Genomic DNA, 112,453 nt, shown 5'->3' on the forward strand with positions numbered 1-112,453 from the left:
CAATCGTGTCCTGCGCGGTGCGCCGGGGCATGCCCGTCACCTCGGTCAGCGCCGGCACGCTGCTGGCCTGCTGGCTGTCGATCAAATACGCCACGTACAGGCGGCGGTAGAAGCTGCTTTTGGTCTTGCTCACATCCATGGTCAACCGCCTTGGAAAGTCAGGGTTTGCCCTGCAGATCGCGATACGTGAGGTACACACGCAGGTCGAATTCCACCTGATGGTAGCCCGGCATCATGTACTCACAGAGTTTGTAGAACGCTTTGTTGTGGTCCGATTCCTTGAAGTGCGCCAGCTCGTGTACCACGATCATGCGCAGAAACTCCGGGGCAGCCTCCTTGAACAGCGCGGCGATGCGGATTTCTTTCTTGGACTTCAGATTGCCGCCCTGAACCCGCGAGATCGTGGTGTGCAGGCCGAGGGCGCGGTGCGTCAGATCAAGACGGTTATCGAACAGCACTTTGTCGATGGCCGGCGCGTTGCGCAGGTGCTCCTGCTTCAAGGCCAGCGCGTAGGCGTACAGGGCTTTGTCGCTCTGCACGGCGTGACGTTCGGGGTAACGCTGTTCCAGGTAGGCGCCCAACTGGTCCTTGGCGATCAGTTGGCGCACTTGCTCCTGGAGGGCTGCGGGGTAGGCCTGGAGGTATTTCAGTGCGGTCATTGAGGTCTGCAACAGGGTTCGAATGGGCGCCAGTGTAGCGAATTCAACCGGAACGGGCGCGCGACCAGTCGACCACCGCCTCGGCCATCAACGGCTGCGCCGCCCACGGTCCCTGGACAAACGCGCAACCATTGGCCTTGAGCCAATGAGCTTGCTCCTGCGTCTCTACACCCTCGGCGACCACCAGCACGCCGAAATGCCCGCACAACTCGATAATGCTGCGGGCCATCGCCGCATCCCGCGCCGAGCCCGGCAGGCACGCGATCAATTGGCGGTCGAGCTTGAGCGTGTCGAATTCCAGGTCGCGCAGGTGGGCCAGGGAACAGTGGCCGGAACCGAAGTCATCCAGGGCGATGCGCACCCCGACCGCGCGCAGCAACTTGAGCTGCTTGGCGGACTCTTCGAGGTTATGCATCAGGCTGTCCTCACCGATCTCCACTTCCAACTGGCGCCCCTGCAGCCCGTGTCGGTCGAGCACCTGCTGCAGTTGGCTCGCCAAGTTGGGCATGTTGAACTGGCTGCCGCTCAAGCTCACGCTCAACACCAGCGCATCCTCGAACGTGGCTTGCCACGCTTGGCGCTGGGACGCGACCTGGTGGTAGATCCAGGCGCTCAACTGACTGATCAGCCGGGCCTCTTCCAGCAGCGGCAAAAACAGCCCCGGCGGTACATCGCCGACACTCGGGTGCTGCCAGCGCAACAATGCCTCGACGCCGCGCAGATGGCCATCCTCCAGGGACACCTGGGGCTGGTACACCAGGGTGAAATCCTTGTTCTGGATGGCGCTGCGCACGCTGTCTTCGAGCATCAGCCGCGAGCGCGCACGGCCGTTCATTTCCTGATCGTAATAGCGATATTGCTGACGCCCCGCACGCTTGGCTTCATACATCGCGATGTCAGCCGCACGCAACAGGCCACTCAAGTCCGACCCGCAATCCGGGAACGTGGCGATGCCGATGCTGACCCCGAGCATCACCTCCAAACCGTCAACCTGCTGGCCAACAGACACGCGCTCGATCAGTTTCTCGGCAATCTTCGCTGCCTGCTCGGGGAACTCCAGCTCCAGCAACGCCGTGAACTCATCCCCGCCCATGCGTCCGAGAATGTCGTAGGAACGCAGGCAACTCTGCAACTGTTCCGAGACCCAGCGCAGCACCCGATCACCGGCGTCATGCCCCAGCGAGTCGTTGACCCGCTTGAAGCCGTCGAGGTCCAGGTACAGCAAGACCAAGGACTGCTCGGTCCGATCACTGCGCAGCAAGGAGTTTTCCACCGCCTGGTAAAAACCACGGCGGTTCAACAAGCCGGTCAGCGGGTCGGTCACCGCCTGGAATTCCAGTTGTTGATGCAAATGGCGAACTTCGGACATGTCCAACACGGTCACCACCATCGCCTTTCGCTCGGCAGGTAATGGCGCACAGGACAGCGCCACCGGCACCTGCTGACCACGGCCGGTGCGCAAGATCGCATCGTGCAAGCGCCAGGTTTCGCCCCGGCGGTAACTGGCGCACATCTGCGACTCAAGCCAGGCTGGCACATGGGGTTTTTGCAGGAAACCCAGGAAATCCTGGCCGTTGAGTTCATGGAGCGTGGCATTGAGCAGACGCGAAATCGCCGGGTTGGCGTACTCGATCACGCCCGCCTCGCTGACCACCAGGATGCCTTCGGCGGCGTTATCCAGCACCGAGGCGTTGAAGGCGCGGGCGGATTCCAGGTCATGGCTCAGGCGCTGCAAGGCCCGGCGATTGCGCTGGTGCTCCAGCAACGCCTGAACCTTGGGCTTGAGAATATGCGGGTCGAAGGGTTTGAACATGTAGTCGATGGCGCCGCTGGCATAGCCCTCCAGCACAGCGGCCGGCGATTGCGCATTGGCGCTCAGAAAGATGATCGGCGTCATGCGTGTGCGCTGGCTGCCGCGCATCAGGCGGGCGACTTCAAAACCGTCCATGCCGGGCATCATTACGTCGAGCAGCACCAAGTCGACTTCGTGCTGGAGCAACAGCTCCAGAGCCTCCAGGCCGGAACCGGCGGTCACCACCCGCCAGTCATCACGCTGCAAAAGGGCACGCATGCTGATCAGGTTTTCCGGGTAGTCATCGACCACCAGAAGAACCGAACCACCATCGCCTGGGTGTGGAGCGCATTCCATGCTACGTCTCTTCCTTAAGGTGCCGCACCGGTCAGTTCTGACAGAAAAACCAGGCAAGCACTGAGGTCTCACTCTAGCCTTGGTTCCCGAAAATCAGAAGTGACGAGGGTGCCATCATTGCGCCAAAAACTGCTAAGCCGACTAACGGTCAACCTCTACAGCCCACGTTTCATGCGGAACATGGCTTTTTGACATTCCCTTGGCGCCAATAACTTGCCAGCCATTGATTAACAAGCGGTGGGCTACCGCCTATAAAGATGCTGTCTGGCCCAAGGGCCAAAGCCTACACCTATCTGTAAAAAGGCCTACGCCATGATTGATCTTTCCACCTGGAACCTAAGCATTCCGGTCGGCTCGCCCCCCACGACGATCGACACCCCAAAGCTGATGAATGGCTTCAACGACCAATATTTCCAGGCCGAAGGCAGCAACGTGCAATTCTGGACACCCGTCACCGGCACCCGCACCGAAAACGCCATTTACCCCCGCAGCGAACTGCGCGAAACCTACGCCGATGGTCGCCTGCGCAACTGGACCTACCCCGAAGCCGACAATTATCTACACGCCACATTGACCGTCAATCAGGTGCCCTCCTCCGGGAAAATCGTCATCGGCCAGATCCACGCCTATGACAGCCAAAAACCGCTGATCAAGCTGGAATACCAGTTCAAGGAAAAAACCCAGACCGGCAACATCGTCGCCAAGGTCCGCATGCGCCCGGACGAGGACGAAAGCCGGGTGATCATCGTCGCCTCCAATGTGCCGCTGGAGAAGAGCTTTACGTACACCATCAACCTCAATAAAGCCGGCTTGCTCAGCGTGTACGCCGCCGACGATGAGTGGAACGAACGCATTGGCGCGGCATGGGGCAGCAAGCTGCTGTATTTCAAGGCGGGGACGTATGTGCAGGACAACAGTGGCGACAGCAAGGAAGGTGCACGGGTGACGTTTGCCAAGCTGGATATTGATCATGAGTGAACGATGGCTTGTTTGATCTTTAAGTCGGCGCTGTCCGCGATGGCGGTGGGTCAGTGACCGGATAAGCTGTTTGACCGTCCGCCATCGCGGGCAAGCCCGGCTCCCACATGTGCCCTACGTCGATTGAGGGTTAAGGGTCTGTCCTACACGATTCGCCGAGCGCGACCTGCAAGCGGATCAAATCCCGGCCAAAAAAAAGCCCGCATCGCTGCGGGCTTCTTTTTAAACGCCTGAGGCTCAGTTCACCTTGGCGTTCAACTCACCTTTCAGGTAACGCTGGTACATCGCTTCCAACGAGATCGGCTTGATCTTCGAAGCATTGCCCGCAGTACCAAACGCTTCATAACGTGCGATACACACATCGCGCATCGCCGTCACGGTGGCGCCGAAGAATTTACGTGGGTCGAATTCGCTCGGGTTGGTGGCCATCAGGCGACGCATCGCGCCGGTGGACGCCAGGCGCAGGTCGGTGTCGATGTTGACCTTGCGCACGCCGTACTTGATGCCTTCGACGATTTCTTCAACCGGTACGCCGTAGGTTTCTTTGATGTCGCCGCCGTACTGGTTGATGATCGCCAGCCACTCTTGCGGCACCGAGGAGGAACCGTGCATCACCAGGTGGGTGTTGGGGATGCGCTTGTGGATTTCCTTGATGCGGTCGATGGCCAGCACGTCGCCGGTAGGCGGCTTGGTGAACTTGTAGGCGCCGTGGCTGGTGCCGATGGCGATGGCCAGGGCGTCGACCTGAGTCTTCTTGACGAAGTCGGCAGCTTCTTCCGGGTCGGTCAGCATCTGGCTGTGATCCAGCACGCCTTCGGCGCCGATGCCGTCTTCTTCGCCGGCCATGCCGGTTTCCAGGGAACCCAGGCAGCCCAGCTCGCCTTCAACCGATACGCCGCAGGCGTGAGCCATGGCCACGGTTTGTTGGGTGACGCGCACGTTGTACTCGTAGTCGGTCGGGGTCTTGCCGTCTTCGCCGAGGGAGCCATCCATCATCACCGAGCTGAAGCCCAGTTGGATGGAACGCTGGCACACGTCTGGGCTGGTGCCGTGGTCCTGGTGCATGCACACCGGGATGTGCGGGAACTCTTCGATCGCAGCGAGGATCAGGTGACGCAGGAACGGGGCGCCGGCATATTTGCGCGCACCGGCCGAGGCCTGGACGATCACTGGAGAGTCGGTCTTGTCAGCGGCTTCCATGATGGCGCGCATCTGCTCAAGGTTGTTGACGTTAAAAGCTGGGACGCCATAGCCGAACTCGGCTGCGTGGTCCAGCATTTGACGCATGCTGATAAGTGCCATTGTGTTGTCTCTCCCGGTCGAGGGTCGTTAATCGTGCAAGCCTGCCGTAGCGGCGGCTGCTATTCAAGTTATTGCCGGTCAGGCTTTGCATGCCTGGCTGGCTGAATCGTTTTTTGTGAGCCGGACTCAACGCCGACATCACTTTGAAACCGTATCAATGTGGGAGGGGCAGTGCGACGATTCGACTTGCCCGCGACGGCGATTTACCTGTCGACATCGCGGGTGGCTGACCCAACGCTATCGGGGGCAAGTCGAATCGTCGCACCGCCCCTCCCACATTTTGGTCTCATTAATGTTGAGACCGTGTTCTGTTTACTGGGCCTTGCAGCCGCGCCCGATCAAATCGTCGGTGGCAACCCAGTAAACCAGGCCTTCCTCACCTTTTGTGTGAAACGCCAACTGGTCGTTGCTGTACAACACGCCCGACGCCGCCACGTCCTGCTTGAGGCGGTAAACCTGGGGCGAGCCGCCGAGACGGACGTCCACTTCGGTGCGGGCCGGGTTGGCAAAGCGCCAGTTGACCTCGGCCTTGCTGTCGCAGGTCCAGGTCGTCCATTTGTCGGCAGGCTCTGCCTTGTTGAACATGTTCATACTGCTGCAACCGGCCAGTAGGGCCAGTGCTGCCAGGGCGAAAACGCCTTTCATTGCCAATCCTCGCACGCAGGCCCAAGGGCTGCGTTGCAGTCGGTTAGTTGATCAGACCCGTCAAGGGCAACCCTGTTCCTGACCGTTGGGCGCAGAGTCGTATTTCTCCAGCCGTTCGTTGCCCAGGCGCTTGTTGATCACCGGCATGGTCTCGGCTTGCCAATCGGCCTGGTTGCAGTTTTTTTTCTGCACAGGCAGCACTTTTCCAGGCGCCGGCGCCGCGCTCGGCGTGCTGCCGCAGCCGGCCAACAGGCCCGCTGCAATCACCAGTGCCAACGACTTGATCATGGGAATGCTCCTTTTCCTGATCTGCCTCAGCCTTTGGCTCGGCTTTCCAGGACTTCAACGGCAGGCAGGACTTTGCCTTCGACAAATTCAAGGAACGCGCCGCCACCGGTGGAAATGTAGGAGATCTGGTCGGCAACGCCATATTTATCGATGGCCGCCAGGGTGTCGCCGCCGCCGGCGATGGAGAATGCCGAGCTTTCGGCGATGGCTTTGGCCAGCACTTTGGTGCCGTTGCCGAACTGGTCGAACTCGAACACGCCGACCGGGCCGTTCCACAGGATGGTCCGGGAGGCTTTCAGCAGCTCTGCGAAGTTGGCCGCAGTTTGCGGGCCGATGTCCAGGATCATGTCATCGGCCTCTACGTCATCGATGAGTTTGACCGTGGCTTCGGCGCTTTCGGCGAATTCCTTGGCCACGACCACGTCCACCGGCAGCGGCACGCTGACCTTGGCGGCGATGGCCCGCGCGGTGTCCAGCAGGTCCGGCTCGTACAGCGACTTGCCCACCGGGTGGCCGGCTGCCGCCAGGAACGTGTTGGCAATGCCGCCGCCGACGATCAGTTGGTTGCAGATCTGGCTCAGGCTGTTGAGCACGTCCAGCTTGGTGGAGACTTTGGAGCCGGCCACGATGGCCGCCATTGGCTGGGCCGGCGCACCCAGGGCCTTGCCCAGTGCGTCCAGCTCGGCAGCCAGCAACGGGCCAGCAGCCGCGACCTTGGCGAACTTGGCCACGCCGTGGGTCGAGCCTTCGGCACGGTGAGCGGTGCCGAATGCGTCCATCACGAACACGTCGCACAGGGCGGCGTATTGCTGGGCCAGTTCGTCACTGTTCTTTTTCTCGCCCTTGTTGAAGCGCACGTTTTCGAACAGCACGATGTCGCCGGCCTTCACGTCGACGCCGCCCAGGTAGTCAGCTACCAGCGGCACGTCGCGGCCCAGGGCCTTGCTCAGGTAATCGGCCACAGGCTTGAGGCTGTTTTCAGCCGAGAACTCACCTTCGGTCGGACGACCCAGGTGGGAGCAAACCATCACGGCTGCGCCTTTTTCCAGGGCCAGCTTGATGGTCGGCAGCGAGGCCAGGATTCGCGCATCGCTGGTGACAACACCGTCCTTGATTGGGACGTTGAGGTCTTCGCGAATCAGTACGCGTTTACCTTGCAGATCGAGGTCGGTCATCTTCAACACGGTCATGGGTGGCAATTCCTGAGAGTCTTTGAATTAGAGAACGGATTTTGGGGCGGCTATTTGCAGATAGTGCTCTGCAACGTCCAGCATTCGGTTGGCAAACCCCCATTCGTTGTCGAACCAGGCCAGGATGTTCACCAGCCTCGGGCCGGAAACGCGGGTCTGGCTGGCATCGACAATCGCCGAATGCGGGTCATGGTTGAAATCACAACTGGCGTGAGGCAATTCAGTGTAGGCCAACAAGCCTTTGAGCGGGCCGCTGGCGGCGGCGTCGCGCAGAATCCGGTTGACCTCCACGGCATCGGTGTCGCTGACGGTTTGCATGGTGATGTCCAGACAGGACACGTTCACCGTCGGCACCCGCACGGCTTTGGCCTGAATTCTCCCGGCAAGTTCCGGCAACAGTCGTTCGATGCCACGCGCAAGGCCAGTGGACACCGGAATCACCGACTGAAACGCCGAACGCGTGCGACGCAGGTCTTCGTGGTGATAAGCGTCGATCACCGGCTGGTCGTTCATGGCCGAGTGGATAGTGGTAATCGACACGTAGTCCACGCCGATCGCCTGATCCAGCAGGCGCAACAGCGGCACGCTGCAGTTGGTGGTGCAGGAGGCGTTGGACACCAGCCGCTCATCGCCGGTCAGGCAATCCTGATTGATGCCGTAGACGATGGTGGCGTCGACATCCGCCTCGCTGGCCATCGGCTGGGAAAACAGCACGCGGGGTGCGCCGGCGTCGAGAAAACGCTGGCCGTCGGCACGGGTGTTATAGGCACCGGAGCATTCCAATACCAGGTCGACGCCCAGCGCCGCCCAGTCGATGCCCTCGGGGGTGGCACTGCGCAACACTTTCACGCAGTCGCCCTTGATATGCAGACAATCGCCGTCGACCCGTACTTCGCCGGGGAACCGGCCGTGGGTGGAGTCAAAGCGTGTCAGGTATTCGATGCTGGCCATGTCGGCCAAATCGTTGATCGCAACAATCTCAAACCCGGCCGCCGGCCCTCGCTCGAACAGAGCACGCAAGACGCAACGACCAATGCGGCCGTAGCCGTTGAGTGCAACTTTGTAGGGACGCGGTTGGGGCATGGGGTTCTCGATTACCTTGGGTAACAGGGTGAATGTGCCACCGCCTTCGCGAGCAAGCCCGCTCCCACATTTGAAATGCATTCCAAATGTGGGAGCGGGCTTGCTCGCGAAGGCGTCAGTACAGCCACCGCAATTTACAGCCTTAGTCTTCCAGCAGCTCTTCAGCCTGACCCAGGATGTTTTCCAGGGTGAAACCGAACTCTTCGAACAAGGCTGGCGCCGGCGCCGACTCACCGTAGGTGGTCATGCCGATCACGCGGCCTTCCAGGCCCACGTACTTGTACCAGTAGTCGGCGTGAGCCGCTTCGATGGCGATACGCGCACTGACCTGCAACGGCAATACCGATTGCTTGTAGTCAGCGTCCTGAGCTTCAAACACGCTGGTGCATGGCATGGACACCACGCGCACGTTATGGCCTTGGGCAGTCAGCTTGTCGTAGGCCTGAACGGTCAGGCCGACTTCGGAACCGGTGGAGATCAGGATCAGCTCCGGCTCGCCGATGCAGTCCTTGAGCACGTAGCCACCACGGCTGATGTCGGCGATCTGCGCGTCGGTGCGCACCTGATGTTGCAGGTTCTGACGCGAGAAGATCAGCGCCGAAGGGCCGTCCTTGCGCTCGATCGCGTGCTTCCAGGCCACGGCGGATTCGACCGCGTCGGCTGGGCGCCAGCAATCGAGGTTCGGCGTAGTGCGCAGGCTGGTCAGTTGCTCGACCGGCTGGTGGGTCGGACCGTCTTCGCCCAGGCCGATGGAGTCGTGGGTGTACACGTGGATCACGCGTTTCTTCATCAGCGCGGCCATGCGCACGGCGTTGCGCGCGTATTCCATGAACATCAGGAAGGTCGCGCCGTAAGGCACCAGGCCGCCGTGCAGGGACACGCCGTTCATGATGGCGCTCATGCCGAACTCGCGCACGCCGTAGTACATGTAGTTGCCGCTGGCGTCTTCGGCCGAAACACCTTTGCAACCTTTCCACAGGGTCAGGTTGGAACCGGCCAGGTCGGCCGAACCGCCGAGGAACTCAGGCAGCAGCGGGCCAAAGGCGTTCAGGGTGTTCTGGCTGGCTTTACGGCTGGCGATGGTCTCGCCCTTGGCCGCGACTTCGGCGATGTAGGCCGAGGCTTTCTCCGAGAAGTCGGCAGGCAGGTCACCGGCGAGACGGCGCACCAGCTCATTGGCAAGCGCAGGGAATTCGGCGGAGTAGGCGGCGAAACGCTGGTCCCACTCGGCTTCGGCGGCCAGGCCTTTTTCCTTGGCATCCCATTCGGCGTAGATGTCGGCCGGGATTTCGAACGGGCCGTAGTTCCACTTCAGCGCTTCACGGGTCAGGGCGATTTCCGCGTCACCCAGTGGGGCGCCGTGGCAGTCTTCTTTACCTTGCTTGTTCGGCGAGCCGAAACCGATGGTGGTCTTGCAGCAGATCAGGGTCGGCTGCTCGCTCTTGCGGGCGGTGTCGATGGCGGTCTTGATTTCTTCCGGGTCGTGGCCGTCGACGTTGCGGATCACTTGCCAGTTGTAGGCTTCGAAACGCTTAGGGGTGTCATCGGTGAACCAGCCTTCGACTTCGCCGTCGATGGAGATGCCGTTGTCGTCGTAGAAGGCAATCAGCTTGCCCAGGCCCAGGGTGCCGGCCAGGGAGGAAACTTCGTGGGAAATGCCTTCCATCATGCAGCCATCACCCAGGAATACGTAGGTGTGGTGGTCGACGATGTCGTGGCCGGGGCGGTTGAACTGCGCGCCCAGGACTTTTTCAGCCAGCGCGAAACCGACGGCGTTGGCCAGGCCTTGGCCCAGGGGACCGGTGGTGGTCTCGACGCCTGGGGTGTAGCCGAATTCCGGGTGGCCCGGGGTGCGGCTGTGCAGCTGACGGAAGCTCTTCAGATCGTCGATAGTGAGATCGTAGCCGGTCAGGTGCAGCAGCGAGTAGATCAGCATCGAGCCGTGGCCGTTGGACAGCACGAAGCGGTCACGGTCGGCGAACGCTGGGTTGCTCGGGTTGTGTTTCAGGTAGTCACGCCAAAGGACCTCGGCGATATCCGCCATGCCCATCGGGGCACCGGGATGGCCGCTGTTGGCTTTTTGCACGGCATCCATGCTGAGGGCACGAATGGCGTTGGCACGCTCACGACGGCTGGGCATCGCTGTTCTCCTGAGGGTTGAATAAAAGAAACGGAAAAAAGGACCGGCATTTTCCCTCAGCCACCGCCTGCGGGCAATGACAGATAGTCACTTGAGGGTGTTTTTCCTGTGGTTTGCGCGGCAATCGCCTGCAGAACTCGGCCGCCCCTTCGTCTAAGAGGGATAGCGCTCGCTTATAACCGCCACTTATCGACCAATATCAAAACTTTTTGATATTGACCTTGCGATGATTTCCACCCATCACTAGACTGCTGGCCTTATGAACCTACCCGTGCCCTCCCTGCGTCCCGACGATGGCGATGAACTGGCTGCCTTATGCAAGGCCGCTGGCGACCCGTTGCGCCTGAACGTACTGCGGGTGCTGGCCAACGATTCCTTCGGCGTGCTGGAACTGGCGCAGATCTTCGCCATTGGTCAGTCGGGCATGAGCCATCACTTGAAGGTCCTGGCCCAGGCCGACCTGGTGGCCACCCGTCGCGAAGGCAACGCGATTTTTTACCGCCGCGCCCTGCCCCACACCGAGCTGCTCGGCGGCAAGCTGCACAGTGCGCTGCTGGAAGAAGTGGACAACTTAAGTCTGCCCAGCGACGTGCAGTCGCGCATCGGCCAAGTGCATGGGCAGCGCGCAGCGGCTAGCCAGGACTTTTTCTCACGGGTTGCCGAAAAGTTTCGCGCCCAGCAGGACCTGATCGCCGGCTTGCCCCAATATCGCGAAAGTGTACTGGCGCTGCTGGACAAGCTGAGCTTCAGTCATGAAGCGACCGCCCTGGAAGTCGGGCCAGGGGATGGCGGCTTTTTGCCGGAGCTGGCGCGCCGTTTTCACCAGGTCACGGCGCTGGACAACAGCCCGGCGATGCTCGAACTGGCGCGCCAGTTGTGCGAGCGCGAGGCCCTGGGCAACGTCAGCCTGCAGTTGGCGGACGCCCTGAATGACACCAGCCTGCGGGCCGATTGCGTGGTGCTGAACATGGTCCTGCACCATTTCGCGGCCCCCGCCGACGCCCTCAAGCAGATGGCGAATTTGCTGCAACCCGGCGGTAGCCTGCTGGTTACAGATTTATGCAGCCACAACCAGAATTGGGCCAGGGAGGCCTGCGGTGATCTCTGGTTGGGTTTTGAACAGGACGATCTGGCCCGTTGGGCCACCGCTGCGGGACTCGTTCCCGGGGAAAGCCTCTATGTAGGTTTACGTAATGGTTTCCAGATTCAGGTCCGCCATTTTCAGCGACCGGCTGGCGACACTCACCATCGGTAAATATCAGGAAAACATCGAGATGAGCGAATACTCCCTTTTCACCTCCGAGTCCGTGTCTGAAGGGCATCCGGACAAAATCGCCGACCAGATTTCTGATGCGGTGCTGGACGCCATCATTGCTGAAGACAAGTTCGCCCGTGTGGCGTGCGAGACTCTGGTGAAAACGGGCGTGGCGATCATCGCCGGCGAAGTCACCACCTCGGCCTGGGTCGACCTGGAGCATATCGTCCGTGAGGTGATCACCAACATCGGCTACAACAGCTCCAACGTCGGCTTTGACGGCGCCACCTGCGGCGTGATGAACATCATCGGCAAGCAGTCCCCAGACATCAACCAAGGTGTCGACCGCGCCAAGCCAGAAGACCAGGGCGCCGGCGACCAGGGCCTGATGTTCGGCTATGCCAGCAACGAAACCGACGTGCTGATGCCGGCACCGATCACCTTCTCGCACCAGTTGGTGCAGCGCCAGGCCGAAGCCCGTAAATCCGGCCTGCTGCCGTGGCTGCGGCCGGACGCCAAGTCCCAAGTAACCTGCCGTTATGAAGGCGGCAAAGTGGTCGGCATCGATGCTGTCGTGCTGTCAACCCAGCACAACCCGGACGTTTCCTACGCCGACCTGCGCGAAGGCGTGATGGAGCTGATCGTCAAGCACGTACTGCCGGCTGAACTGCTGAGCAAGGACACCCAGTTCCATATCAACCCGACCGGCCAGTTCATCATTGGTGGCCCGGTGGGCGACTGCGGCCTGACCGGGCGCAAGATCATCGTCGACAGCTACGGCGGCATGGCCCGTCACGGCGGTGGCGCGTTCTCCGGTAAAGATCCATCCAAGGTTGACCGTTCGGCAGCCTACGCCGGTCGCTACGTGGCCAAGAACATCGTCGCCGCCGGCCTGGCCGAGCGTTGCGAGATTCAGGTGTCCTACGCTATCGGTGTGGCCCAGCCTACGTCGATCTCGCTGAACACCTTCGGCACCGGCAAGATCAGCGATGACAAGATCGTCAAGCTGGTGCGTGAGATCTTCGACCTGCGCCCTTACGCAATCACCACCATGCTCGACCTGCTGCACCCGATGTACCAGGAAACCGCGGCCTACGGCCACTTCGGCCGTACCCCGGCGCAGAAGACGGTCGGCGACGACACCTTCACCACGTTCACCTGGGAAAAAACCGACCGCGCCGACGACCTGCGTATCGCTGCCGGCCTGTAATCGCTTGCGGTACTCAAAGCCCTGCCGGGTTCGCCCGGCGGGGCTTTTTATTGGTGCGCGATTCGCGTCGTGCTTCACATTTTTTGGATCCAAACCTTGCAGGCCAAATAATGGCCCACTAGAATCCGCGCCCTCCCGGGCCTTCCACCTAATTATGGATATTGCACTGCGCCAGCCCGGGACTCATCAACGCGCAGGCAATCGAACATTGAGGTTTTCATGCGCATTTCCACGCTCGCCCCGACCGCCCTGCTGCTCAGCCTGTTCGCCCTGCCGGTAAATGCCGCCGACCTGAGCGCACTGAGTGGCGCACTGAGCTCCCAACTCGGTGGCGGCAACTCCGGCGACTGCCAACAGCAAGCCAAAGACCTGCAAACCAAGATCGATGCGGCCAATGCCAAAAACGACACCTTGAAAGTGAAGGCCTTCGAAGCCGCGCTGGAGCAGGTCAACAAAGGCTGTAACAAACTCGCCGAGTCCCAGGCCAACGTCGATACCAAGCAGCAAAAGCAGCAGGCCAAGACTGAAAACAACGATGCAGTGAAAGCCTTGGGTGGTCTGTTCAAGTAAGCAGAAACACCCGGTAAAAAGCCCCGACCTGTCGGGGCTTTTTTGTGGGCGCGAAGATCCCTTAGGCTGAGCGCCCCTTACCGAGCAAGGATGCTCCCGATGCGCCTGCTGATTGTTCTTTTACTCAGTGTTCTAACCGGGTTGGCCAGGGCTGAAGAGTGCCCCGATGATGCGCGCGCGCAGATCGGCCCGCTGGCCCGGCAAATCAGTCTCTGGGATGACAACTACCACCGGCTTGGCCATTCGCCCATCAGCGATGAACTCTACGACCAGGCCCGCCAACGCCTGGCTCACTGGCACCGGTGCTTTCCCCAACCGGCTGCGGTAGCTGACAAGCCATTGGCCAGCTCACGGGGCACCTCGCCGCACCCGGTGGCCCATACGGGCCTGGAAAAATTGCTCGACGAACACGCCGTCGGCGAATGGCTCCGGGCTCGCCAAGACGTCTGGATTCAGCCCAAGGTCGATGGTGTCGCCGTGACTCTGGTCTACCGCCAGGGGCGCTTGCGCCAAGTAATCAGCCGAGGCGACGGCCTGCTCGGCCAGGATTGGTCTGCCTCCGCGAAAAAAATCCCCGGCATCGTCCAGCAACTGCCAGAGCCCATCGACCTTGTGCTGCAAGGTGAGCTCTACTGGCGTCTCGACGACCACGTGCAATCGACCCTCGGCGGGCTTAATGCGCGCAGCAAGGTGGCCGGCCTGATGAACCGTCGACAATTGAACGACACCGAGGCGGCCGGGATCGGTCTGTTTGTCTGGGCCTGGCCCGATGGCCCGGCAGACTTTACCGAACGCCTGGCCACCCTGGCTGGCTGGGGCTTCACCGACAGCCAACGCTACAGCCGGCCCATTCAGGACATCGCCGACGCCGCACGCTGGCGCACCTACTGGTACAACCATCCACTGCCTTTTGCCAGTGATGGCGTCGTGCTGCACCAGGCCACCCGCGCACCCGCCAAGCGCTGGCAGGTCAGCACGCCTTACTGGGCGGTCGCCTGGAAATATCCCGCAGCAAAGGCCCTGGCGCTGGTACGCAAGGTGCAATTCAACATCGGCCGCACCGGGCGCATCACGCCGGTCCTGGAACTCGAACCGGTGCGGCTGGACGACAGGCAGATCAGCCGCGTCAGCACCGGCTCCCTGCAACGCTGGAAAACAATGGATATCCGCCCCGGCGACCAGGTTTCCATCAGTCTCGCCGGCCAGGTCATTCCGCGATTGGACGAGGTGATCCTGCGCAACGAGACAAGAGTGGACATCCAAGTCCCCAGTGCCCGGGACTTTCACGCCCTGAGTTGCTGGCAACTGGACCCTGGCTGTGAAGAACAGTTGCTGGCCCGCCTGACCTGGTTGAGCGGCAACCAGGGCCTGGGCCTGCCGCATATGGGCCGGGAGACGTGGAACGTATTGATCCAGGCCGGTCTAATCGCAGGCTTCCTCGATTGGTTGACCCTGGATGCGGCAGAGCTTGCTAACATTGAAGGCTTCGGCGATCGCAGCCGTGCGCGGGTGCTCGACAGTATTCGCAGCGCACGGCAACGGCCTTTTGCTCAATGGCTCAAAGCCCTGGGCGTGCCGCCCGCAGCACGCAATAACCTGGAAGGCGACTGGCAGGCGCTGGTTGCCAAGGACACCCAAGCCTGGCTGGCCCTGGATGGCATCGGCCCGGGACGCGCGGCGCAACTGAGCGCTTTTTTTCGCGACCCGCAGATCCAGGCGTTGGCTGAGACACTACGCGTGGCTGGGATTGACGGGTTTTGAACCTGACCCGGCCACTAGATTGCGACTTTGGAGCTCCCTATGAAATTTTTAGCCCCTTTTGCCCTGCTGACCGTCGCATGTTTCATGGCGACGCCGCTGCTGGCAGCCGAAGAAGCAACCCCACTGACCGGCTGCGCCGCCAAGCGCCAGGCCATCATCACCCAGATCGAACAGGCCAAGGCCCATGGCAACAGCGCACAACAGGCCGGCCTGGAAAAAGCCCTAAGTGAAGTCACAGCCAACTGCACCGACGCCGCCTTGAAAAAGGAGCGCGAAAACAAGGTGCTCGACGCCAAGCACGACGTCAGCCGCCGTCAGGCCGACCTCGACAAGGCGATGAAAAAAGGCGACGCGGACAAGATCAACAAACGTAAGGACAAACTGGCCGAGTCGCGCAAAGCACTGCAGGATGCGGTAGAAGAACTCGACCAGTAAACCGGTCAGTGGTCCCGGAACTGCTTATGGCAGGCGCTGCAGGCATCTTCGACTTTCTGCACCGCAGGCGTAAGGTTACTGGCCTTGTAGGGCTGCACCTGACTTGCGATCACCAATTCACCGGTGGCCGCTTCAAGGTCGCGGGCCAGTTGCTGGAATTGCGCCTGTTTTTGCCAGACGTCGTCCTTGGCGCTGGTGTGGTCTTCCTCACGCACGCTCGGGAAATGCTTCCACGGTTCATGGGACAACGCATCGAGCTTGACCGCGCCTTCGGCGAACTTCGCGCCGTCGAACGGGATGCGTCCACGCAACATGCCACCCAGGTCTTCGCCGGTCTTGAGCATTTGCTTGAAGATCGCCTTGCGCTGGCCCAGGGGCGAATTCGGATCAACGCCGCCACAGGCAGACAGCGCCAGGCAGGCGAGCAGTACAACAGTCAGTTTTTTAAAAGTCATGGTGGCTTCGAGGTCACGGGAAAACGGCGGCCAGTATCCTCGCCCCACCCGTAAAGACCAATAGCCCTATTAACGATAAGGGTTGCCCAAACGCGTCGGCGAGCGGGCAATCGCTTCAGGAATTGCTTGTATGAATATCGCTTTGAAACCCTGGAGCCGCCGCCTGGCGTGGGCTCTACCGATGATCGCAGTGCTGGCCGGCTGCGATGTGGGCAAGGATGCGCACAAAGATGAAACTATCAAACCCCATGCGGTGGCCACCTATGTGAGCGCACCGTGGGAAGCGCTGCCGGCGGTGTCCGATAGCGAACTGCTAGCCGGGTTTGAATCCTGGCGCAGCGCCTGCCAACGCCTCAAGGCTGACCCGGTGTGGGGCGCGACCTGCGCGGCGGCAACTGCAGTGCCAGGGGATGCGGCGGCGGTTCGCGGTTTTCTCAAGGAGCGCCTGGACGTATTCGGCCTGCGCTCGGCCGACAACACCCCGAACGGCCTGATCACCGGCTACTACGAGCCGGTCTACCCCGGCAGCCTGACCGAAACCCCTACCGCCCATGTGCCCGTGTACGGCGTGCCGGACGACCTGATCATCGTCAACCTCGAAAGCATCTACCCGGAACTCAAGGGCAAGCGCCTGCGCGGCCGCCTGGAAGGTCGTGTGCTCAAGCCGTATGACGACGCCAGCACGATCAACGGCCAAGGCTCCACCGCCAAGCCGATCGCCTGGCTGACCGACCCGATGGACCTGCAATTCCTGCAGATCCAGGGTTCGGGCCGAATTCAACTGGCTGGCGGGCGCCAACTGCGTATCGGCTACGGCGACCAGAACGGCTACCCCTACCGCCCTATCGGCCGCTGGCTGGTGGAACAAGGCGAGCTGAAGAAAGAAGACGTGACCATGGGCGCCATCGCCGCCTGGGCCAAGGCGCACCCGCAGCGCATTCCGCAACTGCTGGCGAGCAACCCCAGCTACGTGTTCTTCAGCGCTCGCCCCGACAGCAACGAAGGCCCACGCGGCTCGCTCAACGTGCCGCTGACCGCCGGCTACAGCGTAGCGGTGGATCGCAAGGTGATTCCGCTGGGCAGCCTGTTGTGGCTGTCGACCACACGCCCGGATGGCACACCGATCGTGCGCCCTGTCGCCGCGCAGGATACCGGCGGCGCAATCACCGGCGAAGTGCGCGCGGACTTGTTCTGGGGCACAGGGGAAGCAGCAGGCGAACTGGCAGGGAATATGAAGCAGCAGGGGCAGATCTGGATGTTGTGGCCCAAGGGCGCCGTATTACCCCAGGTGCCGGATGCCCCAGCCGGCACCTGACCGACGCTGATCGACAATGTGGGAGCAAGCCGGCTCCCACACGGCGGCAGGCGTTAGATCGAGACGAAGAAGAAACTCACAATCAGCGCCATGCCAACCGCCCACACCAGCGAGCGCAGGATGGCCCAGTCCGCCAGGTAGCAGATGATGTACAGCAGGCGACTGGTGATAAACAACACCGCGAGGACATTGATCGTGACCAGTTCGGCGTTGCCAGCCAGGTGCGCGATGATCACAGCGGCAGCAAACGCCGGGGTCACTTCAAAGCTGTTGAGCTGCGCGCTGTGGGCACGTTTGGCGAAGCCTTCCAAGGTATCGAGGAAGGCACGCGGGTCATGGTTCTGCCGTGGCCCGAACTTGCCGCCGCTGAATTTGGCCACACCTATACACAGGTAAGGCAGAAAGATTGCGATCAATACACACCAGAAAGCGACAGTCATTACTCATTCCTTTTTTGGTTTTATCAAGACGGCTAGCGTTTTATCACGAACATGCTGGTCAGCCCCCATCCACAGGCGATGGGCCCAACTGCATGACCCAAAGCACCCAAGCGTAGCTCATCAACACACGCCCCGGTCGGCGCCGGTAGCGCCTCCGCTCACTGATCCTTATTGATCCGCTGCGGATGCCTCGGGTCCGCTGCAGCCTTGCCCGGCAGGCTGCTTTCGCTGCGGATCTGCGCGTGGCTGATCAGCGCAAAGATACAGCTCCCGCCAATGATATTGCCGGCCAGGGTCGGCCCGGCGAATATTAGCCAGAAATCCTTCCACGGCAATTCGCCGGCAAATACCAGGTAAGACACTTCCGCCGAACCGACCACGATGTGGGTGAAATCCCCCAGCGCCATCAGGTAGGTGATCAGGATGATGATCCAGATCTTGGCGCTTTCCATCGACGGGATCATCCACACCATGGTGGCGATCATCCAGCCGGAAACGATGCCCTTGGCGAACATCTGGCCGGGGGCGTTTTCCATGACTTTGCGTCCGATCTCAAGGAAGGCCAAGTCGGTCTTAGTATCGAAGATCGGCAAGTGCAGCATCACATAGGCCACCAGCAAGGTGCCGCACAAGTTACCCACCAGCACCACCGTCCACAGGCGCAGAAGACGCCCGGCATTGGCCAGGGTCGGTTTGCTCATCACCGGCAGCACTGCGGTCAGGGTGTTTTCAGTGAACAACTGCTGGCGTGCGAGGATCACCGCCAAAAAGCCCGCGCAATAGCCGAAGCTGGCGATGACTTTGAACCCTTCACCGTCCGGCAGGCGCGAGTTGAGTAGGCCCATGCCCATCAGTGAGAGGCCCATAGTCAGGCCCGCCGCCAGCGCCGACCACCACAATGCCGCCACCGAGCGCTCGAGCTCCTGATCGCCCTGAGTGCGGATGATTTCATGCAGTACAGCCGCGCGGGGCGGCTGGTTCTTGTCAACGTCGTGCTGTTCTTCCTGCGACAGGTTGGGGGTTTTGCCGTCGTCGTTCGTGGCCATGATGTTCCAGAGTCCAAGAGGTGTCTGTAGCTACGACAGGCTGGAGCAATGGCTGTTCAGTGGCGTGGCAACTAAACCGGTATGCGCCAGGCTTTGGCCATCTCCACCGTGGTCGAGCGGAACGATTTTGACCAGGGTTTGTTGCGCGCACCGTAGTGCTGAATGATGTCGTCGAGCACTCGGTTGAACTCAGCGGGGGTGGTCGCCTTGGCCAAATTACCTGCGGCGCGTTGCAACAAGTCGACGTTGGCGCCTGTCTGGCCGGGGCGGTACAGCGATGGGTAGATGACCTCGCGGGTGAAATTTTCGGCCTTTACCGAGAGGTCGCGCCTTTTCATTTCGGCGACCGCACTGGCCATGACCTTGGACATCGGCGAGGCGCCCGAAGCCTGCTTGGCCGCCACCTGCAACAACTGCTGAAAATTGCGCTGCCCCGCTGCATTCAGGCGCCGCCCCAGCCACTCGACATGTTCAGGCCGGCTGGCGCGAGCGCATCCAGGTTGCGCAGCGCGGCAGACAGTTCAGGGGTGAAGATCAAGCTGTCGTAGTTCTGGTTCACCTTGGCAATGGCATTGTCCAGGGACTGCAATGCTTGTTGCGCGCTCTTTCTGAACCTCAATACCGCAGCCGCAGCCGGCTCTTTCTGCAAGGTTTCCTGCACACTGGCCAACATCTCATCGTCCATCGCCAGCACAGCGTCGTCCAATGAAGCAAACGTGTGATGCTCGCGAACCGTGTCGCGTTGCTCCAAGTGCGCCGCCACGGTTTTGCGCGCGTGTGCCTGCAGATGCTGCTTGTGCTCGGCGCTCATGGTGAAGTTCACGGTGCCGTTGAGTGTGCCGCGAAAATCCCCCTTATTCGTCTTCAGCCGCAGGACCACTGTCTGCTCGGCAAACGCCTTGAGCCGTTCATCTTGATAGGCCTCGGCGGACGTATGGGACGTTCCCGTCACCTTATCGACGAGGCCACTGAAAAACCCGCCGCTTTTTTTCGGCGTTGCAGCGTCTTCGGCTTCAAATTTGACGATCAGAGACTCGTACTGGCTTAGCGGACTTTCTGCAAACGAGCGCTCGATCACCCCGGGAGCCGGCGTGTTGAGCAGCAGGCCACCGTCCTGAAACGCCGTGGCTTCGGCAGTTTCCTGAAAGGCATGGCCCTGCTCGGTCGGGCGCTTGAAAAGCACCGGCAATGACGCCGAAATGTGCGCGGCGCGGGCGATGTCCATGTCTGGGGTCAAGCTGGCGTTAAACGCCACCAATTGCGGGCGGCCGTCGAACATACCTGTGCCGGTGATATTGAGTGGCTTGATCGCCGGGATATGTCGGCTCAACACCTCAAGATCGCGAAAAGTCGGCGCGTCGCCGGCGCTGAGCCGGTCAGCAATTTTCATGACTGCGCCTGGCCGGGTGGCCCTTGGCGTGGCGGCGATATGGGCGAGGATCGACTGGCGTGACTCGTTGCGCAGCAATTCTTCCAGGGGATACGCCTCGGTTTGCAGGCGCGGCATCAACGTCAGCAGCAATTGGGCGATATTGCCTGCGGGCACTGGCAAGCGCCCGATGAGTTTGCCAATACGAGTACTGGCCTCTTGCAGCCAGGCCGTCAACGGGTCGTTGCTATTCAACAGGCTCGGCAGGTCGATGCTGTTCGATAGCTTGCCGAAGACCTCGGCGTTCATGCCACTGGCGAGCAACGTTGCAGAAATCGCGCCGGCCGATGAGCCGGAAATAACCTGGATACCTTGCAGCTTCCCGCTGTCCTCAAGCGCCTGCACCATCCCCGGATAGGCAATGCCTTTGGCTCCCCCGCCACTGAGCACCAGATGGCTGGGCGGTGGCGGCGACACCACAATGTCCACCTGGCCGTTAATGTCGCGGGAGAGGCTCAGCTTGCGCGGCCCAACCCCTTCAACCAAGGTCGGTTTCACGCCTTGGCTGAAGGAGGATTGTGGCGACTGAAGCGAAGGCGGCCGAATTTGGGCAGCCGGATTGGAGGACACTTTCATACACAGGCTCTCAATACAGGATGTAGTCCTGAGTGATGAGAACGCCCGGGAAAGATCCACCTGGAATGATTTGGTAAAGCAATCAAACCGGTGAGCGGTTACGCAGGGTGGCTGTCTTCCTTGAACTGGTCCTTCACGTACTTGATCTCGGTCCGGCCGTGCGGCGCGGGCAAACCGTCTTCGCCGAGGTTGACGAAGACCATTTTTTCCACAGTGAGGATGCTTTTGCGGGTGATCTTGTTGCGCACTTCACAGGTCAGGGTGATGGAGGTGCGGCCGAAATCGGTGGCGGTGATGCCCAGCTCGATGATGTCGCCCTGGCGCGAGGCGCTGACGAAGTTGATTTCGGAGATGTACTTGGTCACCACCCGCTGGTTGCCCAATTGAACAATCGCGTAAATGGCCGCTTCCTCGTCGATCCAGCGCAGCAGGCTGCCACCGAACAGGGTGCCGTTGGGGTTGAGGTCTTCAGGTTTTACCCATTTGCGGGTGTGGAAGTTCATGGTCACTCCAAAACGTCTTGCCGAATGATGGGCAACATCATGGCAGAGCCCGGGCTCAAGCTCTATGCGCTATTGCCTATCAACCCCATGCGCGATCTTCATCCCGCCGACAGAAAGGCTTGGGAAGTGCCGCGTACACAGCTATAATCGCCCCCGCTTCAAAACGGTCATCTTCAGTTGATACCGTTCTCCCGCCACCTGTCCGAGGGGCGCTGCAGCAGGTTCAACCTGTCAGGCTCGGATGGGGCGTTGTCCGGCCTGGTTACCCTGGCCTGATACTAAACGCACAACGGCGCCCATTCGCACACTACGAATGGAGGCTCTTCATGAGCGCTGTAATTACGCCTGCAGATTTCAACGACTACAAAGTCGCCGACATGTCCCTCGCTGCCTGGGGCCGTCGCGAAACCTTTATCGCCGAATCCGAAATGCCAGCCCTGATGGGCCTGCGCAGCAAGTACGCCGCTGAGCAACCGCTCAAGGGCGCGAAGATTCTTGGCTGCATCCACATGACCATCCAGACTGCCGTGCTGATCGAAACCCTGGTTGCCCTGGGTGCCGAAGTGCGTTGGTCGTCCTGCAACATCTTCTCGACGCAAGACCAGGCTGCCGCCGCCATCGCTGCTGCCGGTATCGCGGTATTCGCCTGGAAAGGCGAGACCGAAGCAGAGTACGAGTGGTGCCTGGAGCAAACCATCCTGAAAGATGGCGCGCCATGGGATGCCAACATGATCCTCGACGACGGCGGCGACCTGACCGAGTTACTGCACAAGAAGTACCCGCAGATCCTCGACCGCGTCCACGGCGTGACCGAAGAAACCACCACCGGCGTACACCGCCTGCTGGACATGCTGGCCAAGGGCGAGCTGAAAATCCCGGCCATCAACGTCAACGACTCGGTGACCAAGAGCAAGAACGACAACAAGTACGGCTGCCGTCACAGCCTGAACGATGCCATCAAGCGCGGCACCGACCACCTGCTGTCGGGCAAGCAAGCCCTGGTGATCGGCTACGGTGACGTGGGCAAGGGTTCGTCCCAGTCCCTGCGTCAGGAAGGCATGATCGTCAAGGTCTCCGAAGTTGACCCGATCTGCGCCATGCAAGCCTGCATGGACGGTTTCGAAGTGGTTTCGCCGTTCATCGACGGTATCAACGACGGCAGCGAAGCAAGCATCGACAAGGCCCTACTGGGCAAGATCGACCTGATCGTGACCACCACCGGTAACGTGAATGTCTGCGATGCCAACATGCTCAAGGCCCTGAAAAAGCGCGCCGTGGTGTGCAACATCGGTCACTTCGACAACGAAATCGACACCGCTTTCATGCGCAAGAACTGGGCATGGGAAGAAGTGAAGCCACAGGTCCACAAGGTTCACCGTACCGGCTCGGGCGATTTCGACCCGCAGAACGACGACTACCTGATCCTGCTGGCCGAAGGCCGCCTGGTAAACCTGGGTAACGCCACTGGCCACCCAAGCCGCATCATGGATGGCTCGTTCGCCAACCAGGTACTGGCGCAGATCTTCCTGTTCGGCCAGAAATACGCCGACCTGTCGCCGGCCCAGAAAGCCGAGCGCCTGACCGTGGAAGTGCTGCCGAAGAAACTCGACGAAGAAGTGGCCCTGGAAATGGTCCGCGGCTTCGGCGGCGTGGTGACTCAACTGACCAAGACCCAGGCCGACTACATCGGCGTGACCGTCGAAGGTCCGTTCAAGCCGCACGCTTACCGCTACTGATATGCCTGTTGCCCTCTCTTCGGGAGGGGGCATTTTGTGGAAGCGGGCTTGCTCGTGATGGCACCGACTCGGCACACCTGCAACAGCGAGCCGCCCCCATCGCGAGCAAGCCCGCTCCCACATTAATCGGTGCACGCCTTCCGGTATTCTGAGTTTCCAAGGGTATTACCATGTCCCAAGACCGTCGCTACAGCTTCGAGTTCTTCCCGACCAAGACCGATGCTGGGCATGAAAAACTGATGGCGACTGCCAAGCAGTTGGCCAGCTACCACCCCGACTTCTTCTCCTGCACCTACGGCGCTGGCGGTTCGACCCGTGACCGCACGATCAACACCGTGTTGCAGCTGGAAAGCGAAGTCAAAATTCCCGCCGCGCCGCACTTGTCGTGCGTGGGCGACAGCAAGGCCGACCTGCGCGCGCTGCTGACCCAATACAAGGCCTCCGGGATCAAGCGCATCGTCGCCCTGCGCGGTGACTTGCCATCCGGCATGGGCATCGCCAGCGGTGAGCTGCGCTACGCCAACGACCTGGTGAGCTTCATCCGCGAAGAAAGCGGCGATCACTTCCACATCGAAGTGGCCGCTTACCCGGAGATGCACCCACAGGCGCGCAACTTCGAAGACGATTTGCAGAATTTTGTGCGCAAGGCCAACGCCGGCGCCGACAGTGCAATCACCCAATACTTCTTCAACGCCGACAGCTACTTCTACTTCGTAGAGCGTGTACGGGCCTTGGGTGTGAACATCCCGATCGTGCCGGGCATCATGCCGATCACCAACTACAGCAAGCTGGCGCGCTTCTCCGACGCCTGCGGTGCTGAGATCCCACGCTGGGTGCGTAAACAACTGGAAGCCTATGGCGACGACGTCAAAAGCATCCAGGCGTTCGGCGAACAGGTTATCAGTGAGATGTGTGAACAATTGTTGCAAGGTGGCGCGCCAGGGTTGCACTTCTATACCCTGAACCAGGCTGAACCTAGCCTTGCCATCTGGAACAACCTGAAGCTGCCACGCTAACGCCTGCCCGGCGGTGCCAAGGCCCTCGCCCCTACGAGGGCCTTTGTCGTTTTACATGCCCACGGAACCCAGCAGTCCATGAATACCGCGCCCCCGACTTCCCGCCCGCAACTGGTCTATCTGGTTTTCGGCGCCGAGACCTATCACCAGGAGGCCGTCTTCAGCATCGCCAGTGCGCTGGCTTTTCTGCAGGAGACTCCGGACGCCGCCATAGACATCCAGGTCTTCAGCGACAACCCCGAACCCTATCGCCTGCTGCCGGTGCGTGTGCGCCCGCTGGACGAAGCCACCCGCAAACGCTGGAGCGAGCCCCACGGTTATCACTTCCGCACCAAACATGTGGTGCTGCGCCAGGTGCTGAAAGAATCGCCAGTGGCGCTGCTGATCGACACCGACACGTTCTTCCACCATTCGCCCACGACCCTGTTCGAGCGCGTGCAGCCCGGCACCCTGCTGTGCAACGATTTCTACTCAAAGTACGGCGACAACCACGAAAACATTCTCTACTCCGCGTTGCACCAACGCCTGCTGGACATGGGCTTGGCCGACGATGACATGATGAATCTCAACTCCGGGGTCATCGGCCTGACGCAACAGGACGCGCACATCCTCGATCACTCCATCGAGTTGATGGACGAACTGTTCCCTCACGCCCAGGGCGCCTACACCCTGGAAGAGTTCTGCCTGTCGATCGCCGCCTACCGCACCCTCAACGTGCGCGGGTGCCCGGACCTGATCCACCACTACTGGAGCCGCAAGCAGCTGTTCCGCGCCAAGGTCAAAGCGTGGGTCGCCAAGCACGCGGCCGCCCCCACCAGCGCGCAGGCCCTGGCCGACACGCGGCAGGTCTCCTCCCACTTGCCGCGACCACCGCGCCTGCAGCGCCTGATGTACAAGCTGATCACCCTGCTCTTGCCCAAGCACCAGCAACAGTTCATCCGCGAAATTCTCTACGGTTGCTACGAGCACGAAAACGAGTTCGACCGGGCGTGCGGCCCGGCGTGGTGGGACAAGGCGCGACAGAATCAGGAACAGCGCCAAAAGCGTCCGTTCGACGCCCACCAATTGGAACACTGGTTCGCCAACCCGGCGGTCAGGCTGATTCTCGGCGAGCGGCGCACCGCAATCTACGAACACTTGATGACCTCGCCAGCCCACTAGCGATCCCCGCAGATGCGTGTGCCAGAGCTTCTCTTTAACGCAGGAGCGTCGTAACCTCAGGCCATGCCCGTGATTCTCAAGCTGTTGACCGCGACATTTTTCACTTGCCTGAGCCTGGCCGCTTACGGCGAGAAGTTGCGCATTGTCACCGAGCCGTGGGCGCCCTATGTGTACGACGACAACGGCACCATGCGCGGGCTGGACTATGAAACCACGGTGATCGTGTTCCAGCGCCTGGGCGTCGATGTGCAATGGCAATTCCTGCCATGGAAACGCTGCCTGAGCATGCTCGAACAAGGCCACGCCGACGGCGCGCTGGATATTTTCCACAGCCATGAGCGCGATGCCCTGCTGTTGTACCCCAGCGAACCGCTGTCGGAGGTGGAGTTCGTGCTGTTCTACGCCAATGAGCGGCCCCACCCGGCCCAGACCCTCGACGAGCTGCGCAACCTGACCGTCGGCACCTCGCCGGGCTACCTGTATGGCGCGCAATTCAGCGAATCGAGCCTGTTCCATCGCGAGCCGGCGCCGACTCATGAAGCGAACTTCGGCAAATTGATGCTTGGCCGCATCGATCTGCTGGTGACTGACCGCAGGGTCGCTCAGCATGTGATCAACGCATTGGGCCTGGAAGGCAAGGTCAGCCAGGCGCCCGTCGTGATCAGCCACCAGCAGCAGTTCCTCGCGGTGCGCCGTGGCGCCGGCATGGACCTGCTGGTGCAGCGCTTTGCCGCTGAACTCAAGCGCTTCAAGCAAGAGCCGGCCTACACCGCCTTGAGCGCCAAATATGGTGGTATTCAAACCGCAGCCGAGCCGATTACACTGCCTGAACACACCGTTGAGCAGCAGGAAAGCAGCGCGCCGTGATTGCTCTGTTATACTCCGGCCTTCCCGCCAGGCTTACGCCCGGCCGCTGAGGTCTTGAAAAAGGCACCCAACCCCGCTACTGCGCAGCTTTCAAGCCCGCGCGAGCCGGTGGAGTGCCCGCCAGACGCAGCAGGACCGGACGGGATTGCGCTCCCCTAAGCGCCATTCACGCCCGGCAAGATTATCCCTTTGGGCCAAGCCCTAACTAGAACAGGATTACTCATGTCCTTTGCTTCCCTCGGTCTCTCCGAGGCTTTAGTCCGCGCCATCGAGGCAGCGGGCTATACCGAGCCTACTCCGGTGCAACAGCGGGCCATTCCCGCCGTGTTGCAAGGTCGCGACCTGATGGTTGCGGCTCAGACAGGTACTGGTAAAACCGGCGGTTTCGCCCTCCCGATTCTGGAGCGGTTGTTCCCCAACGGTCACCCGGACAAGTCCCAGCGTCATGGCCCGCGCCAACCGCGCGTACTGGTCCTGACCCCTACCCGCGAACTCGCCGCCCAAGTGCATGACAGCTTCAAGCTGTATGCCCGCGACCTGAAGTTCGTCAGCGCCTGCATCTTCGGCGGCGTCGGCATGAACCCACAGGTTCAGGCCATGTCCCGTGGCGTTGACGTCCTCGTCGCCTGCCCGGGTCGTCTGCTCGACCTGTGCGGCCAAGGCAGCGTCGATTTGTCCCACGTGGAAATCCTCGTGCTGGACGAAGCCGACCGCATGCTCGACATGGGCTTTGTCCATGACGTGAAAAAGGTCCTCGCCCGCCTGCCGGCCAAACGTCAGAACCTGCTGTTCTCGGCAACGTTCTCCAACGACATCACCGCCCTGGCCGGCAAGTTGCTGCACAACCCGGAACGCATCGAAGTCACGCCGCCGAACACCACGGTCGAGCGTATCGAGCAACGCGTGTTCCGCCTGGCTGCCAGCCACAAGCGTTCGTTGCTCGCCCACCTGATCACCCATGGCGCGTGGGAACAGGTGCTGGTGTTCACCCGCACCAAGCACGGCGCCAACCGCCTGGCCGAGTACCTGGACAAGCACGGCCTCTCCGCCGTCGCCATCCACGGCAACAAGAGCCAGAACGCGCGCACCAAAGCGCTGGCCGACTTCAAGGCCGGTGAAGTACGCATCCTGGTGGCCACCGATATTGCCGCACGCGGCCTGGATATCGACCAACTGCCGCACGTGGTCAACTTCGAGCTGCCCAACGTCGACGAAGACTATGTACACCGTATCGGCCGTACCGGCCGCGCCGGTCGTTCGGGCGAAGCCATTTCCCTGGTAGCGCCGGACGAAGAAAAACTGCTGAAAAGCATCGAACGCATGACCAAGCAGAAAATTGCCGACGGCAACCTGATGGGCTTCGATTCCAGCGCCGTTGAGGCCGAGAAGCCTGAAGTGCGCGAGCGTCCGGACGTGCGTAACCCGCGCAACCCACGCGGTCCGAAGGGCGATGGCCCGAACGGCGGCGGTGGCGGCGGTGGTCGTCGCGACAAGGGCAAGGACAAGGGCGGCAAGGAAAAAGCGCCAACCAACGGCCGTGGCGAACGCCCGGCCCGCGAGCAGAAACCCCGTGAAGGCACCCCGGCTCGCGAACAGCGTCAGCCGAGCCAGCCAAGCCAGACGCCACGCGCCAGCGCCGACCGCGCGCCGGACGAGTTCCTCGACGACGATGTGGATAACTTCGGTAACCGCGTCGACTACGTGCCTCAGGCCAAACCGGCCCAGGGCCGTGGCCGTCGTCCAGGCGCTCCGGCTCCGGGCGCTGGCACCGGCACGGCCGCACCCCGTGGCGGTCAGCCACAGGGCGCGCGCCAGAACGGCCCGCGCAACAGCAGCGGCGGCACCACCGGCACCCCACCGGCCAAGCGCAGCGGCCCGCGTAACGGCGCACCGCGTGATGGCCAGGCGCGTCGCGAAGACTCGCGTAGCAACAACCGCCGCCCAGCCCGTGACGACCAGCCACAGTTGTCCGAGCCAGCGGTGCAAAACCCGCGCGGCGGCCCGGCACCAAAGATCATCCACAAGGAGTCGAAAGCCGATCGCTTCCCGACACCCGAGCAACTGGATCAGTTGCCAGGCCGTCCTCGTGGTGAAAAACCAGCGCTGCTGACCCGCAACCGCTGATTTTCAAAGCGTCATAAAAAATGCCCCGGATCGTGAGATCCGGGGCATTTTTGTGTGGCGGGCGAAAATTACTTCGCTTTCACACCTTCAAACGTCACGTACAGCTCAACATTGTTGGACGCTGGGCCCAGGTCCATCTGCTTGCCGAAGTCCTGGCGATTGAAGCTGGTGGTGCCTTCAAAACCGGCACGGTAGCCGCCCCATGGATCTTTGCCTTCACCCAGGAAGGTGGCCTTGACAACGATCGGCTTGGTCACGCCGTGCAGGGTCAGGTCGCCGGTCACGTCGGCAGTGACTTGGCCCGCAGCATTTTTACCGGTGGTTTTAACACTGGTGGAGACGAACTTGGCATCGGCAAACTTGCCAACGTCCAGGAAGTCTTTGCTGGAGATGTGCTTGTCACGTTCGGCGTGGTTGGTGAACACGCTGGCGGTACGGACGTTGAACTCAATCTTGCTGTCTTCAGGCTTGGCGGCATCGAAGCTGAACTTGCCGTCCAGGTCCTTGAACGTACCGGTGATGAAGCTGTAGCCCAAGTGGCTGATCTTGAAATCGACGAAGGCGTGCTGGCCTTCTTTGTCGACAACATAGTCAGCGGCCATCACCTGACCTGCCGACAGCAGAGCAGAACCGATTGCCAGAGCGGCGAGAGTCTTTTTCAACATGCTTTCTATTCCTTGTGAGTCGAGGTTGAACATCAGGCTTTGCGCCCCAGCATTCGCGTGAGGGTCGCATCACGATCGATAAAGTGGTGCTTCAACGCGGCTACGCCATGCAAGCCGGCGAAAACCACCAGCACCCAGGCGAGGTACAGATGCACCACGCCAGCGGTGTCTGCCTGGTCCGGCAAGCCGGAAACCACAGCAGGAATCTCAAACAGGCCAAACACCGGGATACCCACACCGTCTGCGGTGGAAATCAGGTAACCGGCAATCATCACGGCAAACAAACCGACATAAAGGAACGCATGGCCAAAGGCAGCACCGATCCGCGTCAGGCGGCTGTAGCTGGCCAGCGCCGGCGGCGCCGGGCTGATCAGGCGCCAGACAATACGCACCAGCATCACCGCGAACAGCGTGATGCCGATGCTTTTGTGCAGGTCCGGCGCGTCTTTGCGCCACGTGCTGTAGTAGTCGAGACCGACCATCCACAAGCCCAGGGCGAACAGACCAAACACCACCAGGGCCACGCCCCAGTGCAACACCATGCTGACCCAGCCGTAGCGGGCTGGTGAGTTACGTAGCTGCATGTACTTAATCCCGTAAGAACTGTGCTCAAGACTAACGATTTACCTATCGAATTAAAGCGCAAATTTTTGCTTTGAAATATCGAGAAATATGATCATAAGCCTAGGCACGATACGTTAACGAGGGATTAAGACTATTCCCAAGAAACGTGACAGTCCGTCCCATGTTTACCGCGAATTCCCCACAATGGCTTGTGACACGGGCCTCCATTGCATAGGCTTGCGCGATTGTTTCGCCTGCGAAGATGCAGGACCGCTTCGAGGAGATAGACGATGGGCTTGAACAACCAGTGGATGCAACGCGACCTCGCGGTGCTGTGGCATCCCTGCACCCAGATGAAAGACCACCAGCAACTGCCGCTGATCCCGATCAAGCGGGGTGAAGGCGTATGGCTGGAAGACTTCGAAGGCAAGCGCTACCTCGACGCCGTCAGCTCCTGGTGGGTCAACGTATTCGGCCACGCCAACCCGCGCATCAACCAGCGCATCAAAGACCAGGTCGACCAACTGGAACACGTGATCCTCGCCGGCTTCAGCCACCAGCCGGTGATCGAACTGTCCGAGCGCCTGGTGGCGATGACGCCTGAAGGCCTGACCCGGTGCTTCTACGCCGATAACGGCTCGTCATGCATCGAAGTCGCGCTGAAGATGAGCTTTCACTATTGGCTCAACCGTGGCCTGCCGAACAAAAAGCGCTTCGTCACCCTGACCAACAGCTACCACGGCGAAACCATCGCCGCGATGTCGGTGGGCGACGTGCCGCTGTTCACCGAAACCTACAAAGCGCTGCTGCTCGACACCATCAAAGTACCGAGCCCGGATTGCTACCTGCGCCCCGAGGGCATGAGCTGGGAAGAACACTCGCGCAACATGTTCCTGGCCATGGAACAGACCCTGGCCGACAACCACGACACGGTCGCCGCCGTAATCGTCGAACCGCTGATCCAGGGCGCCGGCGGCATGCGCATGTATCACCCGGTGTACCTCAAGCTGCTGCGCGAAGCCTGCGACCGCTACGGCGTACACCTGATCCATGACGAAATCGCCGTCGGCTTCGGCCGTACCGGCAGCATGTTCGCCTGTGAACAGGCCGGCATCCGCCCGGACTTCCTGTGCCTGTCCAAAGCGCTCACCGGCGGCTACCTGCCGCTGGCGGCGGTGGTCACCACCGAAGACGTCTACAGCGCCTTCTACGACGACTACCACACCCTGCGCGCCTTCCTGCATTCCCACAGCTACACCGGCAACCCGCTGGCGTGCGCGGCGGCCCTGGCGACCCTGGATATTTTCGAAGAAGACAACGTCATCGAAAACAACAAGGCCCTGGCCCAGCGCATGGCCACGGCCACCGCACACCTGGTGGACCACCCCCACGTGTCGGAAGTGCGCCAGACCGGCATGGTGCTGGCCATCGAGATGGTCCAGGACAAAGCCACCAAAACCGCCTACCCGTGGCAGGAACGCCGTGGCCTGAAGGTGTTCGAACACGCCCTGGAGCGCGGTGCGCTGCTGCGGCCGTTGGGCAGCGTGGTGTATTTCCTGCCGCCGTATGTGATTACGCCGGAGCAGATCGACTTCCTGGCCGAAGTGGCGAGTGAAGGGATTGATATCGCCACCAACAGCACCGTCAGCGTTGCCGTGCCGAAGGACTTTCACCCAGGCTTTCGCGATCCGGGCTGATTAGGCTCACTCGACTGATCGGGTGCCAGGTCGACCGTCATCGCGGGCAAGCTCGGCGCCCACAGGTTTTGTATTTTTCCAGAGAACAGAAATGAGACTGTCCCGCTTTTTCACCGACACCCCGTTGAGCCTCGGCGAGCATGAATTGCCCGAAGCCCAGGCGCATTACATCAGCCGCGTGCTACGCATGGTCGAAGGCGATGCCGTGCAACTGTTCGACGGTTCCGGCCAGGAATTTCGCGGCACGTTGCTGGAGGTCGGTAAAAAACGCGTCAGCGTGCAACTGACCGAGCAATTCGCCGGGCAGACCGAATCGCCGCTGCACATTCACCTCGGCCAGGGCCTGTCCCGGGGCGAGCGGATGGATTGGGCGATCCAGAAAGCCACCGAACTGGGCGTCAACGCCATCACGCCGATTTTCAGCGAGCGCTGTGAAGTGCGCCTCAAGGACGAACGCGCCGACAAACGCCTACAGCACTGGCGCCAGGTGGCGATCAGTGCCTGTGAGCAATGCGGGCGTTCGACGGTGCCGGTGATTCACCCGCCGCTGTTACTCGCCGATTGGCTGAAGCAGACCGAGGCGGACCTGAAGCTGGTGCTGCACCCGGTCGCCGAGCCGATGATCAGCCATGCCAAGCCGTCGAGCCTGGCCTTTCTGATCGGCCCCGAGGGCGGCTTGACCGATCCTGAAATCGACACCGCCCAAGGCGCCGGCTTCCATGCCGCCCGCCTCGGCCCGCGCGTATTGCGCACCGAAACCGCACCGGTTGTCGCGCTGTCGGTCGCCCAACAACTGTGGGGCGACTTCTGACCAACCCGAGGAAAGGGTTTATTCCACCGGATCGCTCACTGGCGTAGCAAAGATCGCCTTCAACTCGGCGCTCATCGGAAACTCCAGGTTCAGGCCCTTCGGTGGGATTGGCTGTTCAAACCAGCGCCGGTAAATCCCATCGATCGTTGGTTCTCGGGTGATGACGATTTAAGCGGCGCGAGGCGCCAGGCCCTCTCGTTGCTGCCACCGGCGATTCTGCAGTGGCAGCGCGCTTACCCGGACATTGCCTGCGAGCTGTCCAGCGACCATAGCCGCGAGTTGGTGCAGAAGCTGTTGATGCGCGAAATCGACCTGGCGCTGACCCTCAACTTCGCCGGCCACCCGGGGCTCACCACCCAAGTGCTGGCCAACGGAGCCTTGGTCGCGTTGGCGTCCAAGGGCTATTGGACCGAGGCGCAAACCCGCAAGCCGCTGCCGTTGGCGGAATTGGCGGGAGCGCGGTTGATTGGCCTGTCCAGCGCCGACCCCTTCACCGCCCTCGGCGCGTCGACGGCGACCACCCGCATCCGCACGCTCACGCCGCCGCTGCCGATCACCCTGTACGCCCTGACCCGCGCCTACGAACCGCCGCCGCACATGCTGGCCAACCTGCTGCAGATCTTCGGTGAGCGTGCCCGGGAGCTGCTGGAACGCCTGTAGTCAGCGCCCTCAACCCCACTGAAGAACCAATGTGGGAGGGGCGGTGCGACGATTCGACTTGCCCCCGATGGCGGTGGTTCAGCCAGCTTATTTGCCAACTGACACACCGCCATCGGGGGCAAGTCGAATCGTCGCACCGCCCCTCCCACATTTTTTTGACCGCGTCGTGCGTTAGAGCACGTAATGCATGATCGCCACGAAATGCAGCAAACTGCCGCCGATCACAAACAAATGCCAGATCCCATGGGAATGCCGCAGGCGATCCTCCAAGGCAAAAAAGATGATGCCAACGGTGTACAACACACCGCCCGCCGCCAGCCAGATAAACCCCGCCGTGCCCAGTACCGCAATCAGCGGTTTGACGGCCACCAGCACGATCCAGCCCATCACCGCGTAGATCACGATCGACAGAACCCGCGCCTCGGAACGCGGCTTGATCTCCTGCAGAATGCCGACCACCGCCAGCCCCCACACGATCCCGAACAGCGTCCAGCCCCACGGGCCTCTTAAACTGACCAGGCAAAACGGCGTGTAACTGCCGGCGATCAACAGGTAGATCGAAAAGTGATCGACCTTCTGCATGATCGCTTTTCGCCGCCCCTGCACGCTGTGATACACCGTCGACGCGCTGTACAGCACCATCAGCGTAAAGCCATAAATCGCCACGCTGACAATCTTCCAGGGGCTGCCATCCAGGCTCGCCACCACCAACATCCACACGGCGCCCACACACGCCGCGATTGCACCGAGCAAATGGCTCCAGGCGTTGAATCGTTCCCCGTGGTACATCTGTCACTGCCCCCCTTGTAACCGTTAACCGCTGCCTGACAAGCGTCCCGCCTTGCGCATAAGAGTGCAAGGGCCTTATGACGTTCCGGCGACGCCGCGCGGTTTTGCGGGCACAATCGGCCGTATTCGAACAAGAGCCACGGCCATGCTGATCGACGAAGAGTTCACCCTCAAAAAGCTGGAAATCTTCCTGGCGTTCATGCGCACCGGCAACCTGGCCCGCGCCGCCGCCGAGCTGCAAACCAGCAACGTCAGCGTACACCGCGCCATCCACTCCCTGGAAAACGCCCTGCGCTGCCCGCTGTTCAAGCATGAAGGCCGCAACCTCACCCCGCTGGAAAGCGCCTACGTGCTCGAAGAACGTGCGCAAAAGCTGATAGCCGACGTGGTCGACAGCGTGCGTCTGACCCGCGAAGCCGCCGGGTTCTCCGCCGAACGCTTCAAGCTCGGCTCGCTGTATTCGCTGACGGTGAAAACCGTGCCGCAACTGATCATGGGCCTGAAAATCCGCCGCAGCGAACTCAACATCGACCTGATCCTCGGCTCCAACTTCGACCTGCTGTACAAGCTCAAGAACATGGAAGTCGACGCGATCCTCATCTCCCTCGACGAACACGCCAACGATCCCGACTGTGCGCAGATTGCGCTGTTCTCCGACGACATCTTCCTCGCCACGCCCGCCGATTCGCCCTTCGACCGCGAGCAGCAAATCGACCTGGCCGACGTGCGTGACGCCACGTTCATCACCCTCACCCAGGGCTTCGCCACCCACCAGGACGGCAACCGGGTGTTCAAGCAAGCGGGGTTCGAGCCGAAGGTGGCGATGCAGGTCAATGACATCTTCACGCTGCTGAGCATGGTCAGTTCGGGGGTGGGTTATGCGCTGCTGCCGGGAAGGATTGCGGCGGTGTATGAGAACCGCGTGAAGCTGATACCGCTGCAACCCAGGTATCGGTTGCAGCAGCATATCGGGGTGGTGTTCTTGAAGGCCAAGGAGCGCGACCCGAATTTACTGGCGTTGTTGGCGGAGTGTCGGATGTATGCCAATCGCCAGGTGACAGCCTGACAGACCGCTATCGGGGGCAAGCCCGGCGCCTGCCGTTGACCGAGCCGCCTGAGCATACTCGGTCAATAGGTGGGAGCAGGCTTGCCTGCGGCCCCGTCAACCCACCAAGCCACGCATGATCAGAAACAGCAACGACGGCCCCAGCAAGCATCCCAGCGCCGTATAGAACGCCGCTGTCAGGCAGCCGTAAGGCACCAGCTTCGGATCGGTTGCCGCCAGGCCTCCCGCCACACCGCTGGATGTGCCCATCAGGCCGCCGAAGATAACGGCGCTGCGAGGGTTGTTCAGGCCAATCAATGGCGCTACAAACGGGGTCATCACCATCACCAGGATGGCCTTGATCAGCCCCGCGGCAATGGACAGCGCCATAACCTCGGAGCTGGCGCCAATCGCGGCACCGGTCACCGGGCCGACGATATAGGTCACCGCCCCGGCGCCTATGGTGGTGAGGCTTACGGCATCGGTATAACCAAATGCCATGGCCACCGACACACCGGCGATAAACGACGACCCCACGCCGATAAACAACGCCAGTACGCCAACGTACCCGGCTCGCTTGAGCTCATCCACACTCACGCCAAATGCCGTGGCCACGATGGCGAAGTCCCGCAGCATCGCCCCACCGAGCAGGCCAATGCCTGACAGCAACGGGATATCCACCACACCCTTGGCGCCGCCGGTGAAGGCGCCGCCGACGTATGACAGCAGCAACCCCAACAAAATGGCGATGGCCGAGCCGTGCAGACGGCCTTTGGTGAACGTGTTGGAAATCCAGTAGGACACCCACATGGTCAAGCCGATTACCGCGAAACCACTGATCAGGCCGTAGCCGGTGATCACTTTCATCATCGATTCGTACATAGCGATCACCCGGCATCTTTAGTGGGAACAACAGCGCTTGGCTCCTGGTTGCCGATGCGCATCAGCACCGGCACCAAGGCAAACCCGAGCACCACCGCAAACGTCCCGGCCAAGATCGCCATGGGCCCGCCACTGATGGCGCCATAGACGTTTTGCTGGGCAGCCATGGCCACCACAATCGGGATATAGATAGCCGCCCAAAAGCTCACGCCTTGTTCCGACTTAACGGTAAACAAGCCACGCTTGCTGAGGTAACTGCCCAGGCCGATCAACAGCAACATGGCGATGCCAACCCCGCCGACGTTGGCCGGGATACCCATCCATTTACCCAGCAGTTCGCCCACAAACAGCCCGACCAACGTGCAAAGCGCCAGAAACGCCACACCATAGATAATCATTGTTGTTGTCCTCAAAGTGCTCGATCGATTTTTTGTTTTTGTGCTTCGAAAGCCTTGGGTAGTGCTTTATCGGTGGCGGTGTTCCTCCTCTTCCAGCAGGGCCTGCACGGTGTCCAGGCGCGCACCTTCGCAGGCGATCACCGTGCCTTGTTCGAACACGCGGCGTGACAAACCGGTGAGTACGGCGCCGGGGGGCAGTTCGATTTGCAGGCGCACGCCGCGCTCATAGGCGCTTTGCACGGTGCCGCGCCAGTCGACCACGCGGCACATGTTGAAGGCCAGGTCGTCGCGCAACTGCGCAGGGTCGTGGATCGGCCGCGCCCGTGTGCTACTCAGGTAGGTGATACGCGGAGCCTTGAGCGTGACGAACGCTTCAGCCAGCGCCTGGGCCGGCCGCTGCAGCAGCGCGCAATGGGACGGCACGCTGACGGCCAGACGCTTGGCGATGCCGTTGCCTTTGACGCGCTGGGCCACGCGCTGCATCGCTTCATCGCTGCCGGCGATCACCGTCTGGTTATCGGCGTTGATATTGGCCAGGTACACCGGGGTTTCGGGGCTATGGATTTCGGCCAACAGGGTTTCGACAGTGGATAAGTCCGGGCCGATCAAAGCGGTCATGCCGTAGCCCTGTGGATAAGCCTGCTGCATCAATTCGCCACGCAGGCTGACCAGTCTGACCGCGTCGGCAAAGTCCAGGGCCCCGGCAATGACCGCCGCCGGGTAAGCGCCGATGGACAAGCCCGCCACATAATCCGGCGTGCGCTCCAGCAGACGCGCATGGGCCACGCCCGCGATCAACAGACACAACTGCACGGCGCGGGTACTGGCCAAGGCCCGCGCAGAATCGAGCTGGCGCACGTCTTCACCCAAGGCCGCGCTGGCTTCGTCCAGCACCGGCGCGGGCAGATGCCCGAGCATGCCGGGCCGTTGCGCGCCCTGCCCCGGAAACACCAGCAGGCTGCTCATATCAGCGCCTGCCAGGGATCAATCACCAGATGCGCACCGCTGGCGGCTTTGAGCAGCACGCGGCGTGACGAGCCCGCCCATTCGCGCAAGGCGACGGCGCCAAACGGGGTTTGCAGTTGCAGGTCCACAACGCAGGCTGCCGTGTCCAGGATCGCCAGCAAGTCCCCGGCGTCGCGTCGTTCAAGCGGCTCTGGGGTGCGCAGGATCAAATCCAGATCGCTGCTGTCATGCAGCGCTTCAATGCCCGTGGCCAATTCAAAACCCGCACTGCCGCTGACGCCCCAGTCCTTCTGCGCCAGCACCGGCCGCAATTGAGCGAGCGCGCGCAATGCCGGTACATCGCGGGGCGAGATCACCTCGCGCAGCGCTTCCGGCACCACCCGCCGTTGCACCAGCGCCAGCGGCATTTCGGCGGCGAAACGCTGCTCGCGCAAACGCCCGCGCACGCCGACCGCCACATGGCCCGGTTGCGCAATGGCGCGACGGACCACCACCGGCTGCCCGGCACCGAGCGCCGCCAGCACCCAGGCCGGCGCATCGGCAGGGACATGCGCCGGGGTCATGCCCCAGAGCAGGTCGTGAGCGTTCACCATTGCGCCCGCAGCAGTTGGCGGACATGGCTGGAGGCAGAACGATTGGTGGCGCCGAGGCGACCGCTCAAATCACGGCCATCGACATCCCTGATCGCATTGACCAGGCAATCGCTGACCCGCGCCACATCGTCCTTCGTCGGCTGTTCAATCTGGCTGACCGATAGGGTCTCCCAGAGCAAACCGAGGCTGGCATAACTGTCGATGTCATAGGCCATCGGCGGCACGCTGGCGGCCAGGGCTTCGAGTTCTTCGACGCTGCGCAGGGTTACCCGCGCCGCCGAGGCCTTGCCCATGGCGTGTACCATCACGCCGGGGTCGCGCAGGGCGATCAAGCGGTTGGCCTGGTAACCGTGGGCGAGGAACGCACCGGACATGGCCTTGCCCACCAACAACCCGATCACCGGGTGCCCGGCCAGACGGGCGCGGGCGTAGCTGTCGACGGCAGCCGCCAGGGCTTGATGAATGCCGAGGGCTTCTTCGCGACGGCCGTAGGCTTGGCTCGGCACATCGACGATGGCGATCAATGGGCGTTTGTCGCCCGTCGCGATGGCTTCATCCACGGCTTTGGCCAAACCCCACCCTTCGAGCAAGCCGACTTCGCCGTTGCGTGCGCGGGGGAAGCGGTTTTGCGCGTCGGGGACCACGGCGATAAAGCGCACCTGGTGTTCACCCAATACGCCATCGGCGACTTTCAGCGAGTTCGGCAACCCTTCCACAGGTTGGGCGCCGGCACTCAATGCGTTGAACCACTGCAAACCTCTCATGAGCGTTCTCCCTGATACAGATCGCGAACCGTCGCCGGGTCGATTTGCGGTTCGGCGTCCAGCTCAGCCAGGCGCGCCAGATAGAAGTCGGCCCGGCGGCTGCGTTGTTGGGCCGGCAAACCGAGCTGCAACAACGCGCTGACGGTCTGCTGAATCTGCGCGACATCGTCTGCCACGTAACGGTCGGCCAAGCCGCTGTTGAAGCGTTGCTCGCCGCCGGTCAGGCTCCAGATAAAGGGCCGATCGCGGGAATCGTATTCGTCCAGGCCGGCTTCCTGCTCGATCACCTGCGGACCGTTCAGGCCCAACCGCGCTTCGCGGGTCACCACCAGGTAGCTGCACAGCCCGGCGGCGATGGACATGCCGCCAAAGCAACCGACGCTGCCCGCCACCACAGCGATCACCGGCTGATACTGGCGCAGATCGACAATCGCGGCGTGAATATCGGCAATCGCCGCCAGGCCCAGGTTGGCTTCCTGCAGGCGCACGCCACCGGTTTCCAGCAGCAGCACGGCGCAGGTCGGGATGCCGTTGCGGTTGTCTTCGGCCGCCAGCTCAAGGGCGCCGGCGATTTTTGCGCCGCCGACTTCACCGAGGCTGCCGCCCTGGAAGTTGCCTTCGATCGCGGCGATCACCACCGGCTTGCCGGCGATGCGGCCTTTGCCGATCACCACACCGTCATCGGCCTGGGGCACCACGCCCTGAAGGCTGAGCCAGGGCGACATGACTCGCTGAAACGGGTCGATCAGTTCACGGTAAGAGCCCGCGTCCAACAAGGCCTTGGCCCGCTGCCGTGCGCCCAGTTCGACGAAGCTGTGTTTGCTGAGCAAGTCAGTCATGGCCGATCTCCTCGAAGCCCTGCTCCAGGCGCAGGCGCACCACGCCGGGGGTGGCGCCGAAGTCGTGGATATCAATGTTCAGTGCTGGCGGTGTCTGCTCCAGGAAGATCCGCTCGAACAGGTGCTGCCAGCGTTGTTCGGCGCCATTCACCGAGGTCTGCACCTGAATGGTCAGGATGCCGGGCGTGCCCGGTTCCAGCAGCACTTCGAGGTCGCCCGAACCGACACACCCCACCAGCGCGCGGCCTTTGGGCGGCTGCCCGGCGGGGAATTCAAAGGATAAAGTTTCCATCAAAACGCTCCGTCGAGGCGGTCGATAAACAGGCAGGCGGCCAACAGGTCGGCGGCGCCACCGGGGGAGGCATTCAGGGCCAACAGCTGTTGATCGAGTTCGTGCAGGTGGCGGCGCCCCGCGAGGGTGGCGCTGCCGCCGGCGTCGAGCACCGCTTGCGCGCCGTGTTGCATGGCGTGCAGGCCGGCGGGGCCAGCGCGGTAGAGCACGCAGGTGTCGGCCAGGTCGGTCATGATCGCGAGCAAGGCATCCAGGCGTGCGTTCTGCTCACCGGCCTGTTGCTGGCGGCTTTTGTGCAGTTGCGGCAGGCCGCGTTGCAGCACTGAAGGGAAACCCAGTTGGGCTTCTTCACGGGCACCGCGTGCGCCGTAACGTTGCGCCACCTGCGCGCCGTGGCTCATCGGTTGCGGGGCATAGCGATCGTCGAGCAGGGCCAGTTTTGCCGCGTTTAAGGTCACGGCATTCGGGGTGCAGAATTGCGGCTCCAGTGCCGCTGCGGCGGTGAGTAAGCCGAGGGCCCAGATCGCACCGCGATGGGTGTTCACGCCGTCGGTGGTGACGAGCATCGCCTGCTCACCGTCGCGACCAATGCGGCCGAGGGCTTCGCGCAGGGGCAAGCCGACTTCGCCGATGTCGAGGGCGGCTTCGGCCATTGCCAGGAACATCGGCCACAAGGACAGCGCCGAGGCGTGCATCAGGCCCAGGTGCAAGTCGCTGTGGGCGCCGTTGCCACGGCGGTCCACCAGGGCGGGTTTGGGCGACAGGTCGGCTTCGTCGATCAACGCGTCGACGGCGAGGTCCGCCAGGCGTTCGGCGAGGCTGAGTTCGTGCAGTTTGAGGGCGCGCATTTACCAGCTCCTGAACTTGGCGGGCGGGTTGTACAAACCACCGGACCACTCCACCAGATCGGCCACGCTCTTGGCGGCCAACAATTCGCGGGTGGCGTCGGTGCGGCGGATGCCGAGGTCTTCGGGCAAGGCGATCAGGCCTTCGCGACGCATGCGTGCGGTGTCCTTGGGGTTATGGCGCATGCCGATGGCGGTCACCCCGGCGACGGCGGCGATCATCGCCTGGCGCTCTTCCAGGGAACGCGCCTTGTACAGGTAGGCGATGCCTTCTTCGGTGAGCAGGTGGGTGACGTCGTCGCCGTAGATCATGATCGGCGCCAGGGGCATGCCGCTTTTACGCGCCACTTCCACCGCGTCGAGGGTGTTGACGAAGGTCGGTTTGCCGCCCTCCTGGAACGTCTCGACCATTTGCACCACGAGCTTTTTGCCGCGCTCCAAGAGTGCTTCGGGGGCATCCTCGTGACGCATATCGAGCCAGGCCGGGGTGCCATGGCGGCGACCGCGCGGGTCGTGGCCCATGTTCGGCGCACCGCCAAAACCGGCAAGGCGGCCACGGGTGACCGTGGAGGAATGCCCGTCGCCGTCCACTTGCAGGGTGGCGCCGATAAACAGGTCCACCGCGTATTGGCCGGCGAGTTGGCAGAACATCCGGTTGGAGCGCATGGAACCGTCGCGGCCGGTGAAGAACACGTCCGGGCGGGCGGCGATGTAATTCTCCATGCCCAGTTCGGTGCCGAAACAATGCACGCTTTCGACCCAGCCACTTTCGATGGCGGGAATCAGCGTGGGGTGCGGGTTGAGGGTCCAGTTGCGGCAGATCTTGCCCTTCAGGCCCAGGGATTCGCCGTAGGTGGGCAGGATCAATTCGATGGCGGCAGTGTTGAAACCGATGCCGTGGTTGAGCGACTGCACGTTGTGTTTTTCGTAGATGCCCCGGATCGCCATCATCGCCATCAGCACATGCACCGGCTTGATGTGGCGCGGGTCGCGGGTGAACAGCGGTTCGATGTAGAAAGGCTTGTCGGCCACCACCACAAAATCCACCCAACTGGCCGGGATGTCGACGCGGGGCAAGTCAGTGACGTCGTCCACCAACTGATTGACCTGCACGATGACGATGCCGTCGCTGAACGCGGCGGGCTCGATCAACGCCGGGGTGTCTTCGGTACTGGCGCCGGTGTAGATGTTACCGGCGCGGTCGGCCATGAAACCGGCCGAAAGCACCACATTGGGGATCAGATCCACCACCAGCCGGGCATAGAGTTCGATGTAGGTGTGGATCGCGCCGATTTCCAGCAGGCCGTCTTCCAGCAACTGGCTGATGCGCAGGGATTGGGTGCCGGCGAAGGAGAAGTCGAGCTTGCGTGCGATGCCCTTTTCAAACAGGTCCAGGTGCTCGGACCGGCCGACACTGGGCATGATCATGTGCAAATCGCGGAGCTTGGCCGGGTCGGCCTTGGCCAGGGAGCGCGAGAGGAAATCCGCCTGCTTCTGGTTATTGCCTTCCAGCACCACGCGGTCGCCGGGGAGGATCAGGGCTTCGAGGGCCTCGACGATTTTGTCGCTGGGCAGCACAGCCCCATCCGCATACTGCTTGACCAGCCCGAGCCGCCGCTGCTTTTCATCGCGCCGCCGCGTCCAGCGCGAGTCGGGGGTAATTATTGTTGTCATGGTCGCTCCACGGGTTTGCTGTCGTGGGCTGTACCTTAGGAGTGATTCAGGGGGGCATCAATCAAGCTGGGCGGCGGATCGTTACGGCTGGAGTAATGAATCGACAACAAACACGGGGTTAAGCCTAATGGGGAGCAACATGCCCCCCAAAGCAGCCCACGGTGCTACTCGAAGCGAGGTAAATGCGGAACCACAATCGGCTTTTGCGCACTCACCCATGCGTCGAACCCTCCAGTGATCGATGTTACGTGCAGGTAGCCCATATCAAGCAGCGATACAGCCGCGAGCGCAGCGCGACCACCCGTTTTGCAGTACAGCACGACCTTAAGGTCTCGCGAACTGAGCGCGGTATCGTTGGTCAGTTTAAATTCCAGCATGCCGCGCGACGCATGCACAGCGCCCGATATATGACCTGCGGCATACTCGTCGGCTTCACGTACATCAATCAGTACATCCGCATTCTGGATAGCCAGGTCAACGTCTTCGATGGCAACTTCTTCGATACGGGCCTTAGCCTCTACTACAAGATCGTGGGCAGTTTTAATCATGGTATTTGGGAAGCGTCCAGTTGGGAGAGTTGCCCGACGTTCAAAGCGGCGCCGCAACACCTGCGCGGCGCCCATCGGTATTAATCATGTGGTCGGCCATCTCGGAAAACATACGTTGCAGCTTCGCATTCAGGGCTGCGTCATCCACCTGCTCATTGATTGCCTGACGCATGCACAGCATCCATTCGTCGCGCTCGACAACACTGACTGCAAAAGGCGCATGTCGCATGCGCAAACGTGGATGACCACGTTCCTGTTGAAACAGTGGCGGGCCGCCAAGCCAGCCACTCAGGAACTTGAATAGACTGTCGGCGCTGCCGGCGAGACTCGGTGGGTGCATCTGACGCACTATTCGCGCCTCGGACAACACCTCCATCAGTTCGTAAAAGCGGTCGACCAGTTTATGGATACCCGCCTCTCCCCCTAACTGGAGATAAGTACTGGTGGTGTTCTTATGCGCGGTACTCAATAGTTCAGTCATATCGTCAGCACTCAATGTTGGAACTTTATCCCGCCGGCAAGCGCATGCGTCACCCAGCACTGCCATTGGCAGATGACGCCGCCGTCGCTTATCGGAACGGGCCATGACCAGGCAGTTAGCACGCGCCATGCCAAGAGCGGAAATGTGTTTTTTATTGATTGATAACAAATACTTAAATATTCGAGCACGAAGATGGCAGATGCGTTGGCAGTTACATGCTCTGCCAATCGGCGATGACGGCAGTGGTTGGCAGTCAGGGGTCGGGCTGAGCGCCTACGACTTGTGGCAGGCCGAGCATCCAGAGCAACCGGTCATTGAACGATGAAGACGAGCGCTAACCTGTGTGGGAGGGGGCTTGCCCCCGATGGCAGTGGCTCAGTTACAGATACTGAGACTGACACACCGCCATCGGGGGCAAGCCCCCTCCCACATTTGTTCGGTGGTGTCTTTTAAATAGTGGTTCCCAAAAGGGAGTGATCAGTCGCTGTTTGGGAAAGTTTCAAGATGCTGGAGAAGGGCTGACTTGCTCCAGCGCTCCGTCGACCAGCAGCTGCCCCAACGCCGCCATTTGCTGGATTCCGAGCATGATTGCGCGCTGCGAGCGACACGTTCATGCAGGGCGCAAAATATTGCTGGAAGAATCCGAAGGCCGGTCCATCACAACGCCATCACTACCTTGACCGCTCCAAGACCTTCGAGGGCATAGCTGTTGTACTCATACACGCCCCCCTGAATATCCAATCGAAGCACGCCCTCATGCTCACTCACTTGCACATCGGGTTCTTTGGTTTTCAGAAATGGATGAGCCGACACCAACCCTGTGAGTATTTCCTGATCACTCCCCAGGTCCTTATGAACGTAGTACCTGTAGGAAAAGCCCACCGTCGCACCACCCTGCCCATTCCGCGCGCCGTAGATGGAGGTGCCGTTGCCCAAGGAATGTTTCAACACCACCTCATCCAGATCCGGTGTCCCGGGCGACATGACCCAACTGCCCGCGATATAAATCAGGCAGACCACTAACAGACAGTTACGCAGGATCGGTATGAAGCCTTCAGTGGCCTTGAGAAATCGCATACTCAATACCTCTCCTTATCCAATATTGATCTCGCGGGTCATCACCAAAAGGATCACCTCCCCACCATGATCCAAAATCCGGATGGGTGGTTTTTGCGATGGTCTGAGCAACACCAGCGGCGCGCAGCAACACGTGCTCAGGAATGCCCAACACCGTACCAGTTGCACCGGTACGGCCATGTGCCGGTCCTTGTTGGCAGTGAGGGGCGCTGAAATTAGCATCCCACTCAGGCCAGAAAACCTGCCCAATCCAAGTAAAGAACTTGCCTACATAAACAACATCCCATTCCGACAGAGGCTTGCCCCCGATGGCAGTGGCTCAGTTACAGATACTGAGACTTCACACCGCTATCGGGGGCAAGCCCCCTCCCACATTGGGATCATTGCAAGGCGTATGTTCAGGCCAGCCCAGCCTCGACCAGCAGCGCTTCGAGCCCCATCAAATCCGGCACCTTCGCCACATGTTCCCCCACTTGCACCGCCGCCAGCTCCAACGCGCACAGCGGCACATCCACATAGCTCAACTGGCTATCGAGCTTGTACGAGCGTGGAATCCCCTGGATCACCATCGCAATGAACTTCAATGACGGCCGCCCGCCCAGGGCGTTCAGCACGACGATGCGCGAGCGCTCGCCGGTCATGCTGGCTTCGCCGCAGGCCGCTTCGAAGCTGATCAGCGGCAATTGCCGGTCCCGCCAGGTCACTTGCCGCAGATACCAGGGCGGTGCATCGCTGGCCGGTTCGCCGCGCTGGAAGTCGATCAGTTCAGCGATGGCAACGTTGGGCAGCACCAGGTGGCGGTCGGCCAGGGGCAGGAGCAGGCCGGTGAGTTGGCTGGTGCGGTGGTCAAGCATGGGACTGGCTCCAATAAGCGATGCTTTCCAGCAGCACCGACTCCTGATACGGCTTGCCGAGGTAGTCGTTGACGCCGATGGCCATGGCGCGGTCGCGGTGTTTCTGGCCGGTGCGAGAGGTGATCATGATGATCGGCAGGCGCATCAGCCGTGGGTCGTTGCGCACCTGGATGGCCACTTCGAAACCGTCCATGCGCGGCATTTCGATGTCCAGCAGCATCAGGTCCGGGGTGTGTTCTTCCAGCACGGCCATGGCATCGATGCCGTCCTTGGCGGTGAGCACGTTCATGCCGTTGCGTTCCAGCAGGCGGCTGGTGACTTTGCGCACGGTGACCGAGTCGTCCACCACCAGCACCAGCAGCGGGCGCTTTTTCAGCGGGACGTTGAGCAGCAGTGGGACGTCCACCACCTGCGCCGGCAACGCCGGTTGCCGGGCGCGGATGTGGGCGAGCAGATCGATGATCAAGACCACCCGGCCGTCACCGAGAATGGTCGCCCCAGAGAGCCCCTTCACCCCGGCAAACTGCGGCCCCAAGCCCTTGACCACGATCTCCCGGGTGCCCGCCATGCTGTCCACCTGCACCGCCACGTGCCGTTCGTTGTACTGCACCAGCAGCACCGGCAACGGTTGGTACAGGCCCAGCAGTTTCGGGCGGGCGACGGTGTGCAGCAGGTCGCCGAGGTAAAACAGCTCATACCGCTGGCCGGCGTATTCATACCGCGGCGGGTCGAGTTGATAGTGCCCTTCCAGCTCATGGGGCAGCACGCGCACCAGCCCTTCGATGGTATTGAGCGGGATCGCGTATTGATCGTCCGCGCACTGCACCATCAGCGCGCGGTTGACCGAGACGGTGAACGGCAAGCGAATACGAAAATGCACGCCCGCCCCCGGCGTCGAATCGATCGACATCGAGCCGCCGAGCTGGCGCACTTCTTCATGCACCACGTCCATGCCCACGCCGCGCCCGGAAATCTGGGTGATCTTTTCCGCCGTGGAGAACCCCGGCTGCAGGATGAACTGCAACACGTCACGGTCGCTGATCTCTTGATCAGGGGCGAGCAAGCCGCGCTTGATTGCCTTGCGCCGCACCGCATCGAGGGGCACGCCGGCGCCGTCGTCGTGCAGATCGAAGACGATATCGCCGCCTTCGTGGGTCAGGTCCAGGGTGATACGGCCCTTCTCAGGCTTGCCGGCCAGCAGCCGCGCCTCGCGGGATTCCAGGCCGTGATCGACGGCGTTGCGCAGCATATGTTCCAGCGGCGCGACCATGCGTTCCAGCACGTTGCGGTCCATCTCGCCCTCGGCGTTGCCGACCACGAATTCCACGTCCTTACCCAATTCCTGCGCGACCTGGCGCACGATGCGCTTGAGGCGCGGCAGCATGCGTTCAAAGGGCACCATGCGCGTGCGCATCAGGCCTTCCTGCAAGTCGGTGTTGATGCGCGCCTGCTGCTGCAACAGGTCGTGCGCATCCTGGTTGCGGCGCTCAAGGGTTTCCTTGAGGTCGAGCACGTCGGAGGCGGACTCGAACAGCGCGCGGGACAACTGCTGCAACTGTGAATGGCGGTCCATTTCCAGCGGGTCGAATTCTTCGTAGTCCAGGCGCTCGGCTTCGGCCTGCTGACGGCTGAAGAGGCGGCCCTGGGTTTCGGTGTCGAGCCGGCGCAGTTGGTCGCGCATGCGCTCGAGGGTGGTTTCCATCTCATTGAGGGCAACCTGCGCGTCGTTGACCTGCTGTTCGATCCGGCCACGGAAGATCGAGGTTTCGCCGGCCAGGTTAACCAGATCGTCCAGCAGGTCGGCGGAGATTTTCACCATGTCGGCCGTCGGGTCGCCGGCTGTTTCGGCCTTGCCCGTCACTAATGCCACCGGCACCACCTGCACCACCGGCTCTTTGCTCGGGTGGACCAGGCTTTTGATGCGCTCGATGAGTTTGTCCACCGAGCCCACCGGCAAGCCCGCCGCCACCGCGTCGATCATCTGCGCCAGGCGGTCGTGACAGCCTTGCAGCAAGGCGAACAACTCGGGGGACGCCACGAGCAAACCGGAGGACAAACCTTCGTAGAGAAACTCCAGCTCATGGGCCAGATCGCCGATCGGGCCGATCTCGACCATGCGCGCACCGCCCTTGAGGGTGTGCAGGTCGCGCAACAGGGTTTCGACTTCCTGGCGGTTGTTGGGCTCAGCCTGCCAGCGCAGCAACGCCGCCCCCGAGCTGTCGAGAATGTCGGCGGCTTCTTCGAGGAAGATATCCAGCAATTCCGGGTCGATGCCCAAGCTCTGCGCAGCAGCGGCCGGCGCTGCGGGCGGCCCGCTGTGGCGCAATGCCCGGACGCTGGCAATCAACGCGCTGGAGTCGCTCAGTGGCTGATGCTGTTGCAGTTGGTCCAACTGCAACGCCAAGTGCTCATGACTGGCCATCAGCACCTGGGACAGTTCATTGGAATAGCTGTAGCGGCGGTCCGCCAGGCCTTCGTAAAGGCCTTCCAGTTCGTAGGCCAGGTCGCCAACGGGCCCGATCTCGGCCATGCGCGCGCCGCCCTTGAGGGTGTGCATGTCGCGCTGCAACGAGGTTAACGGCGCCACGCCCTCGGGTTCCAGCAGCCAGCGTTTGAGCGACTGCCCGGCGCTGTCGAGGATATCCACGGCTTCTTCGAGGAAGATCTCGACGATCTCATCATCCACCGCCGCGTGCCGATCCAGCCGGGCCGTCGCGGCGCCCAATTCGGAGATGCTCAGCGCACGGCTGCCGTCGCTTTTGATCAGGCCGGTGGCGGACGGGTCGAGGGCGCCATCCAGCAGCTCGCGCAAGGCTTGCATGCGCGCCGGGGCCGGGCTGATTTCCTGGCCGGCAGCCAGTTGGTCGAGCATGTTGATCAGCGCTTCGTGGGCCTGTTCGGCCTCCTCGAAAAACCGCTCGCTGACCGCCAGGCTGCTTTCTTCCACGGCGCCGTACAGATCAAGCAAGGCTTCGCAGAGTTCGTCGATGGCGTGCAGGTCGGCAAGGTGCGCGCCCTGCCCCAAGGTGGTCAATTCATCCAGCAGCGCGGTCAGTTCCTGGCGTTCGCCGGGGTGTTGTTGCCAGCGGCGCAGCAGGCTTTCGGCGTCGAGCAGAATGTCCATGCCCTGGGCCAGGAAGTTGGTGATCAGGTGCGGATCACGCTTGATCCGCAGGCCGGTGCTCGGCGCGTCGAGCTGGGCTTGAAACTGATGATCGAGCAGGCTTTGAGTGCGGTCGATCAGGTCGGCGGCACCTTTGATCGGCACCAGCGGGTCGCCGTTCAACTGGCGCAAGCCACGTTGGAACAGACCCTCGGCCTCCAGCAGCAGTTCTACTTCATCTAGGTCCAGCGGCAGGCGGTGGGCCTTGTACTCGCGGGTCAGGTGATCGAGCGGGCGCGCCAGTTCGGCGATCGGCAGCACGCCGGCCATATAGGCGCTGCCTTTGAGGGTGTGCAAGGCGCGTTGCAGCTCATCGCTGACTTGCAGCGGCACATGCTCGGCGGCTTGGCGCAGGAAGTGGTTGAGGCTGTCGAGGTGGCTCTGGGCTTCGTTGCGGAAGATCTCCAGCAGCATCGGGTCATGCGGTTCGGCAGCCGGCACGGCGGTGCCGCTGGCCAAGGCGTGGGCGCGCGCGGCCAGGGCGTCGACCGCGTCCCGTTGGCGCTGGGCGCCGGCGGCGAAGTCGGCGATCAATTCCGGCAGCAGGGCCACCGCGTCATCCAGCACCCGTTGCACCTCGGGGCCGGCGGCCACGCTGCACTCCAACACGCGATTGAGCAGGTTCTCCACGGCCCAGGCCAGTTCCGCCAGCACCAGGGCGCGCACCATGCGGCCACTGCCTTTGAGGGTGTGGAAGGCACGGCGCATTTCGCCGAGGGCGGTTTTATCGACGCCGCTCGGCAGATGGTGGTGCAGTACCTCGAGGACCTCGGCGGTTTCTTCGAGGAACACTTCACGCAGTTCGTCGTCGATCGGCTCTTCACCGGCTGGCGGCGGCAGCAAGCTGCCGGGGCGTTGCAGGGCGGGCGGATTCAAGCGCGAAGCAGGATTGGCCAGCGCGTCGAACTGGGATTGGCTCGGCGCGCTCTCGGTCGACAACGCGCCGTCCGGCGCCACCAGCGCCTGGCGCCAGGGCTTTTCGGCAGGCAGGTAACCCAGCGCGGCCAGGCCCTCGGTGGCCAACTCCAGCACCCGTTCGCCAGCAGCGTCGGGGTCTTGGAGCATGCGCTCCAGGTAGTACTCCAGGCCGCTGATCACGTCGGCGAAATGCGCCAACTGCTCTTCGGACGGCACTGCGTCGTTGATCATCAGTTGTTCATCGACGTAATCGGTGCAACCGCGCATCAGGCTCGCTGCGCGTGGCAGTGGAATCATCGCCAGGGCGCCGCGCACCTGGCTCAACAGTTCCGGCAGGGATTCCAGGCGCTGGCGCTCCCACTGGGCGTCGATGCAGTCGATCACCAGCTCTTTGGCTTGCTTGAGACACTGGCAGGACTCGCGGATCACCAACTGATGAATCTGCGTCAGGTCGGTGGTGGGCAGGCGGCTTTCTTCACGGCCTTGCGGCTCGACCGTACCGACCATCCCGGCCAACGTCGCTTCGACGTAGAGCAAGGCGCCGGCGACATCCATCAGCACCGCATCGTTGGGTTCACGCTGGCCCTGGGCCAGGCTCAACACCACGGCAAGCTGGTCGATGATGACTTTGCGCGGCTGCCCAAAGCCCAGCACCGCGAGGGTGTCGGCGATTTGCCGCAGCGGCGCCAGCAGTGCATCGAGGTCGCTGGTGTGTTGACGGTCGCTGCGCACGAACAGGTCGAGGCGTTCCTTGACCCGCACCAGCTCTTCACACAACGCGCCGAGCACCGAGCCCATCGCATTGCGGTCCGGCCCGGCCAGGCGCGCACGTTCGGCATCGACCACGGCACTGTCGGGCAAGGCTTCATCGAGGCCGTAGCGTTCTTTCAGGCTTTGCATGCGCGGCGTTGGCCGGGTGACTTTGGCGACATAGAACAGCAGGCTCTTGAGCAGTTGATCCGGCGCCGGCTGGTTGATGCCGCCAATGCCCTGGGCGAGCAGGCGTTTGAGTTGCTTGTCACTGGCCTTGAGCAGGCTGCGCAGCGCCGGACTGTTGGCGATCACGCCGGTCAGCATGCCCTCGACCAGCGCCGAGGTGACTTGCCACAGCGGCAACAGCGGCGCGCCCTGGCACAGCGCTTCGAGGCGGGCGAACACCCGCGCCATGTCTTCCAGGTTGCTCGGGCCGTGATCTTCGCGCAGCAACCCGGCCAGGGCTTGTTGCAGCAGCAGATGCCACTGGCGCAACTGATCGCTCAGGTCGGACGGCGCGCGTTGCGCCAGCGTCTCCTCGGGCAACGGCGCAATCGACAGCAATTGCGGGCTGAACAAGCTGGTTTCCGACAACAGGCTTTCGCCGCGCGCACTGCGCAGGTCGTTGAGCAGTGGCAACACCACCAGCGGCAAGTCGCGGCGGGCACTGTGGATGCGGTCCAGGTACAGCGGCAATTGCCCGAGGGCCTGTTGCAGCAGACGGATGCTTTCATCGCGCTGGCTGACGCGCCCGGCCTGCAGGGCCAGGGCCAGGGCTTCGATTTCTTCGGCGAGCAGCGCGGCGCCGTAGAACTCGACCATTTGCAACGCGCCATGCGCCTGGTGAATGCACGCCAGGCAGTCGCCGAGGGTCTCGTTGTCAGTGGTTTCGACAAACGCGTCCAGCGCCGAACGGGCCTGTTTCAGGGTTTCGGCAATGTCGCCCTTGACCCATTCAAGGGCCACGTAGTCGTGCCGATCAACCATAACTGCTCCGCTTTGAATTCATGAGTTGCTGGTATCCAATGTGGGAGGGGCGGTGCGACGATTCGACTTGCTCCCGATGGCAGTGGCTCAGTCAATGAATCAGGTGACTGATACACCGTCATCGGGAGCAAGTCGAATCGTCGCACCGCCCCTCCCACATTTGGATTACATTTCAATCATCAGCCTGCTTGGGCGCCGGCAAGGTGAACCCCGACACCGAGCGGCGCAACTGGCTGGCCATTTTTGCCAGGTTGCCGATGCTCTCGGCGGTGGCGGTCGAGCCCGACGACGTCTGGGTGGTGATTTGCTGGATCACGTTCATGGTCAGCGAGATCTGCCCCGCCGACGACGTCTGTTGCTGCGCCGCGTTGGAAATACTCTGGATCAGCGCCGCCAGGGTTTTCGACACGCCTTCGATCTCTTCCAGCGCCACCCCGGCGTCCTGGGCCAGCCGCGCACCCCGCACCACTTCGGTGGTGGTCTGTTCCATGGAGATGACCGCTTCGTTGGTGTCGGCCTGGATCGCCCGCACCAGGGTTTCAATCTGCCGCGTGGCCGCCGACGAGCGCTCGGCCAGGCGTTGCACTTCATCGGCCACCACCGCAAAGCCGCGTCCGGCATCCCCGGCCATGCTCGCCTGGATCGCGGCGTTGAGCGCGAGGATGTTGGTTTGGTCGGCGATGTCATCGATCAGGCTGACGATGTCACCGATCTCCTGGGACGACTCGCCCAGGCGCTTGATGCGCTTGGCGGTGTCCTGGATCTGTTCGCGAATGTTGTCCATGCCGTGGATGGTGTTGTGCACCACTTCATTGCCCTTGTTGGCGATTTCCACCGAGCGCTCGGCCACCGCTGAGGACTCAGCGGCGTTCGCCGACACCTGGTCGATGGACTGGGCCATCTGTTCGATCGCGGTGGAGGCCTCGGCGATCTGCTGGGCCTGGTGTTCCGAGGCCTGCGCCAGGTGCATGGCGGTGGCCTGGGTGTCCTGCACCGCGCCGGCAACCTGACCGGCGGTGAGGTTGATGGTGGCGACGAGGTCGCGCAGTTGGTCCACGGAATAGTTGATGGAGTCGGCGATGGTGCCGGTGAAGTCTTCGGTCACCGAGGCGGTGACGGTGAGGTCGCCGTCGGCGAGGTCCTCGATTTCATCCAGCAGGCGCATGATCGCGTTCTGGTTGCGCTCGTTCTTCTCGGCGGTTTCCCGCAGCTGCTGGTTGGTGGCGCGGACCATCACCAGGCCGATCAGGATGATCGAGGCCAGCGCCAGCAAGCCCAGCACATAGCCGCCGATCGTGTCGAAACTGCGCCCGCTGGCCAGGTTTTCAAAGCCGGTGGCCAGGTGCGAGGCTTCATCGAGCAGGGTTTGCGAGAGGTTGAAAATATTGTTCGCTGACGCCCGGACCTGGAACAGTTGCGGCGAGGTTTCGAGGATCTCGTCCACAGAGCCTGAGACAAACTCGAACAGCTCGGCGATTTCCGCCAGGCGCGCCCGCGCATCGTGGTCCTCGACCTGGGTGATGCGCAGCCCGGGGTTGCCCTGGAGCATGCCGGTGAGCACCTGGCCGAAGCGGTTGGCATCGCGACCAAAGGCATCGGCGGCCTGCACGGCGGTTTCGTCACCGGCCAGTACGGTGTTGACCGCCCCCAGGATACGCTCGGCCAGAAGCGACTGACGCTGGGCCAGGGCCACCTGGCTGGCCGGGGCGCCGCGTTGCAGCAGGATATCTACGACCTTTTCCGATTCCATTTGCAGTTGCGGCACGGTTTCGGCCAGGGTCGCGGCGACTTGATGCAACGACAGCACGGTCTGTTCGCTGGCGAGGATCGCGTCGGTATTTTTCAGCAGCGCTTCCCAATCGGTCTGCACCGCCCGCATCTCTGCACGCACCGCACTGGGCGCGGCGGGCAGGCCGGTGTCCGGGTCGCCCTTTTTCAGGTAACCCCAGCGCTGGGCAAAGTCATTGCGCGCCTCCGCCAGCAATTTGAACGCGGCGGCCTTGCCGGCGGCCGCTTCGGTGGCGTTCTTGGCGATACGCTGGGACAGCACCCGCAACTCACCGGCGTGGCCGATGTACTGCTTGTCGTAGGTGGACTGGGTGTTGAGGTACGCGAAGTTGGCGAACAGCAACATGATGAATACGATCAGCGCAATAAACAGCACGATGATCTGCGAGCGGCTGCGCGAGACCGCCTGGGGTTTGGGCGTAGTAGCAGTGGTCATGCGGCAACATCCATGAAGCCAGGGGCCTGGGCCAGAGCGAAGGGGCTGAAGACCTGCCAGCGCTGATCAGCGTCGAACTGGCCGCGGATAAAGGACGCGCAGGGGGTGGTGCTGGGCAACAACGCGTCTTGTGCGAAATGCTGCATACCCACCACCTCGTCCACCAGCAGCCCGATAAATATGTCTTGGTAGTCCACGACCAATACCCGCCGTTGCTTACCTGTCTTGGACAGCGCATGGCCGAGGAAACCGCCGAGATCCATCACCGGCAGCAGGCGCCCACGCAGGTTAGCGACTCCTCTGATCCAGGTCTTGACCCCGGGCATTAAAGTGCAGCGCGGCTCATGCAGCACTTCGGCGACTTCGCCCATGGGCGCGACAAACCACTGTTCGCCCACACGAAAGCCGATCCCGCTCCAGCCTTGCAGGCGGGTTTCCTGGGATGGCAGGTCGGCGGCCAGCAGGCGACAGCGGCGGTCGATGTCCAGCAGCAGCTCGAAGGCGGTCTGTGACTCGGTCATGATGGCGTGCCGTCAGCCGGCCAACACCTTGTTCAGGGTGGCGATCAGGGTTTCTTCGTCCACAGGCTTTGTCAGGTAATCCCTGGCGCCCTGGCGCTCGCCCCAGATCTTGTCGGTTTCCTGATCTTTGGTGGTAATGATGATGATCGGTATCGAGTTGATGCTCGGATCGTTGTGCTTGCTCAACTGGCGCGTGGCCTGGAAGCCGTTGAGGCCCGGCATGACGATATCCATCAACACCGCATCGGGCTTCTCCTGGGACGCAAGTGCTACGCCGTCGGCGCCATTTTCGGCCTTGAGGACCTGATGGCCGTGCTTTTCCAGCATGCCGCTCAGTTTGTACATTTCGGTCGGCGAATCGTCGACGATCAGAACACGTGCCATGGTTTTCCCCACTACATTGGTAGACGCACGCCCTTGTGAGGTTGCGTCAGTGTGCTTGTTCTACTGCGGCGAAACCCGGCACGTAGGCCTTGATCGCACCCAGCAGTTCTTCCTTGCTGAAAGGCTTGGTCAAAAACTGATCGACCCCGACGATGCGCCCCTTGGCCTTGTCGAACAGGCCGTCCTTGGAGGACAGCATGATCACCGGGATCGACTTGAACGCCGGGTTGTTCTTCACCAGGGCGCAAGTCTGATAGCCATCCAGGCGCGGCATCATGATGTCGACAAAGATAATGTGCGGGTGATGATCCACAATCCGGGCCAGGGCATCGAAACCATCGATGGCCGTGATGACATCGCACCCCACGTTCTTCAACAGGGTCTCGGCGGTGCGGCGGATCGTTTTCGAATCGTCGATCACCATCACTCTCAAGGCGTTGGAATGCTGTTCCATATCTGCTCTACCATCGCCACAGCGAATCGGTTTTCGGTGTGTACTGCCTGATGCCGCCCAGAATGAGCGCCAGAAGCCTTGGAATTCAGGGGCTGCTGCACCGTGGCAGTCTTTTTAGCACAGTCTCGTGGAGCAATCTATCGAGCGACCCGCTAGGTGGTTTTTCCTTGACCCACAACAGCCGCAGCGCCACTCTGACGCCACTTTTATGCGCCCTAATTTGCTAGAGGAAATCCCCCATGAGCGTTCGCGTCGGCATTGTCATGGACCCTATCGCCAGCATTTCCTATAAAAAGGACAGCTCGCTGGCCATGCTCCTGGCCGCCCAGGCCCGCGGCTGGAGCCTGTTCTATATGGAACAGCGCGACCTTTACCAGGGCGACGGCCAGGCGCGTGCGCGGATGCGTCCGCTTGAGGTGTTTGCCAACCCTGAAAAGTGGTTCGAGCTGCAAGACGAAATCGACAGCCCCCTGAGCGACCTGGACGTGATCCTGATGCGCAAGGACCCGCCGTTCGACATGGAATTCGTCTACTCCACCTACCTGCTCGAGCAGGCCGAGCGCGCTGGCGTGCTGATCGTCAACAAGCCGCAGAGCCTGCGCGACTGCAATGAAAAGCTGTTCGCCACGCTCTTCCCGCACTGCACGCCACCGACCGTGGTCAGCCGCCGCGCCGATGTGCTGCGTGAGTTCGCCGCCAAACACGGCGATGTGATCCTCAAGCCGCTGGACGGCATGGGCGGCACCTCGATCTTCCGCCACCGCGCCGGCGACCCGAACCTGTCGGTGATCCTGGAAACCCTGACCGCCCTGGGCACCCAGCAGATCATGGGCCAGGCTTATCTGCCGGCGATCAAGGACGGCGACAAGCGCATCCTGATGATCGACGGCGAACCAGTGGATTATTGCCTGGCGCGCATCCCGGCAGCCGGCGAGACCCGTGGCAACCTGGCGGCCGGCGGTCGTGGCGAAGCCCGGCCTTTGTCGGACAAGGACCGCTGGATTGCCTCCCAAGTTGGCCCGACGCTGCGGGAAAAAGGTTTGCTGTTTGTAGGCCTCGACGTAATTGGTGAACACCTCACCGAAATCAACGTCACCAGCCCGACCTGTATTCGCGAGATCGACAATGCATTTGGCACGAACATCGGCGAAATGCTGATGGCCGCGATTGAACGCAAGCTACAAGCCAAGTGACATAGAACAGCCGGACAGCCACCAACATTGCGTTATCATGCGCCACCTGTGAAACGCGCGATGTTGGTTTTCTTGTCATGACGCTCCCGTCCGATCTGCCCTTCGAACCCTCCCCCAGCGGCGTGCGCCCGGCTGATCGGCTCGGATTTACCCTGTTTCTCGCGGCGTTGATTCACCTGGTGCTGATTCTCGGCGTGGGTTTCACCATGGTCGAACCCAAGCAAATCACCAAGACCCTGGAAATCACCATCGCCACGTTCAAGAGCGAAAAGAAGCCCGAGAAGGCCGATTTTCTCGCTCAGGACAATCAGCAGGGCAGCGGCACGCTGGACAAGAAAGCCGTGCCCAAGACCACTGAAGTGGCGCCGTTCCAGGACAACAAGGTCAATAAAGTCACCCCGCCGCCGGCCGCCAAGCCCGAAGTCAAGCAGACCGCGCCCAAGCCCGTGGTGACCACCGTCGCGCCGAAACCGCAAAAAGCCCCGACCCAGCGCGAAAAATCCAAGACCGAACCGCAACCCGAGCCCGTCAAGCCGGCGCCGACCTTCGACAGTTCGCAGCTCTCCGACCAGATTTCCAGCCTTGAAGCCGAACTGGCCAATGAGCAACAGCTCTACGCCAAGCGCCCGCGCATCTACCGCCTGAACGCCGCGTCCACCATGCGTGACAAAGGCGCCTGGTATAAGGACGAGTGGCGCAAGAAGGTCGAACGCATCGGCAACCTCAACTACCCGGACGAGGCCCGCCGCCAACAGATTTACGGCAATTTGCGCCTGTTGGTGTCGATCAACCGCGACGGCACGTTATATGAAGTGCAGGTGCTGGAATCGTCCGGCCAGCCGTTGCTGGACCAGGCCGCCCAGCGCATCGTGCGCCTGGCCGCGCCCTTCGCCCCGTTTACCGGCGACTTGAATGACGTGGACCGCCTGGAAATCATCCGCACCTGGCGGTTTGCCAAGGGCGATCGCCTGTCCAGCAATTGATAACCCCAATCAACACCAATCACTGTAGGAGCGAGCTTGCTCGCGAAAAACCTCAACGATAACGAAGCGCTCCAGGCAGAACCGCGTCGCTTTCAAGTTTTTCGCGAGCAAGCTCGCTCCTACAGAAAAGCCGACGGCGCTGTATTCGGATCACTCCCAGCTTGTCAGTTCGCCCCTCCAACGCCACACTAGCGGACATGAAAAATGTCAGCCCGACCTACCTCAAGCACCAATTCCTGATCGCCATGCCCCATATGGCCGACCCGAACTTTGCGCAGACCTTGACCTACATCGTCGAGCACACGGCCAATGGTGCCATGGGGTTGGTGGTGAACCGCCCGCAGGAGCTGAACCTGGCCGATATCCTTGAGCAACTGCGCCCGGAGATCGACCCGCCGGCCCGCTGTCAGGGCGTGCCGATCTATACCGGCGGGCCGGTGCAGACCGATCGCGGTTTTGTACTGCACCCAACCGGGCCGAAGTTCCAGGCCACGGTGGACCTCGACGGCGTGTCGCTGTCCACGTCCCAGGATGTGTTGTTCGCCATCGCCGACGGCGTCGGCCCCGAGCAGAGCGTGATCGCCCTCGGCTACGCCGGTTGGGAAGCCGGGCAGTTGGAGGCCGAACTGGCCAGTAACGCCTGGCTGACCTGCCCCTACGATGCCGACATTCTGTTCAACACCGCCTGCGAACTGCGCCTGGACGCGGCGGCGGCCAAGCTACGGGTCAACCTCAGCCTACTGACCAGCCAGGCGGGGCACGCCTGATGGCCTTGCGTCTGATCCTCGGTTTTGACTACGGCACCAAACAGATCGGCGTGGCAGTCGGCCAGGTCATCACCGGCCAGGCCCGCGAGCTGTGTACCCTCAAAGCCCAGAACGGCATACCGGACTGGAATCAGGTCGAAGCCCTGATCAAGGAGTGGAAGCCCGACGCGGTGGTGGTCGGCCTGCCCTTGAACATGGACGGCACCCCCAGCGAGATGTGCCTGCGCGCCGAGAAGTTCGCGCGCCGCCTCAATGGCCGCTACAACCTGCCCTTTTATACCCACGATGAGCGCCTGACGACCTTCGAGGCCAAGGGTGAGCGCCGCGACCGTGGCGGGCAGAAAGGCAGCTACCGCGACAACCCGGTAGACGCCATCGCCGCCGCCTTGCTGTTGCAGGGTTGGCTGGATGAAAACACCGCGTTATTTGAATCCTGACTGACGCGGCTTGCCGCGTCTTTTTACGTTTGAGCCCGGACCTTGCAGGCAACCCCTGTCGCGCAAGGCCTTGAAGGAGCGACCATGAGCCTGCCAAACCCCGCCGAACTGATCAGCCAGATGGCGATTCGCCTCAAGGCCCACCTGAAACACCGTGCCATCAGCGAGCCGCGCTTCATCGGCATTCGCACCGGCGGCGTGTGGGTGGCCCAGGCGCTGCTGCAGGAGTTGGGCAGCGATTCGCCGTTGGGTACGCTGGATGTGTCTTTCTACCGCGACGACTTCAGCCAGAACGGCCTGCACCCGCAAGTACGCCCGTCGGCCCTGCCGTTCGAGATCGAAGGCCAGCACCTGGTGCTGATCGACGACGTACTGATGAGCGGCCGCACCATCCGCGCCGCACTGAACGAGTTGTTCGACTATGGCCGCCCCGCCAGTGTGACCCTGGTCTGCCTGCTGGACCTGGACGCCGGCGAACTGCCGATCAGCCCGGATGTGGTCGGCGCCACCGTGTCGCTTTCAGCCCAGCAGCGGGTAAAATTGTCCGGTCCCACGCCGCTCGTACTCGAACTGCAAGACCTTGCCCTTTAAACCGCCTTGTAAAGAGTCCCCGCGATGACGCCTCTAGATGCCAAGCGCCCGCTGCAGCTCAATGCTCAGGGCCAACTGCAACACTTCTTGTCCCTCGACGGCTTGCCCCGTGAACTGCTCACCGAAATCCTCGACACCGCCGACTCGTTCCTCGAAGTCGGTGGCCGCGCGGTTAAGAAAGTCCCGCTGCTGCGCGGCAAAACCATCTGCAACGTGTTCTTCGAGAACTCCACGCGCACCCGCACCACCTTCGAACTGGCGGCCCAGCGCCTGTCGGCTGACGTGATCACGCTGAACGTGTCCACCTCGTCGGCGAGCAAGGGCGAGACCCTGCTCGACACCCTGCGCAACCTCGAAGCCATGGCGGCGGACATGTTCGTGGTCCGCCACGGCGACTCCGGCGCCGCGCACTTCATCGCCGAGCACGTGTGCCCGCAGGTAGCGATCATCAACGGCGGCGACGGCCGTCACGCCCACCCGACCCAGGGCATGCTCGACATGCTCACCATCCGTCGGCACAAGGGCAGCTTTGAAAACCTCTCGGTGGCCATCGTCGGCGATATCCTGCACTCGCGGGTCGCGCGCTCGAACATGCTGGCCCTGAAAACCCTGGGCTGCCCGGATATCCGCGTGATCGCGCCAAAAACCCTGCTGCCCGTCGGCATCGAGCAGTACGGCGTGAAGGTCTACACCGACATGACCGAAGGCCTCAAGGATGTGGACGTGGTCATCATGCTGCGCCTGCAACGCGAACGCATGTCCGGTGGCCTGCTGCCGAGCGAAGGCGAGTTCTACCGCCTGTTCGGCCTGACCACCACGCGCCTGGCCGGGGCCAAGCCGGAGGCCATCGTGATGCACCCGGGGCCGATCAACCGAGGGGTGGAGATTGAGTCGGCAGTGGCCGACGGCAACCAGTCGGTGATTCTCAACCAGGTGACCTACGGCATCGCCGTGCGCATGGCGGTGCTGTCCATGGCCATGAGCGGGCAAACCGCGCAACGTCAATTCGAGCAGGAGAAGGCCCAGTGAAGCTCAGCATTCTCGGCGCCCGCGTCATCGATCCGGCCAGTGGCCTGGATCAAGTCACCGATCTTCATCTGGAAGCCGGCAAGATCATCGCCATCGGCGCCGCGCCCAGCGCTTTCAACGCCAGTGAAACCATCGACGCCAAGGGCCTGGTGGCCGCGCCTGGCCTGGTCGATCTGAACGTCGCCCTGCGCGAGCCGGGTTACAGCCGCAAAGGCAACATCAACAGCGAAACCCGCGCCGCCGCCGCCGGTGGCGTCACCAGCCTGTGCTGCCCACCGCACACCAAGCCGGTGCTGGACACCTCGGCGGTGACCGAGCTGATCCTCGACCGCGCCCGCGAAGCCGGCAATTGCAAAGTGTTCCCGATCGGCGCCCTGAGCAAAGGCCTGGAAGGCGAACAACTGGCCGAACTGATCGCGCTGCGCGATGCCGGTTGCGTGGCCTTCGGCAACGGCCTGGAGAGCTTCCGCAGCACCCGCACGCTGTGCCGTGCCCTGGAGTACGCGGCCACCTTCGACCTGACGGTGATCTTCCACTCCCAGGACCACGACCTGGCCGAAGGCGGCCTGGCCCATGAAGGCGCCGTGGCCAGCTTCCTCGGCCTGCCGGGCATTCCGGAGACCGCTGAAACCGTGGCCCTCGCCCGCGACCTGCTGCTGGTGGAACAAAGCGGCGTGCGTGCGCACTTCAGCCAACTGACCAGCGCCCGCGGTGTGGCCCTGATCGCCCAGGCCCAGGCCCGAGGTTTGCCGGTGACGGCAGACGTGGCGTTGTATCAGTTGATCCTGACGGACGAGGCACTGATCGACTTCTCCAGCCTGTATCACGTACAACCTCCGCTGCGTACCCGTGCCGACCGCGACGGCTTGCGTGCAGCGGTGAAGTCCGGCGTGGTGTCGGCGATTTCCAGCCATCATCAACCCCACGAGCGCGATGCCAAACTGGCACCGTTTGGTGCGACCGAGCCGGGTATCAGCAGCGTCGAGCTGTTGCTGCCGCTGGCGATGACGCTGGTGGAGGATGGCTTGTTGGACCTGCCAACGCTGCTGGCACGCCTGAGCGCCGGCCCTGCCGAAGCCTTGCGCCTACCGGCGGGCAAGTTGACTGTGGGCGCCGCCGCGGATCTGGTGCTGTTCGATCCAGCCAGCTCGACGATTGCCGGTGAGCACTGGCTGTCCAAGGGCGAGAACTGCCCTTTCATCGGGCATAGCCTGCCGGCGAGCGTGCGCTACACGCTGGTAGACGGACGCATCAGCTACCGGGCCTGATACAAGTCGGGAGTGAGCACAGTCAATGTGGGAGGGGCGGTGCGACGATTCGACTTGCCCCCGATAGCAGTGGGTCAGCTATAGATAAGCTGACTGGTCCACCGCCATCGGGGGCAAGCCCCCACCCACATTTGCCTGTCTGTATGGGTGAGAGATTCAGCGCCCGCCCCTTAGCTCGGCGTTACGGATCGAAATCTGCGTATTCAACGTCCAGAAGTCATACAGCACCCCCACCAGAAACAGGCCGCCGGTCAGCAGGTAGAGCAGGCCGGTGATCCATTTGCCCTGGTACATCCGGTGTACACCGAACACCCCGAGAAACGCCAACAGAATCCAGGCCACGTTGTATTCGATCGGGCCGGCGGTAAAACGCAGGTCGGCTTCACGGTCCATGGCCGGAATCAGGAACAAGTCGATCAGCCAGCCAATACCCAACAAGCCCAACGTGAAAAACCAGATCGTCCCAGTGACGGGTTTGCCGTAATAGAAGCGATGCGCGCCGGTAAAACCAAAAATCCAGAGCAGGTAACCGATCACCTTGCTGTGGGTGTCTTGCTGCGAAACATCCTGTCGATAGGTGTTCATGGAGTACCTCTTTGGCTGCGATAGATAAATTTTTTCACTTTCTTTGTGACTTTTTTACATGCGCCCGACGTATGGCCGATGGTATCTTCCCTCCCCTGAAAGCCTTATGCCACCTGACTTGTGTAGGACAATTGCGGCGATTCGTCGCGCATTTCCTGAGTTTGACCCCAAGGTTCAGTCGACAAACGGCCTGAGAACGACACAAAAAGCTGTTATAAAGTTGCGCGCAAACCCATAAGAGCCACGCCTAATGCGACCATTTTTCAAGACATGGCTAACCATTTGCCTATTAATGCCACTGGCCGCCCACGCCACCAATCGTGAGCAACGACTTCCTAACGTCAACGGTTTCACCCCTAAAGTTCACAGCACGCCCAGCACGGCCAAATCCGTAAAGCCCACCGTCAGCCGCCCGACTCAACTGAGCAAGGCCCACGGTAAGGCAGCACCCGGCCTGATGGCAGGCAACACCAAGCAAAGCAGCACCGTCCTCAGCCGCGCCGTTAATGTGCTCGGTACACCTTATCGTTGGGGCGGCAGCAGCCCAAGTAAAGGCTTCGACTGCAGCGGCTTGGTGAAATATGCGTTTAACAACGTTGCCGCCGTGGATTTACCGCGCACCTCCAACGCCATGGCCGCCGGCCACGGGCAGAAGGTTGATCGCAAGGACTTGAAACCGGGCGACCTGCTGTTCTTCAAATTGAAGAGCCGCCAGGTTAACCACGTTGCCATCTACCTGGGCAACGACCGCTTTATCCACGCACCGCGTCGTGGCAAGTCGGTCAGCATCGATACGCTGAAGAAGCCGTTCTGGGACAAGAACTACGTGATCGCCAAACGGGTTCTGCCGAAAGAACAGAACAACCTGCGGATCGTCCAACGTTGATCTAAAGCTGGAATACAGTACCAATGTGGGAGGGGCGGTGCGACGATTCGACTTGCCCCCGATAGCGGTGGACCAGTCAGCTTATCTGTAGCTGACCCACTGCAATCGGGGGCAAGCCCCTCCCACATTTGATTTCATTGCCCACAAGATCTCATATGTCTGTCGGCACCCTCGCCTTCTCCCGCGCCGCTTCCCGGCTGATCACGCCCTCCGTGACCAACGCCTTCAAACTCATATCCAGCGTCTTCATCCCCAACGCCCCGCCGGTCTGCATGGCCGAGACCATCTGCGCCAGCTTGTCTTCGCGGATCAGATTGCGAATGGCCGGCGTGCTCAGCATGACTTCATGGGCCGCCACGCGCCCACCGCCGATCTTCTTGACCAGCACCTGGGACACCACCGCCTGCAGCGACTCCGAGAGCATCGAGCGGACCATGGGCTTTTCCCCCGCCGGGAACACGTCCACCAGGCGATCCACGGTCTTGGCCGCCGACGCGGTGTGCAGGGTGCCGAAGACCAGATGCCCGGTCTCAGCCGCCGTCAGCGCCAGGCGGATGGTTTCCAGGTCACGCAGTTCACCCACCAGGATCACATCCGGGTCTTGCCGCAGCGCCGAGCGCAAGGCAGCCGAAAAACTCTGGGTGTCGCGATGCACCTGGCGCTGGTTGATCAGGGACCGGTTGGGCAGGTGGATAAATTCGATGGGGTCTTCCAGCGTGAGGATGTGCTGGCGCCGATGCTGGTTGAGGTGATCGACCATCGCCGCCAGGGTGGTGGACTTGCCCGAGCCGGTGGGCCCGGTCACCAGCACCAGGCCGCGCGGCAACTGGGCGATACGCTGGAACACAGCGCCCAACCCAAGGCTTTCCAGGCTCTGGACCTGCGCGGGGATGCTACGAAACACCGCGCCCATGCCGCGCGCCTGCTGGAACACATTCACCCGGAATCGCCCCACGCCGGGCAGTTCGAAGGCAAAATCCGTTTCAAGAGATGTTTCGAAATCCTTTTGTTGATAGCGGTTGAGCAAAGGGCTAAGCAAATCCGCCACGTGAGTGGCTGACAGCACCGGCCCATCCAGCGGCCATACCTCGCCATCCACCCGCAGCATCGGCGCCAGGCCGGCCGACAGGTGCAGGTCGGAGGCGCCCCGGTGCACGCTTTGCGTGAGTAATTCAGTGATATCCATAGGGCTTTCCATTTCCAGTAGAATGCCGCGGACTCCATATCCACGGGCGCATCTTGAATGTCGACGATAGCAGACAACATTGGCCTGGTTAGCCAGCGCATCCGCGCCGCAGCCGACGCCGTGCAACGTGACGCAAACAGCATCCACCTGCTGGCCGTGAGCAAGACCAAGCCCGCGCAAGCCGTGCGCGAAGCCTATGCCGCCGGGATGTGTGATTTCGGCGAAAACTACCTGCAGGAAGCCTTGGGCAAACAGGCCGAATTAACCGACCTGCCCTTGAGTTGGCACTTCATCGGCCCCATTCAATCGAACAAGACTCGTGCGATCGCCGAGAACTTCGCTTGGGTGCACTCCGTGGACCGTCTGAAAATTGCACAACGCCTGTCTGAACAACGCCCGGCCGACCTGCCGCCGCTGAACATCTGCATCCAGGTCAACGTCAGTGGCGAAGCCAGCAAGTCCGGCTGCACGCCCGCCGACCTGCCGGCCCTGGCCCAAGCGATCAGCGCCCTGCCGCGCGTAAAACTGCGGGGCCTGATGGCGATCCCTGAGCCGACGGAAGACCGCGCCGCGCAGGACGCCGCCTTCGCCACCGTCCGCGACCTGCAGGCCAGCCTGAACCTGCCGCTCGACACACTTTCCATGGGCATGAGCCACGACCTTGAGTCGGCCATCGCCCAAGGCGCCACCTGGGTGCGGATCGGTACCGCCCTGTTTGGCGCCCGCGACTACGGCCAGCCGTGAAATGGCTGACCTCCCACTGAATAAGGACCTGTCATGAGCAACACGCGTATTGCCTTTATCGGCGCCGGCAACATGGCGGCCAGCCTGATCGGCGGCCTGCGGGCCAAGGGCCTGCAAGCCCAACAGATCCGTGCCAGCGACCCCGGCGCCGAAACCCGCACCCGCGTCAGCGCCGAGCACGGTATCGACACCTTCGCCGACAACGCCGAGGCCATCCAGGGCGTCGACGTGATCGTGCTGGCGGTCAAGCCGCAAGCCATGAAGGCCGTGTGCGAAAGCCTGCGCCCGAGCCTGCAGCCCCACCAGTTGGTGGTGTCCATTGCCGCCGGCATCACCTGCGCCAGCATGACCAACTGGCTCGGCGCCCAGCCCATCGTGCGCTGCATGCCCAACACCCCGGCGCTGCTGCGCAAAGGCGTGAGCGGTTTGTATGCAACCGCCGGAGTCAGCGCCGAACAGCGTGACCAGGCTCAGGCGCTGCTGTCTGCCGTTGGCCTCGCCGTGTGGCTGGAACAGGAGCAGCAACTGGACGCAGTGACCGCCGTCTCCGGCAGTGGCCCGGCGTACTTCTTCCTGCTGATCGAGGCCATGACCGCTGCCGGCGTGAAACTGGGCCTGCCCCAGGACATCGCCGAGCAACTGGCCGAGCAAACCGCCCTGGGCGCCGCACAGATGGCCGTATCCAGCGACGTGGATGCCGCCGAGTTGCGCCGCCGTGTGACCTCCCCGGGCGGCACCACGCAAGCCGCCATCGAATCGTTCCAGGCCGGGGGCTTCGAAGCCCTGGTGGAAAAAGCACTGGGTGCCGCGGCACATCGTTCGGCCGAGATGGCCGAGCAACTGGGCAAATAGTCGTCCCCAACCTGCAACAGGACTAGATAGGAATCGAACATGCTCGGAATCAATGACGCTGCCATTTTCATCATCCAGACCCTAGGCAGCCTGTACCTGCTGATCGTGCTGATGCGCTTTATCCTGCAATTGGTGCGGGCGAACTTCTACAACCCGCTGTGCCAGTTCGTGGTGAAGGCCACCCAGCCGTTGCTCAAGCCCCTGCGCCGGGTGATCCCTAGCCTGTTTGGGCTGGACATGTCCTCGCTGGTACTGGCGCTGCTGCTGCAGATCCTGCTGTTCGCGGTGATCCTGACGCTCAGTGGCTACCAGGCCTTGACCCTCCTGCTGTTGCCATGGGCGCTGATCGGGGTTTTCTCGCTGTTTTTAAAGATCATCTTCTGGTCGATGATCATCAGCGTGATCCTCTCGTGGGTCGCACCCGGCAGCCGCAGCCCCGGGGCCGAACTGGTCGCCCAGATCACCGAACCCGTGCTGGCGCCGTTCCGCCGCTTGATCCCCAACCTGGGCGGCCTGGATATCTCGCCGATCTTCGCGTTTATCGCGATCCAGCTCCTGCAAAGCTGGGTGATCCCGCGCCTTGCGTTCTACGCGTTCATGCCCAAAGAGCTGTTCGGGCTGATCTGATTCAGCCCCGCTTGTGTGTCAGGGCCGGATAACCTCCGGCCTTTGCTTGCCGCTAGGGGCAGCGGTCTTTAGACTTACGCCTCATTTAAACGAGAGCAGGGTCGATGCCAACTGCCTTCCCCCCCGATTCTGTTGGACTGGTCGTGCCCCAAGTGGCGCACTTCAGCGAACCGCTGGCCCTGGCCTGCGGCCGTTCGCTGCCAGCCTACGACCTGATCTATGAAACCTACGGCCAGTTGAACGCCACCGCGAGCAACGCCGTGCTGATCTGCCACGCCTTGTCCGGCCATCATCATGCCGCCGGCTTCCACAGCGTCGACGAGCGCAAGCCCGGCTGGTGGGACAGCTGCATCGGCCCCGGCAAACCCATCGATACCAACAAATTCTTTGTGGTCAGCCTGAACAACCTCGGCGGCTGCAACGGCTCGACCGGCCCCAGCAGCCTCAACCCGGAAACCGGCAAGCCCTTCGGCGCCGACTTCCCGGTACTGACCGTGGAAGACTGGGTACACAGCCAGGCGCGTCTGGCCGACCTGCTGGGCATCCGGCAATGGGCCGCCGTGATCGGCGGCAGCCTCGGCGGCATGCAAGCCCTGCAGTGGACCATCACTTACCCCGATCGCGTGCGCCATTGCCTGGCCATCGCCTCGGCCCCCAAGTTGTCGGCGCAGAACATCGCCTTCAACGAAGTGGCGCGCCAGGCGATCCTGACCGACCCGGACTTTCACGGCGGTTCGTTCCAGGAAGCCGGCGTGATCCCCAAGCGCGGCTTGATGCTGGCGCGGATGGTCGGGCATATCACCTACCTGTCCGACGACTCCATGGGTGAGAAATTCGGCCGTGGCCTCAAGAGCGAGAAGCTCAACTACGACTTCCACAGCGTCGAGTTCCAGGTGGAAAGCTACCTGCGGTATCAGGGCGAAGAGTTCTCCGGGCGGTTTGACGCCAACACCTACCTGCTGATGACCAAGGCCCTGGACTACTTCGACCCGGCGGCCAACTTCGACGACGACCTGGCGAAAACCTTCGAGGGCGCGTCGGCCAAGTTCTGCGTGATGTCGTTCACCACCGACTGGCGCTTCTCGCCAGCCCGCTCGCGGGAACTGGTGGATGCCTTGATGGCGGCGAAGAAAGACGTCTGCTACCTGGAAATCGATGCTCCGCAAGGCCACGACGCCTTCCTGATCCCGATCCCTCGTTATCTGCAGGCGTTCAGCAACTACATGAACCGCATAATTTTGTGAGAACGCCATGAGAGCCGACCTGGAAATCATCCAAGACTGGATACCCGCCGGCAGCCGCGTGCTCGACCTTGGCTGCGGCGATGGCGAACTGCTGAGCTGGCTGCGCGACCACAAGCAAGTCACCGGCTACGGCCTGGAAAACGACCCGGACAACATCGCCCAGTGCGTGGCCAAGGGCATCAACGTGATCGAGCAGGACCTGGACAAGGGCCTGGGCAACTTTGCCAGCAACAGCTTCGACGTCGTGGTGATGACCCAGGCCTTGCAAGCGGTGCATTACCCGGACCGCATCCTCGACGAAATGCTGCGCGTCGGCCGCCAGTGCATCATCACCTTCCCCAACTTCGGTCACTGGCGCTGCCGCTGGTACCTGGCCACCAAGGGCCGCATGCCGGTCTCGGATTTCCTGCCGTACACGTGGTACAACACACCGAACATCCACTTTTGCACCTTCGAAGACTTCGAAGCCCTGTGTAGCGAGCGGGAAGCCAAGGTGATCAACCGCCTTGCCGTCGATCAACAGCACCGCCACGGCTGGGCAAGTAAACTATGGCCCAACCTGTTGGGCGAAATCGGGATTTACCGGGTCAGCAGCCCTGGCCTGACAGATCACAAGATTGCCGTCTAATCATTTTCAAGAGGGACGCTCATGAGTCGTCTGGCTGTTTTTCTACTCACCGCATGCCTGGGCGCAAGCGCCATGGCCGCCGATGCTATCGACAGTAAGCGCCAGAAAGAATTTGGCGATATCACCGTGCACTACAACACCTTCACTTCCAGCTTCCTGCAACCCGAAACGGCCCAGGCGGTTGGCGTGGTACGCAGTAAGAACAAGGGGTTGATCAACGTGGCCGTGGTCAAGGGCGTGACGCCCGTGGCCGCGCAAGTGACCGGCACGATCAAGGACCTGAGCGGCAGGAGCGAAATCCTGACGTTCAAGCAGATTACCGAGAAAGGTGCGATCTATTACCTCGCGCCCTACAACGTACCGCAACAGGAAGTACGAGTTTTCACCATCAACGTTGAAGCCGGCGGCAAGGCCCATGGTTTCCAATTCAATCAGGAACTGTTTCCGGCAGAATGATGAACCTGACTCAACTCGTACTGGCCAGCCATAACGCTGGCAAACTCAAAGAACTCCAGGCCATGCTCGGCGAGTCCGTGCAACTGCGTTCGATCGGCGAGTTCAGCCAGGTCGAGCCGGAAGAGACGGGCCTGTCGTTCGTCGAAAACGCTATCCTCAAAGCGCGCAACGCCGCACGCCTGTCCGGCCTGCCGGCGCTGGCGGACGACTCGGGCCTGGCGGTGGATTTCCTCGGCGGCGCCCCCGGCATCTACTCGGCGCGTTATGCCGACGGTAAAGGCGACGCGGCGAACAACGCCAAGCTGCTCGACGCCCTCAAGGACGTGCCGGATGCCGAGCGCGGCGCGCAGTTTGTCTGTGTGCTGGCCCTGGTGCGGCATGCCGATGATCCGCTGCCGATCCTCTGCGAAGGCCTGTGGCACGGGCGCATCCTGCATGCGGCCAGCGGTGAACATGGGTTTGGCTATGACCCGCTGTTCTGGGTGCCGGAGCGCAATGTCTCCAGCGCCGAACTGAGCCCGGCCGACAAAAACCAGATCAGCCACCGCGCCCGCGCCATGGCTTTGCTGCGCCAACGCCTGAGCTTGAAATGACCGAGAACACCTCTGCGCAGCCGCTGATCCACGGCGGCGCGCAAACACCCCGTGCGGCCCTGCCCCAATTGCCGCCCCTGGCGCTGTACATCCACATCCCGTGGTGCGTGCGCAAATGCCCTTATTGCGACTTCAACTCCCACACCGCCAGCCCAGTGTTACCGGAAGAAGAGTACGTCGACGCGCTGCTGGCCGACCTCGATCAGGACCTACACGCCGTTTATGGTCGGGAGCTGAGCTCGATCTTCTTCGGTGGCGGCACGCCGAGCCTGTTCAGCGCCGTCGCGCTGGGCCGCCTGCTCAAGGGCGTACAAGCGCGCATCCCGTTTGCCGACAACATCGAGATCACCCTGGAAGCCAACCCGGGGACGTTCGAGCAAGAAAAGTTCGTGGCTTACCGCAAGCTGGGAATCAATCGCCTGTCCATCGGCATCCAGAGCTTCCAGCAGGAAAAACTCGAAGCCCTGGGCCGCATCCACAATGGCGATGAAGCCGTGCGCGCCGCCGGCATGGCGCGCCAGGCCGGGTTCGACAACTTCAACCTGGACCTGATGCACGGTTTGCCCGATCAGTCCTTGGACGACGCGCTGAGCGACCTGCGCCAGGCCATCGCGCTCAATCCGACCCATCTATCGTGGTACCAACTGACCCTGGAGCCCAACACCGTCTTCTGGAACCAGCCGCCAACGCTGCCGGAAGACGACACCCTGTGGGATATCCAGGAAGCCGGCCAGGCGCTGCTGGCCGAACACGGTTACGCGCAATATGAAGTCTCGGCCTATGCGCAACCGGGGCGTGCGGCGCGACACAACCTCAACTACTGGAGCTTTGGTGACTTCATCGGCATCGGTGCTGGCGCACACGGCAAGCTCAGCCACCCGAACGGGCGCATCGTCCGTACCTGGAAGACCCGCGCACCGAAGGACTACCTAAACCCGGCCAAAAGTTTCCTGGCCGGCGCGAAGGAGCTGACCAACGAAGAGCTGCCGTTCGAGTTCCTGATGAACGCCCTGCGCCTCACCGAAGGCGTCGACGCCAAGCTCTACGCCGAACGCACCGGGCTGGACCTGGCGAGCCTCGCCGAAGGCCGCACCGAAGCAGAACAAAGTGGCTTAATGCAGGTCGAACCGTCACGCCTGGCGGCGACCGACCGCGGGCAACTCTTTCTCAATGACCTGCTGCAGAAGTTTTTGAGCTGATCGCTCTTAAGGAAATCGAATGGATTTGGTACTCGACCTGCTCGCCACGGTATCCCGCTGGAGCCGCAGCAACCTGTCGGAAATCTCCCTGGCCCTCGTCGGCTGCCTGTTGGTGCTGTTCGGGGCCGACATCAAAAGCTGGGTCGAAGCCCGCCTCGGCAGCATCGCCGGCGCATTGCGCGTGCCGTTGATGGCCCTGCTGTGCATGATCGGCAGCGGCGCGGCGCTGATCTACGCCACGCCGTGGATTGTGCGGGGGTTGAGCCAGTTCAATAACTACAGCCTGGCGCCGGTATTGGTGGTGGTGCTGGTGTTGATCGGCGTCGTCGCAGACCGCCGCTGATCTCAAACCCAACATAAAACAAATGTGGGAGGGGGCTTGCCCCCGATAGCGGTGGCTCAGTCACCTTGATGTCGACTGACACTCAGCTATCGGGGGCAAGCCCCCTCCCACATTTTTACTGCATTCCAATGCCGAGCGCGGGTTAAGCCAGCTTCTCGAACTTCAAATCCCACACCCCATGCCCCAACCGCTCGCCGCGACGTTCGAACTTGGTGATCGGGCGTTCGGTCGGGCGTGGCACGCATTTGCCGTCTTCGGCGAGGTTGCGGTAGCCGGGGGCGACGTTCATCACTTCCAGCATGTATTGCGCGTAGGGTTCCCAGTCGGTGGCCATGTGCAGGACGCCGCCGACTTTCAGCTTGCTACGCACCAACTCGGCGAAAGACGCCTGGACGATGCGGCGCTTGTGGTGACGGCTTTTGTGCCATGGGTCCGGGAAAAACAGCATCAGGCGGTCGAGGCTGTTGTCGGCGATGCAGCGGTTGAGCACTTCAATCGCGTCGCAGTCGTAGACCCGCAGGTTGGTCAACCCCTGAGTCAGCACGCCATTGAGCAGCGCGCCGACACCCGGGCGGTGGACTTCCACACCGATGAAATCCTGTTCCGGCGCGGCTGCGGCCATTTCCAGCAGGGAGTGGCCCATGCCGAAGCCGATTTCCAGGGAGCGCGGGGCCGAACGGCCGAACACTGGGTCATAGTCCACCGGCGCATCGGCCAGGGGCAGGACGAACAGCGGCGTGCCTTGCTCCAGGCCCTTTTGCTGGCCTTCGGTCATGCGACCGGCGCGCATCACAAAACTCTTGATGCGGCGGTGCTTGGACTCGTCGCCCTGTTCCACGGTGTTCGGCGTTTCTTTTGATTCAGTCATCAATGGCTCTTACTTGATCAGACCATCCAGCGGCGAGGAGGCGCTGGCGTAGAGTTTCTTCGGCATGCGCCCGGCGAGGTAGGCCAGGCGGCCCGCGACGATGGCGTGTTTCATGGCTTCGGCCATCATGATCGGCTGTTGGGCATTGGCGATGGCCGAATTCATCAGCACCGCTTCGCAGCCCAGTTCCATGGCGATGGTGGCGTCGGAGGCAGTCCCCACGCCGGCATCCACCAGCACCGGGATCTTGGCTTCTTCGAGGATGATCTGCAGGTTGTACGGGTTGCAGATCCCAAGGCCAGTGCCGATCAGCCCGGCCAGCGGCATCACGGCGATGCAGCCGATTTCAGCCAGTTGGCGAGCGATGATCGGGTCATCGCTGGTGTAGACCATCACGTCGAAGCCTTCCTTGACCAGGGTTTCGGCGGCCTTGAGGGTTTCGATCACGTTGGGGAACAGGGTTTTCTGGTCGGCCAGTACTTCCAGCTTCACCAGATTGTGGCCGTCGAGCAGTTCACGGGCCAGGCGGCAGGTGCGCACGGCTTCGATGGCGTCGTAGCACCCGGCGGTGTTCGGCAGGATGGTGTAGCGGTCCGGCGGCAGGATATCCAGCAGGTTCGGTTCGCCCGGGTTCTGGCCGATGTTGGTGCGACGCACGGCCACGGTCACGATCTCGGCGCCCGAGGCTTCGATGGCCAGGCGGGTTTCTTCCATGTCGCGGTACTTGCCGGTGCCGACCAGCAGACGGGACTGGTAGGTACGACCGGCCAGGACGAAGGGCTTGTCGCTACGAACGATGCTCATGGGAAATCCTCGAAATGGGGTGAGGTTCTGCAGAATTCGGGGCCACAAAGGCGTGGCGCGAAGGACTAGCCGCCGCCGATGGCGTGGACCACTTCCACCTGATCACCTTCGGTGAGCGCGGTCTCGGCGTGCTGGCTACGCGGGACGATATCCTGGTTGAGTTCCACTGCGACGCGACGCCCAGTCAGGTCCAGACGGGTCAGCAGGGCCGCGACGGTTTCGCCGTCGGGCAGTTCAAGGGATTCGCCGTTCAACTGAATGCGCATGCCATGGGCCGCCATCGTTTTTAGGGGCAAGCATTCTAGCCCGATTGGCGTAGCTGGCCCAAGACCCTTTGATCAGCAGCGCGCTTCAAGCCGCCAGTTGCAAGCGCCACGCCGCCAGCCCCAGGAGGAACCAACCGAGCAGAAACGCCAGGCCGCCAAACGGCGTGATGATGCCGAGCTTGCTGATGCCGGTCATCGTCAGCACGTACAGGCTGCCGGAGAACAGCAGGATGCCGACGACAAACGACACGCCCGCCCACGTGACCAGGCGTCCGGGCAGGTGCGCGGCGAGCAGCGCCACGCCGAACAGCGCCAGGGTGTGGACCAATTGGTAGGTCACGCCGGTATGGAAGATCGCCAGGTACTCGGCGCTCAGGCGGTTTTTCAGGCCGTGGGCGGCGAACGCACCGAGAGCGACACCGGTGAAGCCGAAAAAGGCAGCCAACATCAGAAAGCCACGCAGCATGAGGAACTCCAGTCAGACTCATTGGGCAGGGTCTGTATAATGGCCCGCTCAACGGGTTCGGCCAAGCCATCTCTATGCTGCGTATCCTCTTCAGTCGTGTTTTCAAAGTCGTGAAATGGTTTGCCATCGGCAGCGTGTTGCTGGTGCTGCTGTTTCGTGTCGTACCGCCGCCGTTCACCGCGCTGATGGTGGAGCGCAAGATCGAGTCCTGGTTTGACGGCGAGCCGATTGACCTGCAGCGCACCTGGGTGCCGTGGGATGAGATTTCCAACGACCTCAAAGTGGCGGTGATGGCGGGTGAAGACCAGCGTTTCCCCGAGCATTGGGGCTTCGATTTTGGCGCGATCCAGGCGGCAATCCTGCACAACGAGCGCGGCGGCTCGATCCGTGGCGCCAGTACGCTGAGCCAGCAGGTGTCGAAGAACCTGTTCCTGTGGGCCGGCCGCAGTTATCTGCGCAAGGGCCTGGAGGCCTGGTTTACCGGGCTGATCGAAGTACTGTGGCCCAAGCAGCGGATTCTTGAGGTATACCTCAACAGCGTGGAATGGGATGAAGGGGTGTTCGGCGCCGAAGCAGCGGCGCGCCATCACTTTGGGGTGAGTGCCAAGGCGCTTTCTCGGCAGCAGGCCAGCTACCTGGCGGCGGTGTTGCCCAATCCGCGGGTGTGGAGCGCCAGCCATCCGACGGCGTATGTGGCGCGGCGGGCGGCGTGGATTCGCCAGCAGATGGGCCAGTTGGGTGGGGATGGCTATTTGGTTGAGTTGAACAATTCGCGCAAGGCACCCTGGTCCGACTGACACAACACAGACAAATGTGGGAGGGGCGGTGCGACGATTCGACTTGCCCCCGATAGCGGTGGATCAGTCACCTTGATGTCGACTGACACTCTGCTATCGGGAGCAAGCCCCCTCCCACACTTTTAAGCAGCGATCGACAGCTTCAGCTTGTTCATCGCGCTTTTCTCAAGCTGACGAATTCGCTCGGCCGACACGTTGTACTTCTGCGCCAAGTCGTGCAGCGTGGCTTTTTCTTCGGCCAGCCAGCGCTGGTAGAGGATGTCACGGCTACGGTCGTCCAGCACTTCCAGCGCTTCGTGCAGGTTGTGGTTGGAGTTGTCGCTCCAATCGGCATCTTCGAGTTGACGCGCCGGGTCGTACCGGTGGTCTTCCAGGTAGTTGGCCGGCGATTGGAAGGCGCTGTCGTCGTCCGCTTCGGCGGCCGGGTCGAAGGCCATGTCATGGCCGGTCAGGCGACTTTCCATCTCGCGCACTTCACGCGGTTCCACACCAAGGCTTTCGGCCACGCGGTGGACTTCCTCGTTGTTCAGCCACGCCAGGCGTTTTTTCTGGCTGCGCAGGTTGAAGAACAGCTTGCGCTGGGCCTTGGTGGTCGCGACTTTCACGATGCGCCAGTTGCGCAGGATGAACTCGTGGATTTCCGCCTTGATCCAATGCACGGCGAACGACACCAGGCGCACACCCATTTCCGGGTTGAAGCGCTTCACAGCCTTCATCAGGCCGACGTTGCCTTCCTGGATCAGGTCTGCCTGGGCCAGGCCGTAGCCGCTATAGCTACGGGCGATATGTACGACAAAACGCAGGTGGGCGAGCACCATCTGCCGAGCCGCCCCCAAATCCTGCTCATAGTAGAGACTCTCGGCCAGTTCACGCTCCTGCTCCGGCGTCAGCAATGGAATGCTGTTGACCGTATGCACATAGGCCTCAAGGTTCGCACCTGGGGCCAAGGCATAGACAGGTTGCAAAGAAGTGGTCATACGAAAAAACCTCCGACTCACATAACTCGTGCAGTTCAGCACTGCGAAAATTGACCGGGAACCGTAAGACAAGTTCCCTAAACCACTGATACGGTCAATACAAACGAAACCACATTAATCTGACATTAACTACTTCGGTGCCAGCTCACGTAAATGCCGTGCGACCGCAATCCACGCACCGATATACCCCAACAAGACCGCGCCAAGCAAGAGCGACAGACCATCTGCGACCGGCACTCCGGCCAGGGCGAAATCACTGCCGTACAAGCCGGCCAGCCCGATAACCGCGTCGTTCAGCCAGTCCAGGCCGAACGCCAATAAGCCCCAGGACAAAATTCCCGCACCGAAGCCATAAAGCGCGCCCATGTACAGAAAAGGACGACGCACATAGCTGTCCGTGCCGCCGACCAGTTTAATCACTTCTATCTCGGTGCGGCGGTTTTCAATATGAAGACGAATGGTATTACCTATCACCAAAAGTAATGCAGACACCAACAATACCGTCAGGCCGAACACAAAGCGGTCACCCAGCTTGAGAATCGCCGCCAGGCGCTCTACCCAGACTAGATCAAGTTGCGCCTGTTGCACCTTGGGCATCTCTGCGAGTTTTTGTCGCAGGGCTTCCAGCGCTGGCTTGTCGACTTCATTGGGTGTCACCAGCACCACGCCCGGCAGCGGGTTCTGCGGCAGCTCTTTGAGCGCCTCACCCAAGCCTGACTGTTGCTGGAATTCCTCAAGGGCCTGATCGCGGCTGATGTACTCGGCATCCGCCACGCCCGGCAGGTTCTTGATCTCTTCGCGCAAGGCCTCGCCATCTTTGGCGCTGGCGTCCAGGTTCAGGTACAGCGAAATCTGAGCCGCGCGTTGCCAGGAACCGCCAAGGCGCTCCACATTATTAAGCAGCAGTGACAAGCCCATCGGCAGGCTCAAGGCCACTGCCATCACCATGCAGGTGAAAAAGCTGCCGATTGGCTGCTTGGCCAGGCGGCGCAGGCTGTCGAGCAGGCTGGCACGGTGGTTTTCGACCCAGGCGCGCAGCAGCGTGGCGAAGTCGGGGCCATCGTCTTCGTCGTGTTTTTTCTTTTTCGGTTGCGGGTCGGCCGGTTTCGGCGCCACGCGCTCGGAAACCTTGGGGCTGCGTGTCGCACTCATACGCCGGCCTCCCCGTCACCGATCAGGCGACCGCGTTGCAGGGTCAGCATGCGATGGCGCATACGCGCGATCAGTGCCAGGTCGTGACTGGCGATCAGCACACTGGTGCCCAGGCGATTGATGTCTTCGAACACGCCCATGATCTCGGCCGCCAGGCGCGGGTCGAGGTTACCGGTGGGTTCGTCCGCCAGCAGCAAGGCCGGACGGTGGACGATGGCGCGAGCGATGCCGACGCGCTGTTGCTGGCCGGTGGACAGGTCGCCGGGATAGAGGTCGGTCTTGTCCGACAGCGCCACGCGCTCCAGGGCCGAGTCCACACGTTTGATGATTTCGGCCTTGGACAGCCCAAGGATCTGCAACGGCAGTGCAATGTTATTGAACACCGTGCGATCGAACAGCAACTGGTGGTTCTGGAACACCACGCCGATCTGGCGGCGCAGGAACGGAATCTGCGAATTGCTGATGGTGGCAAGGTCCTGGCCCGCCAGCAGCAGTTTGCCGGTGGTCGGGCGTTCCATGGCCAGCAGCAAGCGCAACAGGGTACTTTTGCCGGCACCCGAATGGCCGGTGACAAACAAGAATTCGCCGCGACGCACTCGAAAGCTCAGCTCATGCAAGCCGACATGCCCGTTGGCGTAGCGTTTACCGACCTGTTCGAATCGAATCATGAACGCTCCCGCTCGGCAAACAGTGCCTGGACAAAGGGTTCGGCTTCAAAGGTGCGCAGGTCGTCGATACCTTCACCGACGCCGATGTAACGAATCGGCAACCCGAACTGTTTGGCCAGGGCGAAGATCACGCCGCCCTTGGCCGTGCCGTCGAGCTTAGTCAATGCCAGGCCGGTCAATTGCACCGTCTGGTGGAATTGTTTGGCCTGGCTGATAGCGTTCTGGCCCGTACCGGCGTCGAGCACCAGCAAGACTTCGTGCGGGGCTTCGGCGTCGAGCTTGCCGATCACGCGGCGCACTTTCTTCAGCTCTTCCATCAGATTGTCTTTGGTGTGCAGGCGACCGGCGGTATCGGCGATCAGCACGTCAATGTTACGGGCCTTTGCGGCTTGCACGGCATCGAAGATCACCGACGCGGAATCGGCACCGGTGTGCTGGGCGATCACCGGGATCTTGTTGCGTTCGCCCCAGACCTGCAGCTGCTCGACGGCGGCGGCGCGGAAGGTATCGCCGGCGGCGAGCATGACTTTCTTGCCTTCCAGTTGCAGCTTCTTGGCCAGTTTGCCGATGGTGGTGGTCTTGCCAGCACCGTTGACGCCCACCACAAGGATCACGAACGGCGTCTTCTGGCTGATCACCAGCGGCGCTTCCACCGGTTTGAGCATCGCGGTCAGTTCGGCCTGCAGGGATTTGTACAGCGCATCGGCGTCGGTCAACTGCTTGCGCGCGACCTTCTGGGTCAGGCTCTGGATGATCACGGCGGTGGCTTCGACGCCCACGTCAGCGGTCAGCAGGCGAGTCTCGATGTCTTCCAGCAGTTCGTCATCGATGGTCTTTTTGCCCAGGAACAGGCTGGCCATCCCTTCGCCGATGGTTGCGCTGGTTTTGCTCAGGCCTTGCTTGAGACGGGCAAAGAACCCGGTTTTGCTGGTTTCGGCAGCAACAACGGGCTCGGGCTCGGCAGGCGGCTCAATCACGGCGGGCGCGGGAGTCGGCTCGACCGCCACCGGCTCAACCAGCGGAATCGGCGGCGTCAAGTGCTCGGCCTGCACATCGTCGACCAGTGCCACGGGCTCTTCGGCCACCGGCAGTTCCAGCCACGGCTTGTGCTCGGGCTCCGATGCGGTTTCAACCACCGGCTGCAACACCGGTTCAGCCATCGGCAACACCACCGGCGCCAGCGGTGCGGCGTCTACGACGGGCTCCGGGATCGGCTCAGATTGAACCTGCGGCTGTTCGACGACGGTTTCCTGCGGCTTTTTGCGCAGCCATCCGAACAGGCCTTTTTTCTCGCCAGCCGCAGCTGGGCTCTTCTTGTCGTCGTTGGAACCAAACATGGAGGACGGCTATCTCAAGGTAGCGACGCGCCAAGGGCGCCTCGGTAAATAAAAATTCAATGAAGAACAGACTGCTTTAACGCCCGCTCGTTCATGCGCAACATTTTATGAGGCGTAAATAAGCGCCTCAACAAATCGATTCAATATGGGATTGAAGCGATAAAATCGGCGAAAAGTGGAAGATCGTCGGATAAAACCGCCGCGAACTCCAACAATCCTACAACTGAATCCAGAACGGTATGACGACCGCAGTGGCCGTCCCCAAATCGGATCAGTATCCTAGCACCTCCTCGCCCGCCGACGCTAAGACCAAGCGGGCAGCCCAACAGGTTTAAAAACGAATGAATGCTCTAGCCCGCCGCGCCGCAGGCCTGCTGCTCAGCACAGTTTGTCTGCCCCTCTCAGCCTTGGCTGCCGACCCACAACCCACCCATGAATTCACCCTGGATAACGGCCTCAAAGTGGTCGTGCGCGAAGATCATCGCGCGCCGGTGGTGGTTTCCCAGGTCTGGTACAAAGTCGGTTCGAGCTACGAAACCCCGGGCCAGACCGGCTTGTCCCACGCACTGGAACACATGATGTTCAAGGGCAGCGCCAAGGTCGGCCCCGGCGAAGCCTCGCTGATCCTGCGCGACCTGGGCGCCGAAGAAAACGCCTTCACCAGCGACGACTACACCGCCTATTACCAGGTGCTGGCGCGTGACCGCCTGGGTGTCGCCTTCGAACTCGAAGCCGACCGCATGGCCAGCCTGCGCCTGCCGGCCGACGAGTTCAGCCGCGAGATCGAGGTGATCAAGGAAGAACGCCGCCTGCGCACCGACGACAGCCCGATGTCCAAGGCCTTCGAGCGCTTCAAGGCCATGGCGTTCCCGGCCAGCGGCTACCACACGCCGACCATCGGCTGGATGGCCGACCTGGACCGCATGAAGGTCGAAGAGCTGCGCCACTGGTACCAGTCCTGGTATGTGCCGAATAACGCCACCCTGGTAGTGGTCGGCGACGTGACCCCGGACGAGGTGAAGAACCTGGCCCAGCGCTACTTCGGCCCAATCCCCAAGCGTGATGTACCGCCGGCCAAGATCCCGCTGGAACTGGCCGAGCCCGGCGAGCGCTTGCTGACCCTGCATGTGCAAACCCAACTGCCGAGCGTGATCCTGGGCTTCAACGTGCCCGGCCTGGCCACCGCGACAGACAAACGCTCGGTACAAGCCCTGCGCCTGATCTCGGCCCTGCTCGATGGCGGCTACAGCGCACGTATTTCGGAACAGTTGGAACGGGGTGAAGAGCTGGTATCCGCCGCCTCCACCCACTACGACGCCTACACCCGCGGTGACAGCCTGTTCACCCTGAGCGCCACCCCCAACCAACAGAAGAAAAAGACCATCGCCCAAGCCGAAGCCGGCCTGTGGCGCCTGCTGGAAGAACTCAAAGGCAAGCCGCCGACCGCCGAAGAGCTGGAGCGTATCCGCGCTCAGGTCATCGCCGGCTTGGTCTACCAGCGTGACTCCATTACCAGCCAGGCCACCGCCATAGGCTCCCTGGAAACCGTCGGCCTGTCCTGGAAACTGATGGACACCGAACTGGCCGACCTGCAAAGCGTGACCCCGGACGATATCCAGAAGGCCGCACGTACTTACTTCACCCGCGAACGTCTCAGCGTCGCCCATGTCCTGCCTGAGGAGACCGCTCATGAGTGATCGCAAACGCAGCCTGATCCTGCCCGGCCTGATCGCCGTCACCTTGATCGCGGCGAGCGCCGTGTATTTCCTGCGCCCAAGCGAATCCGTCGCCAGCCCGGCCCTGGAAAAAGCCCAGTCGGCCAACACGCTGCAATCCCTGGCGGAGCTGGACGGCAAGGCGCCGACCAACCGCAAGCTCGACGTGCAAACCTGGAACACCGCCGAAGGCGCCAAGGTGCTGTTCGTCGAAGCCCACGAATTGCCGATGTTCGACATGCGCATCCTGTTCGCCGCCGGCAGCAGCCATGACGGCGACGTCCCGGGCGTGGCGCTGATGACCAACGCCATGCTCAACGAAGGCGTGCCAGGCAAGAATGTGAGCCAGATCGCCAGCGGTTTTGAAGGCCTCGGCGCGGACTTTGGCAATGGCGCTTACCGCGACATGGCGCTGGTCTCCCTGCGCAGCCTGAGCGACAGCGACAAGCGCGACGCCGCCCTGGCGCTGTTTGACCAGGTGATCGGCAAACCGACTTTCCCCGCCGACTCCCTGGCGCGCATCAAGAACCAGATCCTCGCCGGCTTTGAGTACCAGAAGCAGAACCCCGGCAAACTGGCGAGCCTGGAGCTGTTCAAGCGCCTGTACGGCGACCACCCGTATGCTCACCCGAGCGAAGGCACGGCCGAGAGCGTCCCGAAGATCACCCAGGCGCAGTTGCAGGCATTCCACGCCAAGGCCTATGCCGCAGGTAACGCAGTGATTGCCGTGGTGGGCGACCTGACTCGCGCCGAGGCCGAAGCCATGACCGCCAAGGTTTCTGCATCACTGCCCAAAGGCCCGGCGCTGGCGAAGATCGCCCAGCCGACCGAGCCCAAGGCCGGTTTGAGCCATATCGAGTTCCCATCCAAGCAGACGCACCTGCTGTTCGCCCAACTGGGCATCGATCGCGCCGACCCGGACTACGCCGCCCTGTCCCTGGGCAACCAGATCCTCGGCGGCGGTGGCTTCGGCACCCGCTTAATGAGTGAAGTTCGCGAAAAGCGCGGCCTGACCTACGGCGTCTACTCCGGATTCTCACCGATGCAGGTGCGCGGCCCGTTCATGATCAACCTGCAGACCCGCGCGGAAATGAGCGGCGGCACCCTGCGCCTGGTGGAAGAGGTGCTGGCTGACTATCTCAAGACCGGCCCGACACAAAAGGAGCTGGATGACGCCAAGCGCGAGCTCAGCGGCAGCTTCCCGCTGTCCACCGCAAGCAACGCCGATATCGTCGGGCAACTGGGCGCCATGGGTTTCTACAACCTGCCGCTGAGCTATCTGGAAGATTTCATGAAACAATCCCAGGCCCTGACCGTAGAGCAGGTCAAAGCGGCTTTGAATAAACACCTGAGCGCCGACAAGATGGTCATCGTGACCGCCGGCCCGACGACTGCGCAAAAGCCACTACCGCCCCCCACTGATAAACCTGCCGAGCAGCCGCTCGGGGTTCCGGAGCATTAATGGCCAGTTCATCTCGCCCGAAAAAACCTGTCCACAACGTGCATAACGGTGTGGGCCAACTGCGCATCATTGGCGGTGAATGGGGCAGCCGCAAGCTCAGCTTCCCCGACGTCGTGGGCCTGCGCCCAACGCCGGATCGCGTGCGCGAAACCCTGTTCAACTGGCTGGCGCCGTACATCGCCGGGGCCAAGGTACTCGACCCGTTTGCCGGCAGCGGCGCGCTGTTCCTGGAGGCCTTGTCCCGTGGCGCGGCCCAGGCACAGGCGCTGGATGCCAGCAACGTGGCGGTGTCCAGCCTCAAGGAACACCTGGGCACCCTGCGCTGCACCAACGGCCAGGTCCAGACCGCCGACGCGCTGCGCTACCTGGAAACCCAGGCCGCCAGCGAATACGACGTGGTGTTCCTCGATCCTCCGTTCAACCAGAACCTGTTGCCGACCGTGTGCGCGTTGCTCGAAGAGCGCCAATGGCTGGCGCCGGACGCGTGGATCTACACCGAAAGCGAGAGCGCGCCGTCCAGCCTGGGCCTGCCCGGGAGCTGGCGCCTGCACCGGGAACAGAAATCCGGGCGGGTGTATTACGCGCTGTGGCAGCGCTCGGTACAGCCCGCGGTCTAAACCTGTGGCGAGCGGGCTTGCTCGCGCCGGGCTGAAATAGTGTTCTGACTGAATAAATGCGGCGTTCTTCATGGGGCTGCTGCGCAGCCCAACGCGAGCAAGCTCGCTCGCCACAGTGAGTCCGCGTGCTACAGAGAGTGTCATGACCCCTTCTTCAGACCTGTTCAAACCCGCCTTCGGCCTCGGCAATCCACACCTGCAAACGCTGTGGGGCCCGCTGTGGCGCCCCACGACGCACCTCGAACGGCAACGCGAACGCCTATGGCTGGACGACGGCGACTTTCTCGACCTCGACTGGCATGGCCCCCATGACGCACTTGCGCCGCTGGTACTGGTGCTGCATGGGCTGACCGGCTCGTCCAATTCGCCTTACGTGGCCGGCCTGCAAAAAGTCCTCGCCGCCCAAGGTTGGGCCAGTGCGGCCTTGAACTGGCGCGGTTGCTCGGGGGAGCCAAACCTGTTGGCGCGCAGCTACCACTCGGGCGCCAGCGAAGATTTGGCGGCAGCGATTGCGCATCTGCGCGCCAAGCGGCCGTTGGCGCCGTTGTATGCGGTGGGTTATTCCCTCGGCGGCAATGTGCTGCTCAAGCATTTGGGCGAAACCGGCGCGAATTCGGGGCTGCAAGGTGCGGCGGCGGTGTCGGTGCCGTTTCGCCTGGATCAGTGCGCCGATCGCATCGGCCTGGGCTTTTCGCGGGTGTATCAGAAGCACTTCATGCGCGAGATGGTCGCGTATATCCGCGTCAAACAAAGCCGCTTTTTACAGGATGGTCGTGCTGAAGGGCTTAAAACCCTGGCGTCACTCGGGTCTCTGGAGAAGATGCGCACGTTCTGGGACTTCGACGGCCGGGTCACCGCGCCGCTGCATGGTTTCCTGAGTGCCGAAGACTATTACCGCCGCGCGTCGAGCCGTTACTACCTGGGCGATATCCGCACGCCGACCCTGATCATCCACGCGGCCGATGACCCGTTTGTGTTCACCCATAGCCTGCCCGAAGCCAGCGAATTGTCGGATTGCACCGAGTTCGAATTGCTGGCCAAGGGTGGGCATGTGGGGTTTGTCGATGGCTCCCTGAAGCGCCCCGGTTACTACCTGGAGCGGCGGATTCCGCAATGGTTGCTGACACAACCCCGTTAAACCATGTGGGTTTATGCGCAGGACAACTTAGTCGCCCGTCGCGATTTCCCGCGCCGGATCGGTAATCCACTCACTCCACGACCCCGCATACAACGTGCCCAACGGGTAACCCGCCAGGCTCAGGGCGAACAGGTTATGGCACGCCGTCACGCCCGAACCGCAATACGCCACCAATTCATCCGGCGAACGGCCTTGCAACTGGGCGGCGAAGCGCTGCTTGAGCTGCTCGGCCGGCAAAAAACGCCCGTCGCTGCCGAGGTTTTCGGTGAACGCCGCACATTGCGCACCGGGAATGTGCCCGGCAATCGGATCGATAGGCTCGACATCGCCGCGAAAGCGCGGCTGGGCGCGGGCGTCGATCAGGGTCAGGCCCGGTTGGCCCAGGCGTTTTTGCAACTGCTCGGCATCCAGCAGCAGGCGATTGTCCGGCGCGCCGACCAAGGTGCCGCGCTCGATCAACGGCGCATCCAGGCTTAACGGGAAACCGGCTGAATGCCAGGCCTTCAGGCCACCGTCCAGGATAAACACGCCGTCGCGCTTGCCCAGCCAGGCCAGCAACCACCAAGCGCGGGCAGCAAAGGCACCGGGGCCGTCGTCGTAGAGCACCACATCGGTATCGGCGTTCACGCCCCAGACACGCAGTTGCTCGGCCAACGCCTGCGCCTGCGGCAACGGGTGACGCCCGGTCACACCCTTGGTCACCGGCCCGCTGAGATGACGCTCCAGGTCGGCATATTGCGCGCCCTCGATATGCCCTTCGGCATAGCTGCACAGGCCGTAGTCCGGATCTTCCAGGGCAAAGCGGCAGTCAAGTAGCACCAGAGCGCCGCGCTGTTGGCGCTCGGCCAGTTGCTGGGGGCTGATCAGTTGGGCAAGCGGCATGACGGACTCCTGTGAACAGATTCGGGAAAGGTCCTACTTCACTTCTTCCAGTGCCTGGTTCAACGGCACGTAAAACTCTTTGAACAGTGCATCCACCTCTTTTTTTGCCTGCGGCGTGACAAACCCCGCCTCCAGCACCAGCACCTGATACACCCCGCGCTTGATCGCTTCGGCGCTCAAATGCGTGGATTTTTCATTGGTGGTACACAAAAACCGCACCCAGGAGGTGAGGATGATCCAGGCATTGAGAGTCAGCGCCTCGGTTTGCACCGGGTCCATAGTGAGAATGCCGGCATCGACAAAGCCTTGGTAGATGGCGCCACCCTGAATCAGGCAACGCTGGGAAAACCGCCGGTAGCCGGTGGACAATTCCGGGTCGCTCTCCAGCAGGTGTTCGAGGTCACGGTGCAGGAAACGGTAGCGCCACATGCCGGCCAGAACCGCCTGCAGGTAGAAGCGCTTGTCATCCACCACCATGGCGCGACCTTGGGGCGGGCGCAGGAAACTGTCGACTAAGGCTTCGTATTCGCGAAACAGCATGGCGATGATCGCCTGCTTGTTGGGGAAGTGGTAGTACAGGTTGCCCGGCGAAATTTCCATATGGGCGGCGATATGGTTGGTACTCACACTGCGCTCGCCCTGCTGGTTAAAAAGCTCCAGGCTGGTTTGCACAATGCGCTCGCTGGTCTTTACTCGTGGTGCCATAGGGGATCAGCTTCTGTACACGTGATCTACCATCTTACGGCCTAACCTTGTCGGGATAAATCCAGTTGTTGCTGCAATGTTATTTGACAATTTAGAGCAATGACTCTAAAAATTCAGGCAGACCAATAACAATCTGGAATTGCACCATGTCTGCCAACGTTGCCTACCTGCAAAATTCCCAGACACTGGATCAACTCCAGAGCCTGTTCGACGCCCAACGCCGCGCCTATGCCGCCAACCCGATGCCGCCGGCCGCGCAGCGCCAACAATGGCTCAAGGCCTTGCGCGAAGTGCTCAGCGACGAACGCCAGGCGCTGATCAACGCGATCAGCCAGGACTTCAGCCACCGCAGCGCCGACGAAACCCTGTTCGCCGAACTGATGCCCAGCCTGCATGGCATTCACTATGCGAGCAAACACCTCAAGGGCTGGATGAAACCTTCCCGCCGCGCTGTAGGCATTGCCTTCCAGCCAGCCTCGGCCAAAGTCATCTATCAACCGCTGGGCGTGGTCGGGGTGATCGTGCCCTGGAACTATCCACTGTACCTGGCCATCGGGCCGCTGGTGGGCGCGTTGGCCGCCGGCAATCGGGTGATGCTCAAGCTCAGCGAGTCGACCCCGGCCACCGGCGAACTGCTCAAGACCCTGCTGGCGAAGGTTTTCCCTGAAGACCTGGTGTGCGTGGTGCTGGGCGAGGCCGAAGTCGGTATCGCGTTTTCCAGCCTACGCTTCGACCACCTGCTGTTCACCGGCGCCACCAGCGTCGGTAAACATGTGATGCGCGCGGCCGCCGAGCATCTGACTCCGGTCACCCTGGAGCTCGGCGGCAAATCGCCAGCTATCGTTTCCGCCGATGTGCCCCTCAAGGACGCCGCCGAACGCATCGCCTTCGGCAAAGCCCTGAACGCCGGGCAAACCTGTGTGGCGCCGGACTACGTGCTGGTGCCGGAGGATCGCGTCGAGGGTTTCGTCGAGGCCTACAGCAAAGCGCTTCGCGGGTTTTACCCGACGTTGGCCGACAACCCGGACTACACCGCCATCATCAACGAGCGGCAACTGGCCCGACTCAATGCCTACGTGAAAGACGCCACCGACAAGGGCGCCACCCTGATCCCCCTGTACGACCAGGGCCAGGCACGCCGCATGGCCCACAGCCTGCTGTTGAATGTCAGCGATGAAATGACGGTGATGCAGGACGAAATCTTCGGCCCGGTGCTACCGATCGTGCCTTATCGCGGCATCGATCAAGCATTTGCCTACATCAACCAGCGGCCTCGCCCACTGGCCCTGTACTACTTTGGCTACAACAAGCGCGAACAGAACCGCGTGCTCCACGAAACCCACTCCGGCGGCGTATGCCTGAACGACACGCTGCTGCACGTGGCCCAGGACGACATGCCCTTCGGCGGGATCGGCCCGTCGGGCATGGGCCACTACCACGGCCATGAAGGGTTCCTCACGTTCAGCAAGGCCAAGGGCGTGCTGGTCAAGCAACGCCTGAACGCCGCGAAGTTGATCTACCCGCCCTACGGCAAAGCAATCCAGAAGTTGATCCAGAAGCTGTTTATCCGCTGATACCGCCACCCTCGGGATAACCATAACAATGAACCCAAGCCTGACTGATTCACCCGCGTTGTCGCGGCGCGGCGTCTTGAAAATCGGCCTGTGCGCCAGCGCCTTCCTGGCCACCGCCGGGCTGGGCGCCAGCCTCAGCGGCTGCTCCAGCAGCACCCCGGCCAGCGGCTTTGCTTTGCTGCGGGCTAGCGATCTGCCGTTTCTGCGCGCGGTGATCCCGGTGTTGCTGGAAGGCGTGGCCAGCGCCCAGGAAGTCGCCAGCGGGATTGAAGACACCCTGAAAAAACTCGACTACAGCCTGCAGCACCTGTCGCCGGAGATGTTCAAGCTCACCCAGCAACTGTTCGACGTGCTGGGCATGGGCATCACCCGCGGCCCACTGACCGGGATCTGGGGCAGTTGGGAAAACGCCAGCGCTGAACAAATCCGCAACTTCCTGCACCGCTGGGAAAACAGCTACCTGAACCTGCTGCGCATGGGCCAGGGCTCGTTGCTCAAGCTGGTGATCATGGCCTGGTACTTCCGGCCGGCGTCCTGGGCCCATTGCGGCTACCCCGGGCCACCGAAGATCTGATTCGCATCCCCCCAATAAAAACAAGAGACGACCCTGATGCCCGTACCCGATCTGTTCCGCGACGGCCTGGCCCGTGGCTGGAAAACCCACAACGGCGCCGCCCTCGACCGCGACCTGACGCTGGAAGCCGACGTAGCGATCATCGGCAGCGGCGCCGGCGGCGGCACCACCGCCGAAATCCTCAGCGCCGCTGGCTACAAAGTGCTGCTGATCGAAGAAGGCCCGCTCAAGACCAGCAGCGATTTCAAGCTGCTCGAAGACGAAGCCTACGCCAGCCTGTACCAGGAAGGCATCGGCCGCATGAGCAAGGACGGCGCCATCACCATCCTGCAGGGCCGGGCGGTGGGCGGCACCACGCTGATCAACTGGACCTCCAGCTTCCGCACCCCGGACGCGACCCTCAGCCACTGGGCCAGCGAGTATGCGGTCAAGGGCCACGGCAGCGCGGACATGGCGCCGTGGTTCGAAAAAATGGAACAGCGCCTGGGCATTGCCCCCTGGGCCATGCCACCCAACGCCAACAACGACGTGATCCGCAAAGGCTGCGAACAGTTGGGCTACAGCTGGCATGTGATCCCGCGCAACGTGCGCGGCTGCTTCAACCTGGGCTACTGCGGCATGGGTTGCCCGGTCAACGCCAAGCAGTCGATGCTGGTGACCACCATCCCCGCCACCCTGGAGAAAGGCGGCGAGTTGTTGTACCTGGCCCGCGCCGAACGCCTGAAATACAGCGGCGACCGCATCAGCAGCCTGGAATGCGTGGCGATGGACGAACGCTGCGTCGCCCCTACCGGGCGCACCATCACGGTCAAGGCCAAACACTATGTGCTGGCCGGTGGCGGCATCAACAGCCCGGCGCTGCTGATGCGCTCGGACGCCCCCGACCCGCATTCGCGGCTGGGCAAGCGCACCTTTTTGCATTTGGTGAATTTCTCCGCAGCGCTGTTCGACGAGGTGATCAACCCGTTCTATGGCGCGCCGCAGTCGATCTATTCCGATCACTTCCAATGGCAGGACGGCACCACCGGCAGAATGTCGTACAAGCTGGAGGCACCGCCGCTGCACCCGGCGCTCGCGAGTACGCTGCTCGGCGGCTACGGCACACAAAACGCCCTGGACATGAGCCAGTTGCCCAATACCCACGCGATGCTCGCCCTGCTGCGCGACGGATTCCACCCCGACAGCCCGGGCGGCAGCGTGGAATTGCGCGGCGACGGCACGCCGGTGCTCGATTATCAGGTTTCGCCTTACGCCTGGGACGGCCTGCGCCGCGCGTTCCACAGCATGGCCGAGATCCAGTTCGCGGCGGGCGCCAAGTCGGTCAAGCCGCTGCATCACGATGCGCGCTACGTGAAGACCCTGGCCGAAGCGCGCAGCCTGATAGACGGCCTCAACCTGGAATTACACCGTACCTGCCTGGGCAGTGCCCACGTGATGGGCGGCTGCGCCATGGGCGAAGAGCCGAAAAACGCCGTGGCCGACAGCCTCGGCCGCCATCATCAACTGCGCAATCTGTCGATTCATGATGGTTCGCTGTTCCCCACCAGCATTGGCGCCAACCCGCAATTGTCGGTGTACGGATTGACCGCGCAACTGGCGAGCGCATTGGCCGAACGTCTGAAAACAGCATGAAAAAACCGGGTATTTCGCGTGTCTATTCGCATAAGTCGACTTGGCCGACCGGGATGGCTGCGATACCATCCGGTTCCCCAACGGACTCCGCCAGGACGACGCGATGAACCGAGTGTTGTACCCAGGTACCTTCGACCCGATTACCAAAGGCCATGGCGATCTGGTCGAACGCGCCTCGCGCTTGTTCGACCATGTGATCATCGCGGTCGCGGCCAGCCCCAAGAAAAACCCGCTGTTTCCCCTGGAACAGCGCGTGGAGCTGGCGCGTGAGGTCACCAAGCACCTGCCCAACGTAGAAGTGGTGGGTTTCTCGACGCTGCTGGCGCATTTCGCCAAAGAGCAGAACGCCAATGTATTCCTGCGTGGCCTGCGCGCGGTGTCGGACTTCGAATACGAATTCCAACTGGCCAACATGAACCGCCAACTGGCGCCGGACGTGGAAAGCCTGTTCCTCACGCCGTCGGAGCGTTATTCGTTCATTTCCTCGACGTTGGTCCGTGAAATCGCCGCTTTGGGCGGGGATATCACCAAGTTCGTGCACCCAGCCGTCGCCGAGGCGCTGACCCTGCGCTTCAAGAAGTAAGACCGCTCACTCGGCGCCCGCTCGCACTGCGGGCGCCAATGCGGCACAATTGCGCGCATTAGTTTTTCAGATGCCTTGGCTGACGGCCCTGGCAGGAGTTTCCATGTCCCTGATCATCACCGACGATTGCATCAACTGCGACGTCTGCGAACCCGAGTGCCCGAACGCCGCGATTTCCCAAGGCGAAGAAATCTACGTGATCGACCCCAACCTCTGCACCCAGTGCGTCGGCCACTACGACGAACCGCAGTGCCAGCAGGTGTGCCCGGTCGATTGCATTCCACTGGATGAAGCGCATCCGGAAACGCAAGAGCAGTTGATGGTGAAGTACCGCAAGATTACCGGTAAGGCTTGAGTCTGTTGGTGCCTGTAAGGGCCTCATCGGGGGCAAGCCCCCTCCCACATTTAAAATGTGTTCACGCGTCAAAGTGTGGGAGGGGCGGCGCGACGATTCGACTTGCCCCCCGATGGCGATATCAGCCTTCACACAACAGTCAGCTCTGACACTTCGGGCAAAACACACTCGCCCGCTGCCCCAGCACCACACTGCGCAACTCGCTCCCGCAGACCTTGCACGCCTCGCCCCCTCGGCCGTAGACAAACAGCTCCTGCTGGAAATACCCCGGCTGCCCATCGCCACCGATAAAGTCGCGCAACGTGGTGCCGCCGCGTTCGATGGCGGCCGCCAGAATGCGTTTGATCTCGATCGCCAGCTTCAAATAGCGCCCGCGTGAAATGCCACCAGCCTCGCGGCGCGGATCGATCCCCGCCGCGAACAGCGCTTCCGTCGCGTAGATATTGCCCACGCCCACCACCACCGCGTTGTCCATGATGAACGGCTTCACCGCCATCGAACGCCCACGGGACAGTTTGAACAGGCGCTCGCCATCGAACAGCTCGGTCAACGGCTCCGGCCCCAGGCGAATCAGCAGTTCGTGGTTGTGCGGGTCCAGGCTCCAAAGCATCGCGCCGAAACGCCGAGGGTCGGTGTAGCGCAGGGCCAGGCCCGACTCCAACTCGATGTCCACATGCTCGTGCTTGGCCGCCGGCAGGCCGACTTCCACCAGGCGCAGGTTGCCCGACATACCCAGGTGACTGATCAGGGTGCCCACTTCGGCATTGATCAACAGGTACTTGGCCCGCCGCTCCACCAGCACGATGCGCTGCCCGGACAGGCGCACGTCGAGGTCTTCCGGGATCGGCCAGCGCAGGCGCCGCTCACGCACCACGACGCGGCTGACCCGCTGGCCTTCCAGGTGCGGCGCAATCCCGCGCCGAGTGGTTTCGACTTCTGGTAACTCGGGCATGTGTACCTCGTGAGAAAAGGGTCAGTGCGTGCCCAGTTCGCGGATCGACAACTTCATGCTTTGGAAGTCGTAATCCGACAGGCCCACGTAGTCCAGCACCAGATGGCCAATCGCATCCCACTCATGGTCAACCGCCTGGTTGCCCAGCACCCGGTATGACGAGCAGATATGCTCGGCCATTTTCAGGATCGCCAGCAGGTTCTTGAGTTGCGGATTGCGCGGCGACTCATCGCTGAAAATCGCCAGGGCGTTGTGATGGTTGGCGATGGCGTCGGTCACATGCTCCGGCAGGCGCCAGGACTTGGCGGTGTAATAGCCGACCACCGCATGGTTAGTGTTGAACGCATTGTTTTCGGTGTCGACCACACGGCAGTCGGCGCCGGCATTGGCGTAGGCCTCTTCGAGCACCGCCATGTAATTGGGGAAACGCTTGAGCATCAGCGGTACACCGCAATCGTGGAACAGCCCCAGGGCATAGGCTTCGTCTACCGCCTGGGCGCCTGTGCGCTTGGCCAGGGTCAGGCAGGTCATGGCCACATCCTGGGCGGTGTCCCAGAAGCGGTTGAGGGTGACAATGGTGTCGTCGCTCATCTCGCCTTTGATCGACAGGGCATTGATCAGGTTGATGATCGACCGGCTGCCCAATAGGTTCACCGCACGCTGGATCGAGGCGATCTTGTTGCTCAGGCCGTAATACGACGAGTTGACGATCTTCAACAGCGCGCCGGACAGGCCCGGGTCCTGGGAAATCAATCGCGCGATCACTTCCAGGTCCGGGTCGGGCATGTACTGTTCCATCTGCAAATCCACCATGATTTGCGGCTGTGGCGGCACGCTGATGCCTTGCAGGGCCTGCTGGATCTGTTCGGCGGAAAGTTCTTGGGACATAAGTACACACTCCGGGCTAGGCGGGGATTCTAACCCTGATGGGAAGCTGACCGACACCTCAAAAAAACCAATGGCACTCCCATCAAATGGACGCTGCGACCTCGGCACAGCACGCCCGCCCCTACAGCCCATCAGGCCAAGCCGCGAAGTTTCATGTAACACGGTATACTCCCGCTCTTTTTTCCGGAGCGACGTCATGTCCCTGCCAAGCCTGCGTCTCAAAGCCAATGCCGATCGTCGTTTGCGCAACGGCCACCTGTGGGTCTACAGCAACGAAATCGACGTGGCCGCCACCCCACTTCACGGCTTCCAGGCAGGCGACCAAGCCATCCTGGAAGCGGCCGGCGGCAAGACCCTGGGCATCGTGGCCATGAGCCCGAACAACCTGATCTGCGCGCGCCTGCTGTCGCGCGACATCAAGTTGCCTTTGGACAAGTCGCTGCTGGTACACCGCCTGAACGTCGCCCTGTCCCTGCGTGATCGCCTGTTCGACAAGCCGTTCTACCGCCTGGTCTACGGCGACTCCGACCTGCTGCCGGGTCTGGTGGTCGACCGTTTCGGCGACATCCTGGTGGTACAGATCGCCTCGGCGACCATGGAAGCACATAAAGAAGACGTGATCGCCGCCCTGACCCAAGTGCTCAAGCCAAGCGGCATTCTGTTCAAGAATGACTCCGCCGCGCGTGACGCCGAAGGCCTCAACCGCTACGTCGAAACCGTGTTCGGCCTGGTGCCGGAGTGGGTCGCGCTGGAAGAAAACGGCGTGAAATTCGAAGCCCCGGTGATCCAGGGCCAGAAAACCGGCTGGTTCTACGACCACCGCATGAACCGCGCACGCCTGGCCCCGTATGCCAAAGGTAAGCGCGTACTCGACCTGTACAGCTACATCGGCGGCTGGGGCGTGCAAGCCGCGGCCTTCGGCGCCACTGAAGTATTCTGCGTCGACGCCTCGGCCTTCGCCCTCGACGGCGTCGAGCGCAACGCCGCGCTGAATGGCGTCGCCGAGAAAATGACCTGCATCGAAGGCGACGTCTTCGAAGCCCTCAAAGAATTGAAAGCCAGCGAAGAACGCTTCGACGTGATCGTCGCCGACCCACCGGCCTTCATCAAACGCAAAAAAGACATGAAAAACGGCGAAGGCGCCTACCGCCGCCTCAACGAGCAAGCCATGCGCCTGCTCAGCAAGGACGGCATCCTGATCAGCGCCTCGTGCTCGATGCACCTGCCGGAAGACGACCTGCAAAACATCCTGCTGACCAGCGCCCGTCACTTGGACCGCAACATCCAGATGCTCGAACGCGGCGGCCAGGGGCCGGATCATCCGGTACACCCGGCGATTGCCGAGACGCGCTACATCAAGAGCATTACGTGCCGGTTGTTGCCCAATAGCTAAAGACCGAAACCGCACCCCTGTAGGAGCGAGCTTGCTCGCGAAAAACGCATAGACGACGCGGGCTACCTGATAGCGCGGCGTCATCGTTGACGCGGGCTACCTGATAGCGCGGCGTCATCGTTGACGTGCTTCGCGAGCAAGCTCGCTCCTACAGGGGCGGCGTACACCATTACGGGACGCTTCGCACAATAGATTTGATTGAATTCCATTTTTCGCAGACTAGTATCGGTTTCTGGTTTTACTCCGGAAATTACCAATCATGTCTGAGCCCTTCTGCTCTCCCGCCCTCAGTGGCGAGGTAAAACGCCAACAACTTTCCCGCTTCATCCTGATCACCTGCATTGCCCTGATCAGCTTCTTCCCGATCAATATTCTCCTGCCGTCGTTCCCCTCCCTGGCCGCCCAATTCGACACTCCGACGGCCGACGTCGCGCTCTCCATCAGCCTGTTCACACTGGTCTTCTCCATCTCCCAACTGATCGCCGGCCCGTTGTCGGACAAATGGGGGCGCAAGGAAGTGCTGCTCGGCTGCATCACGCTGTCGATTCTTGGCGCAATAGGCTGTGCACTGGCGTCGGACTACCTGACCTTCCTGCTGTTTCGCACGGTGCAGGCCATGGGCTGCGGCTTCTTCGTCCTGGGTCACGCCCTGGTGGAAGACCTGTTCGACGCACAGGACCGGGCCCGGGTGCGCCTGTACTACATGACCCTGAGCGGTTCGTTTGTCGCACTATCCCCGCTGATAGGCTCCTGGCTGCAAACCACATTCGACTGGCAAGGCAGCTTCTATGGATTCGCGGCGATGGCGCTGGGCATGTTGATCCATGCGTTCTGCATCCTGCCGTCCAAATCCGCCAGCCCCCATCGCGCGCCAGTATCCATCATCGCCACGCTGAAAGCCGTCGCCGGCAATCGCGATTTCATACGCTACTGGTGGATCGCCGCGCAGGTGTTCGCCTGCTACTTCGCCTTGATCAGCGTGACGCCGCTGATTTTCATGGACGCGCTGAAGCTTTCCGAATATCAGTACGCGCTGGTGCTGATGGTGTACGGCGCGGCTTATCTCCTCGGCGGGGTGGCAGCCTCGTACCTGCAAAAACGTATCGCGCTGTCCCGGCAAATCAATATCGGTCTTGGGTTGTTGCTCGCCGCGGGTGTGCTGCTGGCGCTGATTATCATCTTTGAAGCCATTACCACAGTGACTCTGCTCATCCCGATGCTGATCAGCGCACTCGCGGTCACCCTGGTTCGTCCCGCCGCAATTTCGGCGGCGATGCTGTTGTTTTCAAGCAGCGCGGGCACAGCAGCATCAGCAGGAAATAGCATCATGTTCCTCACTGCTGCCGTCAGCAGCGCAGCGCTTGCACAAACCGGCAGTCATTTGCTGATCACGATTGCCGTGAGCTTTATCATTTTCAGCTTGTGGGGCTGGCTGACCAATGCGCGGGTAGGACACTGACACTTTCCCCCTGTAGGAGCGAGCTTGCTCGCGAAAAACGCATAGACGACGCGGGCTACCTGATAGCGCTGCGTCATCGTTGACGTGCTTCGCGAGCAAGCTCGCTCCTACAGAGGAAGAACGGTCACAACCAGATGGCGTCCCATAGCGGGTACTGGCCTATATGCTCGACCAGCCCTGCACGCAAGGGATTGGCCACGATATAGCGGGCCATTGCTTTCAAATCTTCCTCCCGACGCAGTGCGCGGTCGAAGTAGCCTTTTTGCCATAGGGTCCCGAACGAACACCTGGCCTGGTTGATGGCACGGGCACTTCGCGACTTGGTGATTCGCATCAGCCTTGGCAAGTCGCCGTTATGCAACTCGATCAGCCAATGGAAATGGTCAGGCATGACCACCCAGGCCAGCGAAGTCGCCTCACCCTCGTCCTGAGCCTGCCTGAACTCACTGACAAGCAGGCGGCCGATGCGCCAGTCCTGAAAGACCAACTGCCGTTGATGGGTAACCGCAGTGATCAGGTAAATACGGCCCGACTCCGAACAGCGCCCGATGCGCAGCCGATGTGCACGTTGCTGGGTGGACATTCCTTCGTCCTCTTCTGTGAGTGGAAGAGAAACGGTAGGCGCAGCGACGTCAACCGGCCTCTAAACAGTGGTTCTGAATATGTCCCCCCCTGTAGGAGCGAGCTTGCTCGCGAAAAGCGTCAACGATAACGCAGTACTATCAGGAGGCCCGTGTCGCCTGTTCGTTTTTCGCGAGCAAGCTCGCTCCTACATCAGATTGGTTGATCCGGGCATGCGTCGCCACGGCGCTTTTCGCCATTCCCTCCAGCCGCCAGCGGTGTAGAATCGGCCCTATTCATCGCCAGTCATCCCCCGGCGGGTTTATGAGCTCAAGGCCACTGCGCACGGCGATCCCGTAACGTTTGCGGCAACTTCCGGACACACGGCCATTTTTCGGGTGTTCCAGACGTCCATAGAAGCTCACTCCCCTTAGCACCTGATTAGTTTTGATTAGCCGCCCGGAGGGCTCAAATGCCAGATTACCGCTCGAAAACATCCACCCATGGCCGCAACATGGCCGGCGCCCGCGCACTGTGGCGTGCCACGGGGATGAAAGATGACGACTTCAAGAAGCCGATCATCGCGATTGCCAACTCGTTCACCCAGTTCGTCCCCGGCCACGTCCACCTCAAGGACCTGGGCCAACTGGTCGCCCGCGAGATCGAACGCGCTGGCGGCGTGGCCAAAGAATTCAACACCATCGCGGTCGATGACGGCATCGCCATGGGCCATGACGGCATGCTGTATTCCCTGCCGAGCCGCGAGATCATCGCCGACTCCGTGGAGTACATGGTCAACGCCCACTGCGCCGACGCCATCGTGTGCATCTCGAACTGCGACAAGATCACCCCCGGCATGCTGATGGCCGCCCTGCGCCTGAATGTCCCGGTGATCTTCGTCTCCGGCGGCCCGATGGAAGCCGGCAAGACCAAACTCGCCTCCCACGGCCTCGACCTGGTCGACGCCATGGTCATCGCCGCCGATTCCAGCGCTTCTGACGAGAAGGTCGCGGAATACGAGCGCAGCGCCTGCCCGACCTGCGGTTCGTGCTCCGGCATGTTCACCGCCAACTCGATGAACTGCCTGGTCGAAGCCCTGGGCCTGGCCTTGCCGGGCAACGGTTCGACACTGGCCACCCACAGCGACCGCGAGCAGTTGTTCCTGCAGGCCGGCCGCACCATCGTCGAGCTGTGCAAGCGCTACTACGGCGAGAACGATGAGTCGGTGTTGCCGCGCAACATCGCCAACTTCAAGGCGTTCGAAAACGCCATGACCCTGGACATCGCCATGGGCGGTTCCACCAACACCATCCTGCACTTGCTGGCCGCAGCCCAGGAAGCCGAGATCGATTTCGACCTGCGCGACATCGACCGTCTGTCCCGTCATGTGCCGCAACTGTGCAAAGTCGCGCCGAACATCCAGAAGTACCACATGGAAGACGTCCACCGCGCCGGCGGGATCTTCTCGATCTTAGGTTCCCTGGCCCGTGGCGGCCTGCTGCACACCGACTTGCCGACCGTACACAGCAAGTCCCTCGCCGAAGGCATCGCCAAGTGGGACATCACCCAGACTGACGACGAAGCCGTACACACCTTCTTCAAGGCCGGCCCGGCGGGCATCCCGACCCAGACCGCGTTCAGCCAGTCGACCCGCTGGGACACCCTGGACGACGACCGTGAAAACGGCTGCATCCGCAGTGTCGAGCATGCCTATTCGCAAGAAGGCGGCCTGGCCGTGCTGTACGGCAACATCGCCCTCGACGGCTGCGTGGTGAAAACCGCCGGTGTGGACGAGTCGATCCATGTCTTCGAAGGTCGCGCCAAGATCTACGAAAGCCAGGACAGCTCGGTACGCGGCATCCTCGCCGACGAAGTCAAAGAAGGCGACATCGTGATCATCCGCTACGAAGGCCCGAAAGGCGGCCCGGGTATGCAGGAGATGCTCTACCCAACTTCGTACCTGAAATCCAAGGGCCTGGGCAAAGCCTGCGCCCTGTTGACCGACGGCCGTTTCTCCGGCGGCACCTCGGGCCTGTCCATCGGCCACGCTTCGCCTGAAGCCGCTGCCGGCGGCGCGATTGGCCTGGTACAGGACGGCGACAAGGTGCTGATCGACATTCCGAACCGCTCGATCAACCTGTTGATCAGCGATGAAGAACTGGCTGCACGCCGGGTCGAGCAGGACAAGAAAGGTTGGAAGCCGGTGGAGAAGCGTCCGCGTAAAGTCACCACCGCATTGAAGGCCTACGCTCTGTTGGCGACCAGTGCCGACAAGGGTGCGGTGCGTAACAAGGCAATGCTCGACGGGCTGTAAGGCTCGCCCATAAAAATGCCCCGCCAAGTGCGGGGCATTTTTTTGCTGGGAGAAAACCTCAATAACCATGAGGATCAAATGTGGGAGGGGGCTTGCCCCCCGATGGCAGAGGGTCAGTCGATACATCCACAGCTGACCCACCGCTATCGGGGGCAAGCCCCCCTCCCACAGTTTGACCGTGTGAACCCAATCAAGTGTGGGAGGGGGCTTGCCCCCGATAAGCAAGCGACTCGGTCTTACTGGATTTCGTCAGGCTTGACGATCACCCAGTTCTTATCCGCCGTCACCGGCAACCCTTCCTTGGCTTGGGCGGCCGCGTGTTTGACCATCATGCCGTTGAGCTGGGTCATGTACTTGTCTTTGCGGTTGACCCACAGGTGGACGCCGCCCTTGGCCACGTCCACATCGTGGAACAGCATGTAGCCGTCGCTGGTGGGCGTATCGCCGCCGACGATCACCGGCTTTTTCCATTCGTCGATGTAGGTCAGGATCGCGGCGTGCTTGCCGGCCATCCAGGTCGCCGGGGTCCACAGGTAGGGGGTCAATTCCAAACCGAGGTTGGCTTTTTCGTCGTATTTACCGGCCGTGATCTGCTTGCGCGCGGTGGTCAACTCGCCAGTCGCGCGGTCCTTGAGCAGGGTGCTCACGCCGATGACGTTCTGCGGTTTGACGTTGTAGCCGTACTTCGGATCGGCGGCAACCATACGCACCAGCTCTTCCGACGCGGCGGTCATCACATACACCTCGATGCCGTTTTCCATCAGTTTGTTGTACAGCTCGGCCTGGCCGGTGAAGACCTTCGGCGGTTGCACCTCGGAGTTCTTCACCACGTCGCCTTCGAAATAGCTGACTGGCACCGGCTTGCCGGACGCCATCAACTCATCGACCTGGACCTTGAGCTCCTTGAGGGTAAAACCTGCAAACACCTGGGCCACCCACGGGTAGCAGACCATGTCGTCCACTTCGCACAGGCGATAGTAGTAACTGAACAGACTTTCCTTATGGTCGGCGGTGTCTTTGAAGGGCATCAGTTTGAGCGACGGGTCGAGGCTGTCGCGGGTGATCAGGCCCTTGTTTTCCATGTAGGGCAGCAGGGATTCTTCGAGGTCATAGCGGTAGCTGGTGTTGTCCATGTCGAACACCGCGAAGTTACCCTTGTTGGCGTTGGCGGCGATCATTTCGTTGAGTTGCTTGGCGGCCGGCGCCGGCCAGTGTTTCAACTCGGTGGCGGCGAACGCCTGGCTGGCGAGTCCGAGGCAGAATGCGGCGGATACGAGTAGTTTCGGCGCGAGCTTCATAGGCGTTGTCTCCTTGAGTGAAAGACATCGACGCTAACAAATCCCTGTGACAGTTTTCGTCCGGGCACGACCGCTTGCGTTCTGATTCCGTCATTGCCATGCGCCAGAGCGCCAACCACTTATTCCAAAAACGACAGACACCATTCCATATCGGTATTAAATCAATATATATCAAGCTGTTAGGCTTCCCGGTTCGCAATCGCAGGCTCACGCGATTGGCAGCACTCTCAACGGAGCTTCAATGAATCTGCCCCTGATTCTCAACTTACTGGTGTTCGTGGTCCTGTTGCTGGGCCTGGCACAAACCCGTCGGACAAACTGGAGCCTCGCCAAGAAGGTCCTGTTCGCCCTGATACTCGGCGTGGCGTTTGGTACGGGATTGCACGCTATTTACGGCGACGGCAACCCTGTCCTCAAAGCCTCCATCGGCTGGTTCGATCTGGTCGGCAACGGTTATGTGCAGTTGCTGCAAATGATCGTGATCCCGCTGGTGTTCGCTTCGATCCTCAGTGCCGTGGCGCGCCTGCACAACGCCGCGTCCCTGGGCAAGATCAGCTTCCTGACCATCGGCACCCTGCTGTTCACCACCGCGATTGCAGCGCTGATCGGCATTGGCCTGACCAACCTGTTCGGCCTCACCGCCGAGGGCCTGGTGGCCGGCACCCAGGAAATGGCGCGCCTGCAAGTGATCCAGAACGACTACGCGGGCAAGGTCGCCGACCTGAATATCCCGCAGTTGCTGTTGTCGTTCGTGCCGGCGAACCCGTTCGCCGACCTGGCACGCGCCAAGCCGACGTCGATCATCAGCGTGGTGATCTTCGCCGCATTCCTCGGCGTGGCCGCGCTGCAACTGCTTAAGGATGACGCGGAAAAAGGCCAGAAAGTGCTCAACGCCATCGACACCCTGCAAGCCTGGGTGATGCGCCTGGTGCGCCTGGTGATGAAGCTCACGCCCTACGGCGTATTGGCGCTGATGACCAAGGTGGTGGCCGGCTCCAACCTGCAAGACATCATCAAGCTCGGCAGTTTTGTCGTGGTCTCGTACCTGGCGCTGGGGCTGATGTTCGTGGTGCATGGCCTGCTGCTGTCGCTGGCCGGGATCAACCCGCTGCGCTTCTTGCGCAAGGTGTGGCCGGTGCTGACCTTCGCCTTCACCAGCCGCTCCAGCGCAGCGGCGATCCCGCTGAGTATCGAAGCGCAGACACGCCGCCTGGGCATCCCGCAGTCCATTGCCGGTTTCGCCGCCTCGTTCGGCGCGACCATCGGCCAGAACGGTTGCGCCGGTCTCTATCCGGCAATGCTCGCGGTGATGGTCGCGCCGACAGTCGGCATCAACCCGCTGGACCCGCTGTGGATCGCAACCCTGGTAGCGATTGTGACCTTGAGTTCGGCAGGCGTTGCCGGCGTGGGCGGCGGTGCGACGTTTGCCGCGCTGATCGTGCTGCCGGCGATGGGCTTGCCGGTGTCACTGGTGGCGCTGCTGATTTCCGTGGAGCCGCTGATCGACATGGGCCGCACTGCGTTGAACGTGAACGGTTCGATGACGGCGGGGGCGATTACCAGCCAGATCATGCAGCAGACGGATAAAGAACGGCTGAATGCGGATGAGCATGCGGAGTTGGCGCAGGCTTAACGACTAGACCTGTGGCGAGGGAGCTTGCTCCCGCTGGAGTGCGAAGCGCTCCCAAGATTTTTGGGGCCGCTGCGCAGCCCAGCGGGAGCAAGCTCCCTCGCCACAATAAGCGCGCCAAACCTTTAGGCTTTTTCCCACACCTCGAAGCTGTACGCCGGCTTGTCACCTTCGGCTGGGTTCTGCAGATTGGAAACCAACTTCCACTGGTTCTCATCAAACGCCGGAAACCACGCATCCCCTTCCGGGCTCAGCGCCACCCGCGTCAGGTACAGGCGGTCGGCCTGCTCCAGACCTTGGGCATAAAGCTGCGCACCACCGATCAGCATCAGCTCGTCCACGCCCTGTTCCAGTGCCCAGGCTTCAGCCCGCGCCACGGCGGCATCAAGCGACGGAAAAACTTCCGCACCTTCCAGCGCAAGATCGGTCTGACGGCTAACCACAATGTTCAAGCGCCCCGGCAGCGGTCGGCCCAGGGAGTCCCAGGTCTTGCGCCCCATGATGATCGGCTTGCCGAGCGTGGTGGCCTTGAAATATTTAAAATCCCCCGGCAAATGCCAGGGCATGCTGTTGTCGACGCCGATCACACGGTTTTCACCGAGGGCTGCGATCAGGCTTAAAGGGAGAGTTTTTTTCATGGCGACGAGAATACCAGAGCCACGCGAGGCGTACCCCAACCGGCTGCACAGCGGTTATGCTCCAAGCTCACTGACCCAACAGGACAGCGCGTGACTGCACTGAACCCCCTGCACAAACTCTGGCTGACGGAAACCGTGCGCCTGCGCGAAGAACACGCCGGCCCGCTGGAAGACCTGGAAGCCAATCGCCTGGCCCGCACGGCCGGCGGCGACCTGCCGACGCGCATTCAGCGGCGCGCCCTGCACCTGGCCGAGCGCGATGGCCTGACCGCCGCCCTCGGCCGCTGGCTGCAAGGTGCCCGCTTAGCGCTGGTGCTACTGGCCGTCGTCGCGGTCATCAGCGGTGCCGGCCTGGCCTTCGCTGCGTTGGGCAATGGCCTGACCCCGGTGAATGTGTTCTGGGCCCTGGGGAGCCTGCTCGGTTTGAACCTGATCTTGTTGATCAGTTGGGCCCTGGGCCTGCTGTTTGCCGGCGAACACAGCGCCAGCCTCGGCCGCCTGTGGCTCTGGCTCAGCGAAAAACTCGCGCGCGATGCCAAAGCCGCACAACTGGCGCCGGCGTTGCTGCTGTTATTGCAGCGCCAGAAACTCAACCGCTGGGCCGTCGGCGTGCTGGTCAACAGCCTTTGGTTGCTCGCGCTGCTCAGCGCGCTGGTAATCCTGCTGACACTGCTCGCTACCCGGCGCTACGGCTTTGTGTGGGAAACCACCATCCTCGGTGCCGACACCTTCGTCGCCGTGACCCAAGCCCTCGGCGCCCTGCCCGCCCTGCTTGGTTTCAACGTGCCAACGGTGGAGATGATCCGCGCCAGCGGCGATTCCGCCCTGAACATCGAAAGCGCCCGCCAGGCCTGGGCCGCCTGGCTGGTGGGTGTGCTGCTGATCTACGGCCTGTTGCCCCGGTTGATCCTTGCCCTGCTGTGCCTGTGGCGCTGGAAACACGGACGCGCCGCCCTGCGCCTGGACCTCAACCTGCCCGGCTACAGCCAACTGCGCGAGCGCCTGATGCCGAGCAGCGAGCGGCTTGGCGTCAACGATGCCGCACCGCAACAGTTGCACGCCGTCAGCGGCGGCGTCAGCGAACTGCACAGCGACGGCGCGCTGTTGGTCGCCATCGAACTCGACGACCAGCGCCCGTGGCCGCCAAAACTGCCGGGCAACGTGAAGAACGCCGGCATCCTCGACAGCCGCGAATCGCGCCACAAACTGCTGGAACAACTGACCCGCTTCCCGCCCGCACGCCTGGCCATCGCCTGCGACCCGCGTCGCTCGCCCGACCGGGGCAGCCTGGCGCTGATCGCCGAACTGGCACGCAACGCCAGCGCCACCCGCGTGTGGCTGCTGCAAGCGCCGCCCGGCCAGGCGCTGGACGCCGAGCGCCTGGGCGATTGGCACGCGGCGCTGCAACAATTGGAGCTGCCGTTTGCCGATTGCGCGCCGTTGAACTGGCTGGAGAGCGGTCATGACTAAACCCCTGAAACTCGCCGTGGTCGGCCACACCAACGTCGGCAAGACCTCGCTGCTGCGCACGTTGACCCGCGATGTCGGTTTCGGCGAAGTCTCCCATCGCCCCAGCACCACGCGGCATGTCGAAGGCGCGCGCTTGTCGGTCGAGGGCGAAGCCTTGCTGGAACTGTATGACACCCCCGGCCTGGAAGACGCCATCGCCCTGCTCGACTACCTGGAACGCCTGGATCGCCCCGGCGAACGCCTCGACGGCCCGGCCCGCCTCGCACGTTTTCTGGAGGGCAGCGAAGCCCGCCAGCGTTTCGAACAGGAAGCCAAGGTGCTGCGCCAACTGCTGGCCTGCGACGCCGGCCTGTATGTGATCGACGCCCGCGAGCCGGTGCTGGCCAAGTACCGCGACGAGCTGCAAGTGCTGGCCAGTTGCGGCAAGCCGTTATTGCCCGTGCTCAACTTCGTCAGCAGCGGCGAGCATCGCGAGCCGGATTGGCGCGAAGCCCTGGCCCGCCTCGGCCTGCATGCCCTGGTGCGGTTCGACAGCGTCGCGCCGCCGGAAGACGGCGAACGCCGCCTGTATGAAAGCCTCGCCCTGCTGCTGGAAAATGCCCGGCCGCAACTGGAACGGCTGATCCTCGACCAGCAAGCCCAACGCCAGGCCCGCCAGCAAAGCGCCGCGCGGTTGATCGCTGAACTGCTGATCGACTGCGCCGCCTGCAGACGCAGCGTGGTCACTGAAGACGAGCCGCAAGCCATCGGCGATTTGCGCAAGGCCGTGCGCCAGCGCGAGCAGCGTTGCGTGGAAGCCTTGCTCAAGCTGTTCGGCTTCCGCCCGCAGGACGCCGCCGCCAGCGACTTGCCGTTGCTCGACGGGCGCTGGGGCGATGACCTGTTCAACCCGGAAACCCTCAAGCAACTCGGCGTGCGCGTCGGCGGCGGGATTGCCGCCGGCGCGGCCGCCGGTGCCGGGGTCGATCTGCTGGTGGGCGGGCTAACCCTAGGCGCCGCCGCGCTGGCGGGCGCCATCGCCGGTGGCGCGCTGCAAGCCGCGCGCAGCTATGGCGGCCGCCTATTGGGCAAGATCAAGGGCCAGCGCGAGCTGACCGTCGACGACAGCGTGCTACGCCTGCTGGCCCTGCGCCAACGCCAACTGCTCAAAGCCCTGAACCTGCGCGGTCATGCGGCGATGCACAGCATCAAGGTCGACACGCCGCAGGACAAAACCTGGCGCGAAGGCAAGCTACCCGATGCCCTGCACAAGGCCCGCGCCCATCCGCAATGGTCGTCCCTCAACCCCCACGCCAAATTGAGCCAGGCCGAGCGCCAGGAACAGGTCGAAGCCTTGGCCGCCCGGCTCGACGAAGCGTGACCGCGCTTATTAGTGTGCGTACCACTCAAAACCCAGAAAGGTCGTACACAACGTGCGGATCAGCTCTTTATCGGCCTTGTCCGCGATACCGTCTCGGTCGATGTCACTGTTGGTAAACGACTCCAGCACCCCGTCGCCATCGCCGTCATAGGCGGCCGCCTTGTAGATCAGCGAACCCTTGCACTGCGCCGCGGTGCGCTCATGGAAGTCCAGCTTGACCGCGTTGGGTGTGCCTGTTTTGCCGTAATGATCGACGTACATCGTCAGCGTGCGCTGCCAGTGGCTGCGCCGATTGAACCAGTTCAACTTCAAAAAGCTGTCGGCGAAGCTGTCCACCCGGTGTTTTTCCAGCATGCCGGGCCGGGTGGCCGGGCTCAGGTCGTCCGCCCATTGCAGGTCGACCTTGCCATCCGCGCTCATGTCCACTGCGAAAATCTCGTGGATCAGTTCATCGGGACAGCCAGCCTGCTGTTCATAGAAGTGCAGGATGACCGTGTCCGCACGACCATTGCCGCTCATGTCCTGGGCCGTCACTTTCAAGTAGCGCATCAGCGTTGCTCCTTAGATTGAAGAAGCAAGCACCTTAGTGATCCGAGCACCCAGGCTCTAGGCGGCGCATCTGCGTTTGGCGTAAGGCCCGTCTACGCGGCCAGTAGCCGTGCGGCCTTGGCCTTGAGTGCCTGCAGATCGAGCACCGGCACGTGTGGTTGCTTGGCCTGTTCGTCCCAGTGGCGCAGACGCAGGCTGACCGCGTAGAGCGGGTCTTGCTCGAAAGCCCGCGCTTCGTCAGGCGTCATCACCCCACCTTGATAGGCCAGCGTGCGGCGGCTGGCTTCGCTCAACCGCGCGTAGTAGTCCGGCTGGCTGAAGGTCAGGTAGCGCTTGGCCTGGACGTGATACTCCACCAGCCTGGCCAGGCGCTCGCCGAAGCCGGCGCGGCGCAGGTAATCGGCGCCCAGCCGCTCATGGCTGACCACGCCATAGCCCCCCATGTTCGCCCCGCCCTGGCCGCAAAGATGGCCGATATCGTGGAAAAACGCCGCCAGCACCACTTCATCGTCGAAGCCTTCGGCCATGGCCCACTGCGCGGCCTGGGACATGTGTTCGAGCTGCGATATCGCCTCGCCGATGTAATCCGCCGTGCCGTGCTGCTCGTACAGGCCGAAGACCTCGGCAATCACCTGTTCCGGGCTCTTCATGCCTCACCCCATAGCGCGCTGATATTGCGCTCGGCCAACGCCGGTCCCACGCTCATGCCCACGCCGGTATGCATCAAGGCGGCGCTGACGCCGGGCGCCACGCGCAGGCACGAGAACGGCGCAGGCCCGCGTGCGCCATAGACGCCCTGCCAGCGCTCGACCACCTGGATCTTGCAACCCAGGGTCTGCTCGGCCAGTTCGAGCATCCAGTCATCGACCTGCTCGGCATTGAACGGCGACGCATCGCGGCCGTAGTCGTGGGAGTCGCCGATGATCAGTTCGCCATGCGGCGTCGGGCTGATCAGCAAGTGAATCCCGTGCTCATGCAGGTGCGGCGCCTCGTGCAGGATCTGCGCCTGCACCGCCGCCGCTTCCGGCAGGTCGGCAAAGGCGCCGTAATGCACGCAACTGAGGCCGGTGAGCAAGGCGTGTTGCAGGTTCAGGTTAACCGCCGGCCGCGCGCGCAGCATTTGCAGGCGGCAGACATGCGGGTTGAGTTCGGCAATCGCCTCGGCCAGCAGGGTTTGGTAGTCGTGGCCCGAGCAGACGATGATCTGCGCGCCACGGAAACTGCCCGCCGTGCTGTGCAACTGGCCGGGCTCGACGTCGCGCACCAGGGTGGAAAAGTGAAACTCCACCTGCAATTGCTCGCGCAGGTAGTGGATCAGCGCCGGGATCGCCTCGCGCGAATACAGTTGCTGATCGTCCTTGCCATGCAACGCCGCGCGGTGATGACGGAACTGGCCGCCGTACAGATCCCGCAACGCCGCGCCTTGCAGCAGCTCGACGTTGTAGCCGTGCTCCAACGCACGGCCAGCGCAGAAGGCTTCCAGCAGATGTTCTTCCGCTTCGCTGCGGGCGAACAGGTACGAGCCGTTGCGCTTGAGCTGCAAGCCGGCCAGCCGCGCCCATTCGCCCCAGATATCGCGGCTTTGCCGCGCCAGGTCGAGCATCGGGCCTGGCGGTTGGCCGGTGACCAGGGCCTGGCCGAAGTTGCGTACCGAGGCGCCCAACGGGGTGGCGCTGCGCTCGAACACCTTGACCTTGAGCCCGCGCTTGGCCGCCGCGTAGGCGTGGGACAGGCCGAGGATGCCGGCGCCGATGATCAGCAGGTCGCTGTGGTGTGTCATTTAGTGATGTCCTGTTTTCAAGACCGCTATCGGGGGCAAGCCCCCTCCCACATTTGAATGTGTTCACAAACCAAACGTGTGGGAGGGGCGGTGCGACGATTCGACTTGCCCCCGATGAGGCCATCAGCCCAAACGGAGTACTTACTGACCCGCCACCTTCTCCGACTTGCCGTCATAGCGCTTACGCCATTCAGTCAGAATGCTGTCGCGGTTTTTCGAGGCCCAGGTGAAGTCGTTCTTGATCAGCCGCTGCTCGTAGTCCGCCGGCAATTCGGTCTGCGGCTTGGCGATGCCCGGCTGGGCGAGCACGGCGAAGTTGTCCTTGTACAGGTCCATCGCGGCGGTGCTGGCGGAGAAGTCGGCGAGTTTCTTCGCCGCGTCGGCGTGGGCGCTGCCCTTGATCACGGCGGTCGCTTCGATGTCCCAGCCCAGGCCTTCTTTCGGCAGGATGATGTCCAACGGCGCGCCCTGGCGCTTCAACTGCACGGCCGGGTATTCGAACGAAATGCCGATCGGGAACTCACCCGAAGCCGCCAGCTTGCACGGCTTGGAACCGGAGTGAACGTACTGGCCGATGTTCTGGTGCAAGTCGTCCATGTACTGCCAGCCCTGCTTCTCGCCGAAGGTCTGCAGCCAGGCGCTCACATCCAGGAAACCGGTGCCCGACGACGCCGGGTTAGGCATTACGATCTTGCCCTTGTACTCGGGCTTGGTCAGGTCTTGCCAGCTCACCGGCTTGGTCAGGCCCTGCTTCTCGGCTTCGACGGTGTTGAAGCAAATGGTCGCGGCCCAGACGTCCATGCCGACCCAGGCGGGCGGGTTGGCGGCGTCACGGTAGTGTTTGCCGATCTTATCCAGGTCCTTGGGCGCGTAACTCTCAAGCATGCCCTGCTGGTCGAGGATCGCCAGGCTTGAAGCCGCCAGGCCCCAGACTACGTCGGCTTGCGGGCGGTTTTTTTCCGCGAGCAGTTTGGCGGTGATGATGCCGGTGGAGTCACGTACCCATTTGATTTCGATGTCGGGGTTGGCTTGTTCGAAGGCTTTTTTGTAGGTCTGCAATTGCTCGGCTTCGAGGGCCGTGTACACGGTCAGTTCGGTCTTGGCGAAGGCATTCAGGCTGAATGCAGTGAGTACGGCAGCGACCAGCGCCAGGGGCTTGAACATGGAATACCTCCTTCAGGGTTATTGGCCCGGCGCGGTCTGGCGCCAGGCTTGGGAGCGGCGCAACACGCCACGTGAGGCCCACGCCAGCAGCAGCGAAACGCCGGCCGAGGTGAACAGGATCAAGCTGGACATGGCCGCCGCACCGCCCACATTGCCGGCGTCGTCCATGTTCAACACGGCGACGGCGGCGAGGATGGTGTCGGGGCTGTAGAGGAAGATCGCGGCCGAGACGGTGGTCATCGCCGACACAAACAGGTAGCGCACGATGTCCAGTAGCGCCGGCAGGCAGATCGGCACGGTCACGCGCAGGTAGTGGCGGTACAGCGGCGCCTTCAGCGACAGCGCGGCGGCTTCGAACTCGGCGTCCAGTTGGCGCAGCGCGGTGGTGGCGGTCATCTGCGCGGTGGTCAAATAATGAGCGATGGTGCACACCACCAGCAGCGTCATGGTGCCGTAGAACACATGCAGCGGGTTGCCGCTGAGGTTGAAGAAGAAGACGTAGCCCAGGCCCAGCACCAGGCCCGGCACGGCCATCGGCACAAAGCTGAGCATGCGCAGCGCCAGGTTGAGGCCCTTCTGGCCCTGAGTCTTTTCCATCAGGTAGGCGCCGGTGAAGATCAGTACGCTGCCGATCAAGGCGGTAAACAGGGCCAGGGTCAGGCTGTTGCGGTACGCCAGCCAGCCGCCGCCGGCCGTGTCTTCGAACTGGTAGTGGTTGAGCGACAGCGACAGGTTGTAGGGCCAGAACTTCACCAGCGACGAGTACACCGCCATGCCGAACACCAGCAGCAACACCGCGCAGATCAGCAGCACAATCGCCAGGTAACAGGCATCGCGCCGCCGCGAAGGTGCCGGCTGGAACACCTGGGCACGGCCCCCCATGGCATCGCCCTGACGCCGACGCAGCCAGGCGTCGACGCCAAAGCTGAACAGCGCCGGCAGCAGCAACACCATGCCGATCAACGCCCCGCGTCCGAACTGTTGCTGGCCGACCACAGCCTTGTAGGCTTCCAGCGCCAGCACCTGATAATCGCCGCCGACCACCACGGGTACGCCGAAATCGGTGATGGTCAGGGTGAACACCAGGCAAAACGCGGCGAACACCGCCTGGCGCGTGGCCGGCCAGGTGATGCTGCGAAACGCCCGGGCCGGGCTGGCGCCCATGCTCGAGGCCGCATCGAACAAGCGCGCATCCGCCAGGGAAAGCGCCGACAACAGGATCATCAAGGCGTGTGGGAAGGTGTAGATCACTTCGCCGAGGACAATGCCCCAGAAACCGTAGATGTTGTCCGACAGCAAACCGCGCAACAGGCCCTGGTTGCCGAACAGGTACACCAGCGCGATCCCCGGCAGCATCGACGGCGCCATCAACGGCAGCAACGACAGCCCGCGCCAGATCGCCTTGGCCGGGATCAGCGTGCGTTGCAACGCATAGGCAAACAGATACGCCAGCGGTACGACGATGGCCGCCACGCTGAGGGAAACTTTCAGGCTGTTACCGAGCAGCCAATGGAAGTTGGCGCTGCTGAGCAGTTCCCGTGCCGCCACCAGCCCGCCGCCCTGCCCGGCTTCGCTGCTGAAGCCGCGCCAGAAGATCGCCAGCAGCGGCAGCAACACCGCGACGCCCAGCAGGCACAACCACAGCCATTTGCCGCCCAGCACAAAAAGGCGGTCGCCCAGCTCGGCACGAGACACCCGCCGCGCAACGGGCAGCGTCATCAGCGCACCCATGTCAGGCAAACACCTGCAGGCTGCGCGGTGGCAACGCGACCCAGATGTCCTGGGCGCCCAGGCGCGGCATGGCCTCCGGGGCCAGTTCGGCCAGCAGCGGATGACCGGGCAGTTGCGCCAGTTCAAAGCTCATGCGGCAACGGTTGCCGAGAAAGGTGATCTCGCGGACCTTGGCCGCAAACAGGTTCTCTTCATGCACCGGCGGGTTGACGCTGATCGCTTCCGGGCGGCAGAACAAGCGCCCGGAGGTGGCCGCGCCGGCATCCTCGGCCAGGCGCATGTGCATCCCGCCGACCTGGGCGTGGCTCGCGCTGCTGCGGCTGAACGGCAGCCAGTTGCCCTGGCCGACGAACTCCGCCACGAACGGCGTGGCCGGGCGGTCGTAAATCTCTTGGGGCGTGGCGTATTGCTCGACCTTGCCGTTGTTCATCACGGCAATGCGGTCGGCCATCAACATGGCTTCGTCCTGATTGTGGGTGACCATCAGCGTGGTGATGCCCAGGCGACGCTGCAGTTGGCGCAGCTCGGTACAGAGGTGCTCACGGACGCGGGCGTCGAGGGCCGACATCGGCTCATCGAGCAGCAACAGCGAGGGGGCCGGCGCCAAGGCACGGGCCAGCGCGACCCGTTGTTGCTGGCCGCCGGAGAGTTGGCCGGGGTATTTCTTTTCGCTGCCGAGCAGGCCAACCAGTTCAAGCATCTGGCCGACGCGCTTGCGCACTTCATCGCGACCGCTACCGGTGAGGCCGTAGCCGATATTCGCTTCAACGGTGAGGTTGGGGAACAGCGCGTAGGACTGGAACAAAATGCCGTAGTCCCGAGCCTGGGGCGGCAGCAGGGAAACATCCCGTTCGCCCAGGTAAATCTCACCGCTGTCCTGGTGCTCCAGGCCGGCGATGCAGCGCAGCAGCGTGGTCTTGCCGCAACCGGACGGGCCCAGCAGGCACACCAGCTCGCCAGCGGCGACGTCCAGGGACACGTTGTCCAGCGCGGTAAAGGCGCCGAAACGTTTCTGGATACCCCGCACCTTCATTGGCGCGCCGGGTTGGGTCAGGGCTGTGTTCATGAAGGCACCTCATCAAACGGATGAGGGCCATGCTAGGCAGGCAATGCGTCCCTGGTGTGGCAGAAAGGCAAAACGTGGCGATAGTGGTATTGGTGGATTTGGGTAGGGTTTATCCAGAGGGGGGTGGCCTTGAGGGCCAATCGGGGGCAAGGCCACCAGCACTTTTCAGATCGGCGACATTTCCTGCGCCAACCCAAGAAAAGCAGCAGGCAGGCGAGCGCCTTTTCTTTCCTTGAGGCAGTAGAGGTACTCAGCAATCTGCGGCGCATTCTCGATGCTCAGCACCCGCAACTGCGGGTCATGGGGCACTTCCTGACGGGCGATGATGCTGATGCCGATATTGCGCAGCACCGCTTCACGAATCGACTCGCGGCTGCCGATTTCCAGCAGCGGCCCGTAACTCACGCCCGCGCCCTGCAGCATCTGTTCGGTCAGGCGTCGTGTGGTGGAGCCGGCTTCACGCATCAACAACGTATGCCCGGCAAGCGCGGTCAACGGCACATGATCGAGCGTCGCCAACGGGTGGTTGCGATGCACCGCCAGCACCAGCGGGTCGGTGCCCAGCACACGGCGAATCAGGCGTGGGTCTTCCAGCAACTGCGAGGACGCCGCAACGTCGACGCGGTAATCATCCAGGGCTTCGAGCACCTGTTGGGAGTTGCCGATTTCCACCGACACCTCCACCTGGGGCAGGCGCTCGCGGAAGGCTTTGACCAGGTCGAGGATGTAATACGGCGCCGTCGCGGCAATCCGCAATGCGCCCTGGACCTGACCACTGTTACGCAGGAAAAACTCAATGTCCGCTTCCTGCTGCAACAGCGTCTTGACCATCGGCAGCAGGCGCGCGCCTTCGTCACTGACCGTCAAGCGGCGGCCACCGCGATAGAACAACTCGACGCCGTAATGGCTTTCCAGGTTGCGAATCTGCGTGGTGACGGTGGGCTGGCTCAGGCCGAGTTTTTTCGCCGCCTGGGTGATGCTGCCCAGGCGGGCGACCATAAAAAACGCCTTCAACTCGGCACTCAGCACGCCACCCTCACATCATCTATTTGCGCAGCAGGCGCAGGCCATTGAACACCACCAGCAGGCTCACGCCCATGTCGGCGAACACCGCCATCCACATGGTGGCCATGCCCAGGAAGGTGACCGCGAGGAAGATCGCCTTGATCACCAGCGCCAGGGCGATGTTCTGCTTGAGGATACTCGAGGTTTGCCGCGACAACCGAATGAAAGCCGGGATCTTGCGCAAATCATCGTCCATCAAGGCCACGTCGGCGGTTTCGATGGCGGTGTCGGTGCCCGCTGCGGCCATGGCAAAACCAATCTCGGCGCGGGCCAACGCCGGGGCGTCGTTGATGCCGTCGCCGACCATGCCCACGCGCCGGCCTTGGCCGTAGAGCGCTTCAATGGCTTGCAGTTTGTCGGTGGGCAACAGGTCGCCCTGGGCCTGGTCGATGCCGACCTGAGCCGCAATCGCCTGGGCGGTGTGGGTGTTGTCGCCGGTGAGCATCAGGGTTTTGATGCCCAGTTCGTGCAACTGCTGGATGGCTTCGCGGCTGCTGTCCTTGACCGTGTCGGCCACGGCGAACAGCGCCAGCGGGCCGGACTTGTCGAGCAGCAGCACCACGGATTTGCCTTGTTTCTCCAGGGCGAAGAGTTTGTCTTCCAGCGCGGGCGAGCACAGGCCGAGTTCTTCCACCAGGCGGTGGTTGCCCAGGTGGTAGGTTTCGCCGTTGATATCACCGCGCACACCACGACCGGTCAGGGCAGTGAAGTTATCCACAGCGTGGCGCGCCAGGTTTTTATCCACCGCCGCGTTGGCGATGGCCAGCGATACCGGGTGGTCGGAGCGCCCGGCGAGGGCGGCGGCCAAGGCCGGCGCACTGTCTTCGACATTCGGGAACAGCGCCAGGTAATCGGTTTGCACCGGCTTGCCGTGGGTGATGGTGCCGGTCTTGTCGAGGGCCAGGTAGTCGAGTTTGTAACCGCCCTCCAGGTACACGCCGCCCTTGATCAGGATACCTTTGCGCGCCGCCGCCGCCAGGCCGCTGACGATGGTCACCGGGGTGGAAATCACCAAGGCGCAGGGGCATGCCACTACCAGCAGCACCAAGGCGCGGTAGATCCAGTCGAACCACACACCGGCCATGAACAGCGGCGGGATCAGCGCCACGCCCAGGGCAAACAGGAACACCGCCGGGGTGTAGATCTTCGCGAAGCGGTCGACAAAGCGCTGGGTCGGCGCGCGTGCGCCCTGGGCCTGCTCCACGGCGTGAATGATCCGCGCCAGGGTGGAATTGTTGGCGGCCGCCGTGACGGTGTATTCCAGGGAGCCGGCCTGGTTGATGGTGCCGGCGAAGACTTTATCGCCCACGGTTTTTTCAATCGGCAGGCTTTCACCGGTGATCGGCGCTTGGTCGATGGTGGACTGGCCGGCGGTGACTTCGCCGTCCAGGCCGATGCGCTCGCCGGGGCGAACCCGCACGATAGCGCCCAATTCGACACTTTTCACTTCCCGTTCGACCCAACTACCGTCGGCCTGCTGCACCGTGGCCTGTTCCGGGGTCATCTGCATCAAGCCGCTGATGGCATTGCGCGCACGGTCGAGGGACTTGGCTTCGATCAATTCGGCCACGGTGAACAGGAACATCACCATCGCCGCTTCCGGCCATTGGCCAATCAGGATCGCACCGGTCACCGCGATACTCATCAGCGCATTGATGTTCAGGTTGAGGTTTTTCAGGGCGATCCAGCCCTTTTTATAAGTGGTCAGGCCGCCGCTGAGGATCGAAACCAGCGCTACCAGGGCAATCACCCAGGTCGGGGCTGCGTTGGTGAAGTGGATCACTTCAGCCGCCAGGGCGCCGACGCCAGACAGCGCCAGCGGCCACCCGTGTTTCTTGGCCGGCGGCGCGGCGGCCGGGGTGCCCTCTTCGATCGGATCGGCCTGCATGCCCAGGGACTTGATGGCGTCGATGATCGGCGCGGTGCTCGGCAGGTCATGGGTGACGCCGAGGATGCGGTTGATCAGGTTGAATTCCAGTTGCTGCACACCGGCGAGCTTGCCCAGTTTGTTCTGGATCAGCGTCTGCTCGGTGGGGCAGTCCATGGCTTCGATGCGGAAGGTGCTCAGGCGCGAGCCAGCGGTGGGTGCTTCGCTCAGTTGCACCAACGCCGGGGCTGGCGTGCCGGAGCAGCAGGAACCGGCGTGGCCGTGGTCATGCACCGGCGTCAGTTTTTTCGGCGCATGATCGTGGTCATGCGCATGATCATGTTTGTGCGGGGTGTGCAGGGAGTCGCTCATCGGGTCGCGTCCGTAATGGTGCCTGTTGCCAAGTAAAGACCCTGTAGCCACTATAGGGTCAAGCACCCTTTTGGAGATTGCTGCAATGAAGATCGGCGAATTGGCCAAACTGACCGACTGCCCGGTGGAAACCATCCGTTATTACGAGAAGGAAGGCCTGCTGCCGCCACCGGCACGCACCGAGGCCAACTACCGCGTGTACACCCAGGCGCACACCGAGCGGCTGGTGTTTATCCGCAACTGCCGCAGCTTGGACATGACCCTGGAAGAAATCCGCAGCCTGCTCGGCCTGCGCGACAGCCCGCAGGACCAATGCGAAAACGTCAACGCGTTGATCGATGAGCATATCCACCATGTCAAAGCGCGGATCGACGGGCTGTTGGCCTTGCAGGAACAGTTGATCGACCTGCGCCAGCGCTGTGGCAGCGGGCCGGAGCTGGATCAGTGCGGGATATTGCAGCGGCTGGAGGTCAGCGGCAGTGTTGCCGCCAGCGAGGCTGAGCCTTCGCATGTGGGCAGAAGCCATGGGCAT

The 112,453-nt window shown here is 62.2% G+C and carries 109 protein-coding genes, 4 pseudogenes and 1 riboswitch (2 of these 114 cut by a window edge); of the genes and pseudogenes, 51 read left to right on the plus strand and 62 right to left on the minus strand.

Annotation, left to right across the window (positions count from 1 at the left end; all coding sequences use genetic code 11):
• The 3 genes in view from ACS5Q8_RS27145 to ACS5Q8_RS27155 are tightly spaced (at most 43 nt apart) and all read right to left on the minus strand, a layout consistent with a single transcriptional unit that may run on beyond the window.
• Positions 1-139: the beginning of a winged helix-turn-helix domain-containing protein gene (locus ACS5Q8_RS27145; RefSeq protein WP_247404038.1), read on the minus strand. The gene continues 158 nt to the left of window position 1, outside the view; the window shows 139 of its 297 coding nt (coding positions 1-139); the start codon lies at positions 137-139; its stop codon lies off the left edge, out of view.
• Between the two features lie 19 nt (positions 140-158).
• Positions 159-659 carry a M48 metallopeptidase family protein gene (locus tag ACS5Q8_RS27150; protein WP_010207148.1) on the minus strand — a complete coding sequence of 167 codons (501 nt, stop codon included), beginning with the start codon at positions 657-659 and terminating at the stop codon, positions 159-161.
• Between the two features lie 43 nt (positions 660-702).
• Positions 703-2,808: a putative bifunctional diguanylate cyclase/phosphodiesterase gene (locus tag ACS5Q8_RS27155; RefSeq protein WP_276195244.1), complete on the minus strand. Its 2,106-nt coding sequence runs from the start codon at positions 2,806-2,808 to the stop codon at positions 703-705.
• Between the two features lie 312 nt (positions 2,809-3,120).
• On the opposite strand from ACS5Q8_RS27155, the gene ACS5Q8_RS27160 reads away from it, so the two are divergent.
• Positions 3,121-3,786, plus strand: a complete 666-nt coding sequence (locus ACS5Q8_RS27160; RefSeq protein ID WP_276195245.1) for a polysaccharide lyase family 7 protein — start codon at positions 3,121-3,123, stop codon at positions 3,784-3,786.
• A 237-nt stretch (positions 3,787-4,023) separates the two neighbouring features.
• Here ACS5Q8_RS27160 and fba read toward each other — a convergent pair whose 3' ends face one another.
• From fba to tkt, 6 genes are all read right to left on the minus strand, one after another.
• Entirely contained in the window at positions 4,024-5,088 is a 1,065-nt protein-coding gene (gene fba, locus ACS5Q8_RS27165; RefSeq protein WP_003177554.1) for a class II fructose-bisphosphate aldolase, read from the minus strand.
• A 312-nt stretch (positions 5,089-5,400) separates the two neighbouring features.
• Entirely contained in the window at positions 5,401-5,733 is a 333-nt protein-coding gene (locus ACS5Q8_RS27170; protein WP_247404051.1) for an MliC family protein, read from the minus strand.
• Between the two features lie 60 nt (positions 5,734-5,793).
• The gene (locus ACS5Q8_RS27175) at positions 5,794-6,021 is read right to left on the minus strand and encodes a hypothetical protein (protein WP_465159642.1); all 228 of its coding nucleotides are present in this window, start codon (positions 6,019-6,021) and stop codon (positions 5,794-5,796) included.
• 26 nt (positions 6,022-6,047) lie between these two features.
• Entirely contained in the window at positions 6,048-7,211 is a 1,164-nt protein-coding gene (locus ACS5Q8_RS27180) for a phosphoglycerate kinase (protein ID WP_276195248.1), read from the minus strand.
• A gap of 27 nt (positions 7,212-7,238) precedes the next feature.
• On the minus strand, positions 7,239-8,294 hold the full coding sequence (gene epd / locus ACS5Q8_RS27185; protein ID WP_276195249.1) for an erythrose-4-phosphate dehydrogenase: 1,056 nt from the start codon (positions 8,292-8,294) through the stop codon (positions 7,239-7,241).
• A 142-nt stretch (positions 8,295-8,436) separates the two neighbouring features.
• Positions 8,437-10,434, minus strand: a complete 1,998-nt coding sequence (gene tkt / locus ACS5Q8_RS27190) for a transketolase (protein WP_276195250.1) — start codon at positions 10,432-10,434, stop codon at positions 8,437-8,439.
• 259 nt (positions 10,435-10,693) lie between these two features.
• Between tkt and ACS5Q8_RS27195 the strand changes: the two genes are divergently transcribed.
• The 5 genes from ACS5Q8_RS27195 to ACS5Q8_RS27215 all read left to right on the plus strand — a co-directional run bounded on the left by ACS5Q8_RS27195 (position 10,694) and on the right by ACS5Q8_RS27215 (position 15,665).
• On the plus strand, positions 10,694-11,689 hold the full coding sequence (locus ACS5Q8_RS27195) for an ArsR/SmtB family transcription factor (RefSeq protein WP_276195251.1): 996 nt from the start codon (positions 10,694-10,696) through the stop codon (positions 11,687-11,689).
• A gap of 19 nt (positions 11,690-11,708) precedes the next feature.
• Positions 11,709-12,899 carry a methionine adenosyltransferase gene (gene metK / locus ACS5Q8_RS27200; RefSeq protein WP_276195252.1) on the plus strand — a complete coding sequence of 397 codons (1,191 nt, stop codon included), beginning with the start codon at positions 11,709-11,711 and terminating at the stop codon, positions 12,897-12,899.
• A 219-nt stretch (positions 12,900-13,118) separates the two neighbouring features.
• Positions 13,119-13,469 (plus strand): hypothetical protein, encoded by a 351-nt coding sequence (locus ACS5Q8_RS27205; RefSeq protein ID WP_465159643.1) that lies wholly within the window; start codon positions 13,119-13,121, stop codon positions 13,467-13,469.
• Between the two features lie 99 nt (positions 13,470-13,568).
• Positions 13,569-15,230: an NAD-dependent DNA ligase LigB gene (gene ligB, locus ACS5Q8_RS27210; protein WP_465159644.1), complete on the plus strand. Its 1,662-nt coding sequence runs from the start codon at positions 13,569-13,571 to the stop codon at positions 15,228-15,230.
• 39 nt (positions 15,231-15,269) lie between these two features.
• Entirely contained in the window at positions 15,270-15,665 is a 396-nt protein-coding gene (locus ACS5Q8_RS27215) for a DUF1090 domain-containing protein (protein WP_247398963.1), read from the plus strand.
• A 5-nt stretch (positions 15,666-15,670) separates the two neighbouring features.
• On the opposite strand, the gene ACS5Q8_RS27220 is transcribed toward ACS5Q8_RS27215, so the two are convergent.
• On the minus strand, positions 15,671-16,120 hold the full coding sequence (locus ACS5Q8_RS27220; RefSeq protein WP_247398960.1) for a c-type cytochrome: 450 nt from the start codon (positions 16,118-16,120) through the stop codon (positions 15,671-15,673).
• Positions 16,121-16,250: 130 nt separating this feature from the next.
• Here ACS5Q8_RS27220 and mltA point away from each other — a divergent pair, with 130 nt between their 5' ends.
• Positions 16,251-17,435 (plus strand): murein transglycosylase A, encoded by a 1,185-nt coding sequence (gene mltA, locus ACS5Q8_RS27225; protein WP_465159645.1) that lies wholly within the window; start codon positions 16,251-16,253, stop codon positions 17,433-17,435.
• Between the two features lie 53 nt (positions 17,436-17,488).
• Here the strand turns inward: mltA and ACS5Q8_RS27230 are convergent, their stop codons facing one another.
• From ACS5Q8_RS27230 to ACS5Q8_RS27245, 4 genes and pseudogenes are all read right to left on the minus strand, one after another.
• A complete protein-coding gene (locus tag ACS5Q8_RS27230) occupies positions 17,489-17,875 on the minus strand; it encodes an MAPEG family protein (RefSeq protein WP_276195261.1) in 387 nt (128 codons plus the stop codon).
• Between the two features lie 158 nt (positions 17,876-18,033).
• A complete protein-coding gene (locus ACS5Q8_RS27235; protein WP_276195263.1) occupies positions 18,034-18,921 on the minus strand; it encodes a formate/nitrite transporter family protein in 888 nt (295 codons plus the stop codon).
• Between the two features lie 71 nt (positions 18,922-18,992).
• A pseudogene (locus ACS5Q8_RS27240) lies at positions 18,993-20,926 on the minus strand (patatin-like phospholipase family protein).
• Positions 20,927-21,024: 98 nt separating this feature from the next.
• Complete coding sequence (locus tag ACS5Q8_RS27245) at positions 21,025-21,429, minus strand: acyl-CoA thioesterase (protein ID WP_276195266.1); 405 nt, start codon at positions 21,427-21,429, stop codon at positions 21,025-21,027.
• A 198-nt stretch (positions 21,430-21,627) separates the two neighbouring features.
• Positions 21,628-21,734: riboswitch (S-adenosyl-L-homocysteine riboswitch) on the plus strand.
• A 21-nt stretch (positions 21,735-21,755) separates the two neighbouring features.
• On the opposite strand from ACS5Q8_RS27245, the gene ahcY reads away from it, so the two are divergent.
• From ahcY to rhlE2, 5 genes are all read left to right on the plus strand, one after another.
• The gene (gene ahcY / locus ACS5Q8_RS27250) at positions 21,756-23,165 is read left to right on the plus strand and encodes an adenosylhomocysteinase (protein WP_276195267.1); all 1,410 of its coding nucleotides are present in this window, start codon (positions 21,756-21,758) and stop codon (positions 23,163-23,165) included.
• Positions 23,166-23,335: 170 nt separating this feature from the next.
• Positions 23,336-24,181 (plus strand): methylenetetrahydrofolate reductase [NAD(P)H], encoded by an 846-nt coding sequence (metF, locus tag ACS5Q8_RS27255; protein WP_443694877.1) that lies wholly within the window; start codon positions 23,336-23,338, stop codon positions 24,179-24,181.
• A gap of 78 nt (positions 24,182-24,259) precedes the next feature.
• A complete protein-coding gene (locus tag ACS5Q8_RS27260) occupies positions 24,260-25,342 on the plus strand; it encodes a hypothetical protein (protein ID WP_276195268.1) in 1,083 nt (360 codons plus the stop codon).
• Between the two features lie 63 nt (positions 25,343-25,405).
• Entirely contained in the window at positions 25,406-26,209 is an 804-nt protein-coding gene (locus tag ACS5Q8_RS27265) for a substrate-binding periplasmic protein (RefSeq protein ID WP_443700023.1), read from the plus strand.
• Positions 26,210-26,431: 222 nt separating this feature from the next.
• On the plus strand, positions 26,432-28,333 hold the full coding sequence (gene rhlE2, locus ACS5Q8_RS27270; RefSeq protein ID WP_426099985.1) for an RNA helicase RhlE2: 1,902 nt from the start codon (positions 26,432-26,434) through the stop codon (positions 28,331-28,333).
• 68 nt (positions 28,334-28,401) lie between these two features.
• Here the strand turns inward: rhlE2 and ACS5Q8_RS27275 are convergent, their stop codons facing one another.
• Complete coding sequence (locus ACS5Q8_RS27275; protein WP_017844972.1) at positions 28,402-28,998, minus strand: YceI family protein; 597 nt, start codon at positions 28,996-28,998, stop codon at positions 28,402-28,404.
• 32 nt (positions 28,999-29,030) lie between these two features.
• Positions 29,031-29,582 (minus strand): cytochrome b, encoded by a 552-nt coding sequence (locus tag ACS5Q8_RS27280; protein ID WP_465159646.1) that lies wholly within the window; start codon positions 29,580-29,582, stop codon positions 29,031-29,033.
• 270 nt (positions 29,583-29,852) lie between these two features.
• On the opposite strand from ACS5Q8_RS27280, the gene ACS5Q8_RS27285 reads away from it, so the two are divergent.
• Positions 29,853-31,259, plus strand: a complete 1,407-nt coding sequence (locus ACS5Q8_RS27285) for an adenosylmethionine--8-amino-7-oxononanoate transaminase (protein WP_426099984.1) — start codon at positions 29,853-29,855, stop codon at positions 31,257-31,259.
• A 91-nt stretch (positions 31,260-31,350) separates the two neighbouring features.
• Entirely contained in the window at positions 31,351-32,070 is a 720-nt protein-coding gene (locus tag ACS5Q8_RS27290) for a 16S rRNA (uracil(1498)-N(3))-methyltransferase (protein WP_276195271.1), read from the plus strand.
• An 18-nt stretch (positions 32,071-32,088) separates the two neighbouring features.
• On the opposite strand, the pseudogene ACS5Q8_RS27295 reads toward ACS5Q8_RS27290, so the two are convergent.
• Positions 32,089-32,214 (minus strand): annotated as a pseudogene (locus ACS5Q8_RS27295) (transporter substrate-binding domain-containing protein); the annotation flags it as partial.
• Positions 32,215-32,259: 45 nt separating this feature from the next.
• Here ACS5Q8_RS27295 and ACS5Q8_RS27300 point away from each other — a divergent pair.
• Positions 32,260-32,730: pseudogene (locus ACS5Q8_RS27300) on the plus strand (LysR substrate-binding domain-containing protein); the annotation flags it as partial.
• 171 nt (positions 32,731-32,901) lie between these two features.
• Here the strand turns inward: ACS5Q8_RS27300 and trhA are convergent.
• On the minus strand, positions 32,902-33,519 hold the full coding sequence (trhA, locus tag ACS5Q8_RS27305; protein WP_276195272.1) for a PAQR family membrane homeostasis protein TrhA: 618 nt from the start codon (positions 33,517-33,519) through the stop codon (positions 32,902-32,904).
• A 145-nt stretch (positions 33,520-33,664) separates the two neighbouring features.
• Between trhA and ACS5Q8_RS27310 the strand changes: the two genes are divergently transcribed.
• A complete protein-coding gene (locus tag ACS5Q8_RS27310; protein WP_426099983.1) occupies positions 33,665-34,585 on the plus strand; it encodes a LysR family transcriptional regulator in 921 nt (306 codons plus the stop codon).
• Positions 34,586-34,681: 96 nt separating this feature from the next.
• Here the strand turns inward: ACS5Q8_RS27310 and madM are convergent, their stop codons facing one another.
• The 11 genes from madM to ACS5Q8_RS27365 all read right to left on the minus strand — a co-directional run bounded on the left by madM (position 34,682) and on the right by ACS5Q8_RS27365 (position 42,846).
• Entirely contained in the window at positions 34,682-35,446 is a 765-nt protein-coding gene (madM, locus tag ACS5Q8_RS27315; protein WP_276195274.1) for a malonate transporter subunit MadM, read from the minus strand.
• A 5-nt stretch (positions 35,447-35,451) separates the two neighbouring features.
• Positions 35,452-35,844, minus strand: coding sequence for a malonate transporter subunit MadL (gene madL / locus ACS5Q8_RS27320; RefSeq protein ID WP_276195275.1), 393 nt, complete (start codon positions 35,842-35,844; stop codon positions 35,452-35,454).
• Between the two features lie 66 nt (positions 35,845-35,910).
• Positions 35,911-36,810: a malonate decarboxylase subunit epsilon gene (mdcH, locus tag ACS5Q8_RS27325; protein ID WP_465159647.1), complete on the minus strand. Its 900-nt coding sequence runs from the start codon at positions 36,808-36,810 to the stop codon at positions 35,911-35,913.
• Positions 36,807-37,403 (minus strand): malonate decarboxylase holo-ACP synthase, encoded by a 597-nt coding sequence (locus ACS5Q8_RS27330; RefSeq protein ID WP_443696208.1) that lies wholly within the window; start codon positions 37,401-37,403, stop codon positions 36,807-36,809. Before ACS5Q8_RS27330 ends, mdcH begins: the two co-directional genes overlap by 4 nt.
• Entirely contained in the window at positions 37,397-38,167 is a 771-nt protein-coding gene (gene mdcE / locus ACS5Q8_RS27335; RefSeq protein ID WP_276195278.1) for a biotin-independent malonate decarboxylase subunit gamma, read from the minus strand. The genes ACS5Q8_RS27330 and mdcE overlap by 7 nt, the downstream gene beginning before the upstream one ends.
• Positions 38,164-39,006: a biotin-independent malonate decarboxylase subunit beta gene (locus ACS5Q8_RS27340; protein WP_276195279.1), complete on the minus strand. Its 843-nt coding sequence runs from the start codon at positions 39,004-39,006 to the stop codon at positions 38,164-38,166. The genes mdcE and ACS5Q8_RS27340 overlap by 4 nt, the downstream gene beginning before the upstream one ends.
• A complete protein-coding gene (locus ACS5Q8_RS27345; protein ID WP_276195280.1) occupies positions 38,999-39,298 on the minus strand; it encodes a malonate decarboxylase subunit delta in 300 nt (99 codons plus the stop codon). Before ACS5Q8_RS27345 ends, ACS5Q8_RS27340 begins: the two co-directional genes overlap by 8 nt.
• On the minus strand, positions 39,298-40,146 hold the full coding sequence (locus tag ACS5Q8_RS27350; protein ID WP_465159648.1) for a triphosphoribosyl-dephospho-CoA synthase: 849 nt from the start codon (positions 40,144-40,146) through the stop codon (positions 39,298-39,300). The genes ACS5Q8_RS27345 and ACS5Q8_RS27350 overlap by 1 nt, the downstream gene beginning before the upstream one ends.
• Positions 40,147-41,817: a malonate decarboxylase subunit alpha gene (gene mdcA / locus ACS5Q8_RS27355; RefSeq protein ID WP_465159649.1), complete on the minus strand. Its 1,671-nt coding sequence runs from the start codon at positions 41,815-41,817 to the stop codon at positions 40,147-40,149.
• 164 nt (positions 41,818-41,981) lie between these two features.
• On the minus strand, positions 41,982-42,362 hold the full coding sequence (locus tag ACS5Q8_RS27360) for a rhodanese-like domain-containing protein (protein ID WP_465160375.1): 381 nt from the start codon (positions 42,360-42,362) through the stop codon (positions 41,982-41,984).
• Between the two features lie 43 nt (positions 42,363-42,405).
• Positions 42,406-42,846 carry a group II truncated hemoglobin gene (locus ACS5Q8_RS27365; RefSeq protein ID WP_247403023.1) on the minus strand — a complete coding sequence of 147 codons (441 nt, stop codon included), beginning with the start codon at positions 42,844-42,846 and terminating at the stop codon, positions 42,406-42,408.
• A 103-nt stretch (positions 42,847-42,949) separates the two neighbouring features.
• On the opposite strand from ACS5Q8_RS27365, the gene ACS5Q8_RS27370 reads away from it, so the two are divergent.
• Positions 42,950-43,171, plus strand: a complete 222-nt coding sequence (locus ACS5Q8_RS27370; protein WP_247403026.1) for a hypothetical protein — start codon at positions 42,950-42,952, stop codon at positions 43,169-43,171.
• A 174-nt stretch (positions 43,172-43,345) separates the two neighbouring features.
• On the opposite strand, the pseudogene ACS5Q8_RS27375 reads toward ACS5Q8_RS27370, so the two are convergent.
• The 8 genes and pseudogenes from ACS5Q8_RS27375 to pilG all read right to left on the minus strand — a co-directional run.
• Positions 43,346-43,447, minus strand: a pseudogene (locus ACS5Q8_RS27375) (DUF6124 family protein); the annotation flags it as partial.
• Between the two features lie 56 nt (positions 43,448-43,503).
• On the minus strand, positions 43,504-43,923 hold the full coding sequence (locus tag ACS5Q8_RS27380; protein WP_465159650.1) for a hypothetical protein: 420 nt from the start codon (positions 43,921-43,923) through the stop codon (positions 43,504-43,506).
• Between the two features lie 398 nt (positions 43,924-44,321).
• Positions 44,322-44,777, minus strand: a complete 456-nt coding sequence (locus ACS5Q8_RS27385; protein ID WP_276195284.1) for a chemotaxis protein CheW — start codon at positions 44,775-44,777, stop codon at positions 44,322-44,324.
• On the minus strand, positions 44,770-50,598 hold the full coding sequence (locus ACS5Q8_RS27390) for an Hpt domain-containing protein (RefSeq protein WP_443695924.1): 5,829 nt from the start codon (positions 50,596-50,598) through the stop codon (positions 44,770-44,772). The genes ACS5Q8_RS27385 and ACS5Q8_RS27390 overlap by 8 nt, the downstream gene beginning before the upstream one ends.
• Positions 50,599-50,770: 172 nt before the next feature.
• A complete protein-coding gene (locus ACS5Q8_RS27395; RefSeq protein WP_276195286.1) occupies positions 50,771-52,822 on the minus strand; it encodes a methyl-accepting chemotaxis protein in 2,052 nt (683 codons plus the stop codon).
• Positions 52,819-53,343, minus strand: a complete 525-nt coding sequence (locus ACS5Q8_RS27400) for a chemotaxis protein CheW (RefSeq protein WP_276195287.1) — start codon at positions 53,341-53,343, stop codon at positions 52,819-52,821. The genes ACS5Q8_RS27395 and ACS5Q8_RS27400 overlap by 4 nt, the downstream gene beginning before the upstream one ends.
• Positions 53,344-53,355: 12 nt before the next feature.
• On the minus strand, positions 53,356-53,727 hold the full coding sequence (pilH, locus tag ACS5Q8_RS27405) for a twitching motility response regulator PilH (RefSeq protein WP_276195288.1): 372 nt from the start codon (positions 53,725-53,727) through the stop codon (positions 53,356-53,358).
• 46 nt (positions 53,728-53,773) lie between these two features.
• Positions 53,774-54,181: a twitching motility response regulator PilG gene (pilG, locus tag ACS5Q8_RS27410; RefSeq protein ID WP_010564379.1), complete on the minus strand. Its 408-nt coding sequence runs from the start codon at positions 54,179-54,181 to the stop codon at positions 53,774-53,776.
• A gap of 239 nt (positions 54,182-54,420) precedes the next feature.
• Between pilG and gshB the strand changes: the two genes are divergently transcribed.
• From gshB to ACS5Q8_RS27445, 7 genes are all read left to right on the plus strand, one after another.
• Positions 54,421-55,374 (plus strand): glutathione synthase, encoded by a 954-nt coding sequence (gshB, locus tag ACS5Q8_RS27415; RefSeq protein ID WP_253399915.1) that lies wholly within the window; start codon positions 54,421-54,423, stop codon positions 55,372-55,374.
• Between the two features lie 77 nt (positions 55,375-55,451).
• Positions 55,452-56,357 carry an energy transducer TonB gene (locus ACS5Q8_RS27420; protein WP_465159651.1) on the plus strand — a complete coding sequence of 302 codons (906 nt, stop codon included), beginning with the start codon at positions 55,452-55,454 and terminating at the stop codon, positions 56,355-56,357.
• Positions 56,358-56,554: 197 nt separating this feature from the next.
• Positions 56,555-57,124, plus strand: coding sequence for a YqgE/AlgH family protein (locus tag ACS5Q8_RS27425; protein WP_276195289.1), 570 nt, complete (start codon positions 56,555-56,557; stop codon positions 57,122-57,124).
• Positions 57,124-57,561: a Holliday junction resolvase RuvX gene (gene ruvX, locus ACS5Q8_RS27430; protein ID WP_426099976.1), complete on the plus strand. Its 438-nt coding sequence runs from the start codon at positions 57,124-57,126 to the stop codon at positions 57,559-57,561. Before ACS5Q8_RS27425 ends, ruvX begins: the two co-directional genes overlap by 1 nt.
• An 84-nt stretch (positions 57,562-57,645) precedes the next feature.
• Positions 57,646-58,152: a bifunctional pyr operon transcriptional regulator/uracil phosphoribosyltransferase PyrR gene (gene pyrR, locus ACS5Q8_RS27435; RefSeq protein ID WP_276195291.1), complete on the plus strand. Its 507-nt coding sequence runs from the start codon at positions 57,646-57,648 to the stop codon at positions 58,150-58,152.
• A gap of 24 nt (positions 58,153-58,176) precedes the next feature.
• Positions 58,177-59,181, plus strand: a complete 1,005-nt coding sequence (locus ACS5Q8_RS27440; protein ID WP_276195292.1) for an aspartate carbamoyltransferase catalytic subunit — start codon at positions 58,177-58,179, stop codon at positions 59,179-59,181.
• Positions 59,178-60,449, plus strand: coding sequence for a dihydroorotase (locus tag ACS5Q8_RS27445; RefSeq protein ID WP_276195293.1), 1,272 nt, complete (start codon positions 59,178-59,180; stop codon positions 60,447-60,449). Before ACS5Q8_RS27440 ends, ACS5Q8_RS27445 begins: the two co-directional genes overlap by 4 nt.
• 156 nt (positions 60,450-60,605) lie before the next feature.
• Here the strand turns inward: ACS5Q8_RS27445 and ACS5Q8_RS27450 are convergent, their stop codons facing one another.
• The gene (locus tag ACS5Q8_RS27450; protein ID WP_017845004.1) at positions 60,606-61,034 is read right to left on the minus strand and encodes a TM2 domain-containing protein; all 429 of its coding nucleotides are present in this window, start codon (positions 61,032-61,034) and stop codon (positions 60,606-60,608) included.
• Positions 61,035-61,284: 250 nt separating this feature from the next.
• Between ACS5Q8_RS27450 and ACS5Q8_RS27455 the strand changes: the two genes are divergently transcribed.
• Positions 61,285-61,920 carry a C40 family peptidase gene (locus tag ACS5Q8_RS27455; RefSeq protein WP_247407654.1) on the plus strand — a complete coding sequence of 212 codons (636 nt, stop codon included), beginning with the start codon at positions 61,285-61,287 and terminating at the stop codon, positions 61,918-61,920.
• A 151-nt stretch (positions 61,921-62,071) separates the two neighbouring features.
• Here the strand turns inward: ACS5Q8_RS27455 and ACS5Q8_RS27460 are convergent, their stop codons facing one another.
• The gene (locus tag ACS5Q8_RS27460) at positions 62,072-63,106 is read right to left on the minus strand and encodes a type IV pilus twitching motility protein PilT (RefSeq protein ID WP_276195295.1); all 1,035 of its coding nucleotides are present in this window, start codon (positions 63,104-63,106) and stop codon (positions 62,072-62,074) included.
• Between the two features lie 57 nt (positions 63,107-63,163).
• Between ACS5Q8_RS27460 and ACS5Q8_RS27465 the strand changes: the two genes are divergently transcribed.
• The 9 genes from ACS5Q8_RS27465 to ACS5Q8_RS27505 all read left to right on the plus strand — a co-directional run bounded on the left by ACS5Q8_RS27465 (position 63,164) and on the right by ACS5Q8_RS27505 (position 69,792).
• Positions 63,164-63,850: a YggS family pyridoxal phosphate-dependent enzyme gene (locus ACS5Q8_RS27465; protein WP_253399929.1), complete on the plus strand. Its 687-nt coding sequence runs from the start codon at positions 63,164-63,166 to the stop codon at positions 63,848-63,850.
• Positions 63,851-63,883: 33 nt separating this feature from the next.
• Positions 63,884-64,702 (plus strand): pyrroline-5-carboxylate reductase, encoded by an 819-nt coding sequence (gene proC, locus ACS5Q8_RS27470; protein WP_276195296.1) that lies wholly within the window; start codon positions 63,884-63,886, stop codon positions 64,700-64,702.
• A 39-nt stretch (positions 64,703-64,741) separates the two neighbouring features.
• Positions 64,742-65,329: a YggT family protein gene (locus tag ACS5Q8_RS27475; protein WP_247407939.1), complete on the plus strand. Its 588-nt coding sequence runs from the start codon at positions 64,742-64,744 to the stop codon at positions 65,327-65,329.
• Positions 65,330-65,433: 104 nt separating this feature from the next.
• Positions 65,434-66,573 (plus strand): homoserine O-succinyltransferase MetX, encoded by a 1,140-nt coding sequence (metX, locus tag ACS5Q8_RS27480; RefSeq protein ID WP_247407940.1) that lies wholly within the window; start codon positions 65,434-65,436, stop codon positions 66,571-66,573.
• A gap of 7 nt (positions 66,574-66,580) precedes the next feature.
• Positions 66,581-67,201: a methionine biosynthesis protein MetW gene (gene metW, locus ACS5Q8_RS27485; protein WP_247407941.1), complete on the plus strand. Its 621-nt coding sequence runs from the start codon at positions 66,581-66,583 to the stop codon at positions 67,199-67,201.
• A gap of 21 nt (positions 67,202-67,222) precedes the next feature.
• Positions 67,223-67,657: a DUF4426 domain-containing protein gene (locus tag ACS5Q8_RS27490; protein WP_276195297.1), complete on the plus strand. Its 435-nt coding sequence runs from the start codon at positions 67,223-67,225 to the stop codon at positions 67,655-67,657.
• Positions 67,654-68,250 (plus strand): RdgB/HAM1 family non-canonical purine NTP pyrophosphatase, encoded by a 597-nt coding sequence (gene rdgB, locus ACS5Q8_RS27495; protein ID WP_276195298.1) that lies wholly within the window; start codon positions 67,654-67,656, stop codon positions 68,248-68,250. The genes ACS5Q8_RS27490 and rdgB overlap by 4 nt, the downstream gene beginning before the upstream one ends.
• Positions 68,247-69,449, plus strand: a complete 1,203-nt coding sequence (gene hemW / locus ACS5Q8_RS27500) for a radical SAM family heme chaperone HemW (RefSeq protein ID WP_465159652.1) — start codon at positions 68,247-68,249, stop codon at positions 69,447-69,449. Before rdgB ends, hemW begins: the two co-directional genes overlap by 4 nt.
• Before the next feature lie 19 nt (positions 69,450-69,468).
• Positions 69,469-69,792: a DUF3392 domain-containing protein gene (locus tag ACS5Q8_RS27505; RefSeq protein ID WP_276195300.1), complete on the plus strand. Its 324-nt coding sequence runs from the start codon at positions 69,469-69,471 to the stop codon at positions 69,790-69,792.
• 142 nt (positions 69,793-69,934) lie between these two features.
• On the opposite strand, the gene trmB is transcribed toward ACS5Q8_RS27505, so the two are convergent.
• The 4 genes from trmB to ACS5Q8_RS27525 all read right to left on the minus strand — a co-directional run bounded on the left by trmB (position 69,935) and on the right by ACS5Q8_RS27525 (position 72,196).
• Positions 69,935-70,660: a tRNA (guanosine(46)-N7)-methyltransferase TrmB gene (gene trmB / locus ACS5Q8_RS27510; protein WP_465159653.1), complete on the minus strand. Its 726-nt coding sequence runs from the start codon at positions 70,658-70,660 to the stop codon at positions 69,935-69,937.
• A 9-nt stretch (positions 70,661-70,669) separates the two neighbouring features.
• Positions 70,670-71,464 (minus strand): thiazole synthase, encoded by a 795-nt coding sequence (locus ACS5Q8_RS27515; protein ID WP_017845016.1) that lies wholly within the window; start codon positions 71,462-71,464, stop codon positions 70,670-70,672.
• 65 nt (positions 71,465-71,529) lie between these two features.
• Positions 71,530-71,730 (minus strand): sulfur carrier protein ThiS, encoded by a 201-nt coding sequence (gene thiS / locus ACS5Q8_RS27520; RefSeq protein WP_247400313.1) that lies wholly within the window; start codon positions 71,728-71,730, stop codon positions 71,530-71,532.
• Between the two features lie 85 nt (positions 71,731-71,815).
• Positions 71,816-72,196 (minus strand): DUF423 domain-containing protein, encoded by a 381-nt coding sequence (locus ACS5Q8_RS27525; RefSeq protein WP_247400304.1) that lies wholly within the window; start codon positions 72,194-72,196, stop codon positions 71,816-71,818.
• A gap of 74 nt (positions 72,197-72,270) precedes the next feature.
• Here ACS5Q8_RS27525 and mtgA point away from each other — a divergent pair, with 74 nt between their 5' ends.
• Positions 72,271-72,993, plus strand: a complete 723-nt coding sequence (gene mtgA, locus ACS5Q8_RS27530) for a monofunctional biosynthetic peptidoglycan transglycosylase (protein ID WP_247400302.1) — start codon at positions 72,271-72,273, stop codon at positions 72,991-72,993.
• Between the two features lie 122 nt (positions 72,994-73,115).
• Here mtgA and rpoH read toward each other — a convergent pair whose 3' ends face one another.
• From rpoH to ftsY, 4 genes are all read right to left on the minus strand, one after another.
• Entirely contained in the window at positions 73,116-73,970 is an 855-nt protein-coding gene (gene rpoH / locus ACS5Q8_RS27535; RefSeq protein ID WP_169376087.1) for an RNA polymerase sigma factor RpoH, read from the minus strand.
• Positions 73,971-74,099: 129 nt separating this feature from the next.
• Positions 74,100-75,122, minus strand: a complete 1,023-nt coding sequence (gene ftsX / locus ACS5Q8_RS27540; protein WP_276195302.1) for a permease-like cell division protein FtsX — start codon at positions 75,120-75,122, stop codon at positions 74,100-74,102.
• Complete coding sequence (gene ftsE / locus ACS5Q8_RS27545) at positions 75,119-75,790, minus strand: cell division ATP-binding protein FtsE (protein ID WP_247400282.1); 672 nt, start codon at positions 75,788-75,790, stop codon at positions 75,119-75,121. The genes ftsX and ftsE overlap by 4 nt, the downstream gene beginning before the upstream one ends.
• The gene (ftsY, locus tag ACS5Q8_RS27550) at positions 75,787-77,127 is read right to left on the minus strand and encodes a signal recognition particle-docking protein FtsY (RefSeq protein ID WP_276195303.1); all 1,341 of its coding nucleotides are present in this window, start codon (positions 77,125-77,127) and stop codon (positions 75,787-75,789) included. The genes ftsE and ftsY overlap by 4 nt, the downstream gene beginning before the upstream one ends.
• 341 nt (positions 77,128-77,468) lie before the next feature.
• Here ftsY and ACS5Q8_RS27555 point away from each other — a divergent pair, with 341 nt between their 5' ends.
• The 4 genes from ACS5Q8_RS27555 to ACS5Q8_RS27570 all read left to right on the plus strand — a co-directional run bounded on the left by ACS5Q8_RS27555 (position 77,469) and on the right by ACS5Q8_RS27570 (position 82,059).
• Positions 77,469-78,824 (plus strand): M16 family metallopeptidase, encoded by a 1,356-nt coding sequence (locus ACS5Q8_RS27555; RefSeq protein WP_276195304.1) that lies wholly within the window; start codon positions 77,469-77,471, stop codon positions 78,822-78,824.
• Positions 78,817-80,304, plus strand: coding sequence for a M16 family metallopeptidase (locus ACS5Q8_RS27560; protein WP_443696133.1), 1,488 nt, complete (start codon positions 78,817-78,819; stop codon positions 80,302-80,304). Before ACS5Q8_RS27555 ends, ACS5Q8_RS27560 begins: the two co-directional genes overlap by 8 nt.
• Positions 80,304-80,921 carry a 16S rRNA (guanine(966)-N(2))-methyltransferase RsmD gene (gene rsmD, locus ACS5Q8_RS27565; protein WP_247400266.1) on the plus strand — a complete coding sequence of 206 codons (618 nt, stop codon included), beginning with the start codon at positions 80,304-80,306 and terminating at the stop codon, positions 80,919-80,921. The genes ACS5Q8_RS27560 and rsmD overlap by 1 nt, the downstream gene beginning before the upstream one ends.
• Positions 80,922-81,063: 142 nt before the next feature.
• Entirely contained in the window at positions 81,064-82,059 is a 996-nt protein-coding gene (locus ACS5Q8_RS27570) for a hydrolase (protein WP_426099967.1), read from the plus strand.
• A gap of 27 nt (positions 82,060-82,086) precedes the next feature.
• Here the strand turns inward: ACS5Q8_RS27570 and ACS5Q8_RS27575 are convergent, their stop codons facing one another.
• Entirely contained in the window at positions 82,087-82,941 is an 855-nt protein-coding gene (locus tag ACS5Q8_RS27575; RefSeq protein ID WP_426099966.1) for a sulfurtransferase, read from the minus strand.
• A gap of 33 nt (positions 82,942-82,974) precedes the next feature.
• On the minus strand, positions 82,975-83,646 hold the full coding sequence (locus ACS5Q8_RS27580; protein ID WP_276195308.1) for a TetR/AcrR family transcriptional regulator: 672 nt from the start codon (positions 83,644-83,646) through the stop codon (positions 82,975-82,977).
• A gap of 146 nt (positions 83,647-83,792) precedes the next feature.
• On the opposite strand from ACS5Q8_RS27580, the gene ACS5Q8_RS27585 reads away from it, so the two are divergent.
• The 5 genes from ACS5Q8_RS27585 to ACS5Q8_RS27605 all read left to right on the plus strand — a co-directional run bounded on the left by ACS5Q8_RS27585 (position 83,793) and on the right by ACS5Q8_RS27605 (position 88,364).
• Positions 83,793-85,220 (plus strand): coniferyl aldehyde dehydrogenase, encoded by a 1,428-nt coding sequence (locus tag ACS5Q8_RS27585; RefSeq protein ID WP_426099965.1) that lies wholly within the window; start codon positions 83,793-83,795, stop codon positions 85,218-85,220.
• A gap of 28 nt (positions 85,221-85,248) precedes the next feature.
• Complete coding sequence (locus ACS5Q8_RS27590) at positions 85,249-85,794, plus strand: twin-arginine translocation pathway signal protein (RefSeq protein ID WP_253399960.1); 546 nt, start codon at positions 85,249-85,251, stop codon at positions 85,792-85,794.
• A 36-nt stretch (positions 85,795-85,830) separates the two neighbouring features.
• Positions 85,831-87,426, plus strand: coding sequence for a GMC family oxidoreductase (locus ACS5Q8_RS27595; RefSeq protein ID WP_247403812.1), 1,596 nt, complete (start codon positions 85,831-85,833; stop codon positions 87,424-87,426).
• Between the two features lie 103 nt (positions 87,427-87,529).
• Positions 87,530-88,009, plus strand: a complete 480-nt coding sequence (gene coaD, locus ACS5Q8_RS27600) for a pantetheine-phosphate adenylyltransferase (RefSeq protein ID WP_022641651.1) — start codon at positions 87,530-87,532, stop codon at positions 88,007-88,009.
• Between the two features lie 103 nt (positions 88,010-88,112).
• Positions 88,113-88,364: a YfhL family 4Fe-4S dicluster ferredoxin gene (locus tag ACS5Q8_RS27605; protein ID WP_247403809.1), complete on the plus strand. Its 252-nt coding sequence runs from the start codon at positions 88,113-88,115 to the stop codon at positions 88,362-88,364.
• A gap of 139 nt (positions 88,365-88,503) precedes the next feature.
• Here the strand turns inward: ACS5Q8_RS27605 and mutM are convergent, their stop codons facing one another.
• Entirely contained in the window at positions 88,504-89,316 is an 813-nt protein-coding gene (mutM, locus tag ACS5Q8_RS27610) for a bifunctional DNA-formamidopyrimidine glycosylase/DNA-(apurinic or apyrimidinic site) lyase (protein WP_247403806.1), read from the minus strand.
• A gap of 21 nt (positions 89,317-89,337) precedes the next feature.
• Complete coding sequence (locus ACS5Q8_RS27615) at positions 89,338-90,150, minus strand: HDOD domain-containing protein (RefSeq protein ID WP_276198005.1); 813 nt, start codon at positions 90,148-90,150, stop codon at positions 89,338-89,340.
• Positions 90,151-90,400: 250 nt separating this feature from the next.
• On the opposite strand from ACS5Q8_RS27615, the gene ACS5Q8_RS27620 reads away from it, so the two are divergent.
• The gene (locus ACS5Q8_RS27620) at positions 90,401-91,597 is read left to right on the plus strand and encodes a class I SAM-dependent rRNA methyltransferase (RefSeq protein ID WP_247403802.1); all 1,197 of its coding nucleotides are present in this window, start codon (positions 90,401-90,403) and stop codon (positions 91,595-91,597) included.
• Between the two features lie 259 nt (positions 91,598-91,856).
• Entirely contained in the window at positions 91,857-93,056 is a 1,200-nt protein-coding gene (locus tag ACS5Q8_RS27625; RefSeq protein WP_465159654.1) for an MFS transporter, read from the plus strand.
• Between the two features lie 124 nt (positions 93,057-93,180).
• Here ACS5Q8_RS27625 and ACS5Q8_RS27630 read toward each other — a convergent pair whose 3' ends face one another.
• Complete coding sequence (locus ACS5Q8_RS27630; protein ID WP_426099959.1) at positions 93,181-93,639, minus strand: REP-associated tyrosine transposase; 459 nt, start codon at positions 93,637-93,639, stop codon at positions 93,181-93,183.
• A gap of 450 nt (positions 93,640-94,089) precedes the next feature.
• On the opposite strand from ACS5Q8_RS27630, the gene ilvD reads away from it, so the two are divergent.
• Positions 94,090-95,931 (plus strand): dihydroxy-acid dehydratase, encoded by a 1,842-nt coding sequence (gene ilvD / locus ACS5Q8_RS27635; RefSeq protein ID WP_276195311.1) that lies wholly within the window; start codon positions 94,090-94,092, stop codon positions 95,929-95,931.
• 236 nt (positions 95,932-96,167) lie between these two features.
• Here the strand turns inward: ilvD and ACS5Q8_RS27640 are convergent, their stop codons facing one another.
• Entirely contained in the window at positions 96,168-97,229 is a 1,062-nt protein-coding gene (locus ACS5Q8_RS27640; RefSeq protein WP_276195312.1) for an HAD family hydrolase, read from the minus strand.
• 241 nt (positions 97,230-97,470) lie between these two features.
• On the opposite strand from ACS5Q8_RS27640, the gene ACS5Q8_RS27645 reads away from it, so the two are divergent.
• The gene (locus ACS5Q8_RS27645) at positions 97,471-98,862 is read left to right on the plus strand and encodes an L-cystine transporter (protein WP_276195313.1); all 1,392 of its coding nucleotides are present in this window, start codon (positions 97,471-97,473) and stop codon (positions 98,860-98,862) included.
• Positions 98,863-98,984: 122 nt separating this feature from the next.
• Here ACS5Q8_RS27645 and ACS5Q8_RS27650 read toward each other — a convergent pair whose 3' ends face one another.
• On the minus strand, positions 98,985-99,497 hold the full coding sequence (locus ACS5Q8_RS27650) for a dihydrofolate reductase (protein ID WP_276195314.1): 513 nt from the start codon (positions 99,495-99,497) through the stop codon (positions 98,985-98,987).
• A 90-nt stretch (positions 99,498-99,587) separates the two neighbouring features.
• Between ACS5Q8_RS27650 and ACS5Q8_RS27655 the strand changes: the two genes are divergently transcribed.
• Entirely contained in the window at positions 99,588-100,967 is a 1,380-nt protein-coding gene (locus tag ACS5Q8_RS27655; RefSeq protein WP_276195315.1) for a DUF2868 domain-containing protein, read from the plus strand.
• Entirely contained in the window at positions 100,960-102,327 is a 1,368-nt protein-coding gene (locus ACS5Q8_RS27660) for a GTPase/DUF3482 domain-containing protein (protein ID WP_276195316.1), read from the plus strand. The genes ACS5Q8_RS27655 and ACS5Q8_RS27660 overlap by 8 nt, the downstream gene beginning before the upstream one ends.
• Positions 102,328-102,336: 9 nt before the next feature.
• On the opposite strand, the gene ACS5Q8_RS27665 is transcribed toward ACS5Q8_RS27660, so the two are convergent.
• The 8 genes from ACS5Q8_RS27665 to ACS5Q8_RS27700 all read right to left on the minus strand — a co-directional run bounded on the left by ACS5Q8_RS27665 (position 102,337) and on the right by ACS5Q8_RS27700 (position 111,921).
• Complete coding sequence (locus ACS5Q8_RS27665; protein WP_465159655.1) at positions 102,337-102,876, minus strand: hypothetical protein; 540 nt, start codon at positions 102,874-102,876, stop codon at positions 102,337-102,339.
• Between the two features lie 92 nt (positions 102,877-102,968).
• The gene (locus ACS5Q8_RS27670; RefSeq protein WP_443695301.1) at positions 102,969-103,526 is read right to left on the minus strand and encodes a phosphonate degradation HD-domain oxygenase; all 558 of its coding nucleotides are present in this window, start codon (positions 103,524-103,526) and stop codon (positions 102,969-102,971) included.
• A complete protein-coding gene (locus ACS5Q8_RS27675) occupies positions 103,523-104,656 on the minus strand; it encodes a TIGR03364 family FAD-dependent oxidoreductase (RefSeq protein WP_443695303.1) in 1,134 nt (377 codons plus the stop codon). Before ACS5Q8_RS27675 ends, ACS5Q8_RS27670 begins: the two co-directional genes overlap by 4 nt.
• Positions 104,657-104,797: 141 nt before the next feature.
• Positions 104,798-105,820, minus strand: a complete 1,023-nt coding sequence (locus tag ACS5Q8_RS27680; protein ID WP_443695305.1) for a putative 2-aminoethylphosphonate ABC transporter substrate-binding protein — start codon at positions 105,818-105,820, stop codon at positions 104,798-104,800.
• Positions 105,821-105,838: 18 nt separating this feature from the next.
• Positions 105,839-107,551 (minus strand): putative 2-aminoethylphosphonate ABC transporter permease subunit, encoded by a 1,713-nt coding sequence (locus ACS5Q8_RS27685; RefSeq protein WP_463878220.1) that lies wholly within the window; start codon positions 107,549-107,551, stop codon positions 105,839-105,841.
• Position 107,552: 1 nt separating this feature from the next.
• A complete protein-coding gene (locus ACS5Q8_RS27690; protein WP_426099954.1) occupies positions 107,553-108,617 on the minus strand; it encodes a putative 2-aminoethylphosphonate ABC transporter ATP-binding protein in 1,065 nt (354 codons plus the stop codon).
• 165 nt (positions 108,618-108,782) lie between these two features.
• A complete protein-coding gene (locus ACS5Q8_RS27695) occupies positions 108,783-109,646 on the minus strand; it encodes a LysR family transcriptional regulator (protein WP_465159656.1) in 864 nt (287 codons plus the stop codon).
• A 16-nt stretch (positions 109,647-109,662) separates the two neighbouring features.
• Positions 109,663-111,921: a heavy metal translocating P-type ATPase gene (locus ACS5Q8_RS27700; RefSeq protein WP_443695309.1), complete on the minus strand. Its 2,259-nt coding sequence runs from the start codon at positions 111,919-111,921 to the stop codon at positions 109,663-109,665.
• A gap of 85 nt (positions 111,922-112,006) precedes the next feature.
• Between ACS5Q8_RS27700 and cadR the strand changes: the two genes are divergently transcribed.
• Positions 112,007-112,453 carry the 5' portion of a Cd(II)/Pb(II)-responsive transcriptional regulator gene (cadR, locus tag ACS5Q8_RS27705; RefSeq protein WP_017845051.1) on the plus strand. It continues 3 nt past the right edge of the window, so the window shows 447 of its 450 coding nt (coding positions 1-447); the start codon lies at positions 112,007-112,009; the stop codon falls past the right edge of the window.

This window comes from Pseudomonas sp. PAMC25584, from assembly GCF_058135675.1.

Coding starts and splice junctions, on each gene's coding strand:
- ACS5Q8_RS27150 (WP_010207148.1), bottom strand. CDS start 659: ATGACCGCACTGAAATACCTCCAGGCCTACCCCGCAGCCCTCCAGGAG.
- ACS5Q8_RS27155 (WP_276195244.1), bottom strand. CDS start 2,808: ATGGAATGCGCTCCACACCCAGGCGATGGTGGTTCGGTTCTTCTGGTG.
- ACS5Q8_RS27160 (WP_276195245.1), top strand. CDS start 3,121: ATGATTGATCTTTCCACCTGGAACCTAAGCATTCCGGTCGGCTCGCCC.
- fba (WP_003177554.1), bottom strand. CDS start 5,088: ATGGCACTTATCAGCATGCGTCAAATGCTGGACCACGCAGCCGAGTTC.
- ACS5Q8_RS27170 (WP_247404051.1), bottom strand. CDS start 5,733: ATGAAAGGCGTTTTCGCCCTGGCAGCACTGGCCCTACTGGCCGGTTGC.
- ACS5Q8_RS27175 (WP_465159642.1), bottom strand. CDS start 6,021: ATGATCAAGTCGTTGGCACTGGTGATTGCAGCGGGCCTGTTGGCCGGC.
- ACS5Q8_RS27180 (WP_276195248.1), bottom strand. CDS start 7,211: ATGACCGTGTTGAAGATGACCGACCTCGATCTGCAAGGTAAACGCGTA.
- epd (WP_276195249.1), bottom strand. CDS start 8,294: ATGCCCCAACCGCGTCCCTACAAAGTTGCACTCAACGGCTACGGCCGC.
- tkt (WP_276195250.1), bottom strand. CDS start 10,434: ATGCCCAGCCGTCGTGAGCGTGCCAACGCCATTCGTGCCCTCAGCATG.
- ACS5Q8_RS27195 (WP_276195251.1), top strand. CDS start 10,694: ATGAACCTACCCGTGCCCTCCCTGCGTCCCGACGATGGCGATGAACTG.
- metK (WP_276195252.1), top strand. CDS start 11,709: ATGAGCGAATACTCCCTTTTCACCTCCGAGTCCGTGTCTGAAGGGCAT.
- ACS5Q8_RS27205 (WP_465159643.1), top strand. CDS start 13,119: ATGCGCATTTCCACGCTCGCCCCGACCGCCCTGCTGCTCAGCCTGTTC.
- ligB (WP_465159644.1), top strand. CDS start 13,569: ATGCGCCTGCTGATTGTTCTTTTACTCAGTGTTCTAACCGGGTTGGCC.
- ACS5Q8_RS27215 (WP_247398963.1), top strand. CDS start 15,270: ATGAAATTTTTAGCCCCTTTTGCCCTGCTGACCGTCGCATGTTTCATG.
- ACS5Q8_RS27220 (WP_247398960.1), bottom strand. CDS start 16,120: ATGACTTTTAAAAAACTGACTGTTGTACTGCTCGCCTGCCTGGCGCTG.
- mltA (WP_465159645.1), top strand. CDS start 16,251: ATGAATATCGCTTTGAAACCCTGGAGCCGCCGCCTGGCGTGGGCTCTA.
- ACS5Q8_RS27230 (WP_276195261.1), bottom strand. CDS start 17,875: ATGACTGTCGCTTTCTGGTGTGTATTGATCGCAATCTTTCTGCCTTAC.
- ACS5Q8_RS27235 (WP_276195263.1), bottom strand. CDS start 18,921: ATGGCCACGAACGACGACGGCAAAACCCCCAACCTGTCGCAGGAAGAA.
- ACS5Q8_RS27245 (WP_276195266.1), bottom strand. CDS start 21,429: ATGAACTTCCACACCCGCAAATGGGTAAAACCTGAAGACCTCAACCCC.
- ahcY (WP_276195267.1), top strand. CDS start 21,756: ATGAGCGCTGTAATTACGCCTGCAGATTTCAACGACTACAAAGTCGCC.
- metF (WP_443694877.1), top strand. CDS start 23,336: ATGTCCCAAGACCGTCGCTACAGCTTCGAGTTCTTCCCGACCAAGACC.
- ACS5Q8_RS27260 (WP_276195268.1), top strand. CDS start 24,260: ATGAATACCGCGCCCCCGACTTCCCGCCCGCAACTGGTCTATCTGGTT.
- ACS5Q8_RS27265 (WP_443700023.1), top strand. CDS start 25,406: ATGCCCGTGATTCTCAAGCTGTTGACCGCGACATTTTTCACTTGCCTG.
- rhlE2 (WP_426099985.1), top strand. CDS start 26,432: ATGTCCTTTGCTTCCCTCGGTCTCTCCGAGGCTTTAGTCCGCGCCATC.
- ACS5Q8_RS27275 (WP_017844972.1), bottom strand. CDS start 28,998: ATGTTGAAAAAGACTCTCGCCGCTCTGGCAATCGGTTCTGCTCTGCTG.
- ACS5Q8_RS27280 (WP_465159646.1), bottom strand. CDS start 29,582: ATGCAGCTACGTAACTCACCAGCCCGCTACGGCTGGGTCAGCATGGTG.
- ACS5Q8_RS27285 (WP_426099984.1), top strand. CDS start 29,853: ATGGGCTTGAACAACCAGTGGATGCAACGCGACCTCGCGGTGCTGTGG.
- ACS5Q8_RS27290 (WP_276195271.1), top strand. CDS start 31,351: ATGAGACTGTCCCGCTTTTTCACCGACACCCCGTTGAGCCTCGGCGAG.
- trhA (WP_276195272.1), bottom strand. CDS start 33,519: ATGTACCACGGGGAACGATTCAACGCCTGGAGCCATTTGCTCGGTGCA.
- ACS5Q8_RS27310 (WP_426099983.1), top strand. CDS start 33,665: ATGCTGATCGACGAAGAGTTCACCCTCAAAAAGCTGGAAATCTTCCTG.
- madM (WP_276195274.1), bottom strand. CDS start 35,446: ATGTACGAATCGATGATGAAAGTGATCACCGGCTACGGCCTGATCAGT.
- madL (WP_276195275.1), bottom strand. CDS start 35,844: ATGATTATCTATGGTGTGGCGTTTCTGGCGCTTTGCACGTTGGTCGGG.
- mdcH (WP_465159647.1), bottom strand. CDS start 36,810: ATGAGCAGCCTGCTGGTGTTTCCGGGGCAGGGCGCGCAACGGCCCGGC.
- ACS5Q8_RS27330 (WP_443696208.1), bottom strand. CDS start 37,403: ATGGTGAACGCTCACGACCTGCTCTGGGGCATGACCCCGGCGCATGTC.
- mdcE (WP_276195278.1), bottom strand. CDS start 38,167: ATGAGAGGTTTGCAGTGGTTCAACGCATTGAGTGCCGGCGCCCAACCT.
- ACS5Q8_RS27340 (WP_276195279.1), bottom strand. CDS start 39,006: ATGACTGACTTGCTCAGCAAACACAGCTTCGTCGAACTGGGCGCACGG.
- ACS5Q8_RS27345 (WP_276195280.1), bottom strand. CDS start 39,298: ATGGAAACTTTATCCTTTGAATTCCCCGCCGGGCAGCCGCCCAAAGGC.
- ACS5Q8_RS27350 (WP_465159648.1), bottom strand. CDS start 40,146: ATGCGCGCCCTCAAACTGCACGAACTCAGCCTCGCCGAACGCCTGGCG.
- mdcA (WP_465159649.1), bottom strand. CDS start 41,817: ATGACAACAATAATTACCCCCGACTCGCGCTGGACGCGGCGGCGCGAT.
- ACS5Q8_RS27365 (WP_247403023.1), bottom strand. CDS start 42,846: ATGACTGAACTATTGAGTACCGCGCATAAGAACACCACCAGTACTTAT.
- ACS5Q8_RS27370 (WP_247403026.1), top strand. CDS start 42,950: ATGACCAGGCAGTTAGCACGCGCCATGCCAAGAGCGGAAATGTGTTTT.
- ACS5Q8_RS27380 (WP_465159650.1), bottom strand. CDS start 43,923: ATGCGATTTCTCAAGGCCACTGAAGGCTTCATACCGATCCTGCGTAAC.
- ACS5Q8_RS27385 (WP_276195284.1), bottom strand. CDS start 44,777: ATGCTTGACCACCGCACCAGCCAACTCACCGGCCTGCTCCTGCCCCTG.
- ACS5Q8_RS27390 (WP_443695924.1), bottom strand. CDS start 50,598: ATGGTTGATCGGCACGACTACGTGGCCCTTGAATGGGTCAAGGGCGAC.
- ACS5Q8_RS27395 (WP_276195286.1), bottom strand. CDS start 52,822: ATGACCACTGCTACTACGCCCAAACCCCAGGCGGTCTCGCGCAGCCGC.
- ACS5Q8_RS27400 (WP_276195287.1), bottom strand. CDS start 53,343: ATGACCGAGTCACAGACCGCCTTCGAGCTGCTGCTGGACATCGACCGC.
- pilH (WP_276195288.1), bottom strand. CDS start 53,727: ATGGCACGTGTTCTGATCGTCGACGATTCGCCGACCGAAATGTACAAA.
- pilG (WP_010564379.1), bottom strand. CDS start 54,181: ATGGAACAGCATTCCAACGCCTTGAGAGTGATGGTGATCGACGATTCG.
- gshB (WP_253399915.1), top strand. CDS start 54,421: ATGAGCGTTCGCGTCGGCATTGTCATGGACCCTATCGCCAGCATTTCC.
- ACS5Q8_RS27420 (WP_465159651.1), top strand. CDS start 55,452: ATGACGCTCCCGTCCGATCTGCCCTTCGAACCCTCCCCCAGCGGCGTG.
- ACS5Q8_RS27425 (WP_276195289.1), top strand. CDS start 56,555: ATGAAAAATGTCAGCCCGACCTACCTCAAGCACCAATTCCTGATCGCC.
- ruvX (WP_426099976.1), top strand. CDS start 57,124: ATGGCCTTGCGTCTGATCCTCGGTTTTGACTACGGCACCAAACAGATC.
- pyrR (WP_276195291.1), top strand. CDS start 57,646: ATGAGCCTGCCAAACCCCGCCGAACTGATCAGCCAGATGGCGATTCGC.
- ACS5Q8_RS27440 (WP_276195292.1), top strand. CDS start 58,177: ATGACGCCTCTAGATGCCAAGCGCCCGCTGCAGCTCAATGCTCAGGGC.
- ACS5Q8_RS27450 (WP_017845004.1), bottom strand. CDS start 61,034: ATGAACACCTATCGACAGGATGTTTCGCAGCAAGACACCCACAGCAAG.
- ACS5Q8_RS27455 (WP_247407654.1), top strand. CDS start 61,285: ATGCGACCATTTTTCAAGACATGGCTAACCATTTGCCTATTAATGCCA.
- ACS5Q8_RS27460 (WP_276195295.1), bottom strand. CDS start 63,106: ATGGATATCACTGAATTACTCACGCAAAGCGTGCACCGGGGCGCCTCC.
- ACS5Q8_RS27465 (WP_253399929.1), top strand. CDS start 63,164: ATGTCGACGATAGCAGACAACATTGGCCTGGTTAGCCAGCGCATCCGC.
- proC (WP_276195296.1), top strand. CDS start 63,884: ATGAGCAACACGCGTATTGCCTTTATCGGCGCCGGCAACATGGCGGCC.
- ACS5Q8_RS27475 (WP_247407939.1), top strand. CDS start 64,742: ATGCTCGGAATCAATGACGCTGCCATTTTCATCATCCAGACCCTAGGC.
- metX (WP_247407940.1), top strand. CDS start 65,434: ATGCCAACTGCCTTCCCCCCCGATTCTGTTGGACTGGTCGTGCCCCAA.
- metW (WP_247407941.1), top strand. CDS start 66,581: ATGAGAGCCGACCTGGAAATCATCCAAGACTGGATACCCGCCGGCAGC.
- ACS5Q8_RS27490 (WP_276195297.1), top strand. CDS start 67,223: ATGAGTCGTCTGGCTGTTTTTCTACTCACCGCATGCCTGGGCGCAAGC.
- rdgB (WP_276195298.1), top strand. CDS start 67,654: ATGATGAACCTGACTCAACTCGTACTGGCCAGCCATAACGCTGGCAAA.
- hemW (WP_465159652.1), top strand. CDS start 68,247: ATGACCGAGAACACCTCTGCGCAGCCGCTGATCCACGGCGGCGCGCAA.
- ACS5Q8_RS27505 (WP_276195300.1), top strand. CDS start 69,469: ATGGATTTGGTACTCGACCTGCTCGCCACGGTATCCCGCTGGAGCCGC.
- trmB (WP_465159653.1), bottom strand. CDS start 70,660: ATGACTGAATCAAAAGAAACGCCGAACACCGTGGAACAGGGCGACGAG.
- ACS5Q8_RS27515 (WP_017845016.1), bottom strand. CDS start 71,464: ATGAGCATCGTTCGTAGCGACAAGCCCTTCGTCCTGGCCGGTCGTACC.
- thiS (WP_247400313.1), bottom strand. CDS start 71,730: ATGCGCATTCAGTTGAACGGCGAATCCCTTGAACTGCCCGACGGCGAA.
- ACS5Q8_RS27525 (WP_247400304.1), bottom strand. CDS start 72,196: ATGCTGCGTGGCTTTCTGATGTTGGCTGCCTTTTTCGGCTTCACCGGT.
- mtgA (WP_247400302.1), top strand. CDS start 72,271: ATGCTGCGTATCCTCTTCAGTCGTGTTTTCAAAGTCGTGAAATGGTTT.
- rpoH (WP_169376087.1), bottom strand. CDS start 73,970: ATGACCACTTCTTTGCAACCTGTCTATGCCTTGGCCCCAGGTGCGAAC.
- ftsX (WP_276195302.1), bottom strand. CDS start 75,122: ATGAGTGCGACACGCAGCCCCAAGGTTTCCGAGCGCGTGGCGCCGAAA.
- ftsE (WP_247400282.1), bottom strand. CDS start 75,790: ATGATTCGATTCGAACAGGTCGGTAAACGCTACGCCAACGGGCATGTC.
- ftsY (WP_276195303.1), bottom strand. CDS start 77,127: ATGTTTGGTTCCAACGACGACAAGAAGAGCCCAGCTGCGGCTGGCGAG.
- ACS5Q8_RS27555 (WP_276195304.1), top strand. CDS start 77,469: ATGAATGCTCTAGCCCGCCGCGCCGCAGGCCTGCTGCTCAGCACAGTT.
- ACS5Q8_RS27560 (WP_443696133.1), top strand. CDS start 78,817: ATGAGTGATCGCAAACGCAGCCTGATCCTGCCCGGCCTGATCGCCGTC.
- rsmD (WP_247400266.1), top strand. CDS start 80,304: ATGGCCAGTTCATCTCGCCCGAAAAAACCTGTCCACAACGTGCATAAC.
- ACS5Q8_RS27570 (WP_426099967.1), top strand. CDS start 81,064: ATGACCCCTTCTTCAGACCTGTTCAAACCCGCCTTCGGCCTCGGCAAT.
- ACS5Q8_RS27575 (WP_426099966.1), bottom strand. CDS start 82,941: ATGCCGCTTGCCCAACTGATCAGCCCCCAGCAACTGGCCGAGCGCCAA.
- ACS5Q8_RS27580 (WP_276195308.1), bottom strand. CDS start 83,646: ATGGCACCACGAGTAAAGACCAGCGAGCGCATTGTGCAAACCAGCCTG.
- ACS5Q8_RS27585 (WP_426099965.1), top strand. CDS start 83,793: ATGTCTGCCAACGTTGCCTACCTGCAAAATTCCCAGACACTGGATCAA.
- ACS5Q8_RS27590 (WP_253399960.1), top strand. CDS start 85,249: ATGAACCCAAGCCTGACTGATTCACCCGCGTTGTCGCGGCGCGGCGTC.
- ACS5Q8_RS27595 (WP_247403812.1), top strand. CDS start 85,831: ATGCCCGTACCCGATCTGTTCCGCGACGGCCTGGCCCGTGGCTGGAAA.
- coaD (WP_022641651.1), top strand. CDS start 87,530: ATGAACCGAGTGTTGTACCCAGGTACCTTCGACCCGATTACCAAAGGC.
- ACS5Q8_RS27605 (WP_247403809.1), top strand. CDS start 88,113: ATGTCCCTGATCATCACCGACGATTGCATCAACTGCGACGTCTGCGAA.
- mutM (WP_247403806.1), bottom strand. CDS start 89,316: ATGCCCGAGTTACCAGAAGTCGAAACCACTCGGCGCGGGATTGCGCCG.
- ACS5Q8_RS27620 (WP_247403802.1), top strand. CDS start 90,401: ATGTCCCTGCCAAGCCTGCGTCTCAAAGCCAATGCCGATCGTCGTTTG.
- ACS5Q8_RS27625 (WP_465159654.1), top strand. CDS start 91,857: ATGTCTGAGCCCTTCTGCTCTCCCGCCCTCAGTGGCGAGGTAAAACGC.
- ACS5Q8_RS27630 (WP_426099959.1), bottom strand. CDS start 93,639: ATGTCCACCCAGCAACGTGCACATCGGCTGCGCATCGGGCGCTGTTCG.
- ilvD (WP_276195311.1), top strand. CDS start 94,090: ATGCCAGATTACCGCTCGAAAACATCCACCCATGGCCGCAACATGGCC.
- ACS5Q8_RS27640 (WP_276195312.1), bottom strand. CDS start 97,229: ATGAAGCTCGCGCCGAAACTACTCGTATCCGCCGCATTCTGCCTCGGA.
- ACS5Q8_RS27645 (WP_276195313.1), top strand. CDS start 97,471: ATGAATCTGCCCCTGATTCTCAACTTACTGGTGTTCGTGGTCCTGTTG.
- ACS5Q8_RS27650 (WP_276195314.1), bottom strand. CDS start 99,497: ATGAAAAAAACTCTCCCTTTAAGCCTGATCGCAGCCCTCGGTGAAAAC.
- ACS5Q8_RS27660 (WP_276195316.1), top strand. CDS start 100,960: ATGACTAAACCCCTGAAACTCGCCGTGGTCGGCCACACCAACGTCGGC.
- ACS5Q8_RS27665 (WP_465159655.1), bottom strand. CDS start 102,876: ATGCGCTACTTGAAAGTGACGGCCCAGGACATGAGCGGCAATGGTCGT.
- ACS5Q8_RS27670 (WP_443695301.1), bottom strand. CDS start 103,526: ATGAAGAGCCCGGAACAGGTGATTGCCGAGGTCTTCGGCCTGTACGAG.
- ACS5Q8_RS27675 (WP_443695303.1), bottom strand. CDS start 104,656: ATGACACACCACAGCGACCTGCTGATCATCGGCGCCGGCATCCTCGGC.
- ACS5Q8_RS27680 (WP_443695305.1), bottom strand. CDS start 105,820: ATGTTCAAGCCCCTGGCGCTGGTCGCTGCCGTACTCACTGCATTCAGC.
- ACS5Q8_RS27685 (WP_463878220.1), bottom strand. CDS start 107,551: ATGGGTGCGCTGATGACGCTGCCCGTTGCGCGGCGGGTGTCTCGTGCC.
- ACS5Q8_RS27690 (WP_426099954.1), bottom strand. CDS start 108,617: ATGAACACAGCCCTGACCCAACCCGGCGCGCCAATGAAGGTGCGGGGT.
- ACS5Q8_RS27700 (WP_443695309.1), bottom strand. CDS start 111,921: ATGAGCGACTCCCTGCACACCCCGCACAAACATGATCATGCGCATGAC.